At 69.9% G+C, this 115,343-nt stretch carries 91 protein-coding genes, 1 tRNA gene and 9 pseudogenes (2 of these 101 running past the window's edge); 41 read left to right on the top strand and 60 right to left on the bottom strand.

The annotated features are described in order from the left end of the window. Positions 1–802: the 5' end (the start) of a recombinase family protein gene (locus tag LQ326_RS06120; RefSeq protein WP_234533450.1), read on the bottom strand. 1,073 nt of this gene lie to the left of the window's left edge; the window shows 802 of its 1,875 coding nt (coding positions 1–802); it begins with the start codon at positions 800–802; the stop codon falls past the left edge of the window. 285 nt (positions 803–1,087) lie between these two features. Here LQ326_RS06120 and LQ326_RS06115 point away from each other — a divergent pair, with 285 nt between their 5' ends. After that, complete coding sequence (locus LQ326_RS06115) at positions 1,088–2,326, top strand: cytochrome P450 family protein (protein ID WP_234533448.1); 1,239 nt, start codon at positions 1,088–1,090, stop codon at positions 2,324–2,326. A gap of 6 nt (positions 2,327–2,332) precedes the next feature. Here LQ326_RS06115 and LQ326_RS06110 read toward each other — a convergent pair whose 3' ends face one another. From LQ326_RS06110 to LQ326_RS06090, 5 genes are all read right to left on the bottom strand, one after another. After that, positions 2,333–3,316: a nucleoside triphosphate pyrophosphohydrolase gene (locus tag LQ326_RS06110; RefSeq protein ID WP_234533624.1), complete on the bottom strand. Its 984-nt coding sequence runs from the start codon at positions 3,314–3,316 to the stop codon at positions 2,333–2,335. A 246-nt stretch (positions 3,317–3,562) separates the two neighbouring features. Continuing rightward, positions 3,563–4,210 (bottom strand): SurA N-terminal domain-containing protein, encoded by a 648-nt coding sequence (locus LQ326_RS06105; RefSeq protein WP_234533446.1) that lies wholly within the window; start codon positions 4,208–4,210, stop codon positions 3,563–3,565. Positions 4,211–4,388: 178 nt separating this feature from the next. Continuing rightward, on the bottom strand, positions 4,389–4,913 hold the full coding sequence (locus tag LQ326_RS06100) for a type 1 periplasmic-binding domain-containing protein (protein ID WP_234533444.1): 525 nt from the start codon (positions 4,911–4,913) through the stop codon (positions 4,389–4,391). A 172-nt stretch (positions 4,914–5,085) separates the two neighbouring features. Then, complete coding sequence (locus tag LQ326_RS06095; protein ID WP_234533442.1) at positions 5,086–5,406, bottom strand: hypothetical protein; 321 nt, start codon at positions 5,404–5,406, stop codon at positions 5,086–5,088. Between the two features lie 76 nt (positions 5,407–5,482). Continuing rightward, positions 5,483–6,310, bottom strand: a complete 828-nt coding sequence (locus LQ326_RS06090; protein WP_234533440.1) for a glycoside hydrolase domain-containing protein — start codon at positions 6,308–6,310, stop codon at positions 5,483–5,485. Positions 6,311–6,767: 457 nt separating this feature from the next. Here LQ326_RS06090 and LQ326_RS06085 point away from each other — a divergent pair, with 457 nt between their 5' ends. Continuing rightward, the gene (locus tag LQ326_RS06085; protein WP_234533438.1) at positions 6,768–7,064 is read left to right on the top strand and encodes a hypothetical protein; all 297 of its coding nucleotides are present in this window, start codon (positions 6,768–6,770) and stop codon (positions 7,062–7,064) included. Here the strand turns inward: LQ326_RS06085 and LQ326_RS49090 are convergent. After that, a pseudogene (locus tag LQ326_RS49090) lies at positions 7,061–7,286 on the bottom strand (hypothetical protein); the annotation flags it as partial. The gene LQ326_RS06085 and the pseudogene LQ326_RS49090 sit on opposite strands and share 4 nt — an antisense overlap. Here LQ326_RS49090 and LQ326_RS06080 point away from each other — a divergent pair. The 4 genes and pseudogenes from LQ326_RS06080 to LQ326_RS06070 all read left to right on the top strand — a co-directional run bounded on the left by LQ326_RS06080 (position 7,281) and on the right by LQ326_RS06070 (position 9,036). Continuing rightward, the gene (locus LQ326_RS06080; protein WP_234533435.1) at positions 7,281–7,562 is read left to right on the top strand and encodes a hypothetical protein; all 282 of its coding nucleotides are present in this window, start codon (positions 7,281–7,283) and stop codon (positions 7,560–7,562) included. The pseudogene LQ326_RS49090 and the gene LQ326_RS06080 sit on opposite strands and share 6 nt — an antisense overlap. An 81-nt stretch (positions 7,563–7,643) precedes the next feature. Then, positions 7,644–7,853: pseudogene (locus tag LQ326_RS48605) on the top strand (polymorphic toxin-type HINT domain-containing protein); the annotation flags it as partial. A 96-nt stretch (positions 7,854–7,949) separates the two neighbouring features. Further along, on the top strand, positions 7,950–8,294 hold the full coding sequence (locus LQ326_RS06075; protein ID WP_234533433.1) for a DddA-like double-stranded DNA deaminase toxin: 345 nt from the start codon (positions 7,950–7,952) through the stop codon (positions 8,292–8,294). 91 nt (positions 8,295–8,385) lie between these two features. Further along, a complete protein-coding gene (locus LQ326_RS06070; RefSeq protein ID WP_234533431.1) occupies positions 8,386–9,036 on the top strand; it encodes a hypothetical protein in 651 nt (216 codons plus the stop codon). Positions 9,037–9,275: 239 nt separating this feature from the next. On the opposite strand, the gene LQ326_RS06065 is transcribed toward LQ326_RS06070, so the two are convergent. Both LQ326_RS06065 and LQ326_RS06060 read right to left on the bottom strand, forming a co-directional pair. Further along, positions 9,276–10,520, bottom strand: coding sequence for a tyrosine-type recombinase/integrase (locus tag LQ326_RS06065; protein WP_234533429.1), 1,245 nt, complete (start codon positions 10,518–10,520; stop codon positions 9,276–9,278). Then, positions 10,520–10,700, bottom strand: a pseudogene (locus LQ326_RS06060) (helix-turn-helix domain-containing protein). The gene LQ326_RS06065 and the pseudogene LQ326_RS06060 overlap by 1 nt, the downstream one beginning before the upstream one ends. A 172-nt stretch (positions 10,701–10,872) precedes the next feature. Here LQ326_RS06060 and LQ326_RS06055 point away from each other — a divergent pair. The 3 genes and pseudogenes from LQ326_RS06055 to LQ326_RS06045 all read left to right on the top strand — a co-directional run. Then, the gene (locus LQ326_RS06055) at positions 10,873–11,256 is read left to right on the top strand and encodes a type II toxin-antitoxin system RelE/ParE family toxin (protein WP_234533427.1); all 384 of its coding nucleotides are present in this window, start codon (positions 10,873–10,875) and stop codon (positions 11,254–11,256) included. After that, complete coding sequence (locus LQ326_RS06050; protein WP_234533424.1) at positions 11,253–11,591, top strand: helix-turn-helix domain-containing protein; 339 nt, start codon at positions 11,253–11,255, stop codon at positions 11,589–11,591. Before LQ326_RS06055 ends, LQ326_RS06050 begins: the two co-directional genes overlap by 4 nt. Before the next feature lie 35 nt (positions 11,592–11,626). Next, a pseudogene (locus tag LQ326_RS06045) lies at positions 11,627–11,842 on the top strand (helix-turn-helix domain-containing protein); the annotation flags it as partial. A gap of 200 nt (positions 11,843–12,042) precedes the next feature. Here LQ326_RS06045 and LQ326_RS49085 read toward each other — a convergent pair. From LQ326_RS49085 to LQ326_RS06015, 5 genes and pseudogenes are all read right to left on the bottom strand, one after another. Further along, positions 12,043–12,876, bottom strand: a pseudogene (locus tag LQ326_RS49085) (IS630 family transposase); the annotation flags it as partial. 55 nt (positions 12,877–12,931) lie between these two features. Further along, positions 12,932–13,516, bottom strand: coding sequence for a suppressor of fused domain protein (locus tag LQ326_RS06030; RefSeq protein WP_234533420.1), 585 nt, complete (start codon positions 13,514–13,516; stop codon positions 12,932–12,934). A 380-nt stretch (positions 13,517–13,896) separates the two neighbouring features. Further along, complete coding sequence (locus tag LQ326_RS06025) at positions 13,897–14,439, bottom strand: winged helix-turn-helix domain-containing protein (protein ID WP_234533418.1); 543 nt, start codon at positions 14,437–14,439, stop codon at positions 13,897–13,899. Positions 14,440–14,629: 190 nt separating this feature from the next. Then, positions 14,630–14,929: a hypothetical protein gene (locus LQ326_RS06020; RefSeq protein WP_234533416.1), complete on the bottom strand. Its 300-nt coding sequence runs from the start codon at positions 14,927–14,929 to the stop codon at positions 14,630–14,632. Between the two features lie 20 nt (positions 14,930–14,949). Next, a complete protein-coding gene (locus LQ326_RS06015; protein WP_234533414.1) occupies positions 14,950–15,432 on the bottom strand; it encodes an endonuclease toxin domain-containing protein in 483 nt (160 codons plus the stop codon). Between the two features lie 357 nt (positions 15,433–15,789). On the opposite strand from LQ326_RS06015, the gene LQ326_RS06010 reads away from it, so the two are divergent. The 8 genes and pseudogenes from LQ326_RS06010 to LQ326_RS05980 form a co-directional block, all read left to right on the top strand. Further along, positions 15,790–16,269 carry a hypothetical protein gene (locus LQ326_RS06010; protein WP_234533412.1) on the top strand — a complete coding sequence of 160 codons (480 nt, stop codon included), beginning with the start codon at positions 15,790–15,792 and terminating at the stop codon, positions 16,267–16,269. Further along, on the top strand, positions 16,266–16,514 hold the full coding sequence (locus tag LQ326_RS06005; RefSeq protein ID WP_234533410.1) for a hypothetical protein: 249 nt from the start codon (positions 16,266–16,268) through the stop codon (positions 16,512–16,514). Before LQ326_RS06010 ends, LQ326_RS06005 begins: the two co-directional genes overlap by 4 nt. 797 nt (positions 16,515–17,311) lie before the next feature. Continuing rightward, positions 17,312–18,253: pseudogene (locus LQ326_RS49080) on the top strand (IS481 family transposase); the annotation flags it as partial. After that, positions 18,225–19,148 carry a hypothetical protein gene (locus LQ326_RS49075; RefSeq protein ID WP_434056945.1) on the top strand — a complete coding sequence of 308 codons (924 nt, stop codon included), beginning with the start codon at positions 18,225–18,227 and terminating at the stop codon, positions 19,146–19,148. The pseudogene LQ326_RS49080 and the gene LQ326_RS49075, both read left to right, overlap by 29 nt. Before the next feature lie 202 nt (positions 19,149–19,350). Then, the gene (locus LQ326_RS05995) at positions 19,351–20,547 is read left to right on the top strand and encodes a helix-turn-helix domain-containing protein (RefSeq protein WP_234533408.1); all 1,197 of its coding nucleotides are present in this window, start codon (positions 19,351–19,353) and stop codon (positions 20,545–20,547) included. Positions 20,548–20,685: 138 nt separating this feature from the next. Next, complete coding sequence (locus tag LQ326_RS05990; protein WP_234533406.1) at positions 20,686–20,994, top strand: hypothetical protein; 309 nt, start codon at positions 20,686–20,688, stop codon at positions 20,992–20,994. Continuing rightward, entirely contained in the window at positions 20,991–21,359 is a 369-nt protein-coding gene (locus LQ326_RS05985) for a hypothetical protein (RefSeq protein ID WP_234533404.1), read from the top strand. Before LQ326_RS05990 ends, LQ326_RS05985 begins: the two co-directional genes overlap by 4 nt. 124 nt (positions 21,360–21,483) lie before the next feature. Then, positions 21,484–21,783: pseudogene (locus tag LQ326_RS05980) on the top strand (tyrosine-type recombinase/integrase); the annotation flags it as partial. A gap of 129 nt (positions 21,784–21,912) precedes the next feature. On the opposite strand, the pseudogene LQ326_RS05975 reads toward LQ326_RS05980, so the two are convergent. From LQ326_RS05975 to LQ326_RS48595, 3 genes and pseudogenes are all read right to left on the bottom strand, one after another. Next, a pseudogene (locus LQ326_RS05975) lies at positions 21,913–22,374 on the bottom strand (transposase family protein); the annotation flags it as partial. A 152-nt stretch (positions 22,375–22,526) separates the two neighbouring features. Continuing rightward, positions 22,527–23,033, bottom strand: a complete 507-nt coding sequence (locus LQ326_RS05970; RefSeq protein ID WP_234533402.1) for a hypothetical protein — start codon at positions 23,031–23,033, stop codon at positions 22,527–22,529. A gap of 80 nt (positions 23,034–23,113) precedes the next feature. Next, positions 23,114–23,794, bottom strand: coding sequence for a polymorphic toxin-type HINT domain-containing protein (locus tag LQ326_RS48595; RefSeq protein WP_372496760.1), 681 nt, complete (start codon positions 23,792–23,794; stop codon positions 23,114–23,116). A 130-nt stretch (positions 23,795–23,924) separates the two neighbouring features. On the opposite strand from LQ326_RS48595, the gene LQ326_RS05960 reads away from it, so the two are divergent. Continuing rightward, entirely contained in the window at positions 23,925–24,548 is a 624-nt protein-coding gene (locus tag LQ326_RS05960) for a HEAT repeat domain-containing protein (protein ID WP_234533398.1), read from the top strand. A gap of 28 nt (positions 24,549–24,576) precedes the next feature. Here the strand turns inward: LQ326_RS05960 and LQ326_RS05955 are convergent, their stop codons facing one another. The 6 genes from LQ326_RS05955 to LQ326_RS05930 all read right to left on the bottom strand — a co-directional run bounded on the left by LQ326_RS05955 (position 24,577) and on the right by LQ326_RS05930 (position 44,708). Continuing rightward, positions 24,577–25,005, bottom strand: a complete 429-nt coding sequence (locus tag LQ326_RS05955) for a DUF4265 domain-containing protein (RefSeq protein WP_234533396.1) — start codon at positions 25,003–25,005, stop codon at positions 24,577–24,579. A gap of 31 nt (positions 25,006–25,036) precedes the next feature. Then, entirely contained in the window at positions 25,037–36,073 is an 11,037-nt protein-coding gene (locus LQ326_RS05950) for a LamG-like jellyroll fold domain-containing protein (protein ID WP_234533394.1), read from the bottom strand. Between the two features lie 261 nt (positions 36,074–36,334). Next, complete coding sequence (locus LQ326_RS05945) at positions 36,335–37,051, bottom strand: HNH endonuclease family protein (RefSeq protein ID WP_234533392.1); 717 nt, start codon at positions 37,049–37,051, stop codon at positions 36,335–36,337. A 395-nt stretch (positions 37,052–37,446) separates the two neighbouring features. After that, a complete protein-coding gene (mfd, locus tag LQ326_RS05940) occupies positions 37,447–40,980 on the bottom strand; it encodes a transcription-repair coupling factor (RefSeq protein ID WP_234533391.1) in 3,534 nt (1,177 codons plus the stop codon). A gap of 363 nt (positions 40,981–41,343) precedes the next feature. Continuing rightward, entirely contained in the window at positions 41,344–43,923 is a 2,580-nt protein-coding gene (locus LQ326_RS05935) for an ABC transporter permease (RefSeq protein WP_234533389.1), read from the bottom strand. Next, positions 43,920–44,708: an ABC transporter ATP-binding protein gene (locus tag LQ326_RS05930; RefSeq protein WP_234533388.1), complete on the bottom strand. Its 789-nt coding sequence runs from the start codon at positions 44,706–44,708 to the stop codon at positions 43,920–43,922. The genes LQ326_RS05935 and LQ326_RS05930 overlap by 4 nt, the downstream gene beginning before the upstream one ends. A gap of 478 nt (positions 44,709–45,186) precedes the next feature. Between LQ326_RS05930 and LQ326_RS05925 the strand changes: the two genes are divergently transcribed. After that, positions 45,187–46,680, top strand: a complete 1,494-nt coding sequence (locus LQ326_RS05925) for an MFS transporter (protein ID WP_234533386.1) — start codon at positions 45,187–45,189, stop codon at positions 46,678–46,680. Between the two features lie 221 nt (positions 46,681–46,901). On the opposite strand, the gene LQ326_RS05920 is transcribed toward LQ326_RS05925, so the two are convergent. From LQ326_RS05920 to LQ326_RS05905, 3 genes are all read right to left on the bottom strand, one after another. Further along, positions 46,902–47,789, bottom strand: a complete 888-nt coding sequence (locus LQ326_RS05920) for a cellulose-binding protein (protein WP_234533384.1) — start codon at positions 47,787–47,789, stop codon at positions 46,902–46,904. 501 nt (positions 47,790–48,290) lie between these two features. Next, positions 48,291–51,074: an SUKH-4 family immunity protein gene (locus LQ326_RS05910; protein WP_234533381.1), complete on the bottom strand. Its 2,784-nt coding sequence runs from the start codon at positions 51,072–51,074 to the stop codon at positions 48,291–48,293. A gap of 8 nt (positions 51,075–51,082) precedes the next feature. Further along, positions 51,083–52,108 (bottom strand): SMI1/KNR4 family protein, encoded by a 1,026-nt coding sequence (locus tag LQ326_RS05905; protein WP_234533380.1) that lies wholly within the window; start codon positions 52,106–52,108, stop codon positions 51,083–51,085. 298 nt (positions 52,109–52,406) lie between these two features. Between LQ326_RS05905 and LQ326_RS05900 the strand changes: the two genes are divergently transcribed. Beyond that, positions 52,407–52,955, top strand: a complete 549-nt coding sequence (locus LQ326_RS05900; RefSeq protein ID WP_234533378.1) for a YwqJ-related putative deaminase — start codon at positions 52,407–52,409, stop codon at positions 52,953–52,955. Between the two features lie 79 nt (positions 52,956–53,034). Beyond that, complete coding sequence (locus LQ326_RS05895; protein ID WP_234533376.1) at positions 53,035–53,532, top strand: SUKH-3 domain-containing protein; 498 nt, start codon at positions 53,035–53,037, stop codon at positions 53,530–53,532. Positions 53,533–53,570: 38 nt separating this feature from the next. On the opposite strand, the gene LQ326_RS05890 is transcribed toward LQ326_RS05895, so the two are convergent. Beyond that, entirely contained in the window at positions 53,571–54,905 is a 1,335-nt protein-coding gene (locus tag LQ326_RS05890; protein ID WP_234533374.1) for a sensor histidine kinase, read from the bottom strand. A 168-nt stretch (positions 54,906–55,073) separates the two neighbouring features. Here LQ326_RS05890 and LQ326_RS05885 point away from each other — a divergent pair, with 168 nt between their 5' ends. From LQ326_RS05885 to LQ326_RS05855, 7 genes are all read left to right on the top strand, one after another. Continuing rightward, positions 55,074–55,931, top strand: a complete 858-nt coding sequence (locus LQ326_RS05885; RefSeq protein WP_234533372.1) for a hypothetical protein — start codon at positions 55,074–55,076, stop codon at positions 55,929–55,931. Between the two features lie 29 nt (positions 55,932–55,960). Further along, a tRNA-Gln gene (locus LQ326_RS05880) sits at positions 55,961–56,032 on the top strand. Positions 56,033–56,156: 124 nt separating this feature from the next. Next, positions 56,157–57,605 carry a bifunctional UDP-N-acetylglucosamine diphosphorylase/glucosamine-1-phosphate N-acetyltransferase GlmU gene (gene glmU, locus LQ326_RS05875; RefSeq protein ID WP_234533369.1) on the top strand — a complete coding sequence of 483 codons (1,449 nt, stop codon included), beginning with the start codon at positions 56,157–56,159 and terminating at the stop codon, positions 57,603–57,605. A gap of 139 nt (positions 57,606–57,744) precedes the next feature. Beyond that, entirely contained in the window at positions 57,745–58,725 is a 981-nt protein-coding gene (locus tag LQ326_RS05870; RefSeq protein ID WP_234533367.1) for a ribose-phosphate diphosphokinase, read from the top strand. A gap of 204 nt (positions 58,726–58,929) precedes the next feature. Further along, entirely contained in the window at positions 58,930–59,517 is a 588-nt protein-coding gene (locus LQ326_RS05865; protein ID WP_234533365.1) for a 50S ribosomal protein L25/general stress protein Ctc, read from the top strand. Between the two features lie 329 nt (positions 59,518–59,846). Continuing rightward, positions 59,847–60,464 carry an aminoacyl-tRNA hydrolase gene (gene pth, locus LQ326_RS05860; protein ID WP_234533363.1) on the top strand — a complete coding sequence of 206 codons (618 nt, stop codon included), beginning with the start codon at positions 59,847–59,849 and terminating at the stop codon, positions 60,462–60,464. A gap of 42 nt (positions 60,465–60,506) precedes the next feature. After that, complete coding sequence (locus LQ326_RS05855; RefSeq protein ID WP_234533361.1) at positions 60,507–61,007, top strand: hypothetical protein; 501 nt, start codon at positions 60,507–60,509, stop codon at positions 61,005–61,007. 74 nt (positions 61,008–61,081) lie between these two features. On the opposite strand, the gene ppc is transcribed toward LQ326_RS05855, so the two are convergent. Continuing rightward, complete coding sequence (gene ppc, locus LQ326_RS05850; RefSeq protein WP_234533359.1) at positions 61,082–63,814, bottom strand: phosphoenolpyruvate carboxylase; 2,733 nt, start codon at positions 63,812–63,814, stop codon at positions 61,082–61,084. Positions 63,815–64,121: 307 nt separating this feature from the next. Between ppc and LQ326_RS05845 the strand changes: the two genes are divergently transcribed. Continuing rightward, a complete protein-coding gene (locus LQ326_RS05845) occupies positions 64,122–65,132 on the top strand; it encodes an acyl-CoA desaturase (RefSeq protein ID WP_234533356.1) in 1,011 nt (336 codons plus the stop codon). Then, positions 65,129–65,803 (top strand): TetR/AcrR family transcriptional regulator, encoded by a 675-nt coding sequence (locus LQ326_RS05840; protein WP_234533354.1) that lies wholly within the window; start codon positions 65,129–65,131, stop codon positions 65,801–65,803. Before LQ326_RS05845 ends, LQ326_RS05840 begins: the two co-directional genes overlap by 4 nt. A 41-nt stretch (positions 65,804–65,844) precedes the next feature. Here the strand turns inward: LQ326_RS05840 and LQ326_RS05835 are convergent, their stop codons facing one another. The 3 genes from LQ326_RS05835 to LQ326_RS05825 all read right to left on the bottom strand — a co-directional run bounded on the left by LQ326_RS05835 (position 65,845) and on the right by LQ326_RS05825 (position 67,271). Then, positions 65,845–66,018: a CsbD family protein gene (locus tag LQ326_RS05835; protein ID WP_234533352.1), complete on the bottom strand. Its 174-nt coding sequence runs from the start codon at positions 66,016–66,018 to the stop codon at positions 65,845–65,847. 78 nt (positions 66,019–66,096) lie between these two features. Further along, on the bottom strand, positions 66,097–66,459 hold the full coding sequence (locus tag LQ326_RS05830; RefSeq protein ID WP_234533350.1) for a VOC family protein: 363 nt from the start codon (positions 66,457–66,459) through the stop codon (positions 66,097–66,099). After that, positions 66,459–67,271: a trans-aconitate 2-methyltransferase gene (locus tag LQ326_RS05825; protein WP_234533348.1), complete on the bottom strand. Its 813-nt coding sequence runs from the start codon at positions 67,269–67,271 to the stop codon at positions 66,459–66,461. Before LQ326_RS05825 ends, LQ326_RS05830 begins: the two co-directional genes overlap by 1 nt. 89 nt (positions 67,272–67,360) lie before the next feature. On the opposite strand from LQ326_RS05825, the gene LQ326_RS05820 reads away from it, so the two are divergent. Further along, positions 67,361–67,858 carry a MarR family winged helix-turn-helix transcriptional regulator gene (locus LQ326_RS05820; RefSeq protein WP_234533347.1) on the top strand — a complete coding sequence of 166 codons (498 nt, stop codon included), beginning with the start codon at positions 67,361–67,363 and terminating at the stop codon, positions 67,856–67,858. A 250-nt stretch (positions 67,859–68,108) separates the two neighbouring features. Here LQ326_RS05820 and LQ326_RS05815 read toward each other — a convergent pair whose 3' ends face one another. Beyond that, positions 68,109–68,882: a LuxR C-terminal-related transcriptional regulator gene (locus LQ326_RS05815; protein WP_234533345.1), complete on the bottom strand. Its 774-nt coding sequence runs from the start codon at positions 68,880–68,882 to the stop codon at positions 68,109–68,111. Between the two features lie 260 nt (positions 68,883–69,142). Between LQ326_RS05815 and LQ326_RS05810 the strand changes: the two genes are divergently transcribed. Beyond that, positions 69,143–69,601, top strand: coding sequence for a GNAT family N-acetyltransferase (locus LQ326_RS05810; protein WP_234533343.1), 459 nt, complete (start codon positions 69,143–69,145; stop codon positions 69,599–69,601). A 3-nt stretch (positions 69,602–69,604) separates the two neighbouring features. Here the strand turns inward: LQ326_RS05810 and galK are convergent, their stop codons facing one another. From galK to galT, 3 genes are read right to left on the bottom strand one after another with little or no spacing between them, the layout of a single operon-like run. Then, complete coding sequence (gene galK, locus LQ326_RS05805) at positions 69,605–70,762, bottom strand: galactokinase (protein WP_234533341.1); 1,158 nt, start codon at positions 70,760–70,762, stop codon at positions 69,605–69,607. Then, positions 70,762–71,730 (bottom strand): UDP-glucose 4-epimerase GalE, encoded by a 969-nt coding sequence (gene galE, locus LQ326_RS05800; protein ID WP_234533339.1) that lies wholly within the window; start codon positions 71,728–71,730, stop codon positions 70,762–70,764. Before galE ends, galK begins: the two co-directional genes overlap by 1 nt. After that, on the bottom strand, positions 71,730–72,788 hold the full coding sequence (galT, locus tag LQ326_RS05795; protein ID WP_234533337.1) for a galactose-1-phosphate uridylyltransferase: 1,059 nt from the start codon (positions 72,786–72,788) through the stop codon (positions 71,730–71,732). Before galT ends, galE begins: the two co-directional genes overlap by 1 nt. Positions 72,789–73,000: 212 nt before the next feature. On the opposite strand from galT, the gene LQ326_RS05790 reads away from it, so the two are divergent. Together LQ326_RS05790 and LQ326_RS05785 are read left to right on the top strand one after the other, a co-directional pair. Further along, complete coding sequence (locus LQ326_RS05790; protein ID WP_234533620.1) at positions 73,001–74,650, top strand: sodium:solute symporter family protein; 1,650 nt, start codon at positions 73,001–73,003, stop codon at positions 74,648–74,650. Between the two features lie 34 nt (positions 74,651–74,684). Next, positions 74,685–75,011, top strand: a complete 327-nt coding sequence (locus LQ326_RS05785) for a hypothetical protein (RefSeq protein ID WP_234533336.1) — start codon at positions 74,685–74,687, stop codon at positions 75,009–75,011. Positions 75,012–75,092: 81 nt separating this feature from the next. Here the strand turns inward: LQ326_RS05785 and LQ326_RS05780 are convergent, their stop codons facing one another. The 11 genes from LQ326_RS05780 to rsmI all read right to left on the bottom strand — a co-directional run bounded on the left by LQ326_RS05780 (position 75,093) and on the right by rsmI (position 89,131). Next, complete coding sequence (locus LQ326_RS05780; RefSeq protein WP_234533334.1) at positions 75,093–75,785, bottom strand: helix-turn-helix transcriptional regulator; 693 nt, start codon at positions 75,783–75,785, stop codon at positions 75,093–75,095. A gap of 204 nt (positions 75,786–75,989) precedes the next feature. Beyond that, positions 75,990–77,696, bottom strand: coding sequence for an outer membrane protein assembly factor BamB family protein (locus LQ326_RS05775; protein WP_234533332.1), 1,707 nt, complete (start codon positions 77,694–77,696; stop codon positions 75,990–75,992). A 75-nt stretch (positions 77,697–77,771) separates the two neighbouring features. Then, the gene (locus tag LQ326_RS05770; protein ID WP_234533330.1) at positions 77,772–79,487 is read right to left on the bottom strand and encodes a PQQ-binding-like beta-propeller repeat protein; all 1,716 of its coding nucleotides are present in this window, start codon (positions 79,485–79,487) and stop codon (positions 77,772–77,774) included. A 253-nt stretch (positions 79,488–79,740) separates the two neighbouring features. Then, positions 79,741–81,549, bottom strand: coding sequence for an ABC-F family ATP-binding cassette domain-containing protein (locus LQ326_RS05765; RefSeq protein ID WP_234533328.1), 1,809 nt, complete (start codon positions 81,547–81,549; stop codon positions 79,741–79,743). 105 nt (positions 81,550–81,654) lie between these two features. Continuing rightward, a complete protein-coding gene (locus LQ326_RS05760) occupies positions 81,655–82,920 on the bottom strand; it encodes an ankyrin repeat domain-containing protein (RefSeq protein WP_234533326.1) in 1,266 nt (421 codons plus the stop codon). A 147-nt stretch (positions 82,921–83,067) separates the two neighbouring features. Further along, complete coding sequence (locus LQ326_RS05755) at positions 83,068–83,994, bottom strand: 4-(cytidine 5'-diphospho)-2-C-methyl-D-erythritol kinase (RefSeq protein WP_234533324.1); 927 nt, start codon at positions 83,992–83,994, stop codon at positions 83,068–83,070. Further along, entirely contained in the window at positions 83,991–84,860 is an 870-nt protein-coding gene (gene rsmA / locus LQ326_RS05750; protein WP_234533322.1) for a 16S rRNA (adenine(1518)-N(6)/adenine(1519)-N(6))-dimethyltransferase RsmA, read from the bottom strand. The genes LQ326_RS05755 and rsmA overlap by 4 nt, the downstream gene beginning before the upstream one ends. Positions 84,861–84,899: 39 nt before the next feature. After that, on the bottom strand, positions 84,900–86,216 hold the full coding sequence (locus LQ326_RS05745; protein WP_268206727.1) for a resuscitation-promoting factor: 1,317 nt from the start codon (positions 86,214–86,216) through the stop codon (positions 84,900–84,902). A gap of 232 nt (positions 86,217–86,448) precedes the next feature. Then, complete coding sequence (locus LQ326_RS05740; RefSeq protein ID WP_234533318.1) at positions 86,449–87,354, bottom strand: TatD family hydrolase; 906 nt, start codon at positions 87,352–87,354, stop codon at positions 86,449–86,451. 46 nt (positions 87,355–87,400) lie between these two features. After that, positions 87,401–87,826 (bottom strand): hypothetical protein, encoded by a 426-nt coding sequence (locus LQ326_RS05735; protein ID WP_234533316.1) that lies wholly within the window; start codon positions 87,824–87,826, stop codon positions 87,401–87,403. Positions 87,827–88,282: 456 nt separating this feature from the next. Further along, complete coding sequence (gene rsmI / locus LQ326_RS05730) at positions 88,283–89,131, bottom strand: 16S rRNA (cytidine(1402)-2'-O)-methyltransferase (protein WP_234533314.1); 849 nt, start codon at positions 89,129–89,131, stop codon at positions 88,283–88,285. A 130-nt stretch (positions 89,132–89,261) separates the two neighbouring features. Between rsmI and LQ326_RS05725 the strand changes: the two genes are divergently transcribed. Beyond that, a complete protein-coding gene (locus tag LQ326_RS05725) occupies positions 89,262–91,052 on the top strand; it encodes a dolichyl-phosphate-mannose--protein mannosyltransferase (protein ID WP_234533312.1) in 1,791 nt (596 codons plus the stop codon). A 113-nt stretch (positions 91,053–91,165) separates the two neighbouring features. Here the strand turns inward: LQ326_RS05725 and LQ326_RS05720 are convergent, their stop codons facing one another. Beyond that, a complete protein-coding gene (locus LQ326_RS05720; protein ID WP_234533310.1) occupies positions 91,166–91,876 on the bottom strand; it encodes a hypothetical protein in 711 nt (236 codons plus the stop codon). 227 nt (positions 91,877–92,103) lie between these two features. On the opposite strand from LQ326_RS05720, the gene LQ326_RS05715 reads away from it, so the two are divergent. Both LQ326_RS05715 and LQ326_RS05710 read left to right on the top strand, forming a co-directional pair. After that, positions 92,104–93,714, top strand: a complete 1,611-nt coding sequence (locus LQ326_RS05715; protein ID WP_234533308.1) for a penicillin-binding transpeptidase domain-containing protein — start codon at positions 92,104–92,106, stop codon at positions 93,712–93,714. 103 nt (positions 93,715–93,817) lie between these two features. Further along, positions 93,818–95,482 (top strand): penicillin-binding transpeptidase domain-containing protein, encoded by a 1,665-nt coding sequence (locus LQ326_RS05710; RefSeq protein ID WP_234533306.1) that lies wholly within the window; start codon positions 93,818–93,820, stop codon positions 95,480–95,482. A 25-nt stretch (positions 95,483–95,507) separates the two neighbouring features. Here LQ326_RS05710 and LQ326_RS05705 read toward each other — a convergent pair whose 3' ends face one another. Further along, the gene (locus LQ326_RS05705; RefSeq protein ID WP_181804396.1) at positions 95,508–95,855 is read right to left on the bottom strand and encodes an SsgA family sporulation/cell division regulator; all 348 of its coding nucleotides are present in this window, start codon (positions 95,853–95,855) and stop codon (positions 95,508–95,510) included. A gap of 326 nt (positions 95,856–96,181) precedes the next feature. On the opposite strand from LQ326_RS05705, the gene LQ326_RS05700 reads away from it, so the two are divergent. After that, positions 96,182–97,351 carry a serine hydrolase domain-containing protein gene (locus LQ326_RS05700; RefSeq protein ID WP_234533304.1) on the top strand — a complete coding sequence of 390 codons (1,170 nt, stop codon included), beginning with the start codon at positions 96,182–96,184 and terminating at the stop codon, positions 97,349–97,351. A 27-nt stretch (positions 97,352–97,378) separates the two neighbouring features. Here LQ326_RS05700 and LQ326_RS05695 read toward each other — a convergent pair whose 3' ends face one another. The 5 genes from LQ326_RS05695 to LQ326_RS05675 all read right to left on the bottom strand — a co-directional run bounded on the left by LQ326_RS05695 (position 97,379) and on the right by LQ326_RS05675 (position 103,866). Further along, the gene (locus LQ326_RS05695; RefSeq protein WP_234533303.1) at positions 97,379–97,654 is read right to left on the bottom strand and encodes a DUF1876 domain-containing protein; all 276 of its coding nucleotides are present in this window, start codon (positions 97,652–97,654) and stop codon (positions 97,379–97,381) included. 106 nt (positions 97,655–97,760) lie between these two features. Then, positions 97,761–98,642, bottom strand: a complete 882-nt coding sequence (locus LQ326_RS05690; RefSeq protein WP_234533301.1) for an NAD(P)-dependent oxidoreductase — start codon at positions 98,640–98,642, stop codon at positions 97,761–97,763. A gap of 147 nt (positions 98,643–98,789) precedes the next feature. Continuing rightward, positions 98,790–101,543, bottom strand: coding sequence for a bifunctional YncE/alkaline phosphatase family protein (locus tag LQ326_RS05685; protein WP_234533299.1), 2,754 nt, complete (start codon positions 101,541–101,543; stop codon positions 98,790–98,792). Between the two features lie 14 nt (positions 101,544–101,557). After that, positions 101,558–102,922 (bottom strand): ABC transporter permease, encoded by a 1,365-nt coding sequence (locus LQ326_RS05680; protein ID WP_234533297.1) that lies wholly within the window; start codon positions 102,920–102,922, stop codon positions 101,558–101,560. Continuing rightward, positions 102,919–103,866 (bottom strand): ABC transporter ATP-binding protein, encoded by a 948-nt coding sequence (locus LQ326_RS05675; protein WP_234533618.1) that lies wholly within the window; start codon positions 103,864–103,866, stop codon positions 102,919–102,921. The genes LQ326_RS05680 and LQ326_RS05675 overlap by 4 nt, the downstream gene beginning before the upstream one ends. A gap of 287 nt (positions 103,867–104,153) precedes the next feature. Between LQ326_RS05675 and LQ326_RS05670 the strand changes: the two genes are divergently transcribed. Both LQ326_RS05670 and LQ326_RS05665 read left to right on the top strand, forming a co-directional pair. Further along, positions 104,154–104,903, top strand: coding sequence for a hypothetical protein (locus LQ326_RS05670; protein WP_234533295.1), 750 nt, complete (start codon positions 104,154–104,156; stop codon positions 104,901–104,903). 292 nt (positions 104,904–105,195) lie between these two features. Then, positions 105,196–105,909, top strand: a complete 714-nt coding sequence (locus LQ326_RS05665) for a hypothetical protein (protein WP_234533644.1) — start codon at positions 105,196–105,198, stop codon at positions 105,907–105,909. Positions 105,910–105,928: 19 nt separating this feature from the next. Here LQ326_RS05665 and LQ326_RS05660 read toward each other — a convergent pair. From LQ326_RS05660 to LQ326_RS05645, 4 genes and pseudogenes are all read right to left on the bottom strand, one after another. After that, positions 105,929–106,083, bottom strand: a pseudogene (locus LQ326_RS05660) (EamA family transporter); the annotation flags it as partial. Next, a complete protein-coding gene (locus LQ326_RS05655) occupies positions 106,080–106,601 on the bottom strand; it encodes a YbaK/EbsC family protein (RefSeq protein ID WP_234533294.1) in 522 nt (173 codons plus the stop codon). The pseudogene LQ326_RS05660 and the gene LQ326_RS05655, both read right to left, overlap by 4 nt. Positions 106,602–106,727: 126 nt before the next feature. Then, positions 106,728–109,055 carry an MMPL family transporter gene (locus LQ326_RS05650; protein WP_234533292.1) on the bottom strand — a complete coding sequence of 776 codons (2,328 nt, stop codon included), beginning with the start codon at positions 109,053–109,055 and terminating at the stop codon, positions 106,728–106,730. A gap of 122 nt (positions 109,056–109,177) precedes the next feature. Beyond that, entirely contained in the window at positions 109,178–109,780 is a 603-nt protein-coding gene (locus tag LQ326_RS05645; RefSeq protein ID WP_234533290.1) for a TetR/AcrR family transcriptional regulator, read from the bottom strand. A 181-nt stretch (positions 109,781–109,961) separates the two neighbouring features. Between LQ326_RS05645 and LQ326_RS05640 the strand changes: the two genes are divergently transcribed. Next, complete coding sequence (locus LQ326_RS05640) at positions 109,962–113,378, top strand: S41 family peptidase (protein WP_234533288.1); 3,417 nt, start codon at positions 109,962–109,964, stop codon at positions 113,376–113,378. A gap of 190 nt (positions 113,379–113,568) precedes the next feature. Here the strand turns inward: LQ326_RS05640 and LQ326_RS05635 are convergent, their stop codons facing one another. The 3 genes from LQ326_RS05635 to LQ326_RS05625 form a co-directional block, all read right to left on the bottom strand. Further along, on the bottom strand, positions 113,569–113,811 hold the full coding sequence (locus LQ326_RS05635; protein ID WP_234533286.1) for a hypothetical protein: 243 nt from the start codon (positions 113,809–113,811) through the stop codon (positions 113,569–113,571). A gap of 95 nt (positions 113,812–113,906) precedes the next feature. Beyond that, on the bottom strand, positions 113,907–114,791 hold the full coding sequence (locus LQ326_RS05630; protein WP_234533284.1) for an SDR family oxidoreductase: 885 nt from the start codon (positions 114,789–114,791) through the stop codon (positions 113,907–113,909). Further along, positions 114,788–115,343 carry the 3' portion of an alpha/beta fold hydrolase gene (locus tag LQ326_RS05625; protein ID WP_234533283.1) on the bottom strand. The gene runs 401 nt beyond the window's last position, so only the last 556 of its 957 coding nucleotides appear in the window; its start codon lies off the right edge, out of view; it ends in the stop codon at positions 114,788–114,790. The genes LQ326_RS05630 and LQ326_RS05625 overlap by 4 nt, the downstream gene beginning before the upstream one ends.

Genomic DNA, 115,343 nt, shown 5'->3' with positions numbered 1-115,343 from the left:
AAAGGATGCGGGGTACCGGGATGGTTACGCTGCACCCGCGCAGCGGGGCACCCTCGTCATCCAGCCTGGTGGCTTTCCCGCCTTTCCTGGCCGGGTCGCGAAAGACGACCTTCCCTTCGAGAAGCGCGGAGCTCGTGAGGCGCCGGTGAACATTGGAAGCAGTCCACGGCCGACCGCTGCGCGGGAGATAGCCGTGCGCGGTGAGTTCCCGGGCCGTCTCGGACACGCTTTTCTTCTCGTCCACGATGAGACTCACCGCCTTGAGGACGACGCGAGCCTCGGCCTCGGCGACGACAAGCCTGGACCCACGCCTGCCGGTCTTCTCGATGGCGTACCCCCACGGGGGCGGGCCCCCTACCCAACCCCCTTCAAGAGCCGCTCGCTGACGCCCGCTCTGAGTGCGTTCGCGGATCAGATTCCGTTCGGCTTCGGCCATCAGGGCGTGAAACTTCAATTGCCGTCGGCCGAGATCCGTAGTGGTATCGATGTCCTGGGTGACCGAGGCGAAGCCGACACCGAGGTCTTCCATGGCCCAGATCCACGTCCAGAACGCGGTGCCAGTACGTCCGATGCGGTCGAACTTGTGGACCACGATCACATCGATGAGGCCCTGCCGAGCGGCCTCTTCCAGCCGCAGCATGGCAGGGCGCTCGATGACCGCTCCCGAAACTCCCACGTCCTTGAAGATCATTTCGGGGGAGAGGACCCACCCAGGTCGACCACTGACATAGACACGCCCCGCGCGCTCCTGGAGGTCGAGCCCGTAGCCCTGCGCCTGCTCCCGCGTCGAGACCCGCAGCATCAAAGCTGCTCGAACAGTACGAACCGGTTCCGGACCACGGTTGACCGCGGGCGTGGACACAGCTGTAGCGTCTACCACGTCAGCCCCTTCACGGCTGGCAAGGTCCCGGAGCCCTGGCCGGCTCTGGGACCTCTTGCGTTTTCGGGAAATTAGCGTGTCTCAAGACGCGGCATCGAAAAACAGATGAAACTCCCCCGTAAGTGCATATTTCTCCATATACCGGAGACAGGATCGGCGTCTCTGTGCCAAGGCCGCCACCGGCCGACTCCCGCTACGGTTTTCCCTGTGAACGTCCCGAACACCGCCCCCGAGCTCTTCACCTGGGGGTTCGCCGCCGATCCGTACCCGACCTACGCCTGGCTGCGCGAGCACTCCCCGGTCCGCTGGACGAAGCTTCCCAGCGGAGTGGAGGCCTGGCTGGTGACCCGCTACGACGACGCACGCCAGGCTCTCGCCGACGGACGGCTTTCGAAGAATCCCGACCATCACGCCGAGGGGGCGCACAGCAAGAGCAGGACCGGCATCCCTGGTGAGCGAAGCGCCAATCTCATGACGCACCTACTCAATATCGACCCGCCGGACCACACCCGGCTGCGCCGCCTCGTCTCCCAGGCCTTCACTCCCCGCCGCGTGGCGCAATTCGGTCCGCGTGTGCAGGAGTTGACCGATGACCTCATCGACCGATTCGCACCACAGGGCAAGGCCGACCTCATCCACGACTTCGCCTTCCCTCTTCCGATCTATGCGATCTGCGACCTGCTCGGCGTCCCACGCGAGGATCAGGACAAGCTACGCGAATGGGCAGGGATGATGATCCGGCATGGCGGGGGCCCGCGCGGCGGCGTGGCCCGTTCCGTCAAGAAGATCCGCGCCTACCTCGCCGACCTCATCCACCGTAAACGCGGCCTCCTCGGCGAGGATCTGATCTCAGGACTCATCCGCGCCTCCGACCAGGGCGAACACCTCACCGAGAACGAAGCCGCCGCTATGTGCTTCGTACTTCTTTTCGCAGGCTTCGAGACCACCATCAATCTCATCGGCAACGGCGTACACGCGCTTCTACGCAATCCCACGCAGAGGGACCGGCTCCAGCAGTCGATCGAGCGCGGGGACACCGCACTGCTCGACACCGGAGTGGAAGAGCTGCTCCGCTACGACGGACCGGTGGAGCTGGCCACCTGGCGCTTCGCCACCGAAACCCTCTCCATCGGCGGGCAGCCTATTAACACCGGGGACCCGGTACTGGTCGTCCTCGCTGCCGCGGACCGCGACCCCGCGCGATTCTCGGAGCCCGACACACTCGACCTCGCCCGCATAGACAACCAGCACCTCGGATACGGCCACGGCATCCACTACTGCCTCGGCGCACCCTTGGCCCGCCTCGAAGGCCGTACCGCCCTCAGGACGCTGCTGCTCCGCCTCCCCGACCTCCGGCTTGCAGCAGATCCCGCCGACCTGCGCTGGCGGGGTGGGCTCATCATGCGCGGGCTGCGGGAACTGCCCGTGCAGTTCACCGCCCCCTGATCAGAGTCATTCTTCCGTTCTCCTGATCGCGTCCCGGTACGCCCGGGCCGCCGCCCGCAGTGCCGCCTCGGGGTCGACGCCCTCCGCCTCCGCGTGGACCGCCAGCGCGAGCAGTTGGTAGCCGATGCCCCCCGCCTGGGGCAGCGGTACGTCCAGCCCCGCCGTGCGCACCCGTGAGGCCAGCTTCGCCGCCAGGGCGAGACCCGGCTGCGCGAGGGGCACCCCGTCCGTCACCGACTCGCGCTGCTTCTCCATCGCCTTGGTCCGCAGCCAGTGTTCCTTGACCTCCTCCGGGGTCGAGGCGGTCTCGTCGCCGAAGACGTGCGGGTGGCGGTGGACGAGCTTGGCGACGATGCCTCCCGCCACGTCGTCGATCGAGAAGGGGGCGTCCGGGTCCTCCTCCGCGATCCGTGCGTGGAAGACGACCTGGAGGAGCACGTCGCCCAGTTCCTCGCGCAGTTCGTCGCGGTCGCCGGCCTCGATCGCCTCGACGAGTTCGTAAGCCTCCTCGATGGCGTACTTGGCCAGGCCCTCGTGGGTCTTCAGGGAGGACCAGGGGCACTCGGCGCGGATCCGGTCCATGACCTGGACGAGGTCGAGGAGGCGGGCGCCGGGCAGGTCGTAGGAGGCGGGGAGCAGCTCCAGCTCGGGCATCCGCACGCGGCCGGAGCCGGCGAGGCGGGCCAGGCCGTCCGTGAGGGCGGGCTCACCCTCGCCCGTCGCCACGACCACCACCGTCCGGCCGCCGGCGCAGGCGTCGACCAGTTCCTCCGCGGTGGGGGCCGCCTCGTCCACGGCCGTCCCGGCCTCCCGCAGATACGGCAGCTGCGGATGCGCGCCGTCCGCGCACAGCACGCGGTCCGCCACGCGCAGTGCCTGCCAGGCGGGCCAGGACAGCAGGCCGGGGGCGACCCGGTGGCTGGTGGTGAGCAGGACGACCCGGCCGGCGTCGGACCGGTCGGACGGGTCGGTCTGGCTGGTCTGGGGGATCTGGCCGTGCTGGGAGGTCTGGCCGGGCTGGGCGGCCGGAGAGGGTTCCGGGGTGGTGGGTTCGGGCCTGGTGGTGTTCACGCTCCGAACGTAACGCACCACCGCTGCCGGCCTCGCGGTTTGTCCACAGGGCGGGGACGATCAAGTGATCGTATGACCACCGCGGAGGTGCGGCCGGGACTCGCCCCGTCGGCCCGCCCCGTCGGCCCGCCCCAGCGGCCTGCCCCGCGCGGCCCGCGGCCCGTCCTACGCCGACACCTGCGTCCCGGCCGACGTGACCTCCCGTACCCACGGCGTCTTGGCGTCCACCCGGCTGCTCTTCTGGACGTCCCAGGCGCCGTAGCGCGGGTTGAGGTCGACGTGGAGTTCCTTGGACGCGGTGGCCAGGGCCTTCCAGAAGACCGGCTGCGAGGTGTCGGTGCCGAGGGCCTGGGCGAGCTTCTTGGCCTCCACCTGGAAGCGGAGGTTGTCGTCCAGGCGCTCGGGGGCGATGCCGTACTTCTGCAGCCAGGCGGTCTGCAGCGCCGCGGAGCCGCCGGCCTGCTGTTCGAGGCCGGAGCGCATCTCCTCGACCTCCTTGCGGGTGACGCCGACGCCCGCGTCCTGGGCGGCCCGGTGCAGCACCCGGTCGAGGACCATGTTGTACAGGGTGTCCCGGGTGAGGCTGCTGGTGGAGGCGAGGACCTGCTGGTACTGAGTCTGGTCCGGCACCGCGGCGCGCTGGGCCCGGCGCACCTCGTTCACGCGGTTCTCCAGCTGCGAGACGGTGATCCGCTGGCCGCCCACGACGGCCGCCGCACCCGGGTGGGCGTCGCTTCCGCAGGCGGTCAGCAAGGGAGCCGCGGCGGCGATCGCGGCGGAGAGGACGAGCGCGGTGCGACGGCGGCGGTGCAAGGGTGCCTCCCGAGGAGATTGTGCGGCGGAGCACAAGGTCTTGCGGTGATCGATGGTAGGCAGTGGGCAGGCTCTGGCCAACCCATTCGACCAACGATTCACACCCGTATCCGGCACCGCCGCACCACCCACCGGAAGGGTTTGCGGGTCGCGCCGTGTCTCCCTGAGGGAACGGCGCTCAGTCCCGTCCGGCCACCGCCCGCTCGACGGCGCCGGCGACCTCGGCCCGCACTCCGTCACCGGCGGAGACAGTGGTCACGTTGGAGACGGCCGCGCTGCCGCCGCCCACCAGCACGAAGCCCACCTTCCGGTGCGTGGGCGCGGCCTGTGCCGCGACCGCGACCTCGGGCCGCCCCACGGCGAGGACGACATCGCAGGAGCGCTGGAACAGGCTGTTGAGGAAGGGGCGCGCGTTGCCGGTGCTCTGCTCACCGGTCACCTGCTCGTAGCTCACGCGCGCGTGAGTCTTCACAGAGGCTTCCTGCATGCCCTGCCAGACCGCGGCGGCGGTCCCCCCGCTGATCCCCCTCTCGCCGGTGAGCAGACAGGCGTCGACGTCAACGTAGTGACGCGCCCGAGTGTCGGGGATCGGGGGGCGGCCGCCGTTCTGGGAGGGAAGGAATCCGACGGTGACGGCCACAGCGGCGGCGACCGCGACCCCGCCCGCCGCCAGCGCGACGGTGCGCCCGCGGAGCGAGCGCAACCATGTGACGGTGGCACGCCCCAAGACGGCGAACCGTCCGGTCCGCTCCGGTCGGGCGGCGCGCGCCTGCGACACCTGTCTCACCTGTTTGGCCACTTGCCTGCATGCCTGCTTTCGAGCTCTGCGCCTTGCCCTGCTTCTGTCCGCGTCGCCACCAGCGCTACCAGCGCCGTCAGCGCCGCCCTGCCGCAAGCCGGGGCCACATCATCCACGCGTGCAAGGAGGCGCCCGCCATGGACAGCAGGATCAGCAGCAGATCGGCCATGAACAGCAGGCCGTGGGTGTCGTCCGGAGTCAGCCCGACATCGGTGACCCACGCCGCCAGGACCGCGCTGAACCCGGCGAAGGCCCACCAGTCGGCACGGGTACGCCGACGCAGGGCGAGAACCAGGGACGGTACGTTGCACAGCAGTCCGAGGGTGAGCACGGGCAACGCGGCGAACCCGACGCGCCCTGCGATCCCCCGGACCGCCGCCATGGCGACCACCTTCATCTCCCGCCCCTTCTCCGTCCTGCCGTCCCAGCGCCCCGCTCGTCTGCCGCGCGGGGCACACAGGCGTCACACGAATTCAGCCGATGATGGCGACCGGCGCGTCCCACGCGTCGCGGTCCACGGTGATCGTGTAACCGTTCCGCGTCTCCTTGCTGTTGACGATGTACTGGTGCGCACGGCTGTGGTTGGTGTACTGGGTGGACCCCCACGGCCAGTCCGAGGTGGTCGTGTACTTCTTGTCCCACAGCGCGTACCAGAGGTTGCCCGGCAGGTCCGTCTTGTTGGTCGCGGTGGCGATGGCCTTGGCGCTGGAGCTGGTGAAGCCGTAGTAGCCGCCGCGGTAGACCTTGGCACGCAGCGTCTTGGAGAAGGAACGCACATACGTCAGCACGGCGTCGTTGCACGCCGTGTTCGTGGTGTCGTACGACTCCATGTCGAGGTAGATCGGGCTGCCGGCCTTCATGCCGAGCGCCGACGCCTTGGCCACCGCGTCGTTGGCATCGCTCACGCCGAGGGAGGCGGCGGTGGAGGCGGTGAGCTTCTCGGGGTTGGAGCCGCTCTGGCAGGGCGGCTGGGCGCCGACGTAGAGCGGGATGAGCTTCCAGCCGAGGGAGTTGACCGACTTGACCCAGGAGGCGGTGAGGTTGGGCTGGCTGCAGCCGCGGTTCTTGCCGCCGACGTAGACGGCGGCGGCGCCGTAGAGGCCGCCCTTCCAAGCCTTCATCGCGTTCAGCGAGGGCGCGGCACAGGTGTCGAAGGCGTGGCCCGTGTAGGTCTTCTGAGCGGGCCAGGTGGTGGCCGCCATGGAAGCCTGCGCCGCGATCCCGGCTCCCGCGACGACGGCGGCGCCGGCCGCCCCCCACGCGATGTACCTGAGCTTCCTGGACTGCCGGTGCTCGGCCATCCCCCACCCCTTCATGCGTACGTCTTTCCGTACGCGTCTGGCGACGACGTACGGCGGCGTCTGACGACGGCGTACGCCCGCTGGAAACCTCTGAATCCCCGAGAGCGCACTACGGATTGACGATGACACGTCACCGGCGCCACAGGGGCATCGCACAATAACCGATGTCACCACCAAGATCGGAAAACTTTGACCCCAAGCCATCACAAGATTGAGCCAAGGCACAGCAAACCTTCAGGGAGCGGCGCAACGTTCCGACCGACCACCGGCCAGAGCCGGGACAGCGGCACCACGCCGATCGCCGCCCCACACCGTCTGACAGCACCGGGGCATTGCTCTAACCTTGCGCCACACCCTCCGTCTCCGCTGCGGAGGCCGGGGAGGGGGCGGGATGGAAAGGCGTCTTGAGGCCGGTTGGCTCCAGCGAATACTCTGGGTGACTCTGGCGTGGGGATCCTTGGGCTTTCTGGTCTGGGTGCCGTTCCTGTACGTGGCGATCCGGCGCGGTCGAGGCTCTGACTGGGGCGCCTTCGCCTCGTTCGCACTCTACGAGACGGTGATCCTGGCGTGGTCGACCCTCGTCCACACCGACGACGGCGATCCGGTGCTGGGCGTGATCTTCGTCCTGACGCTGCTGATGGCGACGGGCCTGCTCCTGTTCGCCCTGTTCGACAGGCGAGTGCCGAAGCCGCAGGGGCAGGAGTACGGCGTGATGGCACCGCCGCCGATGTCGGGGAATCCGTACTTGCGTTAGCGCGTCTCACGCCCGTCCAAGGGCTTGCCGGAATCGACACCTTGGTTTGATCTTGATTTGATCTTGGTTTCGTCGGGGTCGAGGAGCCTGAAGACGTCGTCTGGCCTGCGGAACGGGCTGGTCGAGGCGGGAAGACAGACACCGTGGGCTTCCAGGAACGGGCGGACGTCCTTTTTCCGCGCGGCTGATGGCCACGGCGGTGGCGCTGAAGAGCAGGTGAAGGCCGGCGACACGTTCGCGAACTCGGTGCCGGGCGTGGCGGGTACGGAGGCGCACCAGGTCACCGCGGCGATCGTCACCTACAACGACCACGACTTCGTGGACCTGACCATCAGGCAGACGGCGTCCGGGGCGACGGCCAAGTCGACGCTGCAGGCGGGCGCGAAGGCGGTGGCCGGGAGCACCGTCAAGAAGGCGGCGCGCAAGGCCGCGTTTGAACTGGCTGCGGTGCCCAGCACGCTGACGGCGAGCCATGTCCACTGCGCTGTCGTCCAGTGACGACAGTGACGGCGGTCAGCGACGCGGGCATGGCCCATCACGCCAAGGTAGCCGGAAAACACCGGTAACCGGAGCGCACGTCTGACGACGACGTTCCACCACCCCTTCTACGACGAGGCCCGGTCGCCCTTCCTACAGGCCAAGGACCTCAAGACCGGCGACGTCCTCCAGACCCCGACCGGCACGGCCGAAGTCACGGGCGTACGCCTGTACCACGCGCACACCACCACCTACGACCTCACCATTGGCACCCTCCACACGTACTATGTGGAGGCCGGGGACACGCCGCTTCTCGTTCACAACATTTCTCTTCCGTGCCCGGAGGGCCTGGAAGCAGGTCTGAGGAAGGCCAGGGACGCGCAGTCTCGATTTAGGGAGCCCGGAGGTATGTCCGGGTACACAGAGTTGGACAACGGTGTTTCGTCCAACCTTTCCTCGGGCGGAGACGGTCGCAACCTCAGGCCCGATTGGGAGGCGCCGCCGGGGACGACGGACAAGAATTTCCACCATCTGGAGAACCAGACCGCGGCACTGATGCGCAAGACCGGAGCCAAGGAAGGGTATCTGTACCTGCACAAGGCCGAGGGGGCTGCCTACGGGCCGTGCCCTGGGGTGGATGGCTGTCTTTCCAACATGCGGTCGATGCTCCCAGAAGGGTCCAAGCTGATGGTCATCTGGCGAAATTCAGTCGGACGCATCGAAAACCGGGTCTTCGTAGGGGCGGCGGATTAGCCACGGTGGTTGAAATCTTCGGTTGACATTTAGCGCCTGCGTGATGATTCACGGGTCGTCGCGCAGGCGCTGCGCCCGTTATCATGAGGTGGTGATCAATCCGGCAGACATTAACATCTCAGACTTCCTGGCCAACTGGTACGGCAGTCCTAGTTCGGCGGAACAGAGACAGGACTCCGATACATGGCTGCCTGCTCCACTACGGGAGTGGTACGGCCTCGTCAGCCGCTGGAATCAACTTCGGTCATCCAGTGTCCGGGTCTATGATCCCCAGGGAATCCGGGTGGAGCACGACAAGGCCGTGTTCGCGTCCGACCCGACCGGGGATTGGTTCTGGGCTTTCGATGCCAGCGATTCTTCATCTGTTTACGAAGCCGAATTGCGTGGTGAATGGAAGCTGGTTCCTGAGCGTCTCCCAGAGTTCTTCATTCACCTGGCGGTGACAGTGGCAGCTTCCTCGGCCACATATGCTCGTCAGTGCCCCCAGGTGCCCAATGCTGCCCTGCCCGCAGTGCTGACCGGAATGAATGAAGTTTCATTCGGTGGCTGGAGATGGCCTCGGTCTGGCCATCGGACATTCGTTAACGAAACTTTGATCGCCGACGTGGGGCCGGCAATGGACTTCAGGGCGCCCTGGCGTAATAGGGAGGGCTTCTCTGCCGTCAGTGTCTCTGCAATGAGCTCGGAGGCTCTTGGTCACCTGGATGCCGTTTCTACGGTCAAGTGGCTGGTCCATCCCTAGGATCTCACTGGATCGCCGTGAACTGAGATTTCGACGGGCGAGCCGTCGATCGCCAGGCATCTGAGGCGATGGGCTGACAACCTCAGCGAGTCATGAAAACGGCGAAAACGCTTCGTAGAGCTGTGCACGTGACGTGACTCTGGGCGTCTTGACGGCAACGCTGACGGCAACGCCAGCGGACGCCGGAGCCCCCACCGATGGTTCAGGGCGGGGGGCTCCGGCGTTTCCGCGCGGGGCGGTCAGTGGGGGACGGCTGCGCGCATCGGTGGGCCTTCGGGATCGTCCTCCTCCTGGAGGACGTCGGTGAGTTGGTTGATGGCGTCGTGTTGGAGGCGCGGGCGGACGTGAGCGTAGACCTGGGCGGTGATGCCGATGTTGGCGTGGCCGAGCAGTTCCTTGATGGTGACGAGTTGGACACCCTGTTCCAGGAGCAGAGTGGCGCAGGTGTGGCGGAGATCGTGGAAGCGGACTCGTCGGATGCCTGCCTGGTCGAGTAGCCCGGTACATCGCCCCGCAACGTCGGTGGGATCGAGGGGCGTGCCGACACGGGTGGTGAAGATCAGGCCGCTGTCCCGCCACTGGGCCCCTGCGGCGGTGCGTTGACGCTCCTGCTCCTCGCGGTGTTGTTCGAGAGCAGCCAGACAGGCCACGGGCAGGGCGATGCGTCGTTCGGCGGCGCGGGTTTTGGTGGGGAAGAGGGTGAGTCCTCCGGCGGGGTTGTGCTGGAGGCTGCGGCGGATGTTGAGGGTGCCGGCGGCCGGGTCGAGGTCGGCCCAGGTGAGGCCGAGCAGTTCACCGCGTCGCAGTCCGGCTCTCAGGGCCAGTTCCCACAGAGCCCGGAGTTTGTCTTGCCGGGCCACTTTGAGGAAGCGGCGTGCTTCGTCGGCGGTGAGCGGTTCGAAGCGCCGGTGGCGGGGCGGGCTGAGTTTGACGTTCCGGGCGACGTTGCGCGGCAGCTCTTCCTCCCGGACGGCGTGTTCGAGTGCGGACTTGAGGACGGAGTGCACGTAGGCGACGGTGAGCGGGGACAAGCGTCTGTCGCAGCAGTTGCCGATGGCGCAGCAGCGGCGTGGTGCGGCGTCGAGGTTGCGGGCGCAGCACTGGCAGGTGGTGCGGAGCCGATCGAGGAAGGTACGTATGTCCCTGGCCGTCAGTTGAGCCAGCACGAGGTACAGGCGCACGCAGGTGCGGTAGCGCTCGTGGGTGTTCGCGCGGACCCGGTGTACGGCCACATTGTTGAGCCAGAAGGCGAGGTAGTCACCGAGTGTGCCGCTAGCGGTGGCGACTGGGTGGCCGCTGTTGCTGGCGCCCATTTTCTCGGTGAGCTTGTCGGCAGCCTCTCGATGAGTCGAGCCGTACACGCGGACGCGCTTGCGTGTGCCGTCGGTGGTCAGCATGTATCCGGCGGCTTCCCAGCGGCCATCTTTGCGCTGGTAGATGGTGCCTTCGCCGTTGGCGCGAGTTTTCTTGCGCGGTGCGGGCATCAGGCGGCTTCTTCCAGGTGATGGCGGATGTACGTGTCGAGGGCGGAGGCGGGGATGCGGCGGGCACGGCCGATGGTGAGGGAAGGGTCGGTGGGAGCGGATGAGGTCGTAGACGGTGGAACGACCGAGCTTGAGTCGCGCCATGACGTCCGGCACGGTGAGCAGTTCGTCATCGTGCATGAGTCGGTTCGCCTTCCGTTCCGGGGGCAGGTTCGTGGGCGGCGCCGTGGCATCAGGAAAAGGGGGGAGTACGGGGGTGTGCGAATCTGGAGTGGCTGCGGTCGCGGCGACGGCACACGACCTGAACTACGTATTCGCGCTCTCGCACCCCGTGCCATATATCATCGGCGCTATGGACAGTGGGCGGTACTCGATCGAGCTCGAGCCGGAGGTGCGGCTGTGGCTGGAGAACATTCCCGCCCATCACTACAAGCAGGCCGAACGCGTCGCCGACCTGCTCGCCGAGCAGCCCACCACGCTCGACGAACCGCACTCCCGCCACCTGGGCGGCAAGCTCCGCGAGCTGCGCTTCCGCCTGGGCGATGCCCATCAACGGATCACCTACTGGCTGGCGCCCGGCCGACGTGTCGTGCTGCTCACCGTGTTCCGCAAGACCAAGATGCGCGAGCAGGCCGAAGTGGACCGCGCCCACGCCGCACAGCGATTGTGCGAGGCAGAGCATGAAGCCGCCGCCGAGCACGACCTCTACAGCCGCGACCTCAAGGAGAACCGATGAACCACAGCGAATGGAGGACCCGTCGCCACCGCCGGCTGCTGGGCGAGCACCTGGAGGCTGACCCCGAGTACGACCGGGTCTACGAAGAGGCCGGTCTCGCCATGACGTTGGGCAAGGCCGTCTACGACCGGCGTAAGCAGCTGGGTCTGAGCGAGGCCGATCTCGCCGAGCGCATGCACGTCGACGTCGATGACATCGAAGGCATCGAGACGGCCACCGAGCTGCCGCCTATCGCGGTCATCATGCGCCTGGCCCGCGCATTGGACCTCACGGTGGACGTGCACCTCGCCGGCGGAGACGAGCCCACTGTCACCATCGTCGCCCCAGCGGCCTGAGGCGGGGAGGAACCATGCAGGACCCGCCTTCCGCGCTCGCCCGTGAGCTCGGGCAACTCGTCCACGACCGGCGCATCGAGCTCGGGCTGTCCCAGGCCGAGTTGGCCGAGCGGTGTGGGATGAAGCAGCCGCAGATCTCCCGCTTCGAAGGCGGCGGGACCGTGCCCACGCTTCCCCTCCTGCGCCGCCTGGCTCAGGCTCTCGGAGCCGACCTGTGCATCAGCCTCACCCCGCACGACAAAGCCGCTTGACGCGCATTCGGAATTCCTGGAATTCCCCAGGCGGTGTAGACCGCTGACGTCAGTAGTGACGCTGAGGTTGAAAGGGTGGGGTGACGGGTTACGGGGGGTTCCAGTTGCAGTCCGGTCTCGGCGATGAAGCCGTCGGGACTTCGGGGCGGCGTTGGATGTTGTGTAGGCGGTTCTTCACGAGCGGGGTGAGTTCTTCGATCGTGGGCCCATACGCCTTCGACGGGGTTGAGGTCGGGCGCGTAGGGCGGGAGCTTGACGATGGTCAGCCGGTCGCTGTTGCGGTCGCAGAACTCTCGCAGGGCCTTGGCGTGATGAGTGCTGGCGTTGTCCCACACCACGATCAGCGGGGCACCGCCGAGTTGCCGACGGGCGGAGGTCAGCAGGTCCGAACTCACGTGCCCGGAAACCCTTCTTCTCGCCGGTTCAGCCCCGGTACGTCTGCGTTCGGTAGATCAGCCTGGTTGCACGACCCGGCCTGAGGCAGATCATCCCGGCCATCAGGACACGACCTGAGCCCTTGCCTGTCACCTTGACCAGCGGCGTCCGGCCCCGCCGCGACCAGGTCCGGCCCTTCCCAGGCTTCAGGTCCTGTCCGGCCTCGTCCTCGAAAGCTATCCACGCGCCCAGGAGCTGGGCCGACCTCTTACCCGTGACCACTGCTCCGTTCGCCACAACTCAACGGCCTGCTCGTCCCGCTCGACCGCTCTGGGCGCGGGAACCTGCGGTGACCAGCCCAGCCTGTGCAGCAGATATGACACCCCGCGCGGGGTGTACCGGTGCCCGAACAGCCGATGAACCAGCTCCGCGACCCTCGCCAGGGTCCACCGCTGGTCCTCCGTCCAACCGTGGGCCGCGGGTCCGGCCTCCAGTTCCGTCTGGGCATCGTCGAGCCGGCACGGGAAGCCACCGGCTCCCCTGGACTCCAGGGCAGCGCTGCCACCCTGACGCCAGTCTGCGTGCCAGGCATACGCTGACTTCCGCGACACCCGTAACCTGCGGGCCACCTCCGGCGGCCGCACCCCTTGCCTGAACATCTCCGCGTCAAGTGCCCTTACCCCCGCCGCGGCGCCACTCAATGCTCATGAACGATTATGAAATATCCAACGTACCCAGCACAGATCCACGGCGCGGGTCCAGCAAATTCACGTCGTTCCTCTCGAATCGATCCTCGAGAGATTCCTGACCGCGCCGACGAACATAGGCCGCTTCATTGGCATGAACAGGAACAAGCCACAGAATTGAGATTTCCTTACCTCCATCCCGAAAGGTACCAAATCCCGGAGGGTAGGCGTAAAAATCAGAAACCAGCAGCTGACCTGATTCGCTACCCTGAATCCATGGCCAGCCGATGTTCAGCAGGGCGCCTACGTCCGCATTCCGACCCGCAGCCTGCCAATCCGCGACCATGGTCACCGTTTCAACATGGCGAGGAAAGCTGAACGGAGAAAGCAGTGCAAATTCATGGAATCCCTCGCCAGCAGCCGAGGCGCCCAAAGAAACATAGATCCAGGGCTCGGACGCATCAGACGGCTCAATACAGCGGACACGGAGTCCTGGAATCGTCAGTTCGATAGGCCCCGACTCCCAGCTCGCGTCTTTGTGGACGTTCTCCGACCAGATGCTCCGGAGGTGGCGGTCAAGAGCCGCCTGGCGCATTTCGATTGCAGTTCCCATGGTTATCTTCCTAGTCCGAAAGCATCTGCCAGATTCTTCAGAGCTCCCGACAAACGACCACCCTGGTTGCTCTGGCATGTACGGCATCTCGCACCGTTGATGCCAAGGTTCTTGGCATAATCCCGTCGCTCGGCGTTCGTCATTTGCCAACCGTAACGGAAATAGTAGTGAATGCCTAGCTCCGGATCGTGCTCAGGGACAGGCTGCGTGGGCGTCCCCGAAATCATCACCTCTCCGCAATCCAGGCATCGCTCCCCTTCGCCGGCCGCCCGCGCGGCACGCCCCGCAGGGCCTCGTGTTTGCGCGCCGCCATAATCACGCCACCACTGTGACCAGCGGCGTCCTGCCCCGCCTTGACCAGGTGCGGCCCTTACCGGGCTTCAGATCCTGCCCGGCGTCCTCGAAGAGGATCCACGCGCCCAGGAGCTGGGCCGTCCTCTTACCCGTGACCACTGCTCCGTCCGCCACCTGGCCACCGCCCGCTCATCGCGCTCGACGGCCCTGTGCGCGGGGACCTGCGGTGACCAGCCCAGCCGGTGCAGCAGATACGACACCCCACGCGGGGTGTACCGGTAGCCGAACAGGTTATGGATCAGCTCCGCGACTCTCGCCAGGGTCCACCGCTGGTCCTCCGTCCAGCCGTGGGCCGCCGGCCCCGCCTCCAGCTCGGCCTGCAGTCGTTCCGCTTGTACATCACTGAGCTGACACGGGAAGCCGCCGGGCCCCTTGGAGGACAGGGCCGCGACGCCGCCCTCGCGCCAGGTCACGTGCCAGGCGTACGCCGATTTCCGCGACACCCGTAACCTGCGGGCCACCTCCGGCGGCCGCACGCCTCGCTCGAACATCTCCGCGGCCTCGAAGCGCACCGCCTCACGCTTCGCCCGCCCCGCAGCGGTCAGACCGCCGCCATCCGCGTACCTCATGACGAGGATGTAGCACCGCCAACGCCCTCTGTCACCCCACCCTTTCAACCTCAGCGTCAAGACGCCCAGAACCCCCGTCGTATGAACACTCCGACGGGGGTTCTGCAGGGCAAGGGAATCCCGCCCACGTCCGCCGGAAATCTGACGGACGGTTCACACGATTCCGCGACTATTCGATTTTACAGGGCCGTCACTCGTCATCACCGACCAGCCGCGCCTCGAGGGCGGCAGCCAGCGATTCCGCCAACTCCCACTCCTCGTCACTCATATGCCCAGTGACATCGACACGACCATGCCGCCACGAGAATGAAGCCGATGAGTCCGTAAGCGCATAGACAGGCTGAGGACCGATGTCCTTCCATTCGACGAAGCCCTGATTCTTCAGCGCCTCGCGAGATTCAGCTAGGGATTCCCACTCGTCTCGCGAGATCGGCGAATCCTGACTATCCGTCCAGGATTCCGCCCGGGTAATATGAAATTCATAACCCATGTCAAATCCCCTCGCGCTAGCTAACCTGTCGTGGCCCCGAACAGGAGGGTTACCCCACGACCTTGGGCATACTCAACCGCCCGCGACATTTGCTCCATGTGCATATCCTTAAGAGTGCCAGACCTAACGATCGTGTAGACAACCCGATTTGCAATATTCGCCGGATCGAGAACACCTGGATGGCGGTAATCGCCATTGTAGTTGGCTGCATCGTCGACCGCACTCTTGAGTCGCTGGAACAGCATGCCCTTGTTCTGGAAACTCTTGAGACCAGTGTCCATGGCTTTGAGGCTAATCGCAGTGCCGGTGTCAGCCTCGAAGTGATCGAAGGCTTTGTGTCCAGCAGGCAGGTTGTTGAAGCCCATCTCCTCTTCGAACGCAAGGCCCTTGTCTCGAGAGCTCATGCTCCAGATATTTTGCTGGCTCCCGCTGGTCATTGCTCCGAGATCCTGGATTTCAGGATCGCAATTGTGAACCAGAACCGGAGTATCGCCAGCCTCCACATAGTACGTGTGCTAAGCGGCCTCTCTCTACCTGCGTTTTCGCAGGTCAAGCGATATTCGGCGGTCCGCTGAGGTGCAGGATCGGCCGGGGCTGTTCGTGGTTGTTGCCGTTACTACTGCCGTCAAGGGCCTTGACCTCTCAGGCAGGGTTGGGTCCCGCGGCGGCTCGGCCGTCCGCCGGTTCGGCAGTGCGGGCTGGGGCGGGGCGGGAGGGGTTCGCCGCTCGGAGGGGCAGGCTTCGCTCCCCGTCGGAGGCGACACGCCGGCAGCCCGTTTCTGGTCACCTGTAGAGCAGCGCCCGGACCGCTACCCGCTACCCGCTACCCGAGCCAGGACATCCGAGCTACTGTGGATGTCATGACGACGGCCTACGAGGACGTACCCTTCAGCGAGCTGCTCCACCACCCCGCTGCCACCGCCCGGCGCCTGGACGCGGTCCGCGCACTACGCCTGCGCCGACGCGATGCGGGCGACCTGGCGCTCATTCGCGCCGACCAACTGGCGCAGGACTCCACCGTGGTCGACTTCACCGCCCGCCTGCTCGCCGGGCTGGTCCGCACCGAGAACGCCGCCGCACTGCGACAGGCCCTGCCTGATGCCCTGCCCTGGTCGGTCTTCCTCCCGGAGGACGACATCGAGGCGATGCTCGGCGAACTCGTGGACACTGCCCGCGGGGCTGCCGCGCTGGAGAACCTGGCTCCCATCGCGCTGCTGCTGGCCCAGTGGCGGCACAGTGCCGAGATCTACGCCGACCCGGCCCTGCACGCCATCCTCACCCGCGAGCCCGAAGGCGACCTCGGCCCTGCCCCCGTACCCGAAGGCGAGACCGCCGAGTGAGCCCCAAGCGCGGTGACCGCGCGGCCCCACCCCCGATCGGCGACGAATTCGACCTGCGCTTCGCCAACACCGAAGCGGCCAACGGCTGGGACCACCTCTCCCGCCACGCCGCAGGCAACCTCCGCCGTGCCTTCGACAAGATCCGATCCGCCCCACGGGCCGCCGACGACCCCGAGCGCCACCACCGCCTCAAGGGCAAGCTCGGCGCTACGGTCTGGAAGGGACAGACGCTGGAGCGCTGGTAGTACGAGGTCACCGGCAGCGGCCGCATCTGGTACCTGGTCGACGACGCCAACCGCACCGCCTGGATCACCTACGCAGGCACCGGACACCCCAAAGCCACCGACTGATCGCCCATCACCTCCTGTCCACCTGCCGCAGCCACGATCCGCGCGGGTGTTGGCGCGGCCTTGGGCCGGTGGCCTGCCCGATCCAGGGCCCCGCCGCGGGCAAGTGGGCGGTCCGGGGGCTTTCAGCGGCTCGGCGCTCGACTTCCGGGGCGGCCCTCGGTCGGCGTGCGGCGGGGCTGGTGCGTCGGTCAGTCCGGCAGCGCGGAGGGCGTGACGGAAGACGGTCCGGCTGACGGCGAGTGGCCGGGAGCTTCACGCTCCGCCAGAGGCAACGTCGGCCACCGCCCTCGGTGAGCCTGGCGATGTACGCGAAGGGTCGGCCCCCTGGTCGGCCCTGTGCCTGCGATCCGGCCGTAGGACGGTCGTGGGCGACAACTTGCTGTGCGACGCGCGAGGGCTCCACGCCCACAACTTGGCTCCGGCGGAACCCAAGTTAAGTCCCACTCGCGCCTGGGTCCGGCCCTCTGCCAGCACCTCACGCGGGCCTCGACTGCTTGCCGGACGGTGGGTCGCTCGGCGATGTTCGGCCAGCTGCGGCGGGCGGGTGCCGCCTTGAACCTCGTAGAGAAAATCTGGACACACACCCCTGAGCCGCCCTGTGTCCGATCCCGGTAGATGCTTGACGGTTCGGTCCCAGCTGATGGTTGACAGTGGCCGTGTTCGGCTTTTCTGTGCGCGTCGTTGCGGTGCGTGTGGGGAGGCCGGGATTGGCGCTGGTGGAGTTGTCGGTTGTCGAGCAGAGATACCGGGCTGTCCTGGCAGTGCTGGCGGGTGCGACCGTGACCGAGGTCGCCGCTCGGCTGGGTGTGTCCAGGCAGACGGTGAGTGGGCGGAAGTCCCGGTATGCGGCCTTGGGTCTGGCGGGTTTGGCGGATCGTTCGCGTAGGCCGGCGTCGTGTCCGCATCAGGCTTCTGCCGAGGTGGAGGCGGCGGTGTGCGAGTTGCGGCGTGAGCATCCCCGGTGGGGTCCGCGGCGGATCGTTCATGTGCTGGAGCGGTCCGGGACGGTGGCGCCGGTGCCGTCGCGGATGACGGTGTATCGGATCCTGGTGCGTCACGGGCTGGTGGTGCCGGGGGTGCGGCGGAGGAAGCGGTCGGATTACAAGCGCTGGCAGCGGGACCGGCCGATGCAGTTGTGGCAGATGGACATCATCGGCGGGGTGATGCTGGTCGACCCGGTCACGGGCGAGTTGACCGAGGCGAAGATCGTGACCGGGGTGGACGATCATTCCCGGTACTGCGTGATCGCGTCGGTGGTCGAGCGGGCGACCGGGCGGGCGGTCTGCGCGGCGTTCGCCCGGGCCTTGCAGAGGTTCGGGGTGCCGGACGAGGTGCTGACCGACAACGGCAAGCAGTTCACGGACCGGTTCGGGCACGGTGGTGAGGTGTTGTTCGACCGGATCTGCCGGGAGAACGGGATCGCGCACCGGCTCACCCAGCCGGCGTCGCCGACCACGACGGGCAAGGTCGAGCGGTTCCATCAGACGCTGCGGCGCGAACTCCTGGATGACTGCGGTGCGTTCGAGAGCATCGGGGAGGCTCAGGCCGCGTTGGATGCGTGGGTGGAGGAGTACAACTCCTCGCGTCCGCATCAGGCGCTGGGACATGCAGTTCCCGGCCGATCGGTTCTCCCCGGTTGCTGAGCAGGAACGGGACGTGCTGGGCCTAAGGGTGCCCGCAGTGCTCGCGCTGGTGCCGCAGCAGCGCAGGCCTCCTGCGGAGCCGGATCCGGCCGAGGCGGCGTCCGGGCCTGTTGATCCGCCTGAGCTGGTCGCGGCTGCGGTCCCGGTAGAGCCCGGTGGGCCGGTGGAGTTCGAGCGGGTGGTGCCTGCGAGTGGGAATCTGCAGGTCGCGGGCAAGCAGTTCTGGCTGGGCCCGGCCCGCGCCGGGCTGACGGTGACGTTCTGGGCCGACACCTCGGTGATCCATCTGCTGATCGCCGGGGCGAGGATCAAGAGCGTGCGCTCGCACTTGTCCGTGGCCGATCTTGCGCAGTTGGCCGCCCGGGGCGGACGGGCAGCCGGACCGGCACCGATTCCGGCCGGGGACGGGGCGGCGTTCGAGGTGGACCGGGTGGTGAACAACAGCGGGCTGGTGGGCCTGGGCGGGCATCAAGTGCTGGCGGCGGAGATCCTGGGAGGCCGCCAGGTGGGCATCCGGATCGACGACGAGACCCTGTCGTTCTTCGATCCGTCCTCGCGGGAGTTGCTGCGGGTGCGGCCCAACCCGCTTACCCGCGACCAGGTGCAGCGGCTGCGGGGTCTGCGGCCCGCGGGACCGCCGCCGCGTCCGGGCGTCGAGCCGGTGCGGGTGCAGCGGCGGGTCAGTGCGGTGGGCACGGTCATGGTCTGCCGGCAGACCGTGTCCCTCGGCCGCCCCTACGCGGGGCAGACCGTGACCGTGCACGTGTCGGACACGACGATCGCCGTCGAGCTGGACGGCCAGGTCCGGGTCATCCGCCGCACCACCGACATTCCCGTCCGGCACGTGAAAGCGAACAAGCCCCGTAAGGTTTCCGATGTTGGCTAGGCCCACCGTCAAACATCACCTGGGACCAGAACGTCAAGCATCAACTGGGATCCGACACCGCTTCGGCGCTACGCCATGCCCCTCGGCTGCTCGTTCGGCTTGGAGTGTGGTCCTGCGGGCAGCCGAGATGATCGCTGTTCGGCCGGTCCGGGACCGTGTGCTGGGGGTACCGTCTGGGTGTTGCCGCAGAACGGAGTTCGCCGTGTCGCAGAGCATCGAGGAACACGCCGGCGCTCGGATCGCCCGTATCCGGAAGCAGCGCGGCCTGACGCAGCAAGGGCTGGCGATGCGGGCGCACCTGTCGAAGTCGCTGTTGTCGAAGGTCGAGTGCGGACAGAAGCCCGCTTCCCCGGCTCTTGTCGCCGCCTGTGCCCGTGCACTGGGTGTTTCCACATCTGACCTGCTGGGGCAGCCGTACGCCGACGAACTGCGGCGCGACCGCATGGACGCCCTGATCCAGCCGATACGCGAGGGGCTGGAGAACTGGGACATCGCTCTGGACTGGGAGACGGCTCCGCGCCCGGCCTCGTTGGTCTGGGCGGATGTCCAGCGGGCTCTGGAGCAGCGCCGTCAGGCGCAGTACACGGACATGGTGCGCGACCTGCCTGTGCTGATCGACGAGTCCGTGCAGGCGGTGCATACCAGTACTGGGGAAGAGCAGCGGCTGGCTTACGAATGTCTGGCGGAGACGTTCCGTTGTGTGTTCACCGTGGCGTGGAAGCTCGGCTTCCTCGATCTCGCCACCATCGCGTTGGACCGGCTCGTGTGGACCGCGCCGCGCGCCGACGAGCCGGGGCTGGCCGCGATGCATGCCTTTCTGCGTGCACAGACCACGTTGTCGTCGGGTCGGTACGACGTGGGTCTGCGGGTGGTTGATCGGGCTCTGCGGGACCTCGAAGGCCAGGAGTCACGCCGCCCGGCGGGCATTGAGGCGATGCGGGGCATGCTGCACCTGCGCGCCGCGACTATCGCGGGCCGGATGAAGGACCGGGACCATGCGGACGCCCGCCTGGCCGAGGCCCGTGCCCTTGCCCAGGCAACGGGCGAGTTGCCGGACTTCGGTGTCACCTGGGGGCCGGTGAACGTCGGTGTGCATGCCGTGGCGATCGCCTCGGAGGCTGACGACTTCGGGCGTGCGATCGAACTCGCCGAAAACGTGCGCATTCCACGCGGCTGGACCCGTTCCCGGGCCGGGCACCACTGGATGGACCTGGGCCGGGCCCACGCGTGGGCGGGCCACCCGGATAAGGCGCTGGACTGCCTGCACCAGGCCCGGCGCATCGCCCCGCAGCAGACCCGCTACCACCCGACCGTGCGGGAGACCGTACTCGCGCTGAAGCGGCGGGAGCGGTCGCGTAACGGCTCGTTGGCGCAGTACGCGGAGTGGGTCGGGATATAGCGGATTTCTGGCGGAAGGAGTTGCACCCTTCGGTGCAACTGCGGTGCATCGCCGGTCGGCAGGCTGACGTCTCGTCAGGACCCCCGCGACCGCGCGAACGGTCCGGGGGCATGGCCAACGCTGACAAGGAGCGTCGACATGCCGCACTGTATCGCCCACATCTTCGAGCCGCTGCTGCGGCTGCTGTGGCCCGCGCCGGGCCGCCATCGCAGACCTGATCACTCATCCGCCGGCCTTGCTGTAGAGGCGTCGACCGCCTGTCCGGCTCGCGTACCGGCCGCCCGGGTACTGCACGGCGAGGAAATCGGGCTGGTCCGCCCGTACCTGGTCGCCCACGAGCGGTGGGAGGCGCAGAAGCAGCAGGCTCGGCGTCGCACGCTCCAACTGGCAGTACGCGGCATCGACATCAGTCCCCGGCTGTTCGACGGAGTAGAGGTCACGGCATGACGAGCGGGACCGGACAGCTGCGCCTGCTGCCGTGGGCCGGGCCCGAGGGCAAGCCGTGCTATCTCGCAGGCGACGGGCCCGGATACCTGTCACGGCTCGCCGACAACATGGAGTCGACCCAGCTTGGCCTGGCCGGGGAACTCATCCATAAGGCCAAGCAGGTCCTGGACAATCGGCAGTGGACGTCGGGCGAACTTCACCTGCTGGCAGTTCAGTTGACTGAAGCGCTCGGCAACGTGCACCGCATCGCGCTGAGTCGCGGCGCACGCCTGCCCACACCCGCCGACGACGATCTCGACACCGTGAACGACCTGGAGGACGAGGAAAAGCGTCAGGAAAGTTCGTACCCAGCCGTCTGCCGCTGACCGTGCCTCGCGGCTCCCTGGTCCCATCCAGGCCGGGCCGGTAGAGATCCCCGGAGGGCCATGGTTCTCCGGGGATCTTCCTTGCACGCCGTCAGGTGTCCTGGGAGCGCTTGGTTCCTGAACGACCAAGGCCATCAGCTCCGAGCGGCGCATCGCCCTGCCGGCGTCTTGCGTCACCTCTCTCCGCGCACACCGCACCCGGCAAGCGAAAAAGAAGGAGCACGTGAGCCCGAACTGGCAGCCCAGCGGGCACGTCTTCACGCGGCCGGGTGGGCACCCGATCGATCCCGCAACCCTCACCCGGCACTTCCACGCGCTGCTCCGCGAGGCGCGGCTCCAGCCGGTCCGGTTTCACGACCTCCGCCACTCGACGGCAACGCTGCTCCTGGCACAGGGCGTGGAACTTGTAGTCATCAAAGAACTAGCTGCTGACGTGGCGTCACGCTCCGGTCTCGTGCCGGACGGCTCTGCCTGAACGCAAGCTGCCCGACCCAACACGTAGCGTGACGCCGTGTCAGCAAGCCGAACCAGCGCACCGCTCAACTTCGAAGACCCGGTAAGGGAGGCGGACCGTGCCGCCTGCGCCCTGGTAGCCCTTGTCGGCCCAGCATCTGATGCCGGCCTCGGCGAGGCGTCGATGATGCCGTGCTCGCGCGCGGCCCGTACGTCGTGGACGGCGCCGACCAAGGCTGGTGAAGCCCACATCAGACGCCCATTCGGATCTGCTATGACCTGCACGTTCATGCCGTGCTTCTTGTGTTTTCCCGAGGGTAGCCAGGAGGCTGACGGCCTCGGTGATGTATCGGTAGGCGGTGGTGGTGCCGATCCCGAATCCGGCCGCGAGCTGGGCGTAGGGCTGGCCGTTGCGCAAGTGGGCGAGGGTGAGCAGGGCCTGTCGGCCTGCGTTCAGGCGCCGCCATCGGGTTCCGAGAGCGCGGCGGTGTTCCCTCAGGCGGGCGGCGAGGAAGCGCAGGGCAGAGCTGGACACGTCGGCGCCGGACGGGTAGACAAGCATGCGAAGCCTCTGGTGGAGACGGTTCTCTTGGTCGAAAACCCATCTACCAGGGGCTTCATCTGTCTGTCAGCCCAACTGCCAAGCTGTCATGTGAGGTTGGAAAGGGCTCACTGTCTCCCGTGAGGGATTCCCGGAAGATCAAAGGAAGGATTTCAGCGCCCGGAGAAATCGATCACCATGCGACGCTGCATCTCCAACACGCGTCGGCAATTTTCATTTTCACGTTCAGCGTCTGGAGTAACTCTTGGAATGCGCTCTTCGTTGAGGATTGCCTCATAGCAAGACGACAGAACACCCAGGACCTCCCGGCTGCCCAACGGGCGATTCCTCAAGCAATCCGCGTACTCGGACACAGCCATTACGAGCGCAGCAAGGCCCGGCGCCGGGTCTTCGTCGACCAGCGCATGAAGGCCATCGAAGAATTCCTCTTCATCTCGAACTGCGACACTGGAACCGGGATCACCCAAGTTCACTCTGAAGTCTCGCAAGGCGATCCTAATAAGGCCTACGGTATGAGCGGTGAAGGATGTTTCAAACGAGGGGTGAAAGCTTTCCACTGCGCCCTCGATGCAACTGAGGGCCAGATCCCTTCGCTTCTCTTCGGACATACCGGAGATCAACGAGCCCCAGCTTTCACTTTCATAATCCCAGAGCAGCATCGCTACCTCTTATCGTGAACCGAATAATCAGCTCTGGGCGGGTGTCACACATTCTGCACCCGCCCTGAACCGGTCATTCCCTATCGCTCCCACGGAGGGATTCTTGCTTGTTCAAAACCTTGAATTTTCGGAAAGCCTGCCACTCGGGCTGCGCAATCCTGTCTATTTGGATCACAGAACGGACGCGAGGCTGCCATCATTCCTTCATCCGACAGAGTGCCGTCCTCTACTGCATTCAACATAATTTGTTCTGCATCTGTCTGGAGACCCGGCACTATGTGCTCAGCACCATTGATACGCTCGTATCCAAGCTTCTCCGCCAAGGCTCGCATTTCAGGCGTAGTCGCATTGTTGCTCACAGTGTAGACGGAGCGTCCGCCCAGCTGACCCGTGGCCACAGTAATGCCTTGATCTGCCTTCTTGTTTCCAATGGTGGGTGGCTTTTGAGGATTACGGATCCCGGCGTCATGGAGCGCTTCAGCGTCCCGCTTCAACTCCTCCGGCGTACGCGGACACTCAACGTTGTTGTTGTGAACCAGGACCGGCGTATCGCCAGCCTCCACATAGTACGTGTGGAGGGTGCCAATGGTGAGGTCGTAGGTGGTGGTGTGCGCGTGGCCCAGGCGTACACCGGTGACCTCGGCGTTGCCGGTGGGGGCTTGGAGGACGCCGCCGGCCTTGAGGTCCTTGGCCTGGACGAAGGCCGACTGGGTCTGGTCGCAGAGGGGGGGTGAAACGTCGTCAGCAGACGCGCGCCCCAGTTCTCAGCATCCTGGGCCACCTTGCGCAATGGACCGAGCCCGCGTCGCTGACTGATCGACCGCGCCGTGGCCCGCTTTCCACATCGTCTAGCGTTTGACGCACAGGCGAGTACCCTCAGGAGGACGGACGATGGCACTGACCTTGGAAAAGGCACTCCTTCAGCTCAGCGACAGAGCATCGGCGAAACGTCGTTCGGCCGCGAAGCGACTTGGCAAACTGGCGAATGAGACGGCGGGCCCGGCGCTGCTGCACGCGCTCCAACACGAGATCGGCGACCGCCGCACCTGGGAAACCCAGTACGAAATGATCATGGCCCTCGGGGCATGCGGCTACCGGCCCGCCATCGGGTTCCTGACTGAACTAGCCCAGGAACCCACGGACGCCACCGCGCTGTACCTGGCCCTGGGGGACTCAATCGTACGGCTGCGAAGCCCTCAAGACGGTTTCGCAGCCCCGCTGGAATGGTGTCTAGATCGTGGAGATCCATCGCTTGTCGACGGTGCCCTTCGCGCCATCGCCGCATTGCACGCGGTCCTGGACGCCGGGAGCGTCGACCGCCTCCTGGACTTCCTCGATCCGCTGGATCCGTATGACGGGTTGCGCTACTGGGCCGCGGTCGGGGCCACAGAATGGCCCGGTGACCGAGTCCATACGTTTCTGGAGTCCTGTGTGGCGGGCCCCAGGACGGACGTGGCCGATGCCGCGGCCGCGTCCCTGGAGAAACGGCATCGGGGCCAGAGGGAGCAGCTCTGAATCACCGTCATCTCCGATACCTCGTGAGTCAGGTTGTGTCCTCCCACCAGGCGAGAGGCTCTCCCTGCTCGTCAAACACGTTTCCATATTCCCACTCCACCCCATCCGTGGGAAGCGCGGCCAAAAGTGACTCGATCGCTGGAAAACCGACGCCGACCGGAAACGTCAGAACCAAGAGCGACTCAAGCTCACCGTCGATTCGTCCACCAATCTGCATCGCGTTCTTCTTGAGGGATTCGACGATATCGCCAGGAATTCCCACGTGGAACACTTGTACGGCAACGTTCCCACCCCGCTCGACTACCTTCGCGCTCTTATTGCACTCGTCGTACGCGATCACATCACCAGCGGCGATGCCCCTGAAAAATCCAGGTGACAGACAGACAAGGTAGTGACCATCGCTCACTGAGGTGACGGCCACCACTTCATCGGCAGTGGCCCCCTGTTGGGACTCCACCTTGAGTCGAATCCCAGTGAAGCTGCTGCAGTTAGTCGAATCTTCCGAAGCCGGCACCGCAGCCTCCCCTTTCGGCACATGACTTCCCCTTGGTGGGAGCACCTCGGTTCTGGGCGCTGCTATTGCACGCGGCACCCTCTATGCACAGGTTCTCCGGCTCCAGGTTTCCGCCCTTACTCCTGGGCACATTGACATGACCTATCTGGACGTTGTCCGGGTTGGTAGTTTTCATTCCGCAGCGCCAGCACTGCAGAACACCTTCACCCTCTGCCTGCGCTTTGGCGACCATCGCATCTCGAATCGTACTGGGGACAGTCTTCTTCGCCGTCGGCCCGCCACGACTAACAGCCATCTGGCTCGGCGAAGCGACTTCTCCGTCTCGCAGTACGAACAGCGGAAGCTGGCAGGCTTGCGGTTTGCGCGCGTTGTCGTTGTGAACCAGGACGGGGATCGACCCAGCCTGCACATAGTACGTGTGGAGGGTGCCAACGGTGAGGTCGTAGGTCGTGGTGTGCGCGTGGTACAGGCGCACACCGGTGACCTGGGCCGTGCCGGTCGGAGTCTGGAGGACGTCGCCGGTCCTGAGGTCCTTGGCCTGGACGAAGGCCGACCGGGTCTCGTCGTAGAAGGGGTGGTGGAACGTCGTCGTCAGACGCGCGTCCCCGTTCCCGGTGTTCTCCGCTGCCGCAGCCTTGGTGTGGTGGGCCGTGCCCGCCTGGCTGACCGCGGCCATCGTCGCCGTCGTCGCCGGCTGGTCGGCAGCGCCGTGGCCGTGGCCCGCCGACAGCGCGCCCAGCACCGCCGCCGACGCCGCCAGGCCGAACGCCGCCTTTCGCGCCGCCTTCTTGGCGATCTTTCCGGCCAGCGCCTTCGCGCCTGCCTTCACCGTGGACTTGGCCGTCGGCTCGGACGCCGCCCGCTTGACGGTCAGGTCCACGAAGTCGTGGTCGGTGTACGTGACGATCACCGCGGTGACCTGGTGCGCCTCCGTACCCGCCACGCCCGGCACCGAGTTCGCGATCGTGTCGCCGACCTTGACCTGGTCGATGGCCTTCGTCGTGCCGTCCGCCATCAACACCCGGGTCGAACCGGTGAAGCTGTGGGGTTTGCCCTCACACCTCGGCCGTGAACCGCCTGACTCCTCCGCCGCCGGCTCATCCGAATGCGACTGCGCCCGCGTGCTCGCCGCCTCCGCCTCGCCGGTCGTGGCCGCCTCGTCCGTCGCGTCCGCCGCGGCGGATTCCCCGGCCTCCGCCGCTCCCTTCCCGAACAGGCCGCCCACCGCGCTCATCGCCTTCGGCGCCGCCTTCGCCAGCAGTTGGCCGCCCAGCTCGCCCAGCGCGCCGCCGGCCACGCCCGCGGCCATGCCCTCGACGGCCGAACCCGCGAACGCGCCCACGCTGCAGTCGTCGCCACCGTTGTCAGCGCACTTGAAGCCCTGCTCGGTCAAAGAGCCGGCCGCACCCGCCAATGCCGCGCACCCGATCGTGCCCACACCCGCCGTCGCCGCCTCACAGCCCGCGAACACCACCGTGGACACCACGATCGAGGCGATCGCCGCTTCGTGATGCTTGACGAACTTCTCGGTCGCCTTCGCCGCCGTCACCGTCGCGTGATACGCCGTCCGCGCCACATGAGCCAACGCGTGCGCCGCCTTCCGCACCTGGTGGGCGACGTGGTGCAGGGCTTCCTTCGCCGCGTGCACCACACGGTGCACGGCACGCGAGACCTTGTGGTAAGCGGAGTGCATTTCATGCACCGCGTAGTGATAGGCGCGTCTGACGTGCCGGACCGCGTAGTGGTAGACGCGATGCGTGTAGCGCACCGAGGCGCGGTACACGTCCCGCACGTGGTGCACGGCCTTGCGCACCATGTGCCTGACCCTCTTGACCACCCGGTGCACCGCCGCCTTGGCCCGGTGGTACACGTGCGTCGCCGCCCGCTTGGCCGCGTGGTAGGCGTGCGAGATGTGGTGCACGGCCTTCTCCGCACCGCACACCAAGTCCCACATCGAGCACTGACCGGACTCGTCCGTGCCCGCCATCGGGTTGTCGTCGACGTAGGCGAAGGGGTTCGCGGACACCGAGTTGGGCGTCGCGTCCAGCGACACGCTGTCCTTGTTGAGGAACTGGCCCGTTCCCGGGTCGTACCAGCGCGACGCCGTGCCCACGTCGCCGGTGCCCGGTTCGGTCCAGCCGGACTGGAAGCCCAGGTGGCCGGCGAGCAGTGACGTCGACAGCACCTTGCCCAGCGGGTCGTAGGACTGGGAGCCGGAGAGAGTCGTCGCGCCCGACGTGAACGTGCCGACCACGTCCGCGTGCTGGTCCGTCAGGGCCAGGACCGCGGTCCCGCCGGACGGCTTGATGCCGACCACTGAGCCCGCGGGATCGTAGGTGTACGTGGTGTCGCCGTCCGAGGCGATCGTGTTGTCCGCGCCCGAGTAGGCGAACGTCCGCGACGAACCCCCGCCCGTGTCCGTGATGTTCCGGCCCAGCGCGTCCAGGGTGTACGACTGGGAGCCTGCCACCACCTGGCCGCCGAACGCGTCCGCCTGCAGGGCGACCGTGCCCGATGTCGACGACTGCTGCGTCATCGTGCCGCGTGCCGAGTACGCGTACGAGTTCACGCCGTCCGAGGTCAACTCGTCACGGGCGTCGTACGTGTACACGTTCGCGCCGTTGCGGATCCGGTTGCCCGACGCGTCGTACGCGTAGGCGGTGGTCGTGGTGCCGTTGTTCCACGACGTCAGGCGGTTCGCGTAGTCGTAGGCGTATGTGTTCGCCGACGCGCCCGTCACGCCCGTCGTCGTCTTCGACGTCAGGTTGCCGTTCTTGTCGTAGTCGTAGGCGAAACTCGCCAGCGTGGACGCGCCCTGCACCAGGGTGTCGCTGGTCAGTTCGTGCGCGCTGTTGTAGCCGAAGGACCTGGTCTGGCCCGTCGAGCCGTACTTGATGGACGACAGCTCGTTCAGGTTGTCGTACGAATACGTCAGCTGTGTGCCGGTCGCCGCGTCGTTCAGCGACGACAGCCGACCCGCCGTGTCGTAGCCGTAGCTCGTCGTGCCCGCCGCGTCCGTACGGGACAGCATCTGGCTGTCGTCGTTGTACGTGAAGCTCGACGAGCCCGCCGAGCCGGACGTCGACAGCAGATCGCCTCGGTCGTCGTAGCTGAAGGCGTCGTGCGTGGCCGTCTGGTGGTCGGCCGCGCCCGTGGTGCCCGCCTCGGCCGTGTCCGCCGACAGGACGCGGCCGTCGGCGTCGTAGCTGAAGCTGCGTGTGGCCGTCGCCGCGTCGGCGCCGGAGCCGGACATCGACTTGAGCTGGCCGACGGAGTCGTAGGACAGGGACGTGGTCACGCCGCCGGGCAGCGTCACGTTGGTCAGCTGGCCGTCGCCGTCGTACGCGTAGGTCGTCGTCGAGTCCGTCGCCGACGTGTACTGCGCCGTCGTCGGCTCGATCACCTTCTCCTGCTGGCCCCACGGCGTGTACGTGTAGCGCCAGGAGTTGCCGCGGCCGTCGGTGAACCGGGTACGGTTACCGGCCGCGTCGTAGCCGAACGTCGTCGTGATCGACGTCGTGTCGTCGACCGGCTGGATCTCCTGGGTGACCGTGCCCGCCGCGTCGTAGGTGAAGTGGCTGGTGTGCTGGCGCGCGTCCGTGACCGAGGTGACGTTGCCGACGCCGTCGTAGCCCGTCGAGGACTGCGCGAGGACGGTGCCGTTCGCGTCGTACTGCGTGACCTGCGCAGGGTTGCCGGCTGCGTTGTAGTCCGTCTGCGTGTAGCTGTTGTCGGCCAGGATCGTCTTCTGCTGGTTGCCCTCGAAGTCGTAGGTGTAGCGGGTGGTGTTGCCCGCGCCGTCCGTGACCGAGGTGGTGTCACCGGCCCGGTTGTAGCCGTATGACGTCGTCACCCCGCCCGGCGACGTCTGGGAGGACAGGTGCGCACCGTACGGGTTACCGGAAGTGACCGCGTAGGAGGAGCGCGACGTCAGCGTGCGCGTCGCCGGGTAGCGCTCCAGGGTGGTCTGGGTCAGCTGGCGGCCCAGGTAGTCGTACGTCGCCTGGGTCTGGGCGCCGGTGCCGTCCGTCGCCGTCAGCTGGTCGCCCGCCATGTCGTAGGTGGCATGCGTCTTGGTGGTGTCCGGCTCGGTGATCTGGGCGAGGTCGCCCATCTGGTCGTACAGGTACGACGTCGTCTTGCCGCCCGGGGTGGTGACCGAGGTCTGGTTGCCCTGGCTGTCGTACGTCCACACCGTCGTGCCCGCATTCGGCGAGGACGCCCCCGCCGGGGTGTACGACGGCAGGGTCTCGGAGACCTTGTTGCCGTCCGCGTCATAGGCGGTGTCGGTGGTGTTGCCGTCCGGGTCCTGCTCCTCGACGGCCTCGCCGAAGGTGTTGAAGCCGGAGGTGGTCACCGGGCGCACGGACACCGGATTGGTGCCGTCGGCCTCCGCCTGCACGGCCGGCGCGGTGGTGACCGCGAGGTTGCCCGCCTCGTCGTAGGCGTAGTTGGTCGTGTTGGTGTCGGCGTCCGTCATGGACGTCGGCAGGCCGCGCTTGTCGTACGTCCACTTGGTGGTCTGCTCGTCGGACGAGCCGACGGTGCCGCCTGAACGGCCCTTGCCGTAGAGGGAGGAGATCTCGGCGGCGGAGAGTGCGCGCTGGTAGGTCTGGACGTTGCTGGCCGCTCCGTTGACGACGTTGGCGACGGCGCCGCCGGCGGTCTTCGCGCCGCCGACGGACAGCGGACCGGAGCCGGTCCACGGTGAGGTGTTGGAGGCGGTGCCCGCCAGGGAGCCGTTGACGTACAGGCTCATGGTGCCGGTCGACGCGTCGAAGACGCCGACCAACTGGGTCCAGGTGTCCAGCGCCGGGGCGCTGGCGGCGTACGCGTTGTAGTACGCGGACGGGGTGCCGGAGGAGTCCTGGCTGGGCGAGATGAGGCGGTAGACGCCCTGGCTGGACGCGTACTGCAGGTAGAAGGAGGACCGGTTGGTGCCGCCCTGCGCGACGAAGGTCCGGAAGGTGGAGGTGTCGTGCAGTTTCACCCACGCCGAGACGGTGTAGGAGGCGGTGGTGTCCAGGACCGGGCCGTTGGTGGCGACGAGGTCGCCGTTGCCGGAGGTGTCGCCGCTGAACTGCGCGGCGTCGTCCGACCAGGTCACACCGCTTCCCGCGGTCGCGGTGTTGCCGGTGCCGGAGGAGTCCGTGACCGTCCGGCCGGAGGTCTGGTTCAGCTTCCACCAGCCCGCGGGGTGACCGGAGGCGTCTCCGTACAGCGTCTCGCTGAGGAGGTTGCCCATGTCGTCGTAGGTGCTGGTGACGGTGCGGTCGGAGCCGGTGGAGTCGTGGTCGTTCTGGGTGGCGACCTGGTCGTCCGGGGTGTACGAGACGCTGGTGACGCGGTCCACGCCGGTCGGGTCGACCGTGGTGGAGGTGGTGCGGGAGGCCGCGTCCACCGTGTAGTTGGTGACCGTCTCGCCGTTGTCCGTCGTCTGGGAGACCATGCTGCCGGCCGCGTCGTAGGAGTCCGACTCCAGGACGTAGCTGCTGGAGCCGTCCGCGTTCTTCTTCGTCGCCGTCGCGAGCAGGCCGTCGTCCGTGTAGGTGTACGACGTGGTGCTGCCCATGGCGTCGGTGACGGACGCGAGGCGGCCGGAGGGGTCGTAGGCGCGCGACTGTTCGGTGAGCAGGCTCGCTGTCTGCGGGTTCACCGGGTCGCCCGTGTACATCAGGCCCTGCGTGAGCAGGTTGCCCTCGGCGTCGTAGGTGTAGCGGGTCTCGTCGCCGTTGGACGCGACCTCCTTCGTGCGGTTGCCGGAGGAGTCGTAGGTGTACGTGGTGGTGTTGCCGTTGCTCGCGCCCTCGGCCGCGTTGGCGTCGGACTCGGTCAGGACGTGGTCGTAGGCGTCGTAGGTCCACGACTGGGTCCGGGACTTGTCACCGCCCCGCGCGTCGGCGACGGTCTGCGAGGTGACATTGCCGTCGTCGTCGAAGACCGTGCTGGTCACCGCGGCGTGGGTGGCGCCGGTGACCCGGTCGGTGATCTGCGGGTCGTCCTCCTCGGTCACCTCGTCGGCGGCGTCGTACTTGTACGACGTGACCAGGCCGGCCGGGTAGCTGTCGGAGACCGCCTTCTGGCTGACGACCCGGCCGAGGCCGTCGTAGGTGTACGAGGTGACCAGGCCGATGGCGTCCGTGGTGGAGGCCACGTCGCCGTCGGAGTAGTAGGAGACCTGGTTGACCGCGCCGCCGGGGCTGACGGTCTTCACCGGCAGACCGGCCGGGACCACGCCACCGTCGGCCGACGGGTAGGCGCTGGTGCCGTCGCTGTACACGGTGCTGGTGGTGCGGCCGTTCGGGAAGCCCGGGACGGCGGGACCGGTGACGGCGGTCTGGTTGCCCGCCGAGTCGTACGTGTACGACGTCAGGTACGTGTTGTCGGTCGCGGACGAGGAGCGGCCGTCCCGTTCGGTAAGCAGCTGGTCGTTGCGCGGGTCGGCGGTGGTCAGCTGGGCCGTGGTGTCGTCCGGGTAGTACGTGTAGTACTCGGTGTTGCACTTGTTGGCGGCCTGGTCCTGGCAGGTCGTCGAGGAGACGATGTTGCCGCGGACGTCGTGGCCGGTGGTGGTCATCGCCCCGTTGGGGTCGGTGACGGTGTGCTCGAAGCCCGCGGTGTCGTAGCCGAAGCGGGTGGTGTTGCCGAGGGCGTCGGTCTCGCTCAGTTCGCGGTCGCCGTGCAGGACGTCGTAGGTGTAGGTGGTGGTCGCGGTGGTCGGGGTGGTGACCTGGACCGTCTTCACCGGCAGCAGGCCGGTGGAGTCCTTGGCGGCCTCGAAGTGGGCGTCGACGTCGTCCTGGGTGAGGCCGGTGCCGTAGAACGCCACCTCGGCGATGGACCCGTTGAAGTGGCTGACTTCGCCGGGGGTGTCCAGCCAGCTCTTGGCGAAGCCGGCCCCGATGTAGACGTGGCTGTTGGACTGGTCGTTGGGCGCGCCGGTGTAGTCGGCCTGCTTGATGCCGTCCAGGTACATCGTCTGGGTGGTACCGCTCACCGTGAGCGCCACGTGGTGCCAGGCGTTGTCGGTGACCGTTCCGGTGGAGCCGAAAGCCGCGGAGCCCGAGCCGCTGCCTGCCCAGAAGTGGCCGTGCAGCTTGCCGTCGCTGCCGACGTACAGCACCGGCGTCCAGGTACCGGACGCGGAGGTCGCGCCGGCGATGGCGACGGACTGGTCGCCGATCAGTACGCCCTGCGCGGCGGTCTTGAACCACAACTCGACGCTGCGGTCGCTCTTCGCGTGCAGCAAGGAGGCGGGCACCTCGACGTAGGAGGTGCTGCCGTCGAAGGAGGCGGTGGTGTGGTCGCTGAACGGTCCGCTCGCGCCGAGTGTCACCGCGCTGTACGTGCCGTTGCCGCCGCGCACCTCGTCCAGTGCCTGGGTGGCGCCCGCCGCTTCCCCGAGGCGGTAGTACTGGAGCGGGGCGCCGCCGAGGACCGCGCCGCGGTAGGTGTCGCTGGAGCCGGTGACGGTGGGCGTGCCGAGCTTCCACACACCGCCGTTCTCGTCGGTGAGCTGGGTGAGCGCGGTGGAGTCGGTGTCGTACGCCATCGCGGCGTAGGTCTTGCCGGACGGCCGCTTGATCGAGGTCAGCAGGCTGGTGCTGTGGGTGCCGAACTTGTACAGGTCGCTGACGTCGGCGGCGACCAGCGGGCGGCTGTACCAGGCGACGTCGGCGATGGAGCCGGTGAAGTAGCTGGCGGTACCGGCCGAGGACGAGGTGGAGTAGTTCGGCTCGTCCGGCCAGGCGCCGCCGAGGAAGCCGGTGCCGAGGTAGTTGTAGACCTGGTTCTTGCCGAAGGCGGTGGCGCTCTTGATGGAGACGGTGCCGGTGCGCGAGCCGATCTTGGTGTTGTCCAGGTACAGCGTCTGCGAGTTGCCCGCGGCGGACAGCACCACGTGGTGCCACTTGCCGTCGGCGACCGAGGCGGAGGTCTGGATCGGGTTCGCGCCGCCGCTGTACCAGAACTCGGCGTTCAGCTTGCCGTCGGTGCCGACGTAGATGGACGGCGTGTAGAAGCCGGCCGCCTGCCCCGAGCTGATCGGCTGGGAGGCATAGGAGTACAGCACGCCCGGGCCCGCCGACGTCTTGAACCACAGCGAGATCGCGCCGGAGTCGGTGTCGTTGCCGAGGTTCTTGGGCAGCGAGATGTCGGAGGTGGTGCCGTTGAAGGTGGCGGCCGGGGCCGAGGAGCCGGTCAGCGGGCCGGTGCCGCCGGGGGTGACGTTCTCGTAGGTGGCGTCGGTGGTGCCCTCGTTGGCGACGACGGCGTCCTTGGCGGTGGTGGCGCCGGAGGATTCCGACAGCGGCCAGTAGGCGTGCGGGTCGAGGTCGAGGGAGGCGGTCTGGTACGGCGAGCCGCTGGTGTAGCCGTAGGTGGTGCACTTGGTGGTCGACACCGGCGAGCACACGGTGGTGAGCTGGTCACCGGTGTAGCCGTAGTTCCACGTCTCGGTGGTGGACGAGTTGCCCGGGGTGACGGGGTCGGTGGTGACGGTGGCGACGTGCGCGGCCGAGGCGCCGCTGGGCGTGGACCAGGTCAGGCTGAGGGAGCGGTTGGAGACGGCGGACGTCATCTTGGTGATGTGGCCGCTGGTCCAGGTGAGGTTCATGGACCGGCCGTTGGCGTCGGTGACCGAAGTCAGGCCGTAGGCGCCGGAGCCGAGGGACTGGGTGAAGGTGTAGACGGTGTCGTCCTTGTCGGTCAGCGTGTAACCGCCGGTGACCGACTTGAAGGTGGCGAAGCGTCCGTTGCCGGGCGTGAAGGTGCCGTCGCTGTTCTTGCCGTAGCCGACCTCGGAGCCGTCGGGGTAGGTGACCAGGACGCTGGAGACCGCGCCGGAGGCGGTGTAGTGCTCGGCGGCCCTCGCGTCGAAGATGCTCGACCAACCGGCACCGAACGCGCCCGTCGAACGCGGGTCGCGGGAGTTGTAGTCGCGCTCGACGTCCAGGGAGGGGCCGACGGTGGAGATCGACGCGTCGGTGTCGTTCGTCGTGTAGTTGCGGCTGGTCGCGTCGAACCCGTGGTCGCTGCTGTTCTGCGACAGCCCGGAGGTGATGACGGTCTGCGGGACCTCCACGGACAGCGCGTACGACGTCGCCGTGGAGTACAGGCCGGTCGAGGAGTCGTACGCCTGCGCGGTCCACGTGTAGCTCTTGTTCCAGGCCAGCTGGCCCGCGGGCACGGTCCAGTCACCGGTGGAGACCAGACCCGAGTCGGCGACCTTGGTGCCGCTGGAGTCGTAGACGCGGAAGAGGTACTGGTTGCTGGAGCCGCTGGTGGAGTTGGCGCCGCCGGCCCAGGCGGTCAGCTCGGGTGTGGTGGTGTACTCGACGGCGTTGTCGGCCGGGAACTGCTCGTACAGTTGCGGCGCGGTGTTGCCGGTGTAGGTGACCAGGATGTGCGGGCCGAGCGCGGGGTCGTTGAAGGAGCCGAACTGCTTCCAGTGCAGGGTGTCGCTCGTGGAGGCGTACACCGCGAGGCCGTAGTCGGCGGCGGTGCCGCTGAACCAGCCCTGGACGGCGGACGTGGACAGCGGTACCTGGACCCAGTCGCCGACGGTGCGGTCGGCGGCGGTGTTGGCGCAGGCGTTGGGCACGCTCGGGGTGACGTTGCCGATGGAGGAGCCCTTTGCGGGGCCCGGGTAGCTGGTGGCGCTCTCCGGACTCCACGCCGCAGTGACCAGGGCGACGTCGAAACGCTCGGCGGTGCAGGTGGCGGCCCAGGTGTCGAAAATGTCCAGGTGGGACTCGGTGACGGTGGCGCCGCTGGCGTCCCAGGCGGTGTCCCAGTGGTTGACGAAGCTGATCGCGCTGTGGGTGCCGGAGTCGTAGGAGCCGACCTTGATGGTCTGCTCGTAGGAACGGTCCTGGGCGGCGTAGCCGGACTCGACGTAGGTGGTGGTCCAGCCGTCGTCGACGGTCGGGTCGACGGTGACGGGGAAGACCCGCTTGGTGCTGAGCAGCCAGTCGGCGTCCAGGGTGATCTTCAGGGCGTAGCCGCTGTCGGTGTGGACGAGCTTGGTGGTGACGTCGTGGGTGGTGGCCGGGTCGCCGGAGCGCGGGTTCACCTTCGAGTCGAAGGCGTACGCCGGGGGAATGCGCTCGACGGTACTGCCGGCCGAGTCACGCAGATCGGTCCAGCCGTTCTTCTGCTGGACGGGAGTGAGGCCCTTGAGGGTGAGCGGGAAGGTCCAGGTGTTGCCGGCGTCGGCGGAGCTGAGGACCACGGACTCCTTGACGCCGGTGGCGGTCGGGGTCAGCGCGAGATCCGTGTCGGCGAGGACGTCGTGATACGTGACGGTGGAACCGTCGGCGGTGCCCTTTACGGGGGCGGCGCCCTTGAGGGCGTAGGCGATGCGGTGGCCCTTGCCGTCGGCCAGGGAGGCGAGGGCGGAGTCGGTGGCCTTGGCGGCGAAGTCGACGGCGACGGAGTTGGCCTTCTCGTACCAGCGGCCACCCGGTCCGGCCCGGACATCCACGTCGATGGGCGCCCATCTTCCCTTGCCCATCTGGTAGTTGACGGGGCTGGTGTACATCTCGCGGGTCGTGCTGCCGTCCGCGTTGTGGTAGACGGTCTCGGTGCGCGAGGACTTGGTGGGGCTGAGCTTGCTGGTCTTCGGGTCGAAGTGGCCACCGCCGCTGGTGCCGCGGGCCGGTCTGGCATTGTGCGCGTGGTAGGCGGCCAGCTCGCCGTGGCCCTTGCCCGGCTTCTGCCCCGCGCCGCGGTGGGCGGCGGTGGCCTGTGCGGAGACATGGTGTTTGAGGCCGGCGGCGGTCCCCGACTCCTGGTGCGGCAGCTTGCCCCAGTGCGGGTCCTCGAACCAGGACGCCAACGACTTCATGCTGAGGCTGGGCAGTTGGACGGCCCCCAGCTCCATGCCCTGCGCCGCCGCCTCCTGTGTGGTCAGCGTCAGCGCCAGCCCGACGAGAGCGAACAGCGCGGCACAGCGCCGCACCCGTCCGGTGCGGCGGGCGGAGCGGGCACGGCGAAGTGACCTGAAGCGCACGGCATGACTCCAACAGGCAGGAGCGGTAAGGAAAACGGAGAGATCTTGCCTGTTGTGTACACGCAATGAACAGAAGTGGAGGGAGACACTTGGATCGATCTTGACCAGCCCTTACCGGACCGGCACCACATAGTCGGACTGACCACTTTTGTCTTTTATTAATTCCTTACGATCTCAGCGCGGCCATTACACCAAGCCGTTACGCACCTGTGCCCGCCATTACGTTTATCAAGGCCGGCCCGCTGCCGGCGACACGCGGGTTCAGCGCGCCGTGAAGCGTGACGGCGCGTTGGTCGGGTTGCCGCCCGAGGGGAGTCTCTGCCCGGGACAGGTGGTGAGGACCTTCTTCATCGCGGCCTTCTCGGCGGCGGTGACCCACAGGCCGTACTTCTTCTTCACGGCGACCTGCGCGGCGACGTAGGTGCAGCGGTAGGACTTGTCGGGCGGCAGCCAGGTGGCGGTGTCGCCATCGCCCTTGCCGCGGTTGGCGCCGGCGTCGACGGCGAGGAGGTTGAGCGGGTCGTTGGCCAGGGCTATGCGCTTGCCGGCGTCCCAGTACCTGGCGCCCTTCTGCCAGGCGTCCGAGAGGGCCACGAGGTGGTCGATGTCGACCAGGCTGCGGCCTCGCCGGTAGGTGACCACCTTGCCGGAGTAGGGGTCCGGCTCCAGCACGCCGTAGGAGACCTTGCAGTCATCGTCGGTGTACTTCACGTCCTTGAGATCGCGTTTGAGTATGTCGTCCCGGGTATCGCAGGAATTGGAGTCGGTGTCCGCCCACGCGGAGCCGAACCTGGCCCGGGAGTAACCGGTCTTCGGCGCCCGGCCCTTGACGGTGAGCGAGTCGGCGGCGGTCAGGGCCGCTCCCCCGCCACCCGTGCCCTGGGCTCCCGAAGCACCCTTGTCCTGAAGGTCCTTACAGCCGGCCACGGCGAAGATCACGACGACAGCGGTGACCGCCCCGCCCCTCAGACGCGCCACGTACGCCCCCTCCTCCTTGCCCCGGTCCGCCTCCGCACGGGCGGATCTCCGCTGGTCTCACGGTAACTGCCGGACGTTCGGGTCAGACGGCACACAAAGCGGGGCAAGAAACGCGACTCCCCCTTGCTGCCGCCCTGTTGACGCCGGCCTGAAGCCCGATCGGCATGCCGCCGCGCCCGCTCACGTCTCACCGAGTCCGCATGCCCCGGACGACACGGTTCACGCTCTGCCCGCCGGCGAACACGGTCCGGCCCCGTGGCCCGGCAGCCCGGCAGCCCGGCAGCCGGTGACGGCTGCTGTTCCGTCCGGGAGCCGGTCAGCAGCCGTCAGCGGCCGTCAGGAGCAGAGGGCACGTCCTCCGCCAGGCCGCGAGGCCGCGAGGCCGGGGCAGGCGCTCACGACCCCAGGATCGAGGCGAGGAACTCCCCGACCCAGCCCAGCAGTTCCCGGCCGACCAGCGGCTTGCCGCCCACCTTGGCGGTTTTCGGGCGGGGTACCAGAAGCTGGTGGACGGCCGGCTTGATGACGGTTCCGGGGTAGAGGCGCTTGACCCGCAGCTCCTGCGACTCGCGCAACTCCACCGGCGCGAAGCGGATGTTGGCGCCCTGGAGGACGATCTCGCCGACTCCGCACGCGCGGGCGAGCATCCGCAGCCCGGCGACCAGCAGCAGGTTCTCCACCGGCTCAGGCAACTTGCCGTAGCGGTCGGTGAGTTCCTCACGGACCGCCCTGACGTCGTCCTCCGAGTTGGCGGAGGCGATCGAACGGTACGCCTGCAGGCGCAGCCGCTCGCCGGGCGCGTAGTCGTGCGGGACGTGCGCGTCGACGGGCAGTTCGATCTTGACTTCGAGCGGCGGCTCCTCCTCGATCTCACCGGTTTCCAGCTGCCGCCGGTAATCCGCCACAGCCTCGCCGACCATGCGGACGTACAGGTCGAAGCCGACGCCCGCGATGTGCCCGGACTGCTCGCCGCCGAGCAGGTTGCCGGCGCCGCGGATCTCCAGGTCCTTCATCGCCACGTACATGCCGGCGCCCATCTCGGTGTGCTGGGCGATGGTCGCCAGGCGCTCGTGCGCGGTCTCGGTGAGCGGCTTCTCGGGCGGGTAGAGGAAGTAGGCGTAGCCCCGCTCGCGGCCGCGGCCGACCCGGCCGCGCAGCTGGTGCAGCTGGGACAGGCCGAAGGTGTCGCCGCGTTCCACGATCAGCGTGTTGGCGTTGGAGATGTCGATGCCGGACTCGACGATCGTGGTGGAGACGAGGACGTCGAACTTCTTCTCCCAGAAGTCGACGACGACCTGTTCGAGGGCCGACTCCGACATCTGGCCGTGGGCCGTCGCGATGCGTGCCTCGGGGACGATCTCACGGAGTCTGGCCGCCGCGCGGTCGATGGACTCCACCCGGTTGTGGATGTAGAAGACCTGGCCCTCGCGCAGCAGTTCGCGGCGGATGGCGGCGCCGATCTGCTTCTCCTCGTACGGCCCGACGAAGGTGAGCACCGGGTGCCGCTCCTCCGGCGGTGTGGTGATCGTGGACATCTCGCGGATGCCGGTGACCGCCATCTCCAGGGTGCGCGGGATCGGGGTGGCGGACATGGTCAGCACGTCGACGTTGGCGCGCAGCTTCTTCAGCTGCTCCTTGTGCTCGACGCCGAAGCGCTGCTCCTCGTCGACGATGACCAGGCCGAGGTCCTTGAACCTGGTCTCCGAGGCGAACAGCCGGTGGGTGCCGATGACGACGTCGACCGCGCCCTCCTTGAGGCCCTCCAGGGTCGCCTTCGCCTCGGTGTCGGTCTGGAACCGGGAGAGCGCCTTCACGCTCACCGGGAACTGCGAGTACCGCTCGGAGAACGTGCCGAAGTGCTGCTGCACCAGCAGGGTGGTGGGGACCAGGACGGCCACCTGCTTGCCGTCCTGGACCGCCTTGAAGGCCGCGCGGACGGCGATCTCCGTCTTGCCGTATCCGACGTCGCCGCAGATCAGGCGGTCCATGGGGACCGACTTCTCCATGTCGTCCTTGACCTCGGCGATCGTGGTCAGCTGGTCGGGGGTCTCCGCGTAGGGGAACGCGTCCTCCAGCTCACGCTGCCAGGGCGTGTCCGTGCCGAACGCGTGCCCGGGGGCGGCCATGCGCGCGCTGTAGAGCCTGATCAGGTCGGCCGCGATCTCCTTGACGGCCTTCTTGGCGCGTGCCTTGGTCTTCGTCCAGTCGGCGCCGCCGAGGCGGTGCAGGGTGGGGGCCTCGCCGCCCACGTACTTGGTGATCTGCTCCAGCTGGTCGGTCGGGATGTACAGCCGGTCGCCGGGCTGGCCGCGTTTGGCGGGGGCGTACTCCACGACCAGGTACTCGCGGGTGGCGCCCTGGACGGTGCGCTGCACCATCTCGATGTAGCGGCCGACGCCGTGCTGCTCGTGGACGATGTAGTCGCCCGGCTCCAGGGTGAGCGGGTCGATGGTCTTGCGGCGGCGGGCCGGCATCCGGGCGCCGTCCTTGCCGGCCGCCTTCTGGCCGGACAGGTCGGTCTCGGTGAGGACGGCGATCCTGAGCGCCGCGTCGACGAAGCCGTAGTCGATCGAGCCGCACGACACGTGCACGACCGAGGGGCTCAGCTCGCCCAGGTCGACGTCCAGGCGGGCGGCGATGCCCTCGCCGCCGAGCACCTCGACCGTGCGGGAGGCCGTGCCGTGGCCCTCGGTGACGAACACCGTGCGCCAGCCCTCGGCCAGCCAGCCCTTGGTGTCGGCGAGCGCCTTCGCGGTGTCGCCGCGGTAGGTCTCCGTGGCGTGCATGCCCAGCTTGAGGGTGTCGGCCGCGAGCTCCTCGTCGGCGGCGAACGGCGACACCGACCACCACATCATGTCCAGCTCGCGCGCGCGGTCGCGGACGTCCGCGATCGACCACAGGGAGGCCGCGCCGACGTCGATGGGTGCCTCGCCGCCGCCCGCGGTGGCCGCCCAGGACGCCTGCAGGAACTCCTGCGACGTGGCCACGAGGTCGGCGGCACGCGTGCGCACCCGCTCCGGGTCGCACACGACGGCCATGGCGCCCTTGGGCAGCACGTCGAGCAGCAGCTCCATGTCGTCGACCAGGACCGGGGCGAGGGACTCCATGCCCTCGACCGCGATGCCCTCGGCGATCTTGTTCAGCAGCTCGCCGAGCTCCGGGTGCTCCTCGGCGAGGGCACGCGCGCGTGCGCGGACGTCGTCGGTCAGCAGCAGCTCGCGGCAGGGCGGTGCCCACAGGCCGTGCTCGGCGACCTCCAGGGAGCGCTGGTCTGCGACCTTGAAGTAGCGGATCTCCTCGACGTCGTCGCCCCAGAACTCGACGCGCAGCGGGTGTTCCTCGGTGGGCGGGAAGACGTCCAGGATGCCGCCGCGTACGGCGAACTCGCCGCGTTTCTCGACGAGCTCCACGCGCGCGTAGGCGGCCGCGGCGAGGGCCTCCACGACCTCGTTCAGGTCGGCGCTCCGCCCGGTGCGCAGCGCCACCGGCTCCAGGTCGCCGAGGCCCTTGACCTGCGGCTGGAGTACGGAGCGCACGGGTGCGACGACGACGGAGACCGGGCCGGTCTCGGGGTCGTCGGCGCTGGGGTGGGCGAGGCGGCGCAGGACCGCGAGGCGGCGGCCGACGGTGTCGCTGCGGGGGCTGAGGCGCTCGTGCGGGAGCGTCTCCCAGGAGGGGTACTCGGCGACGCCCTCGGAGGGCAGCAGGGTGCGCAGGGCGGACGCGAGGTCCTCGGCCTCGCGGCCGGTCGCGGTGACGGCGAGGACGGGGCGGCCGGTCTCGCGGGCCAGGGCGGCGACCGCGAAGGGGCGGGCCGCCGGGGGGCCGACCAGGTCGACGTGCATGCGGTTGCCGTCCGCGGCCGCCTTGATCGCTTCCGCGAGGGCGGGGTCCTTGACGACGGCGTCTAGCAGACCGTGCAGGCTCATTCAGGGCGGCTTTCGTCCGGGGGTGGGCAACGCGAAGTGCCCGGCGCGGGCTGCGACCGGGGGGTCTCCAGCGTACGACTACGCGGGCGCGGGTGCCGGGGCTGTGGATGACCTCCGTCGCCCTGTGCGGCGCCGTGCGTCGCGGTGGCCGTACCAGGGGGCTCCGCCCCCTGGACCCCCGAAGCCTATGCCCATGGGCAGCCCGGCTCGGCCGCCCGACTCGGTCGTCCGAGAGGCCGGGCTCGAAGAACAGGAGAAGCCGCACCCAAGACGCGCCCGGCGCCGGAGAGTCCCCAGGACTCCCGGCGCCGGGCGTTCCCCCGCAACCCCCGTGTGCGGTGGTCTTCTCGGCCGGCTCTCGGCTCAGTCGGTCGCGATCGCGTTCAGGACGTTCATGCGGCCCGCGCGGAACGCCGGGATCAGGGCGGCGAACAGGCCCACGAAGGCCGAGCCGACGAAGACCCCGATGATGGTCGGCCAGGGGATCTCCAGGACCTTCAGGCCCTGCAGGGCGAGCAGTTTCTGGGCCGTGGCGCCCCAGCTCATGCCCAGGCCGAGTCCGAGCAGGGCGCCGAAGAGGGCGATCACCACGGACTCCATGCGGATCATGCGGCGCAGCTGGCGGCGGGAGAGGCCGATGGCCCGCATGAGGCCGATCTCGCGGGTCCGCTCGACCACCGAGAGGGCGAGGGTGTTCACGACGCCGAGGACGGCGACGATGATCGCCAGCGCGAGCAGGCCGTAGATCAGGTTCAGCAGCTGGCCGATCTGGTCCTTGAGCGCCTTCTTGTAGTCGGTCTGGTCGCGCACCGTGTACTGCGGGTAGTCGTGCAGCGCGCTCTTGAGCGCCTTGTACGCGCTGTCCTGCCGCCCGTCCTTGGCGGTGGCGAAGACCAGCTCGTCGAGCGGCATCCTGGCGGCCGGCACGTACTTGGCGAGCGTGGCGATGGACGTGTACTTGGCGCCGGCGTCGATGAGGCCGTCGCTGCTGGTGATCGCCCGGACGGTCAGGTGGGCCGTGCGGCCGTCCTTGAACCTGACGGCGATCTTCGAGCCGAGGTGGATGCCGTGCGCCTTGGCGAACTTGTCGTGCACGGACATCGAGTCGGGCAGGTAGGCGTCCTTGAGGTCGCCGGCGACGGTCTTGGTGCGCAGGTCGGTCGCGTACGTCGGGTCGGCCGCCGTGATGTCGGTGTCCTTGAGCGTCTTTCCGTCGGGCGTGGTGTAGTCGGCGGTGGTGGTGCGGTACTCGGTGACGCGGGCGAGCCCGGGCACGTCCTTGACGGCCCTGACCGCCTGCGGGGTGATCCGCTGGCCGCTGTCGGACTGGATGATGAAGTCCGTGCCGACGGTTTTGTCGAGCTGGTCGGAGGCGGAGGCGACCATGGAGGAGCCGACCACGGAGAGGCAGGCGACCAGCGCGAGCCCGATCATCAGGGCGGCGCCGGTGGCGCCGGTGCGGCGCGGATTGCGCAGCGCGTTGCGTTCGGCCATGCGCCCGACCGGGCCGAACATCCGCAGCAGGACGGCGCCCAGGACCCGTACGACACCGCCCGCGAGCAGCGGGCCGATGACGACGAACCCGATGAGGGAGAGGACGATGCCGAGGCCGAGCCAGGCCGAGCCCTGCTTGGCCTGGTCCGTGGCCGAGGCCAGGTAGAGGCCGTAGCCGCCCGCGCCGGTCAGCACGAGGCCGACCAGGGCGCGGATGCGGCCCGCCCGGGCGTCGGCGGGGGCGCCCGCGTCGCGCAGCGCGGCCATCGGGGAGACCTTGCCGGCGCGGCGCGCGGGCAGGTAGGCGGCGAGGACGGTGACGACGACGCCGAGGACGAGACCGAGCACCGGGGTCGTCCAGGCGACCGTCAGATCGCTGGTCGACAGGTGCATGCCCATGGAGCCCATGAGCTTCATCAGGCCGACCGCGATGCCGACACCCGCGCCGACGCCCAGGACCGAGCCGACCACGCCGAGCAGCAGGGCCTCGACGAGCACGGACCGGTTGACCTGGCGGCGGCCGGCGCCGATGGCCCGCATCAGGCCGATCTCGCGGGTGCGCTGGGCGACCAGCATGGAGAAGGTGTTGATGATCAGGAAGATGCCGACCAGGAAGGCGATCCCGGCGAAGCCGAGCATCGCGTACTTCATGACGTCCAGGAAGCCCTCGACGTCCTTCTGGTTGGCGTCGGCGGTCTCCTTGGCGGTCTGCACCTTGTAGGCACCGCCGAGTTCACCGGCGACGTTCTTCTTCAGCCGCGCGTCCGTGACACCCGGCGCTGCCGTCACGTTGATGTTCGTGAAGACGCCGGTCCGCCCGACGAGCGTCTGCTGGGCGGTCCGCGTGTCCAGGTAGAAGATCGCGGCACCGGGGTTGGTGACGGTGAAGTCGGCGATGCCGGAGATCCTCGCGGTGTGCGTGCCGACCGCGCTGATGACGGCGAGTTCGTCGCCGAGCTTCAGGTGGTGCTTGTCGGCGGTGTCGGCGTCCACCATGACCTGGCCGGAGTTCTTCGGCGCCGCTCCGGAGGTGATCTTCATGGTGCGGGCGTCGTTGGAGTTCCAGCTGCCGACGATGGTCGGCGCGCCGCTCGACGGCGACATGCTGTCCTTCCTGGCGTTCACCACGGTCACGGACGTCGAGAAGACCGTCCCCTCGGCCGCCTTGACGCCGTCCGCCGCACGGACCTCGGTGACCACCGAGGCCGGCATGACCGGCGGCCTGCCGTTGTCGGAGGTCGTCTCCCCGGTGTCCGAGGCGCCCTTGGCACTGACCGTGACGTCGGACGAGGTCGCCGCGAACAGCTTGTCGAACGTCGTGTTCATGGTGTCGGTGAACACCAGCGTGCCGCACACGAACGCCACCGACAGCAGCACGGCGACCGCCGACAGGGCCATGCGCCCCTTGTGCGCGAAGAAGTTGCGCATCGAGGTCTTCAGGACGGTCATGACGTCCGCCCCCGCGCGTCGAAGTCCTTCATGCGGTCCAGGACGGTGTCCGCGGTCGGCTTGAACATCTCGTCGACGATCCGGCCGTCGGCGAGGTAGAGCACGCGGTCGGCGTAGGAGGCGGCGACCGGGTCGTGCGTGACCATCACGATCGTCTGGCCGAGCTCGTCCACGGAGCGGCGCAGGAAGCCGAGCACCTCCGCGCCCGCGCGGGAGTCGAGGTTTCCGGTCGGCTCGTCACCGAAGATGATCTCGGGGCGGGCGGCGAGGGCACGCGCCACCGCCACCCGCTGCTGCTGACCGCCGGAGAGCTGTGTGGGGCGGTGCTTGAGCCGGTCCGCGAGCCCCACGGTGTCCACCACGCGCCCCAGCCACTCCTTGTCGGGCTTGCGCCCGGCGATGTCCATGGGAAGCGTGATGTTCTCCAGCGCGTTCAGCGTCGGCAGCAGGTTGAACGCCTGGAAGATGAACCCGATCCGGTCCCGGCGCAGCTTGGTGAGCTTCTTGTCCTTCAGGCCGGTGATCTCGGTCTCGTCCAGGTAGATCTCACCGCTCGTCACGGTGTCGAGCCCGGCGAGGCAGTGCATCAGGGTGGACTTCCCGGACCCCGAGGGGCCCATGATCGCGGTGAACTGCCCCCGCGCGATGTCCACGTCGACGTGGTCCAGGGCGACGACCCGGGTCTCTCCGGCCCCGTACGCCTTGACGACCTGCCGCGCCCGCGCGGCAACGGCCGTACGCCCTCCAGTACCCCCGTGCCTGGGAATGGTCACAGCCGATGTCACGGTATGTCTCCTAAGTCGGTCAGCGAGCGGACAGCGTGGTGCTGTGGCTCGCTGCGCGGTGGTCGGTACGACGATGAGTCTCGCGGCCGGCAGGGGTGCTCCGCGCTGGTGCGAAGCCCCGTCTTGCCCGGGGGGAAAACCCCACCCCCGCCGGTTCGGTCAACCGCCCCCCGGCGGCATAAAGCCAGATTAAGGACGAGCGGGGTGCCGTCTCGTCCTCCGACGGTACGAACGCCCCCCGAGCCGTAGTACGGAGGACCCCCTAGGGGAGGTCCACCGCCGGGTGGAGCCCGTCTCGGGGTCGGTCTCCACCCACCGCCCCAGGCAGCGTCCACCCTCCCGTCGCGTGAGGGTCAAGCGGCGGGGCGTTCCGACCCGTTCCCACCAGGTGGACGCGCACTCCCGCGGTGCCGGGGCGAATGGGAAGCTGTTGTGCGCGACATAGATACATGACGGACACACGGGGAGGGGATCCGGCGTGGAGAACACCAGACCCGCGATACGCGCGGCGGGGCGCGAGGCCGGGACGGGCCGGCGGGGGGCCGTGGTGGCCGCCCTGATGCTCGCCATGGCGCTGCCGGCGCTCGACTCCACCGTCGTGTCCACCGCCGTACCCCAGATCGTCGGCGACCTCGGCGGCTTCTCGGTCTTCTCCTGGCTCTTCTCCGGCTATCTGCTGGCCGTCACCGTGACGCTGCCGGTGTACGGCAAGCTCTCCGACACCTTCGGCCGCAAGCCGGTGCTGGTGGCGGGCGCCGCGGTGTTCCTGCTCGGGTCGCTGCTGTGCGCCCTCGCCTGGAACATGGGCGCGCTGATCGCGTTCCGGATCGTGCAGGGCCTCGGCGGCGGGGCGCTGCAGGGCACCGTGCAGACCCTCGCCGCCGACCTGTACCCGCTCGAGGAGCGTCCGAAGATCCAGTCGAAGCTGTCCACGGTGTGGGCGGTGTCGGCGGTCGCCGGACCGGGGCTCGGCGGGGTGCTGGCCACCTACGCGGACTGGCGGTGGATCTTCCTCATCAACCTGCCGATCGGCGCGGTCGCGCTCTGGCTGATAGTGCGTCACCTCCACGAGCCGAAGCGCGCGCCGCGCACGCCCGGGCGAGTGGACTGGGCGGGTGCGCTGGCGGTCTTCGCGTGCGGCGGCGCGCTGCTGACGGCACTCGTGCAGGGCGGAGTGGCCTGGGCGTGGTGGTCCGCCCCGTCGTGCGCGCTGTTCGCCACCGGACTCGCGCTGGCGGGGCTGGTGGTGTGGATCGAGCGCCGGGCGGCGGAACCGATCATCCCGGGGTGGGTCTGGCGGCGCCGTACGATCGCCGCCGTCAACCTCGCGCTCGGCGCGCTCGGCCTGCTGATGGTGGCGCCGGCGGTGTTCCTGCCCACGTACGCGCAGTCGGTGCTCGGGCTCGCGCCGGTGGCCGCCGGGTTCGTGCTGTCGGTGTGGACGCTGTCCTGGCCGATCTCGGCCGCCCTCAGCCAGCACGTGTACCGGCGGATCGGCTTCCGCGACACCGCGCTGCTCGGCATCGGCACGGCCACGCTGATCCTGTTCGCGTTCCCCTTCCTGCCCTACCCCGGGTCGGCCTGGCAGCCGACGCTGCTGATGCTGCTGCTGGGCGCCGCGCTGGGCCTGTTCCAGTTGCCGCTGATCGTGGGCGTGCAGTCGACGGTCGGCTGGGAGGAGCGGGGCACGACCACCGCGTCGGTGCTGTTCTGCCGGCAGACCGGGCAGACGATCGGGGCGTCGGTGTTCGGCGCGGTCGCCAACGGGGTGCTGGCCCTGCGGCTGGGCGGTACGGGCGACCTCGACTCCGTGACGCGCGCACTGGACGACGGAACGGCGCCCGAGTCCACCCGCCACGCCATCGCGGACGCGGTCCACGCGGTGTACTTCGGGGCGGGGAGCGCGGCAGCACTGGCGTTCCTGATGCTGCTGGTCGTGGCACCACGACACTTCCCGGTCCTCAAGGACTGACTCCGGCCCCGCGGTCTGCGGTCCCGCGGTCTCCGGCCCCGCGGTCTCCGGCCCCGCGGTGGACGCGGGCGACACCCGAGGTCGGACACGTGCGGTGGGAGCGAGCGCGTACCGCCCTTCCCGTTACCGGAAAGGACCACGCGCCATCGCCAGTCATCACCCGGCCGGATGAACCGGTCGCAACATGAAACAGGGGGAACTCGGCGGCCAGGACGCCGGCGCTATTCCGCCGCCGCGCGCCCCGTCAGGGTCATGAGGCTGTCCCGCATGCGATCCATGTGCGCCTGTACGTGGTCCCAGGTCTCCCCGTGCTCGCGCAGCACGCGCTCGGTCTCCCGGGCGATGCGGTCCTCCTGGGCCCGGGCCTCCGCGAGGAGCTCGGCGGCACGCGCCTGCGCCTCCTCCTCGGAGCGGCGCGCCGACTCCCCGGCCTCCTCAAGGGCCCGCTCCGCCTCCGCCAGGGCGGCCTCGGCGCGGGCGATGCGCTCGGCGTTGTGCGCGTCGACCGCGGCGGCGCGCGCGGCCTCCTCACGCTCCTCCTCGGCCCAGCGCTCGGCGTGCTCCTTGGCCTGCTCGGCGAGCATCGCGATGGTGCGCTGCCGCACCTCGCGCAACGCCGCGAGGGCCTCCCCCCGCCGCTCCTTGACCTCCAGGCGCGCGCCGACGCGGATGTCGTCCGCCTCGGCGCGCGCGGCGAGCAGCAGCCGGCGGGCGCGTTCCTCGGTGTCCGCGCGGAGTGTGTCGGCCTGCTCCTGCACCGCGCAGCGCGCGCGCTCGGCACGCTCCGCGGCTTCCACGACCCCCTCCGTCAGCTCACGCCGGGCGTCCTCGCGCAGGGCCTTCGCCTCCTCCAGCACGAGCCGGAAGATCCGGTGCGCGCGGTCCCCGAGCGCCTCGTACATCTGCGGAGCGAGCTGCTCGACCATGGCGCGCACCCGCTCGGACTCCGCCTCCATCTCCTTGGCGAGCACGGTGAGCCGCGCGGCCCGCTCCCACGCCGCGTCCCGGTCCTCGCTGAGCGCCGCAAGGAACGTGTCGACCTGATCGGGGCGGTAGCCACGCCCCCGGACGGTCACGAACTCGTACGGCGACATCGATGCGCTGCTCACCTGGAACCCCTCTCCGCCGGACCCGCACGAAATGATGATTTCGCGGACATCTTGATGGATCGGACGTAAGTGTTCATAACACGACACTCCGCATGCCACGCTGGAAACAGCGCAAGCCATGCCAGCGGGTGAGAAGCACGTCAGGGGGCGTGAACCGTCACCCGCGCGCCCTGCGGTGACGGGCCGGCACCGTCGCACCCACGCCTTCCCATGACACGCGCTCCAGCTCGGCGGGCGGACCGCCGCCCGGGAAGAACGGCCGGCCGCGCGGGGTCGTAGCGCTCACCGGCCCTCCAGGCGCGCGGCACGGTCTCCTGCACCAGGTCCCCGGCCCCGTGGAACGAGCCCGGGGACCGACACCACTTCGCCGCCGACCCGCTCCGGCGGCGTGAAGTCCACCCGCCCGCCATGCGCGTACGGAACGGGCGCCGGGCACGCGCGTGGGGGCCGGTCAGGTCAACCGACCCGACCGGCCCCCATGACAGCCGTCTCAGCCTCGCGTCACAGCAGACCGTCCCACATCTGCTCCAGCAGCACCGACCACCAGCTCTCCGGCGAACCGAGCGCCGCCGGGTCCAGCGAGGCCAGCTGCGCCTGGAAGTCGACGGTCCAGCGGCCCGCCTGCTCCTGGTTCAGGCCGAACCTGAGCCGCCACATCCGGCCCAGCAGGGCCAGACAGCGAGCGAACTCGGGCAGCCCCGTGTTCACGAACTGCGGCGGCACGGACGCCCCGCCCGGCCCCGCCTCGACGGGCACGGCCACGATGTTCGCGGTGCCGTACTGCACGCAGAGCGCCTTGCCGAAGTCGGTCCCCATGACGAGGTACGACGCCGCGTCCGACGCCGGCTGCAACCCGCGCTCCTGCGCCAGCTCCGCCAGCGTCGGCACCGGACGGCCGGGCTGCGCCTGCGCCCAGAAGAACGGCCCCATGTCCAGCGGCAGCCCCGCCACCACCAGCGTGTGCGCCACGATCGGCGGCACCCCCTGCCGCGACACCGCCGCCTGCTCGAACCGGAACATGCCAGGACCGAACGCAGCCGCCAGCTCCTGCGCGATCGCCTCCGGCGGGACCGGCGGCGCGGCCTGCACCTGCGGCAACGGCGCCCGCACCGGCGCGGGCCGCGCGGGACCCGCCGCCACCTGGTGCAACTCGCCCTGATGCGCCAGCAACTGACGCATCCCCTGCTGCCGGCTGGCGTGATCCGTCCCGTACGGCGCGATGCTCGCCAGCCGCGCCTGCGGCCACTGCTCCCGGATCATCCGCGCGCAGTAGGCACCCGGCAGCTCGCACGGCTCCAGCTCCGTGTGCAGCTCCAGCACCTGGTCCGGCGGCACGTTCATCGCCCGCAGCTCGTGGAAGATCTGCCACTCCGGGTGCGGCGTGCCCGGCGCCGAACGCCGGATCAGCTGCTGCTCCGAACCGTCCTGCGCCCGGTAGCGCAGCACCGCCTGGTAGCCGGGGCCCACCGTCGGCTGCCCCTGCTGCGGGTAGCCGTACCCCGGAGGCTGACCGGGCACCGGCTGACCGGGCGGCGGCATCGCACCGGCCGGCATCGGGGGCGGCATCTGCGGGGGCATCCGCGGCGGCGTCTGCGGAGCGCCCGGCGGCATACCGGGAGCACCCGGAGCGACCACCGGGGGTGCCGCCAGCACCGTCTCCGCGTGGTGAACCGCCGCGCCGCCGGGGGCGGGAGGCACACCGGGGGCGTTCGGGGGCTGGGGTGCGCCCGGCGCGGGAGGCACACCCGGGGCGCCCGGAGGCTGCTGCGCGCCCCCGCCCACTCCGCTCGGCCCGGCCAGCATCGTGGCAGCGCGATGCGCGTCACCCGGAGGCACGTGGCCCGGAGGCACGTTGCCCGGAACGCCCGGCGTGCGGGGCGAGTCGGGGGCGCCCGGCGGAGTCTGCGGGCCCGGCACCTGCGCCGGCGTCTCGGGCCCTTCGGGAACCTGCGCCGACACCATCTGCGTCGGCGCGTACCCAGCCGCCGGCGCGGGCGGCTGAGGCGTGCCCGCAGGGTGGGCGCCCGGCGCTCCCGGGACGCCCGGCGGCGGAGGCGGCGCACCGGCCCCGCCACGCGCCCTGCGCGGAGGAGGCGCGGCCCGGCTCGTCGCGGCTTCCGCTATGTCACTGGCGTTCGGCGCGAGAGGCCGACTGGGAGCGGCCGGACCGGCCGGACCGGGTGGAGCAGCCGGAGGAGCCGGATTCGCGGGACCCGCCGGATTCGCCGGATTCACCGGCGGCTGGGGCGCGCCCGGACCGGCACCGGCCGTTACCTGCGGATAGCCGTAGCCCGGAGCAGGCGGCGCCTGCGGGTAACCGTAGGAAGGCGCGGGCACCTGCGGCTGAGCCGGTGCGCCCGGAGCCGCCGGTCCCTGCGGGTAGCCGTACGACGGCGCGTCCCGCGGAGGCGGCTCAGGCGTACCGCCCTGCGGCGCACGGCCCCGCACCTCCCGCGTACTCGCATCGTCGAGCGCCGGGGACACCGCCGTGCGGGGCAGCTGACTGCCGCCCGCCATCAGCGCCGTCTCGGCGTCTCCCAGGACACCGTCGTCGGCATCGCCCAGCGGCGGTGCGAACACCGTGGCGGGCAGCGGGACGGAACGGTCCTCACCGGCATCGGCGTTCGTGTCGGTACCGGCCCAAGGAGTCGCACCGGCAGGCACGTCGAGCCCACTCGCCGCACCCCGCGCCCCGGCGGCCGCCCCGGCCCCGGCGCCCGCCGCGGCCGGCGGCCAGGAAGCACCACCGCTCCCCGCCGGACCGGCCCCACCAGAAGCCCCCGGCACCCCGGCCTGCGTCTCGGCAAGCCCATCGGAACCGGAACCGGAACCGGGCCCGGAGCCAGAGCCGGAAACGGAACCCGCACCCGCACCCGCCGACGCCCCGTCACCCCCCGACCGCCGATCCGGAATACCCAGCTTGTCCGCCGCCTCCTGGAGCCACTCCGGAGGACTCAGCAAGAACGACGTCTGGTTCAGGTCCACCCGGGCCGCGGGCGCCGGCACCGCGTCGGCGACCTCCGCCTCACGGCCGTACTCCTCCTCGTACCGGCGGACCACCTCGCCCACCGGCAGCGCCGGCCACAACGTGGCCTCACCGCTGTCCCGGGCGATGACCAGCCGCTGCCCGCCCGCGTCCGACCGCGGGCCCTCCGCCCGGTCCTCACCCCACACCACGAACCCGAGGCCGAACTCCCGTACCCGCACCTCACGATGCTGGTACGCCGGCACGTCACCGTTGATCCACTCTTCCGCGCGCTCCTGCGCCTGCGCGAACGTCACCATGCCCGACCTCACTCCCCCGAGCCGTCGGAAGACAACGGCACGGCACGCGCGAAACCACCGTCGACCATCAGGTTCGCCACCGTCTCCAACTCCGGCGGAGACCCCGCCAGCCGCGACAGGAACACGTCGAAGTCCTCACCGCACGGCAACAGCAGACGCTCCACCCGCTCCGCCGGCGGCAGCCCCGGATCCACGTCACGCGCGTCGTCGTACGCACAGAACCACACCGAACCCAGCCGGTCGCCCCTCACCTTCACCGCCAGCAGGCCGCCCTGCACGAAACTGACGCCCAGGTAGTCCTTGGTCAGATGGTCACGCAGGCACTTGTTGACGTACACAAGGTCGTTCACCGCCGCCTCGTCACGGACCGTGAAGAACGGCTGGTCCAGCAGCAGTCCGAGACCGGCGTCCAACGCCGTGCCCACCGGCGCGCACCCGCCCGCCGCCTTCAGGAACGTACGGTACGCACCCGGCAGCCGGTACCCGAGGTCCTCCTCGACCCCCTGCACCTGCGACTCCGACACCGCCACACCCGACTTCGGCAGCCCGAAGTGCGCCGGACGGGTCTCCTGCAACGGGCGCGTTCCGCGCTTCCCGTGGTCCACCCGTGCCGTCGCCACCCCGCCGTGATGCCGCAGCAACGCCTTCACCTCGACCGGAACCAGCTCCAGCCGCCGCGACCCGACCACGTGATGCCACGTCCAGCCGTGCGGCGTCGCCACCGCAGGCACCGTGTCCCACAGTTCATGACCCGAAGCCGCCAGCACCGCGTTCGCGGACACGAAGTCCGTCAGCCGCAACTCGTCGACACCGAAGCCCTCCGGCGGATCGGCGATCTCCGCCGCCGCGCGCGCGTAAGGCGAGAAGTCGGGATAGCCACGCTCGTCGACCCGTACCCCTCTCGGGTGACGTGCCGCCCGGACCGGATCCGGGAAGTGCACGACCTGCCCGGCGTAGGCCGCGTTCGGCGGCGCGGCCTGTCCCCCGGCCTGGCCGCTGGGCGGTGCCCCCAGCCCGAGCCGACCTGTCGTCATGACGGATGCCCCCTGCGGCACTCTGTACGGCCCGGTACCACACCCCTGCGGCGCGCCACGGCCCGTATCCGGCTGTCTCTCCCACGTCCCAGACGCGTCGACCGCGCCCATCGCGGTGCCGACAGCCTATGCGGTACGCGAACCCCGGTCACCGGCCCTCCGGTTCCGTGACCAGCCGTCACCCCGCCGTGACAGCGCGCCCAAACCCGGGCGTGTCGCACCGCCCCAGCTACCACACCCGCCACCGGATTTGGCAGTCTGTGACTTTCGGGGGGATGCCCGGGAGGGGAAGACGATCATGAACGGCACACAGACGGGACCGCACACCGCCACGCCCGGCGCCGGCCGCGGCGCCATCCACGGCACCACCGACGGCGACCCCCGTATCGACTGGAGCAGCACCGAGACACCTCCCGTCCCCGCCCTCCAGCACCGCCGCGACGGCATCCTGCCCACCGTCGCCGCCGCCCTCTCCGTCCGCGGCGCCACCCTCACCGGCACCGCCGCCCGCGGCGACCAGCCGCCCCCACTGCACCCGCTGGTCCAGGAGTTCCTCGACACCCTCCCCAGCGGCCAGCGCGACCGCTTCACCGGCCGCTGCGCCGAAGCCATCCTCATCTCACGGCACATCAGCGCCGCCGACAGCGCCCGCAGCAAACGCGCCGCCCGCAAACCCATGACCAACGGCGAAGCCCGCAAATCCCTCAAGCAGGCCAAGCTCACCGCCCGCCGCATACGCGAGGACGGCGACCCCCTGCACGGCAGCTTCGCCGCCCCCTGCCGGGCCTGCGCCGCCCTCACCGCCCACTTCGGCGTCCGCGTCGTCGACCCCACCACCGACGCCTGACGCACCCACCACCCCCACACACGCACCACAGGCCCCACAGCCAGCACCCGCACCCGCACCACACACGAACGAAGGGCAGATGCACGCCGACCGCACCTCCTCCACGCGCTTCTCCGTGCCCGTCGACGCGGCCCTGCGCACCGCCGGCTGGCTCCCCGGACGCTGGGACATAAAGCAGGCCGAGGTCTGGGCCGACACCCTGCGCGGCCACGCCTCACCCGCCGGCCACCGGCACGCCGTCTTCCCCGCCGCCGTCGAGGCCTGGGCCGAGTTCGGCGGCCTGCACATCAAACCGACCGGCACCGGCCGCCAGATCGCCCCCGCCGCGCTCCACATCGACCCTCTGCACGGCCTCCACCTCGCCCGCACCCTCGGCGACCTGGGCCGCGCCCTCGACACCGAGCTCTGCCCCCTCGGCGCGGAGACCGACACCCACGCACTCCTCGCCATCGACGCCGAGGGCCGCGTCTACACCCTCGACCACACCGGCGACTGGTACGTCGGCCCCGACATCGACCACGCCCTGACCACCCTCATCGCCGGCCTCGAACCCCACCGCCTCACCACCCAGGCATAACCCGGCGTAACCAGACGCAACCAGACGCAACCAGGCGGTCACACCGCCGGTATCACCGCCGACACCCGAAACCCCCCGGCATCCGTCGGCCCCGACACGAACACCCCACCCAACCCCAGCACCCGCTCACGCATCCCCACCAGACCGTTCCCACCCGAGGGCAGCCCGGCAGACGCCGCCGACGCCGGCTCCGGCGGCGGCTCGTTCTCCACCTGCATCGCGATCTCCGCCACCCGATGCGCCAGCCGCACATGCGTCTTCGCACCCGCCGCATGCTTGTGGACGTTCGTCAGCGCCTCCTGCACCACCCGGAACGCCGTCTGCTCGATCTCCGCCGCGTACGACCGCACCGCACCCTCGACCGACAGATCCACCACCATCCCCGCCGCCGCCGACTGCCCGATCAGCACCTCCAACTCCGACAGCCACGGCCCCTCCTCCTCCGCCACCCGGGAAGCCGCCGCCGCGGCCGCCGCCCCCACCGCGGCCAACGGCACCGAAGCCGACACGGACACAACCGAGGCCGAGGCCGAAGCCGTACGCCGCTGAGCACCCTCCCCCGACCGCAGCACACCCAGCATCTCCCGCAGCTCCGTCAACGCCTGGCGCCCCATGTCACCCACCAGCGCCGCGTTCCGCACCGCCTTCTCCGGATCCTTCCGCGCCACCGCCTGCAACGCCGCCGCATGCACCACCATCAACGACACCCGGTGCGCGACCACGTCATGCATCTCGCGCGCGATCCGCGTCCGCTCCTCGCCCCGGGCCCACTCCGCACGCTCCTCCGCCCGCTCCGCGAGCAGCTGAAGCTCCCGCTCCAGACTGTCCGCCCGCTCCCGCAGGCTCTCCATCAGCCGCCGCCGGGCACCCACGTACAGCCCCAGCAGCACCGGCGGAGCGGTCAGCCCCAGCGAGGTGGTCACCGCCGCGAAGGGCACGAACCAGTCCCCCAGCGTCAGATCACCCCGCGCCATGTCCTGCTTCACCCGCACGAACGTCACGATCATCATCCCCACCAGCGACATGCCCGCCAGCGCCACGATGATCCGCCTCGGCAACTCCGCCGCGGCAAGGGTGTACAGGCCGACGATGCCCATCAGGAAACCCATCTGGGCCGGCGTGATCGCGATCGCGACCAGCACCACGGCGATCGGCCACTTCCGGCGCAGCACCAGCACGGAACCGGCCAGCAGACCGAACACGACCCCCGCCGGCAACGGGATCCCCGCGTCCCGCGCGAACGGAACCCCCTCCGCGGCGCACTCCAGCGCCGACACCAGTGCGAGCACCACGTCCAGAACCGCGCTACGCCACCTCGACCACCACCACGGCCCGGTCAAGGCCGTCGCGTGGTCTGCCCCCGTCGTGGTCATGCCTCAAGCCTACGGGCGCGAGGGTGGGCTTTTCCGGTGAGTTTCGTCTACTCACCTACACCACACTCCGTAACCCGAACAACACCAAAACCCCTCGGTATCGCTCGAACTGCTGAACCACACCCCGTTCGACCACGGAACCGATCATTCCGCCCAGACGGTATGCCCATGGCACATCCACACAGCAAGTACCAGGACTTCGAGAGCCTGCGGGAACAGGCGGTGGCGCTGCGGCGGACGGGACTCAGCCGCCGCCAGATCCGCGACCGCCTGCACGTCCACAACAACGACATCCTCAACCGCCTCCTGGAGGGCGAGCCCCCTCCGGAATGGACAAAGCGCCCGAACGCGAAGGACGACCTGAGGGAAAGGGCACGGGAGCTGCGGCTCCAGGGGTGGACCTACGACCAGATCCAGGTGGAACTGGGGTGCTCGAAGAGCTCGATCTCGTTGTGGGTAAGGGATCTGCCGACGCCGGAGCGGAAACGCAGCCGCGAGGAAGCCGCAGCCATCGCCAGGAGGGGCTGGGACGAGACACTGCGCATCCGCGACGAAGAACGCCAGCAGACGAAGGCGGAGGCAAAGCAGTCGATCGGCACCCTCTCGGCCCGCGAACTGTTCCTGGTGGGCGTCGGCCTCTACTGGGCGGAGGGCAGCAAGGACAAGTCCTACGACCGCCGCGAGAATGTCATCTTCGTCAACAGCGACCCAGGCATGATCAAGGTCTACCTCGCCTGGCTCGACCTGCTCAAAGTCGAGCGCAAACGCCTGCGGTTCAGCGTCATGATCCACGAGAGCGGCGACGTCTTGGGCGCCGAGCAGTACTGGGCAGAGCTGGTTGGCGCCGACGCCTCAGCCTTCAACAAGACGACACTCAAGAAGCACAACCCCAAAACGGTTCGCAAGAACGTCGGCGACGGCTATCGGGGTTGCCTAGTGATCAAAGTCCTCCAGGGGGCCGACTTGTACCGTCGCATCGAGGGCTGGTGGTGCGGCATAGTAGGTGGCGCGACCGCGACGGAATAACTAAATGTCCGTTTAGGGAGCTTTTGCCATCCCCTGTGGTGTAATCGGCAACACGGGTCACTTTGGATGATTTGTTCCAGGTTCGAGTCCTGGCAGGGGAGCACGCTCGGTTCGGGTCCTGACTAGCGACAGCACCGTCAGGACCCGCTCTCATGTCCCCCACGAAACGCCCCGGTATCCTGCGGGTGTCACCCCCACCCGTCCAAAAAGCCGAAGGGCAACTCCGTGAGCGCCATTCGCCCGGCAGCCGTCGTCGTTCTCGCAGCGGGCGAGGGCACCCGTATGAAGTCGGCCACACCGAAGGTCCTGCATGAGATCTGCGGCCGCTCCCTGGTGGGTCATGTGCTCGCCGCCTCACGCGAGTTGGACCCGGAGAACCTGATCGTCGTCGTCGGGCACGCACGCGAGCAGGTCGCCGCTCACCTCGGCGAGGTCGACGCCACCGTGCGTACCGCCGTGCAGGAGCGGCAGAACGGCACCGGGCACGCCGTGCGGATGGCGCTGGAGGAGCTGGGCGGGGCGGTCGACGGGACCGTGGTCGTGGTCTGCGGTGACACCCCGCTGTTGACCGGGGCGACGTTGCGGGGGCTCACCAAGGCGCATCAAGGCGACGGCAACGCCGTGACGGTGCTGACGGCGGAGGTGCCGGACGCGACGGGTTACGGCCGTATCGTGCGCGACGCGGCCTCCGGGGCCGTGACGGCCATCGTGGAGCACAAGGACGCGTCCGAGGCGCAGCGGGTGATCCGGGAGATCAACTCCGGGGTGTTCGCGTTCGACGGGCGGCTGCTCGCGGACGCGCTGGGGAAGGTGCGGACGAACAACAGTCAGGGTGAGGAGTACCTGACGGATGTTCTCGGGATTCTGCGGGAGGCCGGGCACCGGGTGGGGGCCTCGGTGGCGGGTGACCACCGGGAGATCGCCGGGATCAACAACCGGGTGCAGTTGGCCCAGGCGCGGCGGATCCTCAACGACCGGCTGCTGGAGCGGGCGATGCTGGAGGGTGTGACCGTGGTGGATCCGGCGACGACGTGGGTCGACGTGACGGTTACGTTCGAGCAGGATGTCGTGGTCAATCCGGGGACGCAGTTGCAGGGGTCCACGCATCTTGCGCGGGGTGCCGAGGTCGGGCCGAACAGCCGGCTGAAGGACACGCGGGTGGGTGCGGGGGCGCGGGTGGACAACACGGTGTCTTATTCCTCTCATATCGGTGCGGGTGCGTCCGTGGGACCGTATGCCTATCTGCGGCCGGGGACCCGGTTGGGTGCGAAGGGCAAGATCGGTACGTACGTGGAGACGAAGAACGCGTCGATCGGGGAGGGGACGAAGATTCCGCATCTCTCCTATGTGGGTGACGCGTCGATCGGCGAGTACTCGAACATCGGTGCGGCCAGTGTGTTCGTGAACTACGACGGGGAGAGCAAGCACCACACGACTGTGGGGTCGCACTGCAAGACGGGCTCGGACAACATGTTTGTGGCGCCTGTCACGATCGGGGACGGTGCGTACACCGCTGCGGGGTCTGTGATCACGAAGGATGTGCCGCCCGGTTCGCTGGCCGTGGCCCGCGGTCAGCAGCGGAATATCGAGGGTTGGGTGGCTCGTAAGCGTCCGGGGAGTTCGGCGGCGAAGGCCGCCGAGGCGGCTTCCCGGCGGGGTACGAACGAGGACTGACCGGAAACAGGTGCGCCGAAGACGTCGTACCGTGATAAGTGCACACCCGCACCTAACCAGCTGATTCGCTTCCGCGCCCGGCACACAGGGCGCTGGAGGTCCGGCTGTACGGCTGAGACACCTCTGAGGAGACAGTGCTGTGACCGGGATCAAGACGACCGGCGAGAAGAAGATGATGTTCTTCTCCGGCCGCGCCCACCCCGAGCTTGCCGAGGAGGTCGCCCAGCAGCTGGGTGTCGGGGTCGTCCCGACGAAGGCCTTCGACTTCGCGAACGGTGAGATCTACGTCCGCTATCAGGAGTCGGCGCGTGGTGCTGACTGCTTCGTGATCCAGAGCCACACGGCTCCGATCAATCAGTGGATCATGGAGCAGTTGATCATGATCGACGCGCTGAAGCGTGCGTCGGCGCGGTCCATCACCGTGATCGTGCCGTTCTACGGTTACGCGCGGCAGGACAAGAAGCACCGGGGTCGTGAACCGATCTCGGCGCGGCTGGTCGCGGATCTGATGAAGACGGCGGGTGCGGACCGGATCCTGACCGTGGATCTGCACACGGACCAGATCCAGGGTTTCTTCGACGGCCCGGTGGACCATCTGTTCGCGCTTCCGCTGCTCGCGGACTACGTGGGCGGGAAGGTGGACAAGGGCAAGCTGACCGTGGTGTCCCCGGACGCCGGCCGGGTGCGGGTGGCGGACCGGTGGTGCGACCGGCTCGGTGCGCCTCTGGCCATCGTGCACAAGCGGCGTGACAAGGACGTGGCGAACCAGGTCACGGTGCACGAGGTCGTGGGTGAGGTCGAGGGCCGGGTGTGTGTGCTGGTCGACGACATGATCGACACGGGTGGCACCATCTGCGCGGCGGCGGACGCGTTGTTCGCGCACGGTGCCGAGGACGTGATCGTCACCGCCACGCACGGTGTGCTGTCGGGTCCGGCGGCGGACCGGCTGAAGAACTCGCGGGTGAGTGAGTTCGTGCTGACGAACACGCTGCCGACGCCGGGTGAGCTGAGCCGGGATCTGGACAAGATCACGGTGCTGTCGATCGCGCCGACGATCGCGAGTGCGGTGCGTGAGGTGTTCGAGGACGGTTCGGTGACGAGCCTGTTCGACGAGCAGTGAGGTTTCTGCACCGGCTGCGCTGACCGCCGCTGAAGATCGTTTTGGGTACGGCCTCCCCCTCCGAGTAGACTGCTCAGGTTGCTCGGCGAGGGAGGCCGTACCTGTTGTGTGCAGGTGTCGGCGGTCCGTTATCGACGCGCTCTTCGTAGCAGGCCGTTCGTGGCCGGGTAACCACGTCCGTCTCTACCTACGAGGAGTGATCACATGTCCGAAGTGAAGATCGCCGCCCAGACGCGCACCGAGTTCGGCAAGGGTGCCGCGCGCCGTATCCGTCGTGACAGCAAGGTCCCCGGTGTCCTGTACGGCCACGGTTCGGACCCGATCCACCTGACCCTGCCGGGCCACGAGCTGCTGCTCGCGCTGCGTACGTCGAACGTCCTGATCTCCCTGGACATCGACGGCAAGTCCAACGAGCTGGCGATCCCGAAGTCCGTGCAGCGCGATGCGATCAAGGGTTACCTTGAGCACGTCGACCTGCAGCTGGTCAAGCGCGGCGAGAAGGTCACGGTCGAGATCCCGGTGCACACCGAGGGCGAGCTGGCCCCCGGCGGTTACCTGCTGGAGCACGTGCTGAACGCGCTGCCGGTCGAGGCCGAGGCCACCCACATCCCCGAGGCCGTCTCAGTCTCCATCGAGGGCCTGGAGGCCGGCGCCTCCGTCCTCGCCAAGGACATCACCCTGCCGTCCGGGGTGTCCCTGGCCGTCGAGGAGGACGCGGTCGTCCTCCAGGTCCTGTCCGCGCAGGCGGAGGAGGCGACCGAGGGCGAGGCCGAGGGAGCCGCTGAGGCCTGAGCCGTCGGTTCAGGCGCCGTCTGCTGAACTGGCGCCCGGCACTGGTGGCTGTGCCCACCCTCCCCCACGCTCGGCTTCGCTCGCGCGGGGGGGGGATCCCATCGCCCTGCGGAACGCCTGCCCACAGCGGCAGCCATATGGTGGGCGCCGCCACACAGCGGTGACCACGCGGTAGGCGCCCGCCACACAGCGGCAGCTACGCGGTAGGCGCCCGCCACACAGCGGCAGCCCTACGAGGCGGCCGCCGTGCAGCGGTGAGCGGTAAGCGGTTGTTCGACGGTCAGCCGCCGTTCCCCCCGGGAGCGGCGGCTGGCGCGTATGAAGGAGACATGGACGTGACCACCACCGCAGGCGGCGCCTCCGCAGGCGCGCCCTGGCTGATCGTCGGGCTCGGTAATCCCGGGCCTGAGTACGCGATGAACCGGCACAACGTCGGGTTCATGGTCGTGGAGTTGCTCGCCGGGCGGATCGGGGGGAAGTTCAAGCGGGCCGGGAAGGCGCAGGCTCAGGTCGTGGAGGGGCGGCTGGGGGCGCCGGGGCCGGGCGGTCGGCGGGTGGTGCTGGCCAAGCCGATGTCGTTCATGAACCTGTCCGGTGGTCCTGTGAACGCGCTGCGCGACTTCTACAAGGTGCCGCCTGCGAACATCGTGGCGATCCACGACGAGCTCGACATCGACTACGGCGTTCTCCGTCTCAAGCTGGGGGGCGGCGACAACGGGCACAACGGCCTGAAGTCGATGACGAAGGCGATGGGTCCGGACTATCACCGGGTGCGGTTCGGGATCGGGCGGCCTCCGGGTCGTATGCAGGTCGCCGACTTCGTGCTGAAGGACTTCTCCTCGAGCGAGCGCAAGGAGCTGGACTACTTCGTGGACCGGGCCGCCGACGCGGTGGAGGCGCTGGTCGCCGAGGGGTTGGAGCGGGCGCAAAGCTCGTACAACTCCTGACTTGTCCCCCAGGGCAGTTGACCGGCCGTAGGGACATGGCCAATGATCCCGGCCATGCCTGCTGCCTCCGCCGCTTCCTCCCGTACGGCCCCGGTCGACGCGCTGCGTGTCGTGTCGATGGGCGCGGTCGCCGTGCTGATCCTGGTCGCCGGGGTGTGGGGGTCCTGGGGGACCGCGCAGCACGTGATGCTGACGAAGGGCAAGGAGCGGGGCACGGTCAGGGTGACGGCGTGCGGTGCGGACACCTGCACGGGGCCGTTCACGCCGGTGTCGGCGGGTGCGTCGGCGCGTGCCGCCGTCGTCATCGGCAAGTCGGTCGCGGTGCGCAAGGGGCGGACGTACGACGTGGTCGTGAAGCCGGGCACCGATGATGTGGTCCGGTCCGGTCCCGCCGGGGTGCTGTACGCCTGGGTGCCGTTCGGCGGTGCGTTGCTGCTGGCGTCGGTGGTGGTGGCCGGGGGCCTGCGGCTGCGCCGGGCGGCGTGGGTGCTGGGTGGTTCGGGGCTCGCGCTGCTCACGGTGGCGTTCGCCGCGGTGCAGTGAGACGAGGGGTGCGGTGAGACGAGGGGTGCCCCCGGGGTGTGCGACCCCGGGGGCACCGCTGTGTCCGGCCGTGGTCAGCCGGTGTTGCGCAGGCCCGCCGCCACGCCGTTGACGGTGAGCAGCAGCGCGCGGGCGAGCAGCGGGTCGGCCTGTTCTCCGGCCGCCGCCGCTTCGCGCTGGCGCTTGAGCAGGGCGACCTGGAGGTAGGAGATCGGGTCCAGGTAGGCGTCGCGGATGGTGAAGGTCTGCTTGAGGACCGGGGTGGCGTCGAGGAGTTCGGCCTCTCCGGTGATCTTGAGGACTTCGGCGACGGTCAGTTCGTGTTCTTCGCGGATGGTGTCGAACACGTGCTTGAGTTCGTCGGGGACGAGTGTGTCCACGTAGTGCTGGGCGATCCGCAGGTCGGTCTTGGCGAGGGTCATCTCGACGTTGGAGACGAAGTTGCGGAAGAAGTGCCACTGTTCGTGCATCTCGCTGAGGACGGTGTCCAGACCGGCTTCGCGCAGCGCCTTCAGGCCGGAGCCGACGCCGAACCAGCCGGGGACGATCTGCCGGGACTGGGTCCAGCCGAACACCCACGGGATGGCGCGCAGGCCGTCGAGCGAGACGCCGGAGCCGGGGCGGCGGGAGGGCCGGGAGCCCAGGTGCAGGTCGGCGAGCTGGTCCACCGGTGTCGACGCGAGGAAGTACGTCGGCAGGTCCGGGTCTTCCACCAGGCGGCGGTAGGCGGCGTGGGCGGCGTCGGAGACGACGTCCATGGCGGCGTCCCAGCGGGCCAGTGCCTCCACGGACTGGCGGGGGGCGGTGTGCAGGGCGGAGGCCTGCAGGGTGGCCGCGACCGTCAGTTCCAGGTTCTCCCTGGCCAGGGAGGGGATCAGGTACTTGTCGGAGATGACCTCGCCCTGTTCGGTGACCTTGATCTCGCCCTCCAGGGTGCCCCAGGGCTGGGCGAGGATGGCGTCGTGGGAGGGGCCGCCGCCGCGGCCGACGGTGCCGCCGCGGCCGTGGAAGAGGCGCAGGCGTACGCCGTAGCGGTGGGCGACGTCGCGCAGTCGGCGCTGGGCGCGGTGGATCTCCCACTGGGAGGTGGTGATGCCGCCGAACTTGGAGGAGTCGGAGTAGCCGAGCATGACTTCCTGGACGTCTCCGCGCAGTGCCACCAGTCGGCGGTACGACGGGTCGGAGAGCATGTCCTCCAGGATGGTGTCGGCGGCCTTGAGCTCGTCGGTGGTCTCCAGGAGCGGCACGATGCCGATCTTCGCCCAGCCGGCGTGCAGGTCGACCAGGCCTGCCTCGCGGGCGAGGACGGCGGCGGCGAAGACGTCGTCGGCGCCCTGGCACATGGAGATGATGTACGACTCGACGACCTCGGGGCCGAAGATCTCCAGGGCCTTCTTCACGGTCTCGAAGACGCCGAGGGTCTTGGCGCCGGCCGCGTCGACGGGTGCCGGGGTGGGGGCCAGCGGCCTTCTCGACCTGAGTTCCTTGGCGAGCAGCTTGGCGCGGTACTCGCGGGGCATGTCGGCGTAGCGCCAGGATTCCTCGCCGAGGCGGTCGAAGAGCTGGCCGAGGGCGTGGTGGTGGGCGTCGGCGTGTTCGCGGACGTCCATGGTGGCGAGCTGGAGGCCGAACGCGGCGAGGGTGCGGATCGTACGGGCCAGGCGGCCGTCGGCGAACAGGCTGCCGCGGTGTTCGCGCAGGGAGGCCTGGATCAGGCGCAGGTCGCCGAGGAGCTCGGCGGTGCCGAGGTAGTCGCGGCCGGGTTCGTGCGGGGTGCCGGTGGCCAGGCGCTGCTTGGTGTTGGTGAGCTTCTGCCGGATGCAGGTGGCCTTGAGGCGGTAGGGCTCCTCGGCGTTGAGGCGCTTGTAGCGGGGGCTGATCTCGGGCAGGCGTTCCAGGTCGCCGCGGAGGGATTCCAGCAGTTCTTCGGTGGCGCCGGTGTAGCGGATGGAGTTGGAGAGGAAGCCGCGGAGCTCGTCGATGGTCTCCAGGGCGTCGTTGATGCCGTGCTCGTGCTGGAGGATGAGGACGTCCCAGGTGACCTGGGGGGTGACGTTGGGGTTGCCGTCGCGGTCGCCGCCGATCCAGGTGCCGAACGTCAGGGGCCGGGTGTCGTCGGGGAGCTTGACGCCGACCCGCTCCAGTTCCGCCGTCAGGTCCTCCAGGACGTCGCCGACCGCGTCGGCGTGCAGTTCGTCGAGGTAGTAGATGGCGTTGCGGGCCTCGTCGGCGGGCTCCGGGCGGACGACGCGCAGTTCGTCCGTCTGCCAGACCAGGTCGATGTTCTCGGCGAGGCGGATGTCGGTGCGGCGGCGGTCGGACTCGATGACGGGCGTGTCCAGGAGTGCGGCGATGCGCCGGAGCTTGTTGAGGACGGAGCGGCGCGCGGCCTCGGTGGGGTGCGCCGTGAACACCGGTCGGACGTTGAGGTTGTGCACGCTCTGGCGCAGGTGTTCGGGGTCGGCGTCCTTGAGGAGGTCGGCGGTGCGGGCGAGGGCGCCGCCCTCGTCGGCACGGCGGGCGCGCAGCTCACGGCCGCGGTGCACCTGCTCGGTGACGTTGGCGAGGTGGAAGTAGGTGGAGAAGGCGCGGACCAGTTTGGCGGCGGTCTCCAGTTCGGTTCCGCGCAGCAGTTCGGCGGCGGCCTCGCCGTCCTCGCGGGTGAGGCGGCGGACCCTCTCGACGAGTTCCAGCAGCTCGGGGCCCTCCTGGCGGACGAGGGTCTCGCCGAGAAGGTCACCCAGCCGGCGGATGTCGGCGCGCAGCTCGCTGCTGGTCGTGGTGGTCTGGTCGTCGGCACTGCTCACAGGTGCGGCTCCTTGCAGTGTTGAAGCTCGTCTGGAGGGAACCCGTCAGGCGGCCGTGCGGCAGGCGGGACCTGTCCGCATACGGGCCGGACATCCGGGAAGAAAACAGAGCGGACCGCGCTGTCCGACCGACTTCAAGGATAGGTGTCCATGAGGACGCGCAGGTTCTGGGGCTCTTGCTGCGAGACGCCTCGCTGCCATACTTACGTTGCCGTAGGTTACGGACCCGTAGGGAAGTACCTCTATCGTCCCTGTCGGTCGCCGCGGATCGGCACCTCTCAAACCCTCGACCCCACAGGGGACGCGCATGACCTCGTCTGGTTCCAATGTGATCGAAGACGCCCACAAGCCGACCGGTTCGACTGGTACGTCGGCCACTCTGGGCGGCGAGCAGAAGGGTTCGATCGAGCAGCTCACCCTGCTGCTGTTCATCGTCGTACCGTTTCTCGCGCTGCTGGCGGCGGTGCCGCTGGCGTGGGGCTGGGGCGTGAGCTGGCTCGACCTGGGCCTGCTGGTGTTCTTCTACTACCTGGGCTGTCACGGTGTGACCATCGGTTTCCACCGGTATTTCACCCACGGCTCGTTCAAGGCCAAGCGGCCGCTGAGGATCGCGCTGGCGGTCGCGGGCTCGATGGCGGTGGAGGGCCCGCTGGTGCGCTGGGTGGCGGACCATCGCAAGCACCACAAGTTCTCCGACGCCGAGGGTGACCCGCACTCGCCGTGGCGGTACGGGGAGACCGTGCCGGCTCTCATCAAGGGCCTGTGGTGGGCGCACATCGCCTGGATGTTCGACGAGGAGCAGACCTCGCAGGAGAAGTACGCGCCGGATCTGATCAGGGACCCGGCGATCCGCACCATCTCCCGGCAGTTCGTCTACTGGACGATTCTGTCGCTGGCGCTGCCGCCGCTGATCGGCGGTCTGGTGACGATGTCCTGGTGGGGCGCGTTCACCGCGTTCTTCTGGGGTTCACTCGTCCGGGTGGCGCTGCTGCACCATGTGACGTGGTCGATCAACTCGATCTGCCACGCGGTGGGCAAGCGGCCGTTCAAGTCGCGGGACCGCTCGGGCAACGTGTGGTGGCTGGCGGTGCTGTCCTGCGGCGAGTCCTGGCACAACCTGCACCACGCCGACCCGACCTCGGCGCGGCACGGCGTGGAGCGCGGCCAGCTGGACTCCTCGGCGCGGATCATCCGCTGGTGCGAGCAGCTGGGCTGGGCGTACGACGTGCGCTGGCCGTCACGCTCGCGTATCGATTCGCGCCGTAACACCGGGGAAGGCGGCTCCCGGCAGGGGGCCGAGAGCGCGAAGGCGGCATGATTGACGCTGTGGCGACCGACTCCAGCACCCCCAGTCCCGACAAGCAGCGGCGGGCGCGTCGTACCCGCATGACCGGTGCGGAGCGCCGCCAGCAGTTGTTGGAGATCGGTCGCACCCTCTTCGCCGCGAAGGGGTTCGAGGGCACCTCGGTGGAGGAGATCGCGTCGAAGGCCGGGGTCTCCAAGCCGGTGGTGTACGAGCACTTCGGCGGCAAGGAGGGGCTGTACGCGGTGGTGGTGGACCGGGAGATGCGGCGTCTGCTGGACATGGTGACCGGGTCGCTGACCGCCGGTCACCCCCGTGAACTGTGCGAGCAGGCCGCGTTCGCGCTGCTCGACTACATCGAGGAGTACACCGACGGGTTCCGGATCCTGGTCCGGGACTCCCCCATCCCGCAGTCCACGGGTTCCTTCGCCTCGCTCATCTCGGACATCGCGACCCAGGTGGAGGACATCCTGGGCCGCGAGTTCAAGAGCCGCGGCTTCGACCCCAAGCTGGCCCCGCTGTACGCGCAGGCGCTGGTGGGCATGGTGGCGCTGACCGGCCAGTGGTGGCTGGACGTGCGCCGTCCGAAGAAGGCGGAGGTCGCCGCCCACCTGGTGAACCTGGCGTGGCACGGCCTGGACGGCCTGGAGCAGAAGCCGCGGCTGATAGGGCACCGCAAGGCCTGAGCCGGTGTGCGCGCTCGGGGCGCTGGGTGCGCTCAGTGCGCTCAGTGCTTGAAGATGTCCTTCATCTTCTCCTTGGCCTGGCGCGCGTCGCCCTTCGACTGCTCCAGGCGGCCCTCGGCCTCCAGCGGCAGATCGCGCGTCGCGCGCCCGCCGGCCTCCTTGGCCTTGCCCTTGATCTGTTCCTTCTTGCCTTTGGCCTTCTGATGTCCTGACACCGTGGGTCCCTCCTGACAGGGATACGTGCGTGGGTTCATTGCCCCGGGTAACCGGGAGCGTGCCGGGGCAAACGGTGTTCAGCGCACCGGCTCCAGGAACTCCAGCCGGTTGCCGACGGGGTCCTCGGAGTAGAAGCGGCGGTGGCCGGGGAGGTCGTCGTCCCAGGTGACGGGCGCGCCGTGGGCGGTCAGCCGGGCGGCGTAGGCGTCGATGCCCGTGACCCGCAGTCCGGGGTGGGCCTTGCGAGCCGGCCGGAAGTCCTGCGTCATGCCCAGGTGGAGCCGTACGGTGCCGGCCTCGAACCAGCAGCCGCCGCGCGCCGCGAGCACGGGCGGCTTGGGCACCTCCGTCATGCCGAGGGTGTCCCCGTAGTAGGCCCGCAGCGCGTCCTCCGAGCCGGGCGGGGCGGCGAGCTGGACGTGGTCGACGGCGGTGAGCATCAGCCCTCCCTGCGGGCGACGGCGAACAGGCGGCGGAACGGCAGGAGCGTCCCGTAGGGGGCGCTGGGGTAGGCCTGCCGCAGCAGGTCGCGGTAGTCGGCGACGAAGGCGTCCCGGGCCTCGGGGTCGTCGCCGAGGACGGTGAGGGCGGGGCGCAGACCGGTGCCCCTGACCCAGTCGAGGACGGGGTCCTCGCCCTGGAGGACGTGCAGGTAGGTGGTCTCCCAGACGTCGGTGGCGCAGCCGAGGCGGGCGAGCCGGTCGAGGTAGACGGCCGGCGGGTGGACGGAGTCCTCGTGGCGCAGCACGTCGGCGAGCCGGGCCTTCCAGCGGGGCGTGGCGGCGAGCTCGCGCATCAGGGCGTGCAGGGGCGCGTCGATGTTGTTCGGGACCTGGAAGGCGAAGCTGCCGCCGGGAGCGAGCGCGTCGAGCCAGCCGGCGAAGCGGTCGAGGTGGCCGGGGACCCACTGCAGCGCCGCGTTGGACACGATCAGGTCGTACGGCCCTTCGGGCGCCCAGGTGCGCAGGTCGGCGTGGGCGAAGTCGAGGCGGCCGCCGCCGGGGGTGGGGCCGGCGTGGTCCACCTCGGCCCGGTCGAGCATCGCGGGCGAGTTGTCGTAGCCGGTGATGTGCGCCGTGGGCCAGCGTTCGGCGAGGACCGCGGTGACGTTGCCGGGGCCGCAGCCGAGGTCGGCGATGACCGGGGGGTCGCCGGGCAGGGCCGGGACGTGGCCGAGGAGGTCGGTGAAGGCGCGGCCGCGGTGGCCGGAGTGACGGAGGTACTGGGCGGGGTCCCAGGCAGGAGTCGTCATGTCCTCCACCTTCCCCGCCCAAGTCTCTCGATGTCAAGAAGCTCGACATCAAGAGACTTCACGTCGACACAACCACTACACTGATCGCCATGGAGGACGAGGTCGATCGGCTGGTGGCTGCGTGGCGCCGGGAGCGCCCGGACCTCGACGTGGAACCGCTCGAGGTGCTCAGCCGGGTGAGCCGGCTGGCACGGCACCTGGACCGGGCACGTCGACTGGCCTTCGCCGAGCACAGCCTGGAGCCCTGGGAGTTCGACGTGCTCACCGCGCTCAGGCGCGCGGGCACGCCGTATCAGCTCTCTCCCGGGCAGTTGCTGACGCAGACCCTGGTCACTTCGGGGACCATGACCAACCGCATCGACCGGCTGACCAAGAAGGGCCTGGTGGAGCGGCTGCCGGACCCCAGCGACCGGCGGGGCGTGCTGGTCCGCCTGACCACCGAGGGCCAGGACCGCGCGGACCAGTCCCTGGCGGGCCTCCTCGCCCAGGAGAGAGCGATCCTCGGCGAGCTCTCCCCCACCCAGCGAGCCGACCTCGCCGGGCTGCTGCGCCAGTTGACCGCCCCGTTCGACAACATCCCCGGTTGAGGGGCCTGCCGGGCGGATCCTGCCGGAGACGCGGGGTTCGGCACGCGCTCCCCCAGAGGGGGTGCCCCCAGCCGCGTTGTCGTCACTCGCCGACGTCCCCCAGCCTTCGGCCGGGAGGTGCCCCCACCGCGTCGCCCGCCGCGGCAGCGGCTGATCGGCCACGTCTCCTCCGCCTTGCATCTGCACGCTCCCCCACGCTCGAACAACCTCGCGTGGGAGGTGCCCCCATGACCCCGCTCACCAGCGTTGATCAGGCACTGCTGCTTTCCTCCGGCACGATCCGCCCGGCAGGCCCCAGGTCGACGGGCCCGACCCCGGCCCGGCGCGCGAGCGCGACCGCGGCCAGGGTGGAGTGGACGCCCAGCTTGCCCAGCACGTTCTGCATGTGGGTGCGGACGGTGTGCGGGGACAGGAAGAGGCGCTCGGCGACGGCCTTGCGCCCCAGGCCCGCCACCATGCACCGAAGCACTTCCCGCTCCCTCGGGGTGAGGGACTCCACCAGGCGTTCGCTCTCGGTGCGGTGCTTGCGGGCCGCCGTCAGCTCCCGCAGCACGCCGGTGAGCAGGGCGGGCGGCAGATGCGTCTCGTCCCGCAGCACGCCCCGGATGACGTTCAGCAGCCGGGACAGCGAGCAGTCCTTGGCGACCCAGCCACAGGCGCCGGCCTGCAGGGCCAGGGCCGCACGCCGCGCGTCGTCCTTCTCGGCGAGGACGACGACCCGGACCGCGGGGTGGGCCGAGCGGACACCGGTGACCAGCGATATGCCGTCGACCAGCCCCTCCTCGTTGGCCTCCCGCACCGGCACGGCCGCCCGGCCGCCCGGCAGTTGACCGCCCAGGTCGGCGTCGACGAGCAGCACGTCGTAGCGGCGGCCCTCGGCGACCGCGCGTTCCAGGCAGCGCAGCGCGGCCGGACCGCTGCCGGCCGCGGAGACGTCGACGTCGGGCTCGGCCGCCAGCGCGGCGGCCAGCGACTCGGCGAAGATGCGATGGTCGTCGACGACCAGGACTCGGATGCGAACCACGAAACCCCCTTCCCCGATGCTCTTCACGAGCAGGGGATACCCCAGGTCCGGAGAACGACGACCCATGCGGACACGACACCCGCGGGAGGACGGAACCGCACGGCCGCCGCCGTGCCTGAACTGCTACCCCCGCCGCGGGCGTCGTATCCGGCTTGTCTCGCCCCCTGATCGGCACCGGCCCCCACCGGTACCGCTCATCAGAGTACGGCCGGTCGCCGGGAGCGGAAGGCAATTTGCAGAACTGCCCGGCCGGCGCGTTTATGGTGTGCCGCATGTTTCGTATTGAGGCGGAAGTCGACAAGGAACGACGCGATCTGCTGCGCGCGCGGCTGCTGGCCACCAACACGGCGGCCTCTCCTGTCCTGGCCGCCCTGCGCGGCACCCCGGACGGACGCGAAGTGCCGCTGCACCTCTGGGCGATGGACGAGGGTTCGGGCGACCTGGCCGGCGGGCTGGTCGGGCACAGCTGGGCGTCCTGGCTGCACGTCACCTACCTCTGGGTGGACGCCCGCCACCGCGGCACGGGTCTCGGCTCCGGCCTGCTCGCCGAGGCCGAGCGGATCGCCCGCGAGGACCGCGCCTGCACCGCGGCCCGCCTGGAGACCTGGGACTTCCAGGCCCCGGAGTTCTACAAGAAGCAGGGCTACGACGTGGTGTGCGTGATCCCCGACTACCCGCCGGGGATCACGGAGTACACGCTGACCAAGCGGCTGGGCTGAGCCTCAGCCCTCCCGCCGGGCACCCGCCGACGGCACCGCCTCGAAGACCCGCGGGGCCTTGAAACCGGCCGCCGCGAAGGCCTCCTCGACCGCCTTGGTGACCGTGTCGACGTCGGCCGCCTCGCTGAGGACGATCGCCGAGCCGCCGAAGCCGCCGCCGGTCATCCGGGCCCCCAGCGCACCGGCCGCGTTCGCCGCCTCCACGACCAGGTCCAGCTCGGGGCAGGAGACCTGGAAGTCGTCGCGCAGCGAGGCGTGGCCCTCGGTGAGGACCGGGCCGATGGCCCGGGTGTCGCCCGCTTCGAGCAGGGCGACGACGCGCTCGACGCGGTGGTCCTCGGTGACGATGTGGCGGACCAGGCGCCGTACCTCCTCCTCGTCGCCGAGGCGGGCGAGCGAGGCGTCGAGGTCGTCGTAGGCGATGTCCCGCAGCGCGTCCACGCCCAGCAGGGCCGCGCCCTTCTCGCAGCCCGCGCGGCGCTTGCCGTACTCGCCGCCGCTGTGGGCGTGCTTGACCCGCGTGTCGACGACCAGCAGACGCATGCCCTCGGCCGCGAGGTCGAAGGGGATCTGCTTCTGGGAGAGGTCGCGGGTGTCCAGGAACAGGGCGTGGCCCCGCTCGCAGCATGCCGACGCCGTCTGGTCCATGATGCCGGTCGGCGCCCCGACGTAGACGTTCTCCGCGCGCTGGCACAGGCGGGCCAGCTGCCAGCGCTGCAGGCCCAGTCCGAAGAGGTCGTTGAGGGCGAGGGCGATCACCACCTCCAGGGCCGCGGAGGAGGACAGGCCGGCGCCGGTCGGGACGTTGGAGGCCAGGTGCACGTCGGCACCGGTGACCGGGTGGCCGGCCTCCCGCAGCGCCCACACCACGCCCGCCGGGTACGCCGTCCACTCCTGGTCGGTGCCCGGTTCCAGGGCGTCGAGGGAGAGCTCGACGATGCCGCCCCCGACGTCGGAGGAGTGCAGCCGCAGTACGCCGTCGGTGCGGCGGGCGACGGCGGCCGTCGCCACCTGCGGCAGTGCGAACGGCATCACGAAACCGTCGTTGTAGTCGGTGTGTTCGCCGATCAGGTTGACCCGGCCCGGCGCCGCCCAGACGCCGTCGGGAGCCGTGCCGTACAGCTCCTCGAAGGCGGCTTCGACCTGTGTTGCTGCCCCCACTACTGCTCCCTTGCTGTGCTGATGCGCTGCGCGAACTCCCAGGCGTCCGCGACGATCCCCGCGAGGTCCGCGCGGGTCGGGTTCCAGCCCAGCTTCTCGCGGGCGGTGGCCGCCGAGGCGACCAGGACGGCCGGGTCGCCGCCCCGGCGCGGGGCCACGACCTCGGGGATCGGGTGGCCCGTGACCTGCCGGACGGTCTCGATGACCTGGCGGACCGAGAAGCCCTCGCCGTTGCCGAGGTTGCAGATCAGGTGCTCGCCGGGCCGCGCGGCCGTCAGGGCCAGCAGGTGGGCGTCGGCCAGGTCGGCGACGTGGATGTAGTCGCGGATGCAGGTGCCGTCGGGCGTCGGGTAGTCGTCACCGAAGACGGAGATGGCCTCGCGCCTGCCCTGGGCGACCTGGAGGACCAGCGGGATCAGGTGCGACTCGGGGTCGTGCCGCTCGCCCTGCGCGCCGTACGCCCCGGCCACGTTGAAGTAGCGCAGGGAGACCGCGGCCAGACCGTGGGCGGCCGCCTCGCCGGTGATCATGTGGTCGACGGCCAGCTTGGTGGCACCGTAGGGGGAGGTGGGGGCGGTCGGGTCGGTCTCGGTGATCGGGGTGTGGACGGGCTCGCCGTAGGTGGCCGCCGTGGAGGAGAAGACGAGCCTGTGGACGCCGGCCTCGCGCATCGCGGCGAGCAGCGCCATGGTGCCGCCGACGTTGTTGTCCCAGTACTTCTCGGGCTTCACGACCGACTCGCCGACCTGGGAGAACGCGGCGAAGTGCAGCACCGCGTCGTAGGAGGGGTCCAGCCACTTCGCGGCGTCGCGGATGTCGCCCTCCACGAAGGCGGCGCCCGCGGGGACGCCCTCCCTAAAGCCCGTGGACAGGTTGTCGAGGACGGTGACCTCGTGGCCCGCCTCCAGCAGATGCTGGGCGACCACGCTGCCGACGTAACCCGCCCCGCCCGTCACCAGGTACTTCATCAACTCGCTACCTCTCGCAGTCGCTCGGCCGCGCGCTCCGGCGGCACGTCGTTGATGAACACACTCATGCCTGATTCGGAACCCGCGAGAAACTTCAGCTTGCCGGACGTTCGGCGGATGGTGAAAAGCTCCAGGTGCAGCGCGAAGTCGTCGCGCGTGACACCGTCGAACTCCTCCAGCGTCCCGAACGGCGCCTGGTGCCAGGCGGCGATGTAGGGAGTGGGAGGCTCACCCTCACCGAAGATACGGTCGAAGCGCCTCAAGAGTTCCAGATAAACCTGGGGGAACTCTGAGCGTGCCTCCTCGTCGAGCCCGAGCAGGTCGGGGACGCGGCGCTTCGGGTACAGGTGGACCTCGTAGGGCCAGTGCGCCGCGTACGGCACGAACGCGACCCAGTGTTCACCCTCAAGGACGATCCGCTCGTCGGTGAGTTCACGCGCCAGGACGGCGTCGAAGAGGTTCTCCCCGCCGGTCGCTTCCTTGTGCGCCGCGAGCGACCGCAGCATCAGGGCGGTGCGCGGCGTGGTGAAGGGGTAGGCGTAGATCTGGCCGTGCGGGTGACCGAGCGTCACGCCGATCTCCTCGCCGCGGTTCTCGAAGCAGAACACCTGCTCGACGGAGGGGAGATGCGACAGTTCCGAGGTCCGGTCGGTCCACGCGTCGAGGACCAGGCGGGCCTGCTCCTCGGTGAGGCTCGCGAAGGACGCGTCGTGGTCCGAGGTGAAGCAGACCACCTCGCAGCGCCCGGAATCCCCGGCCAGCGAGGGGAAACGATTCTCGAAGACCACCACGTCGTACGACGAGTCCGGGATCTCGCTCAGCCGGTCGCCCTGGGTCGGGCACAGCGGGCACTGGTCGGCCGGCGGGTGGTAGGTGCGGCCCTGCCGGTGCGAGGCGATCGCGACCTGGTCGCCCAGCAACGGATCACGGCGGATCTCGGAGGTGGTGTGCGTCCGCTCCAGCGGACGGCGGTCCACCGCGTCCCGCACGGTGTCGTCGCGCAGGTCGTAGTAGATGAGTTCGCGACCGTCGGCCAGCCGGGTCGAGGTCTTCTTCACTGCGGACTCCCATTGATCGAGCCAGCCAACCATCAAACAGAACCGAACACACCAAAACACAACTCACCAGGCCAGTCAACATCGGAATCAATCAAGGTGAGACAACGAAAGTGTTGAATTAGTGGGTGCAGAACCCCACAGATGCCCCCGTATCCCCCACACACGGCGCGACGAACCTCACCACGGACCTCACCACGGACCTCGCGGCGGGGCTGCGGCTCCCGACCAACGGGCTGGACTACACGATCCTGGCGATCTACTTCGCCGTCGTGCTGGGCATCGGCTTCGCCGCCCGCCGGTCGGTGCGGACCAGCCTCGACTTCTTCCTCTCCGGGCGGTCGCTGCCCGCCTGGATCACCGGTCTCGCCTTCATCTCGGCGAACCTGGCCGCGACCGAGATCCTCGGCATGGCCGCCAACAGCGCGCAGTACGGCGCGTACACCGTGCACTGGTACTGGATCGGCGCCATTCCGGCCATGGTCTTCCTGGGCCTGGTGATGATGCCCTTCTACTACGGCAGCAAGGTCCGCTCGGTCCCCGAGATGCTGCTGCTCCGCTTCGACAGAGCCGCACACCTGCTCAGTTCGATCCTGTTCGCCTTCGCGGCCATCCTGATCGCCGGTGTGAACCTGTACGCCCTGGCGATCGTGGTGGAGGCGCTGCTGGGCTGGCCGCAGTGGGTGGCGATCGTCGTCGCCGGCGCGTTCGTGCTGGCGTACATCACCCTCGGCGGTCTCTCCTCGGCCATCTACAACGAGGTGCTGCAGTTCTTCGTGATCCTTGCCGCCCTGATCCCGCTCTCCGTGCTCGGCCTGAAGAAGGCCGGCGGCTGGGGCGGCCTGGTGGACAAGCTCACCGCCGCCCACGGCCACGACTTCACCACCGCCTGGGGCGGCACCGGCATCGGCTCCGCCAACCCGCTCGGCGCGAACTGGCTGACCATCGTCCTCGGTCTCGGCTTCGTGCTCTCCTTCGGCTACTGGACGACGAACTTCGCCGAGGTGCAGCGCGCCCTGTCGGCGAAGAACCTCTCCGCCGCCCAGCGCACCCCGCTGATCGCCGCCTACCCGAAGATCTTCATCGTCTTCCTGGTGATGATCCCGGGCCTGGTCGCCGCCGCGCTGGTCCCGGGCATCGGCACGTCCGGCTCGGACCTCCAGTACAACGACGCGATCCCCTACCTGATGTCACAGCTGCTGCCCAACGGTGTCCTCGGCATCGCAGTCACCGGGCTGCTGGCCGCGTTCATGGCCGGCATGGCCGCCAACGTGTCGTCCTTCAACACCGTGTTCACGAACGACATCTGGGCGAAGTACGTAGTCCGGGGCCGTGCGGACGACTACTACGTGCGCTTCGGACGGCTCATCACCGCGATCGGCGTCAGCGCGTCCATCGGCACGGCGTTCCTGGCGTCGTCCTTCTCGAACATCATGAGCTACCTCCAGACGCTGTTCTCCTTCTTCAACGTGCCGATGTTCGTCGTCTTCGTCGTCGGCATGTTCTGGAAGCGCGCCTCGGCGAAATCCGGCTTCTGGGGGCTGCTCGCGGGCACCATGACCGCGATGGTCAACTACTTCGTCCTCTACAAACGGCACGTCATCGGCATCCCCTCCGACCAGGGCGCCAACTTCGTCTCCGCGATCGCCGGGTTCGTCGCCGGCGCGATCGTGATGGTGATCGTGTCCCTGTTCACCGCGCCCAAGCCCGCGGAGGAACTGGAGGGCCTGGTCTACGGCACCCGGTCCCCCGGGATGGCCGAGCCGCCCGCGCCCGGCGACGAGGCCTGGTACCGGCGGCCGGCACTGCTGGGCTGGGGCGCGGTGATTCTGGCCGCCCTCTGCTACGTGCCGTTCTCGTTCTGATCGCCGTCGCTGGAGAATGGAGAAGGGAGACACCATGACCGACGACACCGGACACTCCGGGTTCCACTACTCCGAGCGGGACGTCCAGCGGGAGGTCACCGACCTGGAGGGGCGCTCCGCGACCGCCGCGCGGATCTTCGACCTGCGGCGGATCATCGGCGGCCTGTTCGTGCTGTACGGGATCATCGTCACGATCACCGGGATCACGGACTCGCGGGCGGAGATCGACAAGGCGCAGGGGATCAACATCAACCTGTGGACCGGGATCGGGATGCTGTTGCTGGGGGTGTTCTTCCTGGTGTGGCTGTGGCTGCGGCCGACTCCCCCGCCGCTTCCTCCGGCGGAAGAGGCCGATGGCTGATTCGGTTGTGTTTTGACCGCGGGTGCGTGGGGGCTGGTCGCGCAGTTCCCCGCGCCCCTAGGTGGGTACGGTGGCCGTCGGTTAAAGGTCCAGGCCTGTTGAACTGTTGAGAGGTCCCGCCCTGTCCAGTAGCCCAGTGCGGGCCGCCAGCGCCGCCGCTTCCAGCCTCGACCCCACCCCCAGCTTCATCAGGACCCGCTGCACATGGGTGCGGGCCGTGCTCGGGGCGATGCCCATACCGGCGGCGATCAGGCGGGTGTCCTCGCCGTCGGCGACGCGGACCAGGACCTCCAGCTCCCTCGGGGTGAGCATCTGGAGCAGGCGCTGGCCCTCGTCGTCGGGCTGGGCGGCCGGGTTGAGGAGTTCACCGAAGGCACCCTGGAGCAGGGCGGGTGCCACGGCGGCCTCCCCGGCCCGCGCCTTCATGATCGCCCGCTCGACGCCCTCTATCCGCTCGTCGTGCCGTACATATCCGGAGGCGCCCGCGGCGAAGGCCGCCGCGATGCCCCGCGGGGACGGCACCGGGCCCAGCACCAGCACGGCGACCTGCGGCCGCTCCCTCTTGATCCGCACCACCGGGTCGAAGATCCCCGGCTCGGCCGGGGCCGCCGTGCCGAGCAGGCACACCTCGGGTGCCCGTGTGATCACCAGCTCGGCCGCGCCCGCCGCCGGTGCCGCCGCGGCCAGCACCCGGTGGCCGCGCAGTTTCAGCGCCGAGGCCAGCGCCTCCGCGAGCAACCGGTGGTCGTCGACCACCATGAGCCGCACTCCCATCGAGCAACCCCCCCAGTCCCCCCAATGGATGCCCCACTATGGATGCCCACTGGTCCGCATGGACAGAGGGCCCCCCGGCACCCCGTCCTTCATGCCCCCGGAAGCTACACGCTTGTTCGACGTTGCGCTGCCCCTACTGATGAGAAGTGCCCCGGTTCGGAGGAATCTCTGGGTTTTCTCTCATTCGAGGGTGAGGAGCGCGTATCAGCCACCCGCGCCGAAGGCGGTGACCAGGTACTCCTTGGCCGACGCGGACGAACCGGGGGCATGGGCGTACGCGGCGGACAGGTAGAGGCGTCCCTGGGAGTAGCGGACCTCCGCGTACTCCGGTGACATGCTGGTCTCGACCGCCTTGACCGCCGTGGTCGCCGGGTTCTCCAGCAGCTTGGTCTCCTTGAACGAGCCGCCGTCGATACTGACGATCTGGGCGCCCTTGTCGTACGGCGCGTTCTTGTACGCGATCACATCGGGGCCGTCCATGCGCAGGGGCGTGATCGTGTAGTCGTTCCCGGCGTCCGCGCGCTGGCCGGTCTGCTTGCCGGTGGTCAGGTCGAAGGCGACGATCTCGTTGGTCCTCGTGCCGTCCCCGTCGCCGTCGTGCTCCTCGGTCGCCAGGTACATCCGGTCGCCTCCGACCACCACGCCCGTGCACTTCTCCAGTTCGTAGACGCCGTCGCAGCGGACCGCGTAGGAGCTGCCCGGCGTGGAGATACGGGTGCGCAGCGCGCCGGTCCTGTTGTCGATGGAGAAGACGTCCGAGAAGCCGCTGCCGTCGCCGGCGCTGTTGTTGACGTCGGCGGCCACCACCAGCGGGTCGGTCGACACGACGCTCGCGTAGTCGATGCCCGAGGTCATCTTGTACTCGGAGAGCACTTTGCCGGAGACCGGGTCGAGGGTCTGGATGTGCAGCTGGCCGGTGTCGCCGCTGCCGCACCTGCGAACCGCGACCAGCTTGGCACCGCCGCCGTAGCCGGCGTCGTAGCAGCTGTCGCCCGGCTTCGGCTGCCAGCGGACGGTGCCGGAGGCGAGGTCGAAGGCGGCGCCACCGCTGCTGCCGCCGACCGCGACCGTCTGCTGGGCGACCGTCACATTGTCGAAGTTGAGCGGGACATCACCGGACTTGACCGTCCTGGTCCACAGTTTGCGGCCGGTGTTCAGGTCGATCGCGGCGACCTGGGTGCAGCCGGCCGTGGTGCCCTTGGCGGGCGTCCTCGGCTGGAAGACGACCGCGGTCCGGCCGTCGGCGCTGACGTGCCCGGTGGCGCGGCAGACCGGGCCGGACAGCGGGATCGTCCACAGCTTGGCGCCCGAGTCGGGGGCGTAGCCGGTGATCTGAGCGATGCCGCTCTTCGCGTACACCTTGTCGGTGAGCCAGGAACCGGCGGTGACGGTGGTGTCCTTCGCCGTGGGCAGCGGGACCTGGAAGAGGACCTTGGAGGTGGTGTCCGCGGGCACCTTCTCGGTGCCCTTGCCGTTCTTGCCGCCGTTCGCGTCCTGACCGCCGGTGCCGCCGCCGTCGGAGTTCGCGGTGTCGTCCTTCTTGCCGTCGCCGCCGCCATGGGACTTGGCGTACCAGATGCCGCCGCCGACGATCAGCGCGATGGCGGCCACCGCGGCGACGACGATGAGCAGCGCGGCGTTGTTCCGGCCACCGGGCGCGGGAGCGGGGACGCCCGGCGGGCCGGGGTGGCCCGGCTGGCCGCCCTGATAGCCGTAGCCGTAACCGGGCGGCTGGGCGTACGGGTTCTGGGCCGGGGGCTGCTGCGGGTAGCCGTAGCCGGGCTGGGGCTGGGGCGGCTGCTGCGGGTGGCCGTAGCCGGGCTGGGGCGAGTTCTGCGGGTAACCGTAGCCGGGCTGCTGGGCGTACGGGTTCGGGGGCTGGTCGGGCGGGGGCGGGGGCGGCTGGGTCATGGCGGAGACACCTCGGAGGACGGCGTGGGAGACGGCTGGGGACGGCGTGGGGCGGACGGCACGGGACGGGGCCGCTCAGTTGCCGAAGGCCATCATCAGCTTCTCCTTCGCGTCGTCGCTGCCGGTCAGCCGCGTGGCGGAGAGGTAGAGGCGCCCGTCGGCCCAGTCGAGGGCGCCGTCGTAGAAGCCGTCCTCGATGTCGGCGGTGTGCTGCGGGTTCCGCAGCAGCCCGGTGGTGGGGTGGGTGGCGCCGGTGGCCGGGATCGACACGACCTGGCCGCCCGCGTCGTACGACGGCCGTACGTAGGCGACGAGTCTGCCGCCCTGGACCTTCACCGGGTACATCGACTCGTCCGTCGGGGACTTCGTACGCCACTTCACCGTGCCGTCGGTGAGGCTGATCGCGACGATCTCGTTGCCGCCGCCGGTCACGTCGGTCGGCAGGTAGAGGGTGTCGGCGTCGGCGGCCACGCCCTGGCAGCCCTGCAGGTCGCGGTCGAGGCCCGCGAAGCCGCACCGGGGCGCGAACTTCTCGTTCACCTTCACCTCGGAGCGGAACGCGCCCTTGCCGTCCAGGACCGAGATGTTCCAGGCATTCTTGTCCTCGTTGGTCATGTAGACCACGAGCGGGTCGACGGAATACGTCCGCTCGACCGTCCAGCCCTGCTTCACCGCCCGCGTCCACTGGACCCGGCCGGTGACCGGGTCGAGCTGCGAGATCTCGTCGTGCTCGTTGCCGCCGCCGGCGCCGCAGGACGCCACCTCGACCAGCCGGCCGGTACCGCCGGCGAACGCCGTCGGGAAGCAGGCCGCACCGTACTTCTTCTTGTCGTACAGCTTGGCGCCGCTGCCGAGGTCGTACGCCGTGCCCGACTCGGAACGGCCCACCATCAGTGTCTTCCCACTGATCGTCAGCCCGATGCTGAGCGCGCTGTCGAACAGGCCGCCGTCCGCGACGGTGGCGGTCCAGCCCTTCTTGCCGGTGTCCAGGTCGATCTCTTGCAGCTGGTTGCACTTGGCGCGGTCGCTGGTGCCGTTCATGTAGGCCACGACGACCTTGTCGTCCGCCGACTTCCGCGACGTGACCGCGCAGATCTTCTGCGGGAACGTGATCGGGGCCCAGGCCGGGTCGCCGTTGCCCACCTGGTAGGCGAAGACCTGCTTGTACGCCGCCTTCACCGCCGTCTTCCCGGTGATCCACATGCCGGGTGCGTCGGCGCCGGAGGCGGGCGCGTCGGGTGCCGACTTGTACCAGAGCACCTTGGCGTCGCCGGACTTGCGGCCCGCGTTGAGGTTCTCCGGGTCCGCGCCGCCGTCGCCGCTGCCGTCACCGGGGTTGACCGGAGTGCCCGAGGTCCGCGGATCGGCGGACTGCCGGGCGACCGGTTCCTTGCCGCCGTCCCCGCCGCCGGTGACCGCGTACACCGTGCCGCCGACGACCAGCAGCCCCGCCACCGCCGCCGCGACGATCAGCGCGGGCTTCCCCTTGAACCGCCCGCCGCCTCCGCCGCCGGGGGGCGGGGTCATCCCAGGTCCGCCGGGGCCGCCGAAATACTGCGGCTGCTGCTGGGGGTAGGCGTAACCGGGCTGCGGCCCGTACGGGCCCGCTGTGCCGTAGGGGCCGCCGGGGGCGGGCTGCGGCGGGTAGCCGTAGCCGGGCTGCGGCGGGGGTGCGCCGAAGCCTCCCTGGGCGGGCGGCTGTTGCGGGGCGCCGAAGCCGCCACTCGGTGGCGGCTGGTCCTGCGGTGCTCCGAAAGCGCCCTGCGGCGGCTGGCCCGGCGGCTGTGTCATCAGCGTTCTTCCCCCTCGTGCACTGATTTGAGCCACGCCCGAGGCTGGTGACGGACCCCTGGCCGCGCTCAGGCAGTTCTCAGACCGACCTTTCTACCACCCGGCACCGACAGCCCACGGGCCCGCGTCTGCCGCCGTTCCCAAGGGAGAACCGGCCCGTGATACCGCCGTTACGCGCCTTCACGCCCCTTTCACCGGGCCCCCGCAAGGGGGTTGCACGGGGACCGGAGAGGGCTGATTCCCGCCGGTGGGGTTACGCGTCCTCCGCCAACTCCAGCCAGCGCATCTCCAGTTCCTCCCGCTCGCCGGCCACGTCACGGAGCTGCGCGTCGAGTTCGGCGACCTTCGCGAAGTCCGTGGCGTTCGCGGCGATCTGGTCGTGCAGCTTGGTCTCCTTCTCGGAGACGCGGTCCAGCTGACGCTCGATCTTCTGGAGCTCCTTCTTCGCCGCGCGCTGGTCGGCGGAGCTCCGCTCGGCCGTGGCGGCCTTGGGGGCCGCGGCGGTGGCGGTGGCGGCGACCGCCTCCTCCATGCGCTGCCGGCGTTCCAGGTACTCGTCGATGCCGCGCGGCAGCATCCGCAGGGTGGCGTCGCCGAGGAGGGCGAAGACGCGGTCGGTGGTGCGCTCGACGAAGAACCGGTCGTGGGAGATGACGATCATCGAGCCCGGCCAGCCGTCGAGGACGTCCTCCAGCTGGGTGAGGGTCTCGATGTCGAGGTCGTTGGTGGGCTCGTCGAGGAAGAGCACGTTCGGCTCGTCCATGAGCAGGCGCAGCAGCTGGAGGCGGCGGCGCTCACCGCCGGACAGGTCGCCGACCGGTGTCCACTGCTTCTCCTTGTTGAAGCCGAACGTCTCGCACAGCTGTCCGGCGGTCATCTCGCGCCCCTTGCCGAGGTCGACGCGCTCGCGGACCTGCTGGACCGCCTCCAGGACCCGCGTGGTCGGGTTCAGCTCGGCGACCTCCTGGGAGAGGTAGGCGAGCTTGACGGTCCTGCCGACGGCGACCCGCCCGCCCGCCGGCTGCGTCTCGCCCTCGGTGCGCGCGGCCTCGGCCATGGCGCGCAGCAGGGAGGTCTTGCCGGCGCCGTTGACGCCGACCAGGCCGATGCGGTCGCCGGGCCCGAGCTGCCAGGTGATGTGCTTGAGCAGCACCTTGGGGCCGGCCTGGACGGTCACGTCCTCCAGGTCGAAGACGGTCTTGCCGAGCCGGGAGGACGCGAATTTCATCAGCTCGGAGGTGTCCCGCGGCGGCGGTACGTCCTGGATCAGCTCGTTGGCGGCCTCGACCCTGAAGCGCGGCTTGGAGGTACGGGCGGGGGCGCCGCGGCGCAGCCAGGCGAGCTCCTTGCGGACCAGGTTCTGCCGCTTGGTCTCCTCGGTGGCCGCGATCCGCTCGCGCTCCGCGCGGGCGAAGACGTAGTCGGAGTAGCCGCCCTCGTACTCGTAGACGGCGCCGCGCTGCACGTCCCACATGCGGGTGCAGACCTGGTCGAGGAACCACCGGTCGTGGGTGACGCAGACGAGGGCCGAGCGGCGGTTCTGCAGGTGCCGGGCGAGCCAGGCGATGCCCTCGACGTCGAGGTGGTTGGTGGGCTCGTCGAGGACCAGCAGGTCCTGTTCCTCGATGAGCAGCTTGGCGAGCGCGATGCGCCGCCGCTCACCACCGGAGAGCGGTCCGATGACGGTGTCCAGGCCCTTGGGGAAGCCGGGCAGGTCGAGCCCGCCGAAGAGACCGGTCAGGACGTCCCTGACCTTGGCGTTGCCGGCCCACTCGTGGTCGGCCATGTCGCCGATGACCTCGTGCCGGACGGTGGCGGCCGGGTCGAGGGAGTCGTGCTGGGTGAGAACGCCGATGCGCAGTCCGCCGGAGTGCGTGACGCGGCCGGTGTCGGCCTCCTCCAGCTTGGCGAGCATCCGGATGAGGGTGGTCTTGCCGTCGCCGTTGCGGCCCACCACGCCGATGCGGTCGCCCTCCGACACGCCGAGCGAGACGCCGTCCAGCAGGGCACGGGTGCCGTAGACCTTGCTGACGTTCTCGACATTGACCAGGTTGACGGCCATTTCACTCCTGCGCACGGGGACAGTCAGCCTCCCAGCGTAATGCGCGTGGGAAGGCCGTCAGGCCGTGAGCCGCGGTTCCGCCGGGCGGGCTGGGCGGGCCCCACGTCATTCCGAACCGGCCGCCCGCTTCGCCGCGCGCTCCTGGTACCGCTGTACCGCGCGCAGCATCCAGGTGTCCGACCACTTCTCCCAGTCCACCGGACCGATGTGCCGTTCCGCCTCCACACAGCGCGGGTCGTCCTGGTGTGCGAGTCCGAAGACGGCGTAGATCCGGGTCACCTGGTCCTCCTCGTCCACCAGCCCCGCCAGCGCGTCCGCGATCCCGGGATCGTGTCCCGGGTACTCCGCAAGCCAGACGCACGCCGCCGAGCGCACACCGGGGTCGTCGTCCCGCGCCAGCGCGAACACCGTCCGCAGGCTCTCGGGGTGCACCACCAGTCGCGACTCCCCCAGCTCCAGCGTGTGCGGAATCATGCGGCGCACCCCGGCATCGGGATGCGCCAGATACGACCGCCCCAGCGCCTCGATCTCCGGGCTCCACTCCTCGGTCAGCGCGTTGAGGACGGCCCGCAGCACCTGCGGGTCCGGCTCCTGGCGAGCCCAGGGCAGCAGGACCTCCGTGCCGCGTCCCTCGAAGGGCGCGGGGCCCTGCGGCCAGACCGGGCCGAACCCGAGGAAGAACAGCAACTCCGCCGCGAACAGGCGCCGGAGCCGGTCCGCACTGCCGCTGAGCGCCACGGCGGCCGACCAGGTCTCCTCGTTCATGCGCCGGGCGAGAGCGAAGACCGCCTGGGACCACACGGCATGGTCCGGGTTCCGGCGCACCAGGGCCCGCGCGAGCACCTCCTCGAACGGCGCACGCACCCCGAAACTCTCCTCCAGCCCCGTGAGGATCCCGTCGTGCCCGTCCCTCGCGGTCCGTCCGCCCACGCTGAACTGTTCGTACACCTCCTCCCCGTCGCGGTCCACGACCATCAGCCGCGTCACCGGACCGGCGTCACCGCTCAGGCGCCGGAGTCCGGCCTCCACGCCCACCCCGGCCCATTGCCGGGCCCGGTCCAGCAGCTCGCGCCGCGTGGCCTGCGCGAACCGCACGGGGTCCCGGGTGAGCGCCGACACCATCTCGATCGACCCGCCGTCCACCGCACGGTGCACCGGAGTGCTCCCGTCGGGCAGCACCGCCAGCGAGTCGGCTCCCGCGTCGAGGAGCGCGTCGACGACCTCCTCGTCGTACGCCGCCACCGCCGCACAGAGCAGCGGCTCCCCGGTGTCCGGGTCGGGCATGTTCGCGTCGACGTCGTCGTCCAGCAACCGCCGGACACCGTCCACGTCCCCGGTCCGTACGGCCAGGACAAGCTCATGGGTGGTCATCTGCGGGCGTCTCCCCGTTCCCGTAGGCAGGCCCGGGGAGCCTAGTGAAGGCGGGGGGCGCGGGGCAGGTGGTTTACGCGGGCGTGCGGGCGGCCGTGCGCGCCGGGGAGTGGGCCGTGGTCCGGCGCCTCGGCGTGGGCGCCCGTCTCACGCGTCCGCGTGCGCGCCGGTGTCGAACGGCGGCAGGACCGTCGCGCCCGGCGCGGGGGCCGTCGCCGTGCGGACCGTGCGGCAGGTGCCGGAGGCGAGCAGGGCCTCGGAGACCTTCTGCGCCGACGCGGTGTCGCGGACCAGGAACGCGGTGGTGGGACCGGAACCGGAGACCAGCGCGGTGAGGGCGCCGGCCGCGCGTCCCGCGTCGAGGGTGTCCGCGAGGTCCGGGAAGAGGGAGAGCGCGGCGGGCTGGAGGTCGTTGGAGACGGCGGCGGCGAGCGCGTCGGCGTCGCCCTTGGCGAGGGCGTCGAGGAGGTCACGGGAAGCGACCGGCTCCGGGATGTCGTGTCCCTCGGCGAGCCGGTCGAACTCGCGGAAGACGGCCGGGGTGGACAGCCCGCGCCCGGCCATCGCGAACACCCAGTGGAAGGTGGAGCCGACGTCGAGGGCGGTGAGGCGCTCGCCGCGCCCGGTGCCGAGGGCGGCGCCGCCGACCAGGCTGAAGGGCACGTCGCTGCCCAGGTCGGCGCAGATGGCGAGGAGTTCGGCGCGGGAGGCGCCGGCGCGCCAGAGCTCGTTGCACGCGAGCAGCGCGCCCGCCCCGTCGGCGCTGCCCCCGGCCATGCCGCCGGCGACCGGGATGTCCTTGGCGATGTGGATGTGCACGGCCGGCTCGATGCCCCGGCGCCCGGCGAGCGCGAGCGCGGCGCGCGCCGCGAGGTTGGTGCGGTCGAGGGGGACCTGGTCGGCGTCCGGGCCCTCACAGGTGACGGTCAGCTCGTCGGCGGTCGTGACGGTGACCTCGTCGTAGAGGCCGACGGCGAGGAAGACGTTGGCCAGGTCGTGGAAGCCGTCGGGGCGGGCGGCGCCCACGGCGAGCTGGACGTTGACCTTGGCGGGGACGCGTACCGTGACGCTCACTTACCGGACTCCTTGTGTTCGGCGATCCTCGCGAACTCCTCGACCGTCAGCGCCTCACCGCGGGCCTGCGGGGAGACCCCGGCCGCGACCAGCGCCGCCTCGGCGGCCGCCGCCGACCCGGCCCAGCCCGCCAGCGCGGCCCGCAGGGTCTTGCGGCGCTGCGCGAACGCCGCGTCGACGACCGCGAAGACGTCCCGCTTCGAGGCCGTCGTCTTCAGCGGTTCCGCGCGCCGGACGAGGGAGACGAGCCCGCTGTCGACGTTCGGGGCGGGCCAGAAGACGTTGCGGCCGATGGCGCCGGCGCGCTTCACCTCGGCGTACCAGTTGGCCTTGACGGACGGCACGCCGTACACCTTGTTGCCGGGTGCGGCGGCGAGCCGGTCGGCGACCTCGGACTGCACCATCACCAGCGTCCGCTCGATGCTCGGGAAGGTGTCGAGCATGTGGAGGAGGACGGGGACGGCGACGTTGTAGGGCAGGTTCGCGACGAGTGCGGTCGGCGGCGGGCCGGGCAGCTCGGTGACCTGCATCGCGTCGGAGTGGACCAGCGCGAACCGGTCCGCGCGCGCCGGCATGCGCGCCGTGATCGTCGCGGGCAGGGCGCCGGCCAGGACGTCGTCGATCTCGACGGCGGTGACCCGGTCGGCGGCCTCCAGGAGCGCGAGCGTGAGGGACCCGAGTCCCGGGCCGACCTCCACGACCACGTCGTCCGGGCGGACCCCGGCGGTGCGGACGATACGGCGGACCGTGTTGGCGTCGATCACGAAGTTCTGGCCGCGCTGCTTGGTGGGGCGTACACCGAGCGCTGCCGCGAGTTCACGGATGTCGGCCGGGCCGAGGAGGGCGTCGGGGGTGGGGCTGCTCACGGGACAAGGGTACGGGCCGCCGGGGACGCCTCCCGCCGGTCACCTGTGCAGCCGGGCCCCGCAGTGCGGCCAGGGCGTGGCGCCGCGGCTCACGTAGAGCTTCTTCGCGCGGAACGTCTGCTCCTCGGCCGAGGCGTCCTGCGGGCGCCCGCTGCCGCCGAGGCTGCGCCAGGTGTCGCTGTCGAACTGGTACAGCCCGCCGTACGTCCCGGAGGGGTCCACCGCGTGCGGGCGGCCGCCGGACTCGCAGGCGGCGAGAGCCTGCCAGTTCAGGTCGTCGGCGCCCTGCACGGAGTCCGGGTGCGGCTTGGTCCCGACCCGGACGAGCTGGGTGCGCGGCTGCCGGACCACCTCGGAGGTCTCGCGGCGCGGCTTCTGCCGGACTCCGTTGACGGTCCGCAGGTAATACGTCGCACGGCGCAGCCCCGGCCGCCCGGCCCGCTCGACCACCTCGGTGCCCGTGAACAGCGTCGGATCCGCGGTCCGCCGCACGTCGAACGGGATGGTCTCCTCGCGCACCTCCCTGCTGCCCCTGACGCGCAGCACGGTCACCGTCTGCCCGTCGCGCGGGAAGGCGGGCTGCGGCACGGAGGTGGTGTCCTGGCCGTGCAGGATGATCCCGGCCTCCTCGACGGCCTCGCGGACGGTCGCCGCGTTGGTGCGGATGGTCCGGGTCCGGCCGTCCGCCAGGATCGTGACCGTACGCTCGGTGCGCACGTCCAGCTCGACCCCGGCACGGCCGATGCTCTGGGAGCGCGAGGCCGACAGATACGCGCCCTCGGCCCGCACCCCCAGCTGCCTGAGCGCCCCGTCCACCGTGCGCGCCGTCGTCCACACCTCGCGCCGTTCGCCGTCCAGCGTGAGCCGTAGCGGGCGGCCGTAGCGCACCGCGACCTCGTCGCCGCTGGCCAGTGGCGTGCCGGGGGCGGGCGCCACCATGTCGTGCGCCCCGACCGGCACGCCCTCTTCGGCCAGCAGGCCGGTCACGTCGTCCGCGAACGTGTGCAGGGTGCGCGGCCTGCCGTCCACGGTCAGCTCGATCGCCTTGTCCTTGGCGAGGAACGCGGTGGTGCCGCCCGCGAGGAACGCGACGACGAGCGCTTGCGGCAGCAGACGGCGCACCGCGGACTCCGGTCGCCCGGAGTACCGCGCCTTCCGCCGGCGCGCGGCGCGTCGCCCCGCCATGGCGTGGGCGCCCCCCGTACGCGGCTCCTTCTCCACACCGCGCGCGCCCTGCCGCGGCAGCACCGGCTCACTCCCGTGCGCCCGCGCGGCGACCTCGTACGCCGGGCGGTACGTGTCACCTCCGTACGCCGGGCCGTAGCCCGGCGTACGGGCGTCGTGCACGCCGTACATTCCCTGCACGCCGTGCGCTCCAGGCGCACCGTAGGGGTCGTGCGCCCCAGACGTCTCGTACTGCGATGTGCTCACGCCGACACGCTCCAGAGGGCCAGACGGGTCCGGATCGGGCCCCCAGAACCTAGCGGAGCACCCGTCACTCTCCAAAGCGGCTCGACTACGCACGGTCGCGTGCGGACCAGAGGTGAACCCCGGTGAACGTTATGCGCCAGTTACGATCGATACACCCTCAGTAATCGAAGGCCCGGGCCGTGTTCGCGTCCAGGGCCGCCGCCAGCGCGTCCTCGTCGATGCCGCGCACGGCGGCCATCGCGCGCACCGTGACCGGAATGAGATACGGGGCGTTGGGCCGTCCGCGGTACGGCGCCGGGGTCAGGAAGGGCGCGTCGGTCTCCACCAGGAGCAGTTCGAGCGGCGCCACCGCCACGGCGTCCCGCAGGTTCTGGGCGTTCTTGAAGGTGACGTTGCCGGCGAAGGACATGAAGTAGCCCTCGCGGGCGCACTCCTCGGCCATCGCGGCGTCCCCGGAGTAGCAGTGGAAGACCGTCCGCTCGGGGGCGCCCTCCTCCTTGAGGACGCGCAGCACGTCGGCGTGGGCGTCGCGGTCGTGGATGACGAGCGCCTTTCCGTGCCGCTTGGCGATCTCGATGTGGGCGCGGAAGGAGCGTTCCTGGGCGGACTTGCCCTCGGGCCCGGTGCGGAAGTGGTCAAGACCGGTCTCACCGACGCCCTTGACGTGGGGCAGCCCGGCCAGCCGGTCGATCTCGGCGAGCGCCTCGTCCAGCGCGGCGTCACCGCCGGGCACCCGCGCCCCCTGCCGCGACCACCCTCCCCCAGGGTCGCCGTGCACGATGCGCGGCGCCTCGTTCGGGTGCAGGGCGACAGTCGCGTGGACGTTCTCATGCGCGGCGGCGGTGTCGGCCGCCCACCGCGAGCCCTTGATGTCGCAGCCGACCTGGACGACGGTCGTCACGCCCACCGACGCGGCCTTCGCGAGTCCCTCCTCGACCGTGCCGGACTGCATGTCGAGGTGGGTGTGCGAGTCGGCGACGGGCACCCGGAGGGGTTCCGGGAGCGGCGGCGCCGTGTTCTTGTCGGCCGTGCGGGAGGCCGGACCGGAGGCGTTCGAAGGCATGCCCCGATCCTACGAAAGGGGCATGCCCGCCGGATCCGGGACCGGGTCAGCTCGCCTTCCGCTGGAAGGGATGCAGGAGATCCGACAGGTGCCAGTGGTGCGGCTCGACCTGTGCGGAGGCCTCCGCGGCCGTCCCGGCACCGGTACCGGCCTGCCCGGCGGATCGGTCCTGCGCCGACGGCTGGTGCGACCGCCGGGCCGCGTTCCGCACCGACGAGACCTGTCCCGCGCGCATGATCCGCAGCACCTGGCCGTCGCAGTTCTGGCACGAGGGCCGGCTCAGCGGCGAGGGGACGACCCGGCCGTTGGCCACGTACCTGACGAACTCGTGGTTGTCGGCGTCAGTGTGGTGCTCTATCTCGTACGACTGCTCCCAGCCGTGCCCGCATCGCATGCAGGCGAAGGAATACGACTCGTGGACGACTGCGGTGGCCGCACCGTGGAGGCCGGTCTGCCCTGCGATCTCACTCATGCCAGCTCCTCTTGTCCGCGTGGACAAGCACGCACCCCCGGCGCGGGGATTCCCCCCGGAATCCCATGGGGGTGGGGGACGGATGAGTCCCCGCTGACCAGTGGACGCCTTCACCGACGCGAATGCGACCGGCCTGCCGAGTGTTGGAGGCGATTTGGACTTCGCTTGCCGAATCGCCCTTTCCGCAGGGGGATTGGCTTTGCCTTTCCCGCCCCCGCTTTACCGTGCCGTGGGGCGCGCGCTCAGAGGAGACGCACCCCGCTCAGAGGACACATCACCGCAGGTCAGGGGCGCACGCTCAGAGGAGACGCGACGCGCTCAAGGATCAAGGAGCGCCCCCTTGAAACGCCGGGACTGAGGCGCCCCTTCAGGGGCGCGGGGAACTGCGCGACCAGCCGTCCACAACCCGCGGACCGCTGCACGAGAGCAACCACAACAGCGCCGGGCAACCGGCCCTCACTCAGCGGAGCGTTTCGCCGCGACCACCGCGTCGAACACCACCCGCTTGGGAATCCCCGCCTCCACGGCCACCGCCGCGATCGCCTCCTTGCGGCGCTCCCCGGCCTCCTCCCGCACCCGTACCCGCCGCACGAGCTCCGCCGCGTCGAGTTCCTCGGCCCCGCGCTCCGGGGCGCCCTCGACGACCACGGTGATCTCGCCGCGCACCCCGTCGGCGGCCCACACCGCGAGCTCGGCCAGCGGACCGCGCCGTACCTCCTCGTACGTCTTGGTCAGCTCACGGCAGACGGCGGCCCGCCGCTCGGCGCCGAAGACCTCGGCCATGGCGGCCAGGGTGTCGTCGAGGCGGTGCGGGGCCTCGAAGTAGACGAGGGTGCGGCGCTCCTCGGCCACCTCCGCCAGCCGTGAGCGGCGCTCGCCCGCCTTGCGCGGCAGGAAGCCCTCGAAGCAGAACCGGTCGACGGGCAGCCCGGACAGCGCGAGCGCGGTGAGCACGGCGGACGGCCCCGGGACGGCCGTGACCCGGATCTCCTTCTCCACGGCGGCCGCCACCAGCCGGTAGCCGGGGTCCGAGACGGACGGCATCCCGGCGTCGGTCACCAGCAGCACGCGCGCGCCGCCGACGAGTTCCTCGACCAGCTCCGGGGTGCGGGCGGCCTCGTTGCCCTCGAAGTACGACACCACGCGCCCCTTGGGGGTCACGCCCAGCGCCTGGGTGAGCCATCGCAGCCGCCGGGTGTCCTCCGCCGCGATCACGTCGGCGCCGGTCAGCTCCGCGGCGAGCCGGGGCGGGGCGTCCGCGACATCGCCGATGGGGGTGCCTGCGAGGACAAGGGTTCCAGTCACGGCTCCATCCTCGCAGCCCCCGCCGACAGGCGATGACAGGCAGGTCGGGCATCGGCGCCGAACGCAAAGGAACCGGTTGTGAAGCCCCATTGCACGGGACTCACACAGCACGGTTCCCTACGATGGCGCGGTGACCAGTACCGCGTCCTCCACGGACACCCGGCAGGGCCAGGCGGCGCTCGACGAGCGGCCGGCGTGGCAGCAGCGGCTGCGCCGGTTCGGCTACCCGGCCAGCCCGGCGCACGCGGCGCACGCCTCCGGCGAAAGAGGCGCCGTGGGCTCCGGCGCGCCCGCCGATGTCGTCGGCCGCCTGGTGCCGCCGTACACCGAGCCCAACCCCCGGCTGTGGCTCGCCCTGGGGGTCTCCCCGGGGCTCGCCGCGCGGCTCACGCGCTGGTCGGGCTGGGGCGGTCCGCTGCTGGTGACGCTGGTGGCGGGCCTGCTGCGGTTCTGGAACCTGGGCAGCCCCAAGGCGGTGATATTCGACGAGACGTACTACGCGAAGGACGCGTGGGCGCTCGTCCACCGCGGTTTCGAGGTCAACTGGGACAAGAACGCCAACGACCTGATCCTGCAGAAGGCGGGACACGTCGGCATCCCGGTGGACGCGGCGTACGTCGTGCACCCGCCGGTCGGCAAGTACGTCATCGGCCTCGGGGAGCTGATCTTCGGCTTCAACCCGTTCGGCTGGCGGTTCATGACGGCACTGCTGGGCACGCTGAGCGTGCTGCTGCTGTGCCGGATCGGGCGCCGGATCTTCCGGTCCACGTTCCTGGGCTGCCTGGCGGGCGCCCTGATGGCGGTGGACGGTCTGCACTTCGTGATGAGCCGCACCTCGCTGCTCGACGGGGTGCTGATGTTCTTCGTGCTGGCCGCGTTCGGCTGCCTGGTCATCGACCGGGACAAGGCGCGGGAGAAACTCGCGGCCGCGCTGCCGCCGGACGCGTCCGGGCGGATCCGTCCGGACGCGCGCGTGGCCGACGGTTTCCGCTTCGGGTGGCGTCCCTGGCGCTGGGCCACGGGTGTGCTGCTGGGCCTCGCGATCGGCACGAAGTGGAACGGCCTGTACATCCTGGCCGCGTTCTGCCTGATGGCGCTGTTGTGGGACGTCGGCGCCCGCAAGGTGGCCGGTGCCCGGCACCCGTACCGGGCGGTCCTCAGGTACGACACGGGGATCACCTTCCTGGCGACGGTCCCGGTGGCGATCGCCGTCTACCTGACCTCCTGGATCGCCTGGATCCTGTCCCCCACCGACGGCACCGGCGGCTACTTCCGCAACTGGGCGGCCACCGACGGCAAGGGCGGCCACTGGACGTTCCTGCCGGACTGGCTGCGCAGCCTGTGGCACTACGAGCACGAGGTGTACCTGTTCCACGTCGGCCTGTCGACGCCGCACACGTACATGTCGAACCCGTGGTCCTGGCTGGTGCTGGGCCGCCCGGTGTCGTACTTCTACGAGTCGCCGTCCCCGGGTGTGGACGGCTGTCCGTCCGACGCCGGCGAGAAGTGCGCCCGTGAGGTGCTCGCGATCGGCACCCCGCTGCTGTGGTGGGCGGCCTGCTTCGCGATCGGCTATGTCCTGTGGCGGTGGGCGTTCCGCCGCGACTGGCGGGCCGGTGCCATCGCCTGCGGCATCGCGGCCGGCTATCTGCCCTGGTTCATGTACCAGGAGCGCACGATCTTCCTCTTCTACGCCGTCGTCTTCGTGCCGTTCCTGTGTCTCGCGGTGGCGATGATGATCGGCGCGATCATCGGCCCGCCGGGCTCCAGCGACACCCGCCGGCTGGTCGGCGCGGCGAGCGCGGGTGTCCTGGTGCTGCTGGTCGTCTGGAACTTCATCTACTTCTGGCCGCTGTACACGGGCACGGCGATTCCGATCGATTCCTGGCGTTCACGGATGTGGCTCGACACCTGGGTCTAGCTGGGGCTACGCCACAGTCGCCCCACGACCAGTGCCGCGCCGGACTGTCGTTGGTGGCCGAGCTGTGTCTGCAGGTGATCCGATGGGCGGCGGGAGTGACCCGCCACCACTGATCACTGCGAGTCGTACGCTTTGACGCTCACGGCCGGACCACCGGAATACCTGGCCACGGCAGTGGCGGCGGCGCCGGTGACCTGGACGACTGCGCTGCCACCACCCGGGACGCGGACCAGCCCTCCGATGGGAGTGACGGAGACCGCCTGCTGTGTCTCGCCCTCCGCCGGCTGGTCGTAGACGAGGTAGGCCACACGCATCGTCACTGGATAGGGGTCGATGTTCGTCATTCGAACGGCACTGAAGCGGGAGAACTTGCTCACGGTGTGGCCGGCACCGTCCAGTTCCTGAACGGTCACCGGGCTCCTACCGGCCCGGCTCTTGGCGGCGGCCACACGCTTGACGGTGACGCGGACGTCGTAGACCTGGTGTTCACCGGCCCCCGAGAAGCGCAGGATGTCGAGACCCGACCCGTAGGGAACCACCAGACGGCCGCTGTCGCTGCCGTAGACGGTTCGGACATGCACCCCTGGCAGGGGGTCGCCGTTCTGGTCGAGCGCGGTGAACGCCAGTACGGGGACGACCGACTCCTTGTTCGCGTTCTTGATGGCCAGTGTCTGGCTGATGTAGTTGTCGCCCCCCTCCCGCTGATATGCGAACGACAGCGCGCTCTTGGCCGGCTTGGACGACCAGTTGGTCACACCCGTCATGATCGCGGCCAGCGACACCACAACCACCCAGCCCGCGATCAGAGTCTGTCTTCGTTCCACGTTCGCCTCTCCCCAGCATGCAACCGAGCCCCCACCCCTGGAAGCGCCGTCGGATCCTAGCCCGACCAATCGAAGAATGATCAAGTCGGTCGGAGGAGAGGGTTCGGCCAACAATCGGTCAACACCTGTCACAGGGGCCCCGCAAGACCTACAGTGCGAGTCACAACCAGCTTTTGAACGCGTTCACAAAATGCGGCAAAGGCTCGCGGGGAGGGATTTTTCGCACCATGCGCAAGGGGGTCAAGGGTGCCCTGATCGGCGGCGTCTGCGCGGCCGTGCTGGGCGGGGGCGGATACGGCGCCTACAACGTCCTGTCGACGCTCCACGGTGACGGCACGCCGGCCGTGCGGACCGGGCCGCCGACCAAGGACGAGATCAAGGACACCACGCAGAAGTTCTTCACGGCCTGGGAGAAGGGCCAGTCGGTGACCGCGGCGTCGTACACGAACGACTCCGCCGACGCCGAACCGGTACTGACGTCCTTCAGCGACGTGGCGCACATCAAGGACGTGCGCATCACGCCCGGAAAGGCGACCGGCGCCACCGTGCCCTACAGCGTGCAGGCGACCGTGTCCTACGGCGGGAAGTCGAAACCGCTCGCCTACCGGAGCCGGCTGAAAATCGTGCGCGGCGAGACCACGCACCGCGCGCTCGTCGACTGGGATCCGTCCGTGGTCCACCCGGAGCTCCGGCGCGGCGACACCCTGTCCACCGGCGAGGCGGCGAGCCCGCCGATCGAGGCCGTGGACCGCGAGGGCAAGGTGCTCACGAAGGACAAGTACCCGTCCCTGGGCCCGATCCTGGACGAGCTGCGCAGCCGGTACGGCGACAAGGCGGGCGGCACCCCCGGTGTGGAGCTGGTCATCCGGCACGCGTCCGCGGAGTCCGCCGACACCACGCTGCTGACCCTCGCCGAGGGCAAGGCGGGCAAGCTGCACACGACGCTCGACGCGCGCCTGCAGGCCGCCGCCGAGACCGCGGTGACGAAGTACACCGAGTCGTCAGTGGTGGCCGTCAAGCCCAGCACCGGCGAGGTGCTGGCGGTCGCCAACCACCGCGAGGACGGCTTCAACGCGGCCTTCCTGGGCGAGCTGGCACCCGGCTCCACCATGAAGATCATCAGTGCCGCCACCCTCATCGACACCGGCCTGACGACGGCGAACGGCCCGGCGCCCTGCCCGCCGACCGCGACCTGGCAGAGCCAGACCTTCAGCAACCTCAAGGGGCTTCGGCCGGACGAGCAGGCCACCCTCTCGGACAGCTTCGCGCGCTCGTGCAACACGGCGTTCGTGAAGTACGCGGACTCGGTCCAGGTCGACTCGCTCACCAAGGAGGCCGAGGACCACTTCGGGCTCGGGCGGAACAACTGGAAGGTCGGCATCCCGAGTTTCGACGGGCGGGTTCCCGCCTCCGGCGGCCCGGACACCGCGGCCAACCTGATCGGCCAGGGCCAGGTGCAGATGTCCCCGCTGAACATGGCCTCCGTGGCGGCGACCGCGATGACCGGCACCTTCCGGCAGCCGGTGCTCGTCCCGCAGAAGCTGGACGGCCGGGAACTGGCCACCGCCAAGGGCCTGCCGGCCACCACGGCCGCCCAGCTGCGCGCCATGATGAACCGCACCGCCACCAGCGGCACCGCGGCCGGTGTGATGCGCGGGCTGAGCGGCAGCATCGGCGCCAAGACGGGTTCGGCGGAGGTCGACGGCCAGTCCAAGTCGAACAGCTGGTTCGCCGGCTACCGCGACGACGTCGCGGCCGCGGCCATGACCCAGGACGGCGGCCACGGCATCGACGCGGCCGGTCCGATTGTCGCGAGTGTGCTACGGATCGGTGGCTGACGTCACCCTCACAGGCCGGGACTCTAGGCTTGGTCCGTCGTTGGGGAGCGTGAGGGCCACGGGGCGACGGGGACCCCGGGGAATTGTGCGGAGGAAGTGAGCTGTGGGCAAGAGAAGGCGCGTCGCCGAGCGACGGAAGAACAGACCCGCCGTCATCGGCGGGATGATCGCCGTCGTCGTCGGTGGCGCGGGCTTCGGCCTCTACGCCCTCTACGGCGGCGGGGCGGCCGACGCGGCGTCGGCGGCCGGCCACAAGCCCGTCAAGACCGGCCCGCTCTCCGCCACCGAGGTGCAGACGACGGCGCGCACCTTCCTGTCGTCCTGGCAGCAGGGCAAGGTCACCCGGGCCGCCGCCGTCACCGACGACAGCAAGGCCTGTGTCAGGCTCCTCACCGGCTATGCCCAGGACGCCCACGTCAAGGACGTCACCCTCACCGAAGGCACCCGCAGCGGTGACAAGGTCCCCTTCTCCGTGAAGGCGACGGTGTCGTACAAGGGCGTCAGCAAGCCGCTGTCGTACGACTCCGCGTTCACCGTGATCCGGCGGACCAGCGACGGCAAGCCGGTGGTCGACTGGCACGCCGCGGTCGTCCACCCGGACCTCTCGGACGGCGACACCCTGGTCACCGGCGAGTCCGGCACCCCGCCGATCAAGGCCCTGGACCGCGACGGCGGGGAGATCACCACCGCCAGGTACCCGTCACTGGGCTCGGTCCTGGACGGACTGCGGGAGAAGTTCGGCAAGAAGGCCGGCGGCAAGGCGGGCGTCGAACTGCGCGTGGTGCGCGGCACGGCGTCCGAGAAGGCGAAGCTGTCCGACAAGACGCTCCTGGAGCTCAGCAAGGGCACGCCGGGCACCGTGAAGACCACGCTCAGCCCGACCCTGCAGGCGGCCGCCGAGAAGCAGGTCACCACACAGAAGAACGCCTCGGTCGTGATGATGCGCCCCTCGACCGGTGAGGTCCTCGCCGTCGCCAACTCCGGCCACGGCTTCAACGTGGCCTTCCAGGGCTCCCTCGCGCCCGGCTCCACGATGAAGATCATCACGTCGACGATGCTGTTCGAGAAGGGGCTCATCACCCCGGACGCGTCGCACCCCTGCCCGAAGACGTACAAGCTCGCCGGGTGGACGTTCCACAACGACGACGACTCCGAGATCAAGAAGGGCTCGTTCAAGCTCAGCTTCGGCGCCTCCTGCAACAACGCCTTCATCGACTTCGCGCCGAAGCTGTCCAACAGCGACCTGACCACCGAGGCCCAGCAGGTCTACGGCCTCGGCATGAACAACTGGGCCATCGGTGTGCCGACCTTCGACGGCTCCGTCCCGGTGCAGAGCGGCGCGCAGATGGGCGCCTCGCTGATCGGGCAGGGCGGGGTGCGCATGAACCCGCTGAACATGGCGTCGGTGTCGGCGACCGTGGACACCGGCTCCTTCCACCAGCCCTACCTGGTCGCCCCGAGCGTCGACAACCGGACGATCGCGAAGGCCTCGCGCACGATGTCGTCGAAGACGCAGTCGCAGCTGAAGGAGGTCATGCAGTACACGGCGGCGTACGGCACGGCCGCCAAGGCGATGTCCGGCCTGAGTTCGAGCTGCGGCGCCAAGACGGGGTCGGCCGAGGTCGACAGCCAGAAGAAGCCCAACGGCTGGTTCACCGCGTACTGCGGTGACTTCGCGGCCGCGGGCGTGGTCCAGGCGGGCGGCCACGGCGGCGACACGGCCGGGCCGATCGTGGCGGCACTGCTGAAGCTCGGGTCGTCCCTCTAGAGGTCCCCTGGGGCCGGAGGCCGCGTCAGCCGGCCACGGGAGTGGCCATGTAGGTCCGCCGGAGGAAGCGCAGCAGCGCCTTCGACTCGAACTGCACCACCGATGTGCCGTGGTCGGAGTGGAACTCCACCACGGCCTGGACCCGGCCCAGCGGCCACACCCGTACGTCACCGCTCTCCGCGGGCGCCCTGAGGCCCTGCTCCAGCAGTGCGCGCGAGAACGTCCACTCGTCCGTGCCGGGCAGGCCGACCCGTACGGACCGTGGATCGGCGTCGGGGTCGTAACGCAGGACGACGGGCACCGCGGGCGGCTCGTCCCGTGCGTCCTCGTCCGTGAGGATGTGGGCTCGCGCATACTGCTCGACTACAGACATCGGACTGCCCTTTACGCTCCGTGATCCGTGCGAAAGCTGTGCATCCGCTAAATCTGCTTTATCTCTAATGTCGCACATTTTCCGGAATGCGCTTGCGGGGCCCAGGCCGCCCGGCACCCGACGGTGACCGCCTGCCGGGCCGACCGCTCGTACGCGCTCGCGCTGCCGCTGTCCGCCCTCGCCGGCTGCCTGCCGGGACAAGTCCTGTGCCCACTGCTCCCGCCTACCCCGACGGACGGCCTTCCCACCCGCGTACCGAGGAATCGAAGGCCCCGCGGCCATGTTTCACTCACTGTCGCCAGGCGAGTGGGTGGAGGGATCAGGACGTGGACGTGCACGGCACTGTGGCCGAGGGCTTCGAGCCGGTCAGGGACGCGTTCGCGAGCAACTTCGAGTTGCTCGGGGACCGGGGCGCGGCGGTGGCCGTGTACCGGGACGGGCACCGGGTCGTCGACCTGTGGGGCGGCACCCGTGACTTCGACGGTGCCGCGGGCGACGCGCCGTGGGAGCACGGCACCGCCCAGATCGTGCGCTCGGCCACCAAGGGCGTCGCCGCCGCCGTGCTGCTGCTCCTGCACCAGCGCGGGGAGCTGGACCTGGACGCGCCGGTGGGTGAGTACTGGCCGGAGTACAAGGCGGCCGGCAAGGAGCGGACGCTGGTCCGGCAGCTGCTCTCGCACCGCGCGGGCGTGCCGGTGCTGGACCGGCCGCTCACGCCCGCGGAGGCCGCCGACCCCGACCTCGGCGCGGCCGCCGTGGCGGCCCAGGCACCGGTGTGGGAGCCGGGCACCGACCACGGCTACCACGCGCAGACCTACAGCTGGCTGACCGGTGAGCTGGTGCGGCGGGTGACCGGGCGGACCATCGGCGAGTGGATTGCGGACGAGATCGCCGGGCCGGCCGGCGCCGAGCTGTGGCTCGGGCTGCCGACGGCACAGCAGGCGCGGGTGGGGCGGGTGGGGCCGGTCGAGTCGCCCGCGACCGCGGGCGCGCTGCGCACCCGGCCCAAGCGCGCCGTCTCCGAGGCGTACGCCGACCCGGGGTCGCTGACCCGCCGGGCGTTCGGCGCGATCAGCCCGCTCCCGGACGAGAACGACCCCGCCTACCGCGCGGCAGCCCTCCCCGCCTCGAACGGCGTCGCCACCGCCGACGGCCTGGCGCGCTTCTACGCCTCGCTGATCGGCGAGGTCGACGGCGGCAGGCGGCTGTTCACGCCGCAGACCGTGGAGCTGGCCCGCGCCGAGCAGTCGGCCGGTGCGGACCGGGTGCTGGTCGTCGCCACCCGCTTCGGGCTCGGCTACATGCTGCACGGCAGCGCGTCCCCGCTGCTCTCCCCCGGCTCCTTCGGCCATCCGGGCCGCGGCGGCGCGCTCGCCTTCGCGGACCCCGGGGCGGGCATCGCCTTCGGCTATGTCACCAACGGCTTCCGCAAGAGCGTGACGGCGGACCCGCGGGCGCAGGCGCTGGTGCGCGCGGTGCGCGCGGCGCTGTCCTGACCGCCGCCCACGCCTCGCGCGCACCCCTCAGATGTTGATCGGGTGGGACTGCCGGCCGGAATCCGTGTCGATCTCCTCGTGCGCCTTGGTCAGCAACTGCATGGCCAGTTCGTTCAGGGCGCGGGCACCGGCGATCTCCTCGCCGACCCTGGGCTGATTTCTGTCGGACTCGTGACGGCTCGCGTGGCCGTGTGCCCGTACCTCGCTGCCGTCGCGCAGCCGGACCAGGGCCACCGCACGCGTATGCGTGGCGTCCTCCTGGAACTCCAGCTCCACATGCCAGCCCGCAATGGTCTGCGTCATGGGGACCACCTCCGGAATCGCTGATTCCAGGGTGCTCCTCGGGGCCCGGACCGTCACGTCGGCGCGGGCCGCCACCGGCCACCTGCCCGCTGCCTGTACCTGTCCCCTACCTGTCCTCGAAGCTGGCGAAGTACGCGGCGGCCATGTCCTCGTCGGCGTGTCCCTGGGCGGCGGCGCGGGCGAAGCGTTCGGCGGCCGCCTCGGCGACGTCCAGGCGCACGCCGTGGCTCGCGCCGGCGGCGACGATCAGCCGGGCGTCCTTCCCGGCGGTGTCCACCGCGAACGAGGGCGGGGTCAGCCCGTCGTCGAGGATCAGGCCGGCCTTGGCCCGCAGGTAGCCCATGTCGAGGGGGCCGCCCGCGATCAGGTCGAAGAAGTGCTGCGGGTCCACCCCGAGGCCGTGCGCCAGCGCGACCACCTCGCCCGCCGCCGCGGTGGTGGCGAGGACCCAGCTGTTGGCGACCAGCTTGAGCCGGGTCGCCGCGGCCGAGGCCCCGTCGTCGCCGGTCCACACCGTGCGGGCGCCGACGGCGTCGAAGACCGGTGTGGCCTTCTCCCGGTACTGCTCGGGCCCCGCGGCCAGGACGGTGAGCTGTCCGGCCTCCGCGGGCTGACGGGTGCCGAGGACCGGGGCGTCGTAGAAGACCAGGTCGTGCTCGCGGGCGAACGCGGCAAGTTCGGGAATCTGGTCGAGGCCCGCGGTGGTCGACTGGATCCAGACGGCCCCGGGCCGCAGCGACCCGGCCGCCTCGCGCAGCGTCTCCAGGGCGGTGGCGCCGTCGTACAGCATGGTCAGGACGACGTCGGCGCCCTCGACGGCCTCGGCCGGGGTGCCGGTGACCTGGGCGCCGTCGGCCGCGAGGGGTTCGGCCTTGGCGCGGGTGCGGTTCCAGGCGCGGACGGTGTGCCCGGCCTTCAGGAGGTTGCGGGCCATCGCGGCGCCCATGATGCCGGTGCCCAGCACGGCCACGGTCGGCTTGTCGGTCATGACGTCTCCCTGTCCTCGTACGTTCCGCAGCCAGCTTGGCGCACCGCGGGCCACCCGGCGGCCGCATCCAGGTATCCCCGCGGCGCGCCGGAAAACGCGGGGGACCCCGGTCCGCCGACCGGGGTCCCCTGACGGGGGCGGGCCTTGTCAGCCGTCGTTCTCCGCGGAGGGGAGGTAGGCGCCCGGCACGTCGTTCGGCGAGTAGATCTTCTTGTCGCCGGGGTAGGGCTTGGTCCAGTTGTGGGTCTGGTACCAGGTGTAACGGTTCATCTGGGTGGGGTTCGCGTAGTCCGGCACCGCGTTCTTGCCGGTCAGCCGCTGGTGCGAGGCCCAGCTCCGCCACTGCGCCGCGACCGAGCTCTCGGCCGCCGGCACGGAGACCGACGTCGGCGCGGCCGCCGCCCGGGCGTCCTGGGCCGCCGGGGTGTCCGAGCCGCAGGCCGGCTGCGGGCTCACCCCGAGGGTCAGCGAGGTCCGGTTCGGGACCGCCGTGAACGGTGTGGCGTCCGCCTTGCTCGTGAACGCCCCGTACATCGGGGTGGCCGCGCTGTCGAGCTGGTTCATCGGATGCATGCCGAGGATCTGCTCGATGGTGCGGACCATGGTGATCTGCGAGTAGTAGTGGTCGTCGACCGTGCCGCGCTGCGCGTACGGGCTGATGACCTGGACCGGGGCGCGGTGGCCGTCGACGTGGTCGAGGCCGGCCTGCGAGTCGTCCTCGACGACGAAGATCGCCGAGTCCTTCCAGTACTTGCTGTGGGTGATCTCGTCGACCATCCGGCCGACCGCCAGGTCGTTGTCGGCGACCTCGGCGGCCGCGTTCGCGGGACCGCCGGTGTGGTCGTTGGAGAACCAGAACATGTTCAGGTTCGCCGGGCCGTTCTTCTCGAAGTCCTGCTTCCAGATCTGCTCTTTGTAGATGTCCGGGACGTTGAGGTCGAACAGCGGGAAGCCCTGCACCGACACGTCGTTGAGGGAGGGGATCGCCGAGCCCGTCTTGATGGGGTAGGCGGTCTGCGCGCCCGTCGCGGCCATGTTCTTGCTGTCGCAGTACAGGTTCTGCCAGGTCGCGCCGGCCGGCTTGCTCTCGTACGACTGGAACTCACCGAAGTCCTTGACGGTCTGGCCGGCCGCCTGCGCGCCGGTCCACAGGAACCCGGTCTTCTGGTGGCCGAGGGCGTCGTCCTCGGTGTCGTAGCTGCGGGTGTACTCGCCGGCCGACGACTCGGTGTACTCCGGGTTGTCGGACTGCATCAGCCAGTTGTGGCCCTCGGCGGAGTTGGTGCCGATGTCGTAGAAGTTGTCGTACAGGCCGAACTGCTGCGCCAGCGCGTGCTGGTTGGGCGTGACGTTCTCGCCGAACTGGGTGAGCGCCGGGTCGCCGTTGCCCTGCGGCAGGTCGCCGAGGACCTGGTCGTAGGTGCGGTTCTCCTTGACGAGCAGGAAGACGTGCTTGATCGTCGACGGGTCGCCGATCCGCTTCGGGACCGGGACGGCCTTCCTGTGGCTGTCGCTCTTGGCGGTCCTGACCGAGTTGGACGTCCAGCCGTTCTGCTTGAACACCTTGGCCGTCTCGGCCCTGACGACCTGGTCGCTGGGCAGCGTGAACTGGGTGAGGCTCGACGTGGTGTCGTGCGTGTTGTGGCCGGCGGCGTCGGGGCGCAGCGCGTCGATGCCACGGGTGTTGGCGACCACGATCTTCTTGCCGAGGGCGGTGATCCCCGACGGGAAGTAGTCGGTGGGGAGCAGTCCGACGTAGCGGGCGGGCTGCTGCGGGGAGCTGTAGCGGTAGACGGCGACGGCGTTGGCGCGGCCGAGGGTCACCAGGAGCCGGCCGTCGTCGGTGAGGGTGACCGCGTTCGGCTCGTAGCCGACGGACGCCTCGGGCCACGGCTGGGTGGCGATGGTCTGGACGACCTTGTCCTTGCGGCTGTCGATGACCGACACGCTGTTGTCGGCGGTGTTGGTGACGAACACCGCGCCCTTGTTCTCGTACACGGCGGTCGGGTGCAGGCCGACGTCGATGGCGCCGACGGCGGCGGACGGGTCCGCGGTGTCGATGACACTGACCGTGCCGGTGGTGCTGGCGCCGGTCTTCGGGTCGGCGACCACGTTGGTGCCGTAGGAGTTGATGGTGGTGTCACCGGCCTCGGCCGGGCGCCCGCCCTCGTTGCTGACGTAGAGCTTGCCGCCGGCCAGGGCGAGACCGCGCGGGGCGTTGCCGACCGCCCAGGTCTGCTTGACCGCTCCGGTCGCCGCGTCTATGGCGACCACCTTGTTCTCACCGTTGACCGCGGAGTACACGGTGGAACCGTCGGCGGTGAACACGGCCGCGCCCACCAGCGCCTTCTTGGAGCCGTCGGCCGCGATCGGTACGGCCGTGGGGTTCGCCAGGGTGCCGTCGGCGTTGACGGTGAACCTGGTGTAGCCGCCCGCCTGGCCCAGCCACAGCTGCGTGCCGTCGGGCGAGTAGGTCGGGCCCTCCTGACCGACCGCGCCGCTGCTGATGCGCAGGTCGTCAGCGGTGCTGGTGCCGATCTTCTGCTTGACCTGACCGGTCGCCAGGTCGACGACGACCAGGGAGGCGTCACCGTCGGCGATCGAGGCGGCGAGGTGGGTGCCGTCCGGGCTGACGGTCGACGACATGATCTTGCCGTCGTTGATGACGCTGCGAGTGCCGTAGGGGTTGATGTACTGGTCGGCGGCGACGACCTGGCCGTTGGCGGTGGTCTGGCCGACCTGCTGGGTGCCGAACTGGTAGGTCGAGGCGACCGCGGTGCCCGTGACGCCGAGGACGACGGCGATACCCGACGTCACCAGCAGGGTGTGGCGGCCGACGTGTCTGCCGAAGAGGCGGAACTGCTTCTTCTCGTTGATCCGGCGCTGGCGTGTTACCTGCACGGAACTCTTTCCCTTCAGTGGTGATCGAGCAGGTCGACGTTGCCGTCGAACTGCCACAGCGGATTCGGGGCGTCGCCGGTCGAAGTCCGTACGAGGAAGTAGCCGTTGACTTCCTTGGGACCGTCGCCGTCGGCCACGAACCGCCCGTCCGAGGTGATGTCGAGCTGGTAGACCGCCGTCCCCGTGACCGCGGTGACGCCGGGGAGGTGCCAGCTGACGACGCACCGCCAGTCGTTGCCCGCGCCCTCCTGGGCGGCCTGGCCGTCGCTCTTGGTGCAGGCGGCCGTGGCCTTCAGCTGCGCCTCGGTGACGGCGGGCCGGTGCAGTTGCCCGGTCTGCAGCCGGTAGAGGTGGGCGAACACGGTGGCGAGGGACTTCTGGACCTTGGCCTGCTCGATCCCGGAGCCCGTCGACGTGGTGGTCACGGCGACCGCCCCGACGGTGAGGGCGGTCAGCGCGGCCAGCGGCAGCACGCCGAGGGTGAGCGCGCGGCGCCCGGAGCCGTCGTCGGCCGGGTTGGTGAAGTCCCGCCGCACGAACAGCACATACGCCAAGGCGGTGGCGAGCACCGTCCACGCCAGGCTCACCGCGACGCCGATCAGGAGCGGGGTGAGCTGCTCGGGACTGGTGAACAGACCGTTCCAGGAGATGAAGGCGTAGCCGGGCAGGGCGAGACGCACGGCCACGGGCAGCGGCAGCATCTGGGCGACCGACATCGCGAGCGCGACGACCGGGGGCAGCAGCAGGCCCATCGGGGAGCGGCCGAGGGCGACCGAGCCGAGCAGTCCGATCGCGGCGAGGGAGAGGGCCGGGGCGAGGGCCGCGAGCCAGGCCAGCAGCACCCGGCCGGCCGCGTCGCCGGACGACAGCAGGTGGCCGTCGAGGCCGACCAGCGGCTGGTCGCCGACCGACGCCAGGCCGCCGAGCGTGCTGGAGACGGCCAGTCCGGCCACCAGCAGCAGGATGACGGTGAGGCTGGCCAGTGACTTCGCCACGAAGATCCGCGCGGGCGAGCGGACCGCCACCAGCAGGTGGCGCCAGGTGCCGAGCCGGTCCTCGGCGGCGAACACGTCACCGGCGACCACCGACGTGAGCAGCGGCAGCGCCCAGGTGCCGGCGAAACCGAGCATCACCAGCGGCCCGGCCCAGCCGGTGGCGTGCATCCAGCGGCCGAAGAGCGTGTCGGAGGGGAGCGTGCTCTGCTGGCCGACCCCGGCGACGAAGAGCCCCGGCGCGATCCAGCAGGCGAGCACCAGCAGCCGGATCCGCCACTGCGAGACCAGCTTCACCAGCTCGAAGCGGTAGGCGCGCGAGACGGGGACACGGGGGGCGACGGGCGCGGCCGGGACAGGGGGCGTGACGGCGGTGGTCGCGGTCATCGGCCGGCCTCCTGGTGCTCGGTGAGGGCGAGGAACGCGGCTTCCAGCGGGGACACGACCGGGGCGAGTTCGCGTACCGCGACGCCCGACCGCACGACCTGGGCGACGAGTTCGTCGAGGGCGGCCACCAGGGCGCGTACGACGAGCACGTCGGGGTCCTGCCGCAGGCCGAGGCCGGTGTCGTCGACGATCCGGACACCGGAGGTGCCGTCGGCGAGCCGGCGCGCGGTCTCGGGGTCGGAGGTGCGCAGCCGGTAGTCGAGTTCGCGGTTCTCGGCGGCCAGCTTGCTCAGCGGGCCGGAGAACACCACCCGCCCGGTGGCGAGGATGGTGACCTCGGAGCACAGTGCCTCCAGGTCGTCCATCCGGTGGCTGGAGAGCACCACGGCGGTGCCGTCGGCGGCGAGCCGGGTGAGGACGCGGTGCACATGTCTCTTGCCGGCCGGGTCGAGGCCGTTGGCGGGCTCGTCGAGCACGAGCAGCCGGGGCCGGGTGAGCAGGGCGGCGGCGAGGCCGAGCCGCTGACGCATGCCGAGGGAGAAGCCGCGGGCCTTGTCGTCGGCGACGTCGGTGAGCCCGACCTCGCCGAGCATCTCGTCGATCGCCGCGGTCCCGCTGCCGAGACCGCGCAGCGCGGCCAGCGCGGCGAGGTTCTGCCGCGCGGTGAGCGAGGGGTAGAGACCGGGCGCGTCCACGAAACCGGCGACCCCGCCGGGCACGGCGAGGGCCCGCTCGACCGGCGTGCCCAGGATCTCCAGCCGGCCGCCGTCGGCGACGGCCAGCCCCAGCAGCAGGCCGAGCAGCGTCGTCTTGCCCGCGCCGTTCGGCCCGACCAGACCGTGGATCTGACCTTGCGTCACATCCAGGTCCACGGCGTCCAACGCGACGACGTCGCCGAAGCACTTGGTGATCCCGTGGGCCCGGACTGCGTGGAGTGTGTCCATGAGTCCCATGCGTCCCTTCTTCCGCAATCCGCAGGGACTTTATGGAGACCACACAACCCAGGCACAGGCTGTCGGCTGAACGTTCGAGGAACGGTTCGTCAAGGCAACCTCAAGTCCGCCAGCCCTGCGCCTCACTGGGCTCCGGCCCGGCCGACGGGCGGGCACCGCGCCGATGTTCACCGCGCTTCGCCCCCTCGGCTACCCGGCACGCGGCATCAGCCCGATCCCCACGACCACGAGGCCGCCGCGATCCTGGGCGCCCCGGACCGCTCCTACCTGTTCAGCGCTTGAACTTGGCGGCGGACTGGTTCCTCCAGTTGGGGTACTTCCTGACTCCGCGTCGAGTCGACCCACCTCGACGCGGACAACAACCGTTCGGCGCGGCAGCGGAACCGGAAGCGGCCGGGACGGGAAGCGATGCTGAAGGCGATGGGGAAGAAGAGATCCGGCACGTCATCGTCTACCACCCCGACCGGCTCATGCGGCAGCCCACGGACCTTGAGGTGGTGGTCCCCTTAGCCGACTACAAGCGCGTCTCAGACACCGCATATTTGGGTCGCACCGTGACGAACGGGACTGTCACAGTGATCCGTATGGAACCTCCTTCCGACACTGTGCTCATCTTCGACCGCGACGAGGACCTGCTCGTCTTCGAATCCTTCGTCCACGCTACGAACTGGATAGAGGCGATTGACGTCGATGAAGGTGAGTACACAGCGGCGTACTCACCGGACGGTGGCGTGTTGGCGCTGACTGCCCCCGAAGGCCCAGAAGGATCGGCCGTTCTGGCCAGGACCGGCAGCGAGGACCTGGCCGACTTGGAGCTGAGGGTGGCCCGCTACTGGCACCGCCACCAGACAGGGCAGCCCACGCGTGACCCGCTGCAGACAGCGCGGTTCCTGATCGAGAGGGACAACAAGCCGCGCAGGGGATGGCTGGGGCAGGTCATCGGCCTGCTGCGACGCGAAACAACTGGGACCGAACCAACCCCACCACCCCGTAGTGGCTCCACCGCGCAAGGCGACGGTGGCCGATGAGGGCTGCGGCTATGCCGACGAAGGCGAGGAAGTGCTCGGTCCTGTGCCCGTCGCCCGCCGCCCTGCGGACGTATGACCTGTGACGGCGGGACCACCCGCCGGAACAACGCCCACAACTCTCCGGCACCAACCGCTCGACCAGACCCTGCACGGCTCAAAGAGCAATCACGCCAAAGGAAACCGCGTCCAACTGGCCGGGAACCTCGCCGTTCAGGGCTCGGCAGTGGCGGCATCCTGGCATGCTTGCGGGATGCCGAGCGAGCGGGACGTACCGATGCATACGCTGCCCAGGGTGCTCAATCCCCTGTGGATCATCTCCCTCTTCCTCGGATTGTCCGAGACCACGGTGGGTATTGCGGCCGCGCTGTCGAATGGCTGGGTTCAGGGAGCTCTCGCAGTATTTGCGGTCACCTTCCCGGTTCTAGTGTCCGGAGCCTTCTTTTCCATTCTATGGAAGAAGCCAGAAGTGCTGTATGCACCGGGCGACTTCCCCGAGCATGTTTCAGTCACCGCCTACGTGGACGGTATGCGCCATGGCTCGGTGACAAACGCCGAACTGCTGCAATCAGTCGTACGGGACACCCTGGAAGACGTGATTCCCACCACGTTGTCTCAGGCAGTCACCCCTCAGCAGGTCACACAGCTGGTGGACCAGGCAATCGCCAGTGTTCACGAAGGCATCGCCAATCGCATGCTCTCCGTCGACCTGAGCGCCATCCACCCGGACTTCCGGGACTTCAGAACCGAATTCCCACTGGCCGATGGTGCGACGGTCGCCAACTTCCTTGACCGGCTGTGGGCCATCATGCGCGACCACGTACGGCCCTACACCTACGGCACCCACTGGGTTCTCATAGACCGGAAAAGCAATCACATTTTCCGTGACGTCGGGAGCACATGGGCGCGAACCCATTTCGGGCAGCCTGAAGATAATCGGCCCTTGAAGGAAATCGGTTTCCGCGTCGACATGGACCTCGCCGTGCTCCCCCTCCGTCACAGCGCTTGAGCAATCCATGGCCGTGGCACGCGGAGAACGGCATCAGCAGCAGCCCGATCAGCACCCCTCCGCCGGCGATCAGCGAAGAGCCGGCGAGTTTGTCGGTGATGCGGTGGGCGATGGCGTTCCAGCCGGCGTGCCTGACCGCGGTGAGCAGACGGCCGCGGTCACGGCAGGGGTCACACGGTGGGCTCGCGTACGTCCACGACGGTGGCGCCGGCGTGGGCCACCAGGGCGGCGGGCGCGATCGGGAAGACGGCATGGGGGTTGCCGGCGGCGGCCCACACCTCGTCGTGCCGCAGCAGCGCCCGGTCGGCGAGGACGCGGGTACGGGTGCGGTGCCCGAAGGGCGGCACGCCGCCGATGGCGTACCCGGTCGTCTCGCGTACGACGTCCGCCTTGGCCCTCGTCACCTTCTCGGCGCCGAGTTCCTTGCGGACCAGTTCGACGTCGACCCGGGAGGCGCCGTCCATCAGCACCAGCACCGGCACCCCGTCGGCCGCGAAGATCAGCGACTTGCAGATCTCGCTCAGCTCGCACCCGATCGCGGCGGCGGCCTCGGCCGCGGTACGGGTCGCGTCCGGGAAACGCCGGATCCGCGAGGTCAGCTCCCCGAGGCCGAGTTCCTCCAGAGCGGCGGCGAAGCGGGGATGGGCACCGGAGTCCCCGGTGCCGGTGTCAGTGGCGGCTGTCGTCGTCATGGGAGGCACGCTAGCCAAGCGCGGGAAGTGACGGCGAGTGGTTAACCCGGCGCGGCACGAGGAAGCCGGTGAGGGCGCCCCGTCCCCACGGACCCTCACCGGCGGTCTGTCACGAGCCGTACGACGTCAGACGCGTACCAGCTCCCGGTCCTCGTCGTTCTCGTCGTTGTCGTCGTTCTCGTCGTTGTCGTCGTTCTCGTCGTTGTCGTCGTCCTCGGCGTTGTCGTCGTCCTCGGCGTTCTCGGCGTTCTCGGCGTTCTCGGCGTTGTTCGCGTTCTCGGTGTTGTCGGCGGCCAGGGCGCGCAGGCCCTCGCCCTCGACGTCGACGTTGGGCAGCGCCCGGTCCAGCCACTTCGGCAGCCACCAGGCGCGCTTGCCGAGCAGGGCGAGCACCGCCGGGACGATCGCCATGCGGACGACGAAGGCGTCGAAGAAGACGGCGACGGCGAGGCCGAAGCCGATCATCTTGATCATGGACTCGCTGGAGGTGATGAAGCCGCCGAAGACGGAGATCATGATGACCGCGGCGGCGGCCACGACCCGCGCGCTGTGCCGGAAGCCGGTCACCACGGCCTGGCCGGGCGTCTCGCCGTGGACGTACGCCTCCCGCATCCGGGTCACGAGGAACACCTCGTAGTCCATGGCGAGACCGAAGACCACGCCCACCATGAAGATCGGCATCATCGACATGACCGGGCCGGTCTGCTCTACGCCGAGCAGCCCGCCGAGCCAGCCCCACTGGAAGACCGCGACGACGGCGCCGAGCGCGGCGAGCACGCTGAGCAGGAAGCCGAGGGCCGCCTTCAGCGGGACCAGGACGGAGCGGAAGACCGCGATCAGGAGCAGGAAGGCGAGGCCGACCACCAGCGCCAGGTACGGGATCAGCGCGTCGTTGAGCTTCTGCGAGAAGTCGATGTTCATCGCGGTGGTGCCGGTGACCAGGACCCGCGCCCCGGTGTCGGCCTTGACGTCGGCGCCCTGGGCGCGGATGGCGTGCACCAGGTCCTCGGTCTGCGCCGAGGACGGCTTGGAGTCCGGGATCACCGTGATCGTCGCGGTGTCGCCGGCCTTGTTGAACGCCGCCGGGGTCACCGTCACGACGTCCTTCAGGCCCTTGATGTCGTCGGCCACCTTGGTGGCCGCGGCCTTGGGGGCCGCACTGTCCTTGGCGTCGACCACGATCATCAGGGGGCCGTTGAAGCCGGGACCGAAGCCCTCCGACAGCAGGTCGTACGCCCGGCGCTGGGTCGTGGAGGTGGGCTGCGAGCCGTCGTCGGGCAGGCCCAGTTCGAGCCGTGAGGCCGGGAGGGCGATCGCGCCCAGTCCGACCACGCCGAGCAGCAGCACGGCCACCGGGCGGCGGACCACGAAGCTCGCCCAGCGGGCGCCCAGGCCGGGCTTGTCCTGCCGGGCCGTACGGGCATGCGTCCGGCGCTTCTCGCCCACGGCCCTGACCCGCCGGCCCGCGTAGCCGAGCATCGCCGGGATCATGGTCAGCGCGATGAGGACGGAGACCACGACCGTGCCCGCCGCCGCGAGGCCCATCTTCGTCAGCATCGGCACGCCGACGACCGAGAGACCCGCGAGCGCGATCACGACCGTGAGGCCCGCGAAGACCACCGCCGAGCCGGCCGTACCGGCGGCGCGGCCGACCGCCTCCTCGCGGTCGCGGCCCTCGGCCAGTTCGCCGCGGTAGCGGGAGACGATGAACAACGCGTAGTCGATGCCGACCGCGAGACCGATCATCAGCGCCAGTGTGGACGTGGTGTCACCGAGGTCGAGCGCCTTGGCGAGGGCGGTGATGGCGGAGACGCCGATACCGACGCCCATGATCGCCGTCAGCAGCGGCAGTCCGGCCGCGACCAGCGAGCCCAGGGTGATGAGGAGGACGACGGCGGCGATGGCGAGACCGATGGCCTCACCGGCGCCTCCCGCCTCGGCCCCGGCCTGGAGCGCGTCACCGCCGACCTCGACGGTCAGCCCGGCCCGCTGGGCGTTGTGCGCGGCCGCTTCCAGCGCGTCGCGGGAGGCGTCCTTGAGCTCCGTGCCGGAGACGTCGTAGCGCACCGAGGCGTAGGCGACCGTGCCGTCCTTGCTGACGGCGTGCTGCTTGTAGGGGTCGGTGACGGAGGTGACCTCCGAGCCGCCGGCCAGTTCCTTCACGGCCTTCTTGACGGTCGCCTTGTTGAGCTGGTCCGTCATCTTCTCGCCGGCCGGCGCCTTGAAGACCACGCGTGCGGTGGCACCGTCGGAGCTGGCGCCGGGGAAGCGCTGGTCCAGCAGGTCGAAGGCCTTCTGGGCCTCGGTGCCGGGGATCGAGAAGGAGCTGGAGCCGGCGGCGGGGGCGGAGGCGGCGGCGACGCCGGCCAGCGTCAGCAGCGCCACCCATATGAGGGCGACGAAGTGCCGTCGCCTGAAGGCGAACCGGCCCAGTTTGTAGAGGAACGTGGCCACGAGGGCGTACTCCCGGTCAGGTCGTGGGGTTTTCAGGGCAGGGTTGATCAACCCGGTGGGGACAGGGGTGATCGGCCCGACGACGTGAGCGGAGCGTCAGGTGGGCTGGCTGCGGGGAAGGGTCAGCAGGTGGGTGCGCCGAGGGCGGGGAGCACCACGGCGTCGATGTACGACAGCAGGAAGGCCTGGGTGGGCGGCTGCTCGTCGATCAGCGAGCGGGCGGCGAACCCACCGATCATCATGTGCATCACGAAATCGATCGCCGGATTGTCCGCGCGGACCTCGCCCCGCTCGATCGCGCGCTGCAGCACCTGGTGGAACTGCGCCATCTCGGGCTCGATCAGATGCTCCTTGAACGCCTTCAGGAGATCCGGGTTGCCGTGGATCGCCATGGCGAGGCCCCGCATCAGCGCGGAGCTCTGCTCCATGTCGCAGTCGTCCGAGCGCAGCGTGAGGGCGTGCAGATCGCTGCGGAGCGACCCGGTGTCGATCTCACCGAATGCGCCTCCCGGCTTCTGGAAGCGCACCGCCTTGGCCACCAGTTCGGCCTTGCCGCCCCACTGGCGGTAGAGCGTGGCCTTGCTGGACTTGGTGCGGGCGGCGACGGCGTCCATGGTGAGGGCGTCGTAGCCGACCTCTCGGAGCAGGTCGAGCACGGCCTCGTAGAGCTCGGCCTCGCGCTCGGGCGTGATCCGACTGCGACGCACCGTTGCGATCTCAGTCATGCCACTCTCACCCTTCACTGCTCCGTCGGCATCCTCGTGTGTACATCTTGACGATACCCCGCGATCTACAGAAACGAAACCGTTTCGTACGTGTGGTGTCTCACGCGGCCGGCTGTCGGCCGGGAAACCACCTGAGCCTCCACGAGTTGCCGCCCCTCCACCCCGGGAAAAGCATGAAGAGGTGAGCTATCTGCGCATGCCGCATCTCAGTGGTGACCTTTTGTGCTTCGTGGCCGAGGACGACCTCTGGCTGACCTCGCTCGCCGCCCCGGGCCGCGCCTGGCGGCTCACCGTCGACCGCACCAAGGTCGGCCATCCGCGTTTCTCGCCGGACGGCCGCCGGATCGCGTACACGAGCTGGCGCAGTCTCGAACCCGAGATCCATCTCGCCGACGTCGGCGGCGGACCCGGGCGGCAGCTGACGTACTGGGGCAGCTCCGACACCCAGGTGTGCGGCTGGACACCCGACGGGGACATCCTGGCGGTCGCCTCGCACGGGCAGCCGTTCTCCTATTTCACCTGGGCCTACAAGGTGTCCCCGGACGGCGACCCGGGGCGCAAGCTGCCCTGGGGGCCGGTCGCCGACATCCAGGTCGCCGACATCGAGGGCGAACGCAGGAGCCTGCTGCTCACCGGCACCCCGCCGCACGAACCGGCCGGCTGGAAACGCTACCGGGGCGGTGCCATGGGCCGGCTGTGGCTGCACGGGCAGCGGCTGCTCAAGGGCATCGGCGGCCACCTGTGCTCCCCGATGTTCGTCGGCGGCCGGATCGCCTTCCTCTCCGACCACGAGGGCGTCGGCAACCTCTACTCCTGCGCCTACGACGGCTCCGACCTGCGCCGGCACACCGACCACGACGCCTTCTACGCCCGGCACGCCGCCTGCGACGGCACCCGGGTGGTGTACCAGTGCGCGGGCGACCTGTGGCTCGTCGACGACCTCGGCCCGAACGCGACACCGCGCCGACTGGACGTACGTCTCTCCGGACCCCGGGCGGGGCGCCGCCCCTACCAGGTGCCGGCCGCCCAGCACGTCGACGGCGTCTCGGTCGACGAGACGGGCCGGGCCAGTGCCGTCGTCGTACGCGGCGGCCTGTACTGGCTCACCCACCGCGACGGCCCCGCCCGCACCATCGCGGACACGCCGGGGGTACGGGTGCGGCTCCCGGAGATGCTCGGCTCGACCGGGCAGATCGCGTACGTCACCGACGCCGGGGGCGAGGACGCGGTCGAGATCGCCCACCTGCCCCGGGCGACCGGCGCCCGCCCACCGCGGCGGCTGGCCTGCGGGAAGCTGGGCCGGGTGCTCGAACTGGTCTCGGATCCCCTGGGCGAACGGCTGGCCGTGGCGGCCCACGACGGCCGGCTGCTGCTCATCGACGCGACCGAGGAGGTCGAGGTCGAGGCCGTCGTCGAGAGTTCTGTTGATTCCACGGATGGCGTTGATGGCGTTGATGCCATTGACGACGTTGACGGCATTGACGGCGTGGACCAGGTTGAGGCCGCCAAGCCTGCCGACATTGACAACATTGAGGAGGTTGACAAGGTTGACGGCGGCGTTGACGGCACCGACTCCGGCGACGTGGTCACCGAGTTGATCCAGTCGATCAACGGACCGGTCCGTGATCTGGCTTTCTCACCGGACGGGTCATGGTTGACCTGGTCGCATCCGGGCATCGGGCGTTCGCTGCGCCAGATCAAGATGGCCCGCATCAGCGACCGGCTCGTCATCGACGTCACCAACGGCCGCTTCGAGGACGAGAACCCGGTCTTCACCAGCGACGGCCGCTACCTCGCGTTCCTCTCCTGGCGCGGCTTCGACCCGGTGTACGACGTCCACACCGGCGACCTGTCGTTCCCGCTCGGCTGCCGCCCCTACCTGGTCCCGCTCTCCTCGGCGACCCCCTCCCCCTTCGCCCTCAACCCCGACGGACGCCCGGCCGCCGGCGGCCTGGACCCCGTCGAGGACGAGGAGCCCGGCGAGGGCGGCGCGGTGACGGTCGAGGTCGAGGGCCTGGGGAGCCGCGTGACCCCGTTCCCGGTCACCGCCTCCAAGTACTCGGCGCTGTACCCGGTCGCGGGCGGCGGTCTGGTCTGGCTGCGCTGGCCGATCTCCGGCGCGCTGGGCGAGACCTTCGTCAACCCGGCCGACACCAGCGGCCGGCCGACCCTGGAGTACTTCAGCATCAGCAAGGCGAAGAAGTCCGAACTCGTGGACCACCTCGACTGGTTCACGGTCAGCGGCGACGGCAGCCGGCTGGTCGTGGTGGACGAGGGCGAGCTGCGGGCCGTGCCGTCGACCGAGTCCGGCGACGGCGACACGACCGTCTGGATCGACCTGCGCCGCATCCTGCACGAGGTCGACCCGCCCGCCGAATGGCGCCAGGCGTACGCCGAGGCCGGCCGCCTGATCCGCGACTACTTCTGGGACCCCGGGATGTGCGGCATCGACTGGGACGGGGTGCTCGACCAGTACCGCCCGCTCGTCGAACGGGTCGCCTCCCCCGACGAGTTCGCGGACCTCCTGCGCGAGGTCCTCGGCGAACTCGGCACCTCGCACGCCTACGTCACCCCGGCCCGCCGCAACGAGGGCCCGCCGCACTACCAGCGCTTCCAGGGCCTGCTCGGCGCCAACTTCGCACACCGGGACGGCGGCTGGACGGTCAAGCGGATCCTGCCCGGCGACTCCTCGGACTCCAGGGCGCGTTCCCCGCTCGCGGGCACCGGCATCCGGGAGGGCGCGGTCCTCACCCACGTGGACGGCAGGCCGGTGGACCCGGTGACCGGGCCCTTCCCGCTGCTCGCGGGGGCGGGGGCCACGACGGTGGAGCTGACCTTCGCCCCGGGCGAGGGCGAGTCGGGGCCGTCGCGCCGCGTCGCCGTCCTCCCGTTGATCGACGAGCGGCCGCTGCGCTACCAGGACTGGGTGGCCAAACGCCGTGAGGTGGTACGGGAGGCGAGCGGCGGCAAGTGCGGCTACCTGCACATCCCGGACATGGGCGGCTCGGGCTGGGCACAGTTCAACCGCGATCTGCGCGGCGAGGTCTCCCGGCCCGCGCTCATCGTCGACGTGCGCGGCAACGCGGGCGGCCACATCAGCGAACTCGTCGTGGAGAAGCTCACCCGGACCATCCTCGGCTGGGACCTGACGAGGAACGCCCAGCCGGTGTCGTACGCCTCCAACGCCCCGCGCGGCCCGATCGTCGCGCTCACCGACGAGGCGACCTCCTCCGACGGCGACATGATCACGGCCGCGATCAAGCTGCTGAAACTCGGCCCGGTCGTCGGCCAGCGCACCTGGGGCGGAGTGGTCGGCATGACCGGCCGGCACCGCCTCGGCGACGGCACGGTGATCACGGTGCCGATGAACGCGGCCTGGTTCGAGGACTACGGCTGGTCGGTCGAGAACCACGGCGTCGCCCCCGACGTGGAGGTCCTGCGCACCCCCCTGGACTGGGCGGAGGGCCGCCACGTGGAGATGGACGAGGCCATCCAGCTGGCCCTGGACCTCCTGACCGACCACCCGGCAGCGGTACCCCCGGACTACAGCGAAGCCCCGAACCGCACCCGCCCGAAGCTTCCCCCCAGGTCTTCTTGAGACACCGGGGAGCGTCCCTGCCCAAAGGGGCGCGGGGCGGTATCGATTTGCGGCTCCACCGCGTGGGCGCGAGCAACCCACGCACACCCGCACCCGCACCCGCACCCTCTGCCCCCTGGGCGCACAAGACGCAGGGCACCCTCCGAAACGGAGGGCGCCCCACGCCTGTCGGTCAAGCCAGGTGCGACGACTAGGCGTCGTAGTCCTGGTCGAACCGGTCCTGCATCTCCTGCTCGGTGTCGTCCAGGGTCTGGCGACCGCGCTCAGACGCCTGGCGGCCACGCTCCTGCGCCTGCCGGCCGCGCTCCTGCGCCTGCTGGCCACGCTGCTGCGTCTGCTGCTGGCCACGCTGCTGGGCCTGCTGGGCCTGCTGCTGGCCTTCCTGCGTCTTCTGCTTGGTCTGACCCTGCGTCTTGCCGGCCTTGTCCTTCATACCCATGTGGGTTCACTCCCGTGGAGGGTGAGGGGAATCGGCCCTCAGTGGGGCCTCGACCAGACTCACACGGGCCGACTACGCGCGCACTTCGATCAATCACGGTGCGTAGCGCGCGCCTCCTCGTCAGCCGCCCCACCTGCACCGACCAGGCCCGTACTGACGCCCTGCAAGCGCGGCGCGAACCGCTTCATCTCGCGCTGCCCGACCGTGCCGATCAGCGCCGGCAGATACCCGCGCACCCCCTGCATCCCGCGCAGCCACCACTGCCCGTACACATGCGCCGAGCGCCGCTCGATGCCGGCCACGATCCGGTCCACGGCCGGCCCCAGCGGGTACGTCTTGTTCGCCGGCCACGGCAGCCGCTGCCGCAACTCCCGCATCGCCTCGTCCTGGTCGGCGCCGCGCACCATGTCGGTGTCCGTCCAGGACAGGTAGCCGACCCCGACCCGTACCCCCTGGTGGCCGACCTCGGCGCGCAGGCTGTGCGCGTACGCCTCCACGCCCGCCTTGGACGCGCAGTACGCCGTCATCATCGGCGCCGGCGTGATCGCGGCCAGCGACGCGATCTGCAGCAAGTAGCCGCGGCTTTCCGTGAGCACGGGGAGGAACGCGCGCGCCGTCACCGCCGAACCGATCAGATTGACCTCGATCACCCGCCGCCAGGCCACCGGGTCGGAGCCGGCGAACGGACCGCCGTTCGCCACCCCTGCGTTGGCCACCACGATGTCGGCCTTGCCGAACCGCTCCTTCACCTCCCGCGCGACCCGGCTCATCGCCTCGTGGTCGGTGACGTCGGCGTACCAGTACGCGCTGTCGGTGTGCAGCCTGCCGGAGACCTCCTTGAGTGCCTCCTCCTCCAGCCCGACCAGCGCGACCTTCGCCCCGCGCGCGGAGAGCTTGCGGGCGAGCAACTCGCCGACGCCGCGCGCCGCTCCGGTGACGACGGCGACCTGTCCTTCGAGTCCGACCCTGCTCATGAGCCCTCCTTGATCCGCTCCGGCGCGTCGGCGCCGGCTGCTTCGGGGGTGCCGGTCAGGTACGCGGCGACCAGTTCCCGGATCTTTCCGTTGACCGGCCCCGGCGCCTCGACCGGAGTCATGTGGCCCATGCCGGGCAGCTCGGTGAGGCCGAGGGAGTTCGGCAGCGCGGCGGCCAGCGCGCGGGCGTGCACGGGGGGCGTGAGCCGGTCGGCCGTGCCGGTGACGATCGCGGTGGGTGCGCGCAACTCCCGTACGCCATGGTCGAGATCGAGCTGCGCGAGGACACGCGCCCAGCTGTGCCGGACGGCGCGCGGGCAAGCGTGGACTATCCGGGCGCACGCCTCCACCATGTGCGGGGCCGAACCCGCGCCCATGGTCGCGTACTTGAGAATGCGCCGCGCGAGGGGCGTGACCGGTCCCAGCGGGGCGCGCGAGGCCAGGACACTCGCCGTGAGCCGGGTGCGCAGGCCACCGGCGCGCAACGGCAGCACCAGCGCCTCCGCGACCAGCCGCGAACTGCCGGTGCTGCACAGCAGGACGGCGGCGGCG

The sequence above is a fragment of the Streptomyces shenzhenensis genome, from assembly GCF_021462265.1.
Lineage (GTDB): Bacteria > Actinomycetota > Actinomycetes > Streptomycetales > Streptomycetaceae > Streptomyces > Streptomyces shenzhenensis.
The sequence above is the reverse complement of the archived record's forward strand: the minus strand, read 5'-3'. Positions and strand labels throughout refer to the sequence as shown.

Excerpts from the sequence above, each read along its gene's own strand:
- LQ326_RS06095 (WP_234533442.1), bottom strand. The coding sequence starts at position 5,406 with ATGAAGGTGGTCGCCATGGCGGCGGTCCGGGGGATCGCAGGGCGCGTC.
- LQ326_RS06090 (WP_234533440.1), bottom strand. The coding sequence starts at position 6,310 with ATGGCCGAGCACCGGCAGTCCAGGAAGCTCAGGTACATCGCGTGGGGG.
- LQ326_RS06075 (WP_234533433.1), top strand. The coding sequence starts at position 7,950 with ATGTCCGGGTACACAGAGTTGGACAACGGTGTTTCGTCCAACCTTTCC.
- LQ326_RS06065 (WP_234533429.1), bottom strand. The coding sequence starts at position 10,520 with ATGCCCGCACCGCGCAAGAAAACTCGCGCCAACGGCGAAGGCACCATC.
- LQ326_RS06055 (WP_234533427.1), top strand. The coding sequence starts at position 10,873 with ATGGACAGTGGGCGGTACTCGATCGAGCTCGAGCCGGAGGTGCGGCTG.
- LQ326_RS06050 (WP_234533424.1), top strand. The coding sequence starts at position 11,253 with ATGAACCACAGCGAATGGAGGACCCGTCGCCACCGCCGGCTGCTGGGC.
- LQ326_RS06030 (WP_234533420.1), bottom strand. The coding sequence starts at position 13,516 with ATGGGAACTGCAATCGAAATGCGCCAGGCGGCTCTTGACCGCCACCTC.
- LQ326_RS06025 (WP_234533418.1), bottom strand. The coding sequence starts at position 14,439 with ATGAGGTACGCGGATGGCGGCGGTCTGACCGCTGCGGGGCGGGCGAAG.
- LQ326_RS06020 (WP_234533416.1), bottom strand. The coding sequence starts at position 14,929 with ATGGGTTATGAATTTCATATTACCCGGGCGGAATCCTGGACGGATAGT.
- LQ326_RS06010 (WP_234533412.1), top strand. The coding sequence starts at position 15,790 with ATGACGACGGCCTACGAGGACGTACCCTTCAGCGAGCTGCTCCACCAC.
- LQ326_RS49075 (WP_434056945.1), top strand. The coding sequence starts at position 18,225 with ATGCAGTTCCCGGCCGATCGGTTCTCCCCGGTTGCTGAGCAGGAACGG.
- LQ326_RS05990 (WP_234533406.1), top strand. The coding sequence starts at position 20,686 with ATGCCGCACTGTATCGCCCACATCTTCGAGCCGCTGCTGCGGCTGCTG.
- LQ326_RS05985 (WP_234533404.1), top strand. The coding sequence starts at position 20,991 with ATGACGAGCGGGACCGGACAGCTGCGCCTGCTGCCGTGGGCCGGGCCC.
- LQ326_RS05970 (WP_234533402.1), bottom strand. The coding sequence starts at position 23,033 with ATGCTGCTCTGGGATTATGAAAGTGAAAGCTGGGGCTCGTTGATCTCC.
- LQ326_RS05960 (WP_234533398.1), top strand. The coding sequence starts at position 23,925 with ATGGCACTGACCTTGGAAAAGGCACTCCTTCAGCTCAGCGACAGAGCA.
- mfd (WP_234533391.1), bottom strand. The coding sequence starts at position 40,980 with ATGAGCCTGCACGGTCTGCTAGACGCCGTCGTCAAGGACCCCGCCCTC.
- LQ326_RS05935 (WP_234533389.1), bottom strand. The coding sequence starts at position 43,923 with ATGACCGTCCTGAAGACCTCGATGCGCAACTTCTTCGCGCACAAGGGG.
- LQ326_RS05910 (WP_234533381.1), bottom strand. The coding sequence starts at position 51,074 with ATGGTGACGTTCGCGCAGGCGCAGGAGCGCGCGGAAGAGTGGATCAAC.
- LQ326_RS05905 (WP_234533380.1), bottom strand. The coding sequence starts at position 52,108 with ATGACGACAGGTCGGCTCGGGCTGGGGGCACCGCCCAGCGGCCAGGCC.
- LQ326_RS05900 (WP_234533378.1), top strand. The coding sequence starts at position 52,407 with ATGAACGGCACACAGACGGGACCGCACACCGCCACGCCCGGCGCCGGC.
- LQ326_RS05895 (WP_234533376.1), top strand. The coding sequence starts at position 53,035 with ATGCACGCCGACCGCACCTCCTCCACGCGCTTCTCCGTGCCCGTCGAC.
- LQ326_RS05890 (WP_234533374.1), bottom strand. The coding sequence starts at position 54,905 with ATGACCACGACGGGGGCAGACCACGCGACGGCCTTGACCGGGCCGTGG.
- LQ326_RS05885 (WP_234533372.1), top strand. The coding sequence starts at position 55,074 with ATGGCACATCCACACAGCAAGTACCAGGACTTCGAGAGCCTGCGGGAA.
- LQ326_RS05865 (WP_234533365.1), top strand. The coding sequence starts at position 58,930 with ATGTCCGAAGTGAAGATCGCCGCCCAGACGCGCACCGAGTTCGGCAAG.
- pth (WP_234533363.1), top strand. The coding sequence starts at position 59,847 with ATGGACGTGACCACCACCGCAGGCGGCGCCTCCGCAGGCGCGCCCTGG.
- LQ326_RS05855 (WP_234533361.1), top strand. The coding sequence starts at position 60,507 with ATGATCCCGGCCATGCCTGCTGCCTCCGCCGCTTCCTCCCGTACGGCC.
- LQ326_RS05845 (WP_234533356.1), top strand. The coding sequence starts at position 64,122 with ATGACCTCGTCTGGTTCCAATGTGATCGAAGACGCCCACAAGCCGACC.
- LQ326_RS05840 (WP_234533354.1), top strand. The coding sequence starts at position 65,129 with ATGATTGACGCTGTGGCGACCGACTCCAGCACCCCCAGTCCCGACAAG.
- LQ326_RS05830 (WP_234533350.1), bottom strand. The coding sequence starts at position 66,459 with ATGCTCACCGCCGTCGACCACGTCCAGCTCGCCGCCCCGCCCGGCTCG.
- LQ326_RS05825 (WP_234533348.1), bottom strand. The coding sequence starts at position 67,271 with ATGACGACTCCTGCCTGGGACCCCGCCCAGTACCTCCGTCACTCCGGC.
- LQ326_RS05820 (WP_234533347.1), top strand. The coding sequence starts at position 67,361 with ATGGAGGACGAGGTCGATCGGCTGGTGGCTGCGTGGCGCCGGGAGCGC.
- LQ326_RS05810 (WP_234533343.1), top strand. The coding sequence starts at position 69,143 with ATGGTGTGCCGCATGTTTCGTATTGAGGCGGAAGTCGACAAGGAACGA.
- galE (WP_234533339.1), bottom strand. The coding sequence starts at position 71,730 with ATGAAGTACCTGGTGACGGGCGGGGCGGGTTACGTCGGCAGCGTGGTC.
- LQ326_RS05785 (WP_234533336.1), top strand. The coding sequence starts at position 74,685 with ATGACCGACGACACCGGACACTCCGGGTTCCACTACTCCGAGCGGGAC.
- LQ326_RS05780 (WP_234533334.1), bottom strand. The coding sequence starts at position 75,785 with ATGGGAGTGCGGCTCATGGTGGTCGACGACCACCGGTTGCTCGCGGAG.
- LQ326_RS05775 (WP_234533332.1), bottom strand. The coding sequence starts at position 77,696 with ATGACCCAGCCGCCCCCGCCCCCGCCCGACCAGCCCCCGAACCCGTAC.
- LQ326_RS05770 (WP_234533330.1), bottom strand. The coding sequence starts at position 79,487 with ATGACACAGCCGCCGGGCCAGCCGCCGCAGGGCGCTTTCGGAGCACCG.
- LQ326_RS05765 (WP_234533328.1), bottom strand. The coding sequence starts at position 81,549 with ATGGCCGTCAACCTGGTCAATGTCGAGAACGTCAGCAAGGTCTACGGC.
- LQ326_RS05760 (WP_234533326.1), bottom strand. The coding sequence starts at position 82,920 with ATGACCACCCATGAGCTTGTCCTGGCCGTACGGACCGGGGACGTGGAC.
- LQ326_RS05745 (WP_268206727.1), bottom strand. The coding sequence starts at position 86,216 with ATGTACGGCGTGCACGACGCCCGTACGCCGGGCTACGGCCCGGCGTAC.
- LQ326_RS05740 (WP_234533318.1), bottom strand. The coding sequence starts at position 87,354 with ATGCCTTCGAACGCCTCCGGTCCGGCCTCCCGCACGGCCGACAAGAAC.
- LQ326_RS05735 (WP_234533316.1), bottom strand. The coding sequence starts at position 87,826 with ATGAGTGAGATCGCAGGGCAGACCGGCCTCCACGGTGCGGCCACCGCA.
- LQ326_RS05715 (WP_234533308.1), top strand. The coding sequence starts at position 92,104 with ATGCGCAAGGGGGTCAAGGGTGCCCTGATCGGCGGCGTCTGCGCGGCC.
- LQ326_RS05705 (WP_181804396.1), bottom strand. The coding sequence starts at position 95,855 with ATGTCTGTAGTCGAGCAGTATGCGCGAGCCCACATCCTCACGGACGAG.
- LQ326_RS05695 (WP_234533303.1), bottom strand. The coding sequence starts at position 97,654 with ATGACGCAGACCATTGCGGGCTGGCATGTGGAGCTGGAGTTCCAGGAG.
- LQ326_RS05690 (WP_234533301.1), bottom strand. The coding sequence starts at position 98,642 with ATGACCGACAAGCCGACCGTGGCCGTGCTGGGCACCGGCATCATGGGC.
- LQ326_RS05680 (WP_234533297.1), bottom strand. The coding sequence starts at position 102,922 with ATGACCGCGACCACCGCCGTCACGCCCCCTGTCCCGGCCGCGCCCGTC.
- LQ326_RS05675 (WP_234533618.1), bottom strand. The coding sequence starts at position 103,866 with ATGGACACACTCCACGCAGTCCGGGCCCACGGGATCACCAAGTGCTTC.
- LQ326_RS05655 (WP_234533294.1), bottom strand. The coding sequence starts at position 106,601 with ATGACGACGACAGCCGCCACTGACACCGGCACCGGGGACTCCGGTGCC.
- LQ326_RS05645 (WP_234533290.1), bottom strand. The coding sequence starts at position 109,780 with ATGACTGAGATCGCAACGGTGCGTCGCAGTCGGATCACGCCCGAGCGC.
- LQ326_RS05635 (WP_234533286.1), bottom strand. The coding sequence starts at position 113,811 with ATGAAGGACAAGGCCGGCAAGACGCAGGGTCAGACCAAGCAGAAGACG.
- LQ326_RS05630 (WP_234533284.1), bottom strand. The coding sequence starts at position 114,791 with ATGAGCAGGGTCGGACTCGAAGGACAGGTCGCCGTCGTCACCGGAGCG.